At 54.9% G+C, this 115343-nt stretch carries 74 protein-coding genes, 2 tRNA genes and 6 pseudogenes (2 of these 82 cut by a window edge); 39 read left to right on the forward strand and 43 right to left on the reverse strand.

Annotated elements, in window-relative coordinates:
• Positions 1 to 1009 carry the 3' portion of a PEP/pyruvate-binding domain-containing protein gene (locus HC231_RS02690; protein WP_208229607.1) on the forward strand. It extends 1496 nt beyond the left edge of the window, so 1009 of the gene's 2505 nt are visible here — the last part of the coding sequence; the start codon falls outside the window, past its left edge; its stop codon occupies positions 1007 to 1009.
• A 355-nt stretch (positions 1010 to 1364) separates the two neighbouring features.
• Positions 1365 to 1440: transfer RNA gene (locus tag HC231_RS02695), tRNA-Gly, on the forward strand.
• 325 nt (positions 1441 to 1765) lie between these two features.
• Here the strand turns inward: HC231_RS02695 and HC231_RS02700 are convergent.
• Positions 1766 to 2656 (reverse strand): oxidoreductase, encoded by an 891-nt coding sequence (locus tag HC231_RS02700; protein WP_208229608.1) that lies wholly within the window; start codon positions 2654 to 2656, stop codon positions 1766 to 1768.
• Positions 2657 to 2993: 337 nt separating this feature from the next.
• Positions 2994 to 3353, reverse strand: a pseudogene (locus HC231_RS02705) (TetR/AcrR family transcriptional regulator); the annotation flags it as partial.
• Positions 3354 to 3398: 45 nt separating this feature from the next.
• Here HC231_RS02705 and HC231_RS02710 point away from each other — a divergent pair.
• The gene (locus HC231_RS02710) at positions 3399 to 3644 is read left to right on the forward strand and encodes a Rid family hydrolase (RefSeq protein ID WP_246494667.1); all 246 of its coding nucleotides are present in this window, start codon (positions 3399 to 3401) and stop codon (positions 3642 to 3644) included.
• A 298-nt stretch (positions 3645 to 3942) separates the two neighbouring features.
• Here the strand turns inward: HC231_RS02710 and HC231_RS02715 are convergent, their stop codons facing one another.
• From HC231_RS02715 to HC231_RS02765, 12 genes and pseudogenes are all read right to left on the reverse strand, one after another.
• Positions 3943 to 5559: a (2,3-dihydroxybenzoyl)adenylate synthase gene (locus tag HC231_RS02715; RefSeq protein ID WP_343073011.1), complete on the reverse strand. Its 1617-nt coding sequence runs from the start codon at positions 5557 to 5559 to the stop codon at positions 3943 to 3945.
• Positions 5560 to 5570: 11 nt separating this feature from the next.
• The gene (locus tag HC231_RS24280; RefSeq protein ID WP_425490547.1) at positions 5571 to 6359 is read right to left on the reverse strand and encodes a thioesterase II family protein; all 789 of its coding nucleotides are present in this window, start codon (positions 6357 to 6359) and stop codon (positions 5571 to 5573) included.
• Between the two features lie 63 nt (positions 6360 to 6422).
• Positions 6423 to 7493: pseudogene (locus HC231_RS24285) on the reverse strand (Gfo/Idh/MocA family oxidoreductase); the annotation flags it as partial.
• Entirely contained in the window at positions 7490 to 17215 is a 9726-nt protein-coding gene (locus tag HC231_RS02725; protein ID WP_208229610.1) for a polyketide synthase, read from the reverse strand. The pseudogene HC231_RS24285 and the gene HC231_RS02725, both read right to left, overlap by 4 nt.
• Positions 17212 to 20385, reverse strand: coding sequence for a condensation domain-containing protein (locus tag HC231_RS02730; RefSeq protein WP_208229611.1), 3174 nt, complete (start codon positions 20383 to 20385; stop codon positions 17212 to 17214). Before HC231_RS02730 ends, HC231_RS02725 begins: the two co-directional genes overlap by 4 nt.
• A gap of 33 nt (positions 20386 to 20418) precedes the next feature.
• A pseudogene (locus tag HC231_RS02735) lies at positions 20419 to 23471 on the reverse strand (non-ribosomal peptide synthetase); the annotation flags it as partial.
• An 88-nt stretch (positions 23472 to 23559) separates the two neighbouring features.
• Positions 23560 to 25074, reverse strand: coding sequence for a TolC family outer membrane protein (locus tag HC231_RS02740; protein WP_208229612.1), 1515 nt, complete (start codon positions 25072 to 25074; stop codon positions 23560 to 23562).
• A complete protein-coding gene (locus tag HC231_RS02745) occupies positions 25075 to 26436 on the reverse strand; it encodes an HlyD family type I secretion periplasmic adaptor subunit (RefSeq protein ID WP_208229613.1) in 1362 nt (453 codons plus the stop codon).
• Positions 26433 to 28259 (reverse strand): type I secretion system permease/ATPase, encoded by a 1827-nt coding sequence (locus HC231_RS02750; protein WP_246494672.1) that lies wholly within the window; start codon positions 28257 to 28259, stop codon positions 26433 to 26435. Before HC231_RS02750 ends, HC231_RS02745 begins: the two co-directional genes overlap by 4 nt.
• 377 nt (positions 28260 to 28636) lie before the next feature.
• Positions 28637 to 29284 (reverse strand): hypothetical protein, encoded by a 648-nt coding sequence (locus HC231_RS02755; RefSeq protein WP_208229614.1) that lies wholly within the window; start codon positions 29282 to 29284, stop codon positions 28637 to 28639.
• Between the two features lie 80 nt (positions 29285 to 29364).
• Positions 29365 to 32226, reverse strand: coding sequence for a TonB-dependent receptor domain-containing protein (locus tag HC231_RS02760; protein ID WP_208229615.1), 2862 nt, complete (start codon positions 32224 to 32226; stop codon positions 29365 to 29367).
• A gap of 387 nt (positions 32227 to 32613) precedes the next feature.
• Positions 32614 to 33627 (reverse strand): helix-turn-helix transcriptional regulator, encoded by a 1014-nt coding sequence (locus HC231_RS02765; RefSeq protein WP_183096775.1) that lies wholly within the window; start codon positions 33625 to 33627, stop codon positions 32614 to 32616.
• Positions 33628 to 33828: 201 nt separating this feature from the next.
• Here HC231_RS02765 and HC231_RS02770 point away from each other — a divergent pair, with 201 nt between their 5' ends.
• The 5 genes and pseudogenes from HC231_RS02770 to HC231_RS24290 all read left to right on the forward strand — a co-directional run.
• Positions 33829 to 35100 carry an MFS transporter gene (locus HC231_RS02770; RefSeq protein ID WP_208229616.1) on the forward strand — a complete coding sequence of 424 codons (1272 nt, stop codon included), beginning with the start codon at positions 33829 to 33831 and terminating at the stop codon, positions 35098 to 35100.
• Positions 35093 to 36862 (forward strand): ABC transporter ATP-binding protein, encoded by a 1770-nt coding sequence (locus HC231_RS02775; RefSeq protein ID WP_246494673.1) that lies wholly within the window; start codon positions 35093 to 35095, stop codon positions 36860 to 36862. Before HC231_RS02770 ends, HC231_RS02775 begins: the two co-directional genes overlap by 8 nt.
• On the forward strand, positions 36859 to 38637 hold the full coding sequence (locus HC231_RS02780) for an ABC transporter ATP-binding protein (protein ID WP_208229617.1): 1779 nt from the start codon (positions 36859 to 36861) through the stop codon (positions 38635 to 38637). Before HC231_RS02775 ends, HC231_RS02780 begins: the two co-directional genes overlap by 4 nt.
• A gap of 27 nt (positions 38638 to 38664) precedes the next feature.
• The gene (locus HC231_RS02785) at positions 38665 to 40767 is read left to right on the forward strand and encodes a TonB-dependent receptor (RefSeq protein ID WP_208229618.1); all 2103 of its coding nucleotides are present in this window, start codon (positions 38665 to 38667) and stop codon (positions 40765 to 40767) included.
• An 83-nt stretch (positions 40768 to 40850) separates the two neighbouring features.
• A pseudogene (locus tag HC231_RS24290) lies at positions 40851 to 40984 on the forward strand (IS3 family transposase); the annotation flags it as partial.
• Between the two features lie 3 nt (positions 40985 to 40987).
• Here HC231_RS24290 and HC231_RS02790 read toward each other — a convergent pair.
• Positions 40988 to 42007 carry a LacI family DNA-binding transcriptional regulator gene (locus HC231_RS02790; protein WP_208229619.1) on the reverse strand — a complete coding sequence of 340 codons (1020 nt, stop codon included), beginning with the start codon at positions 42005 to 42007 and terminating at the stop codon, positions 40988 to 40990.
• Positions 42008 to 42272: 265 nt separating this feature from the next.
• On the opposite strand from HC231_RS02790, the gene ascF reads away from it, so the two are divergent.
• The 3 genes from ascF (at position 42273) to HC231_RS02805 (ending at position 47603) form a co-directional block, all read left to right on the forward strand.
• A complete protein-coding gene (gene ascF, locus HC231_RS02795) occupies positions 42273 to 43727 on the forward strand; it encodes a PTS cellobiose/arbutin/salicin transporter subunit IIBC (protein ID WP_208229620.1) in 1455 nt (484 codons plus the stop codon).
• 23 nt (positions 43728 to 43750) lie between these two features.
• Positions 43751 to 45175, forward strand: a complete 1425-nt coding sequence (locus HC231_RS02800; protein ID WP_208229621.1) for a 6-phospho-beta-glucosidase — start codon at positions 43751 to 43753, stop codon at positions 45173 to 45175.
• A 496-nt stretch (positions 45176 to 45671) separates the two neighbouring features.
• Positions 45672 to 47603: an oxidoreductase gene (locus HC231_RS02805; RefSeq protein WP_208229622.1), complete on the forward strand. Its 1932-nt coding sequence runs from the start codon at positions 45672 to 45674 to the stop codon at positions 47601 to 47603.
• A 177-nt stretch (positions 47604 to 47780) separates the two neighbouring features.
• Here HC231_RS02805 and HC231_RS02810 read toward each other — a convergent pair whose 3' ends face one another.
• Both HC231_RS02810 and HC231_RS02815 read right to left on the reverse strand, forming a co-directional pair.
• Positions 47781 to 51188, reverse strand: a complete 3408-nt coding sequence (locus tag HC231_RS02810; protein WP_208229623.1) for a TIM-barrel domain-containing protein — start codon at positions 51186 to 51188, stop codon at positions 47781 to 47783.
• Positions 51189 to 51211: 23 nt separating this feature from the next.
• Complete coding sequence (locus tag HC231_RS02815) at positions 51212 to 52435, reverse strand: hypothetical protein (RefSeq protein WP_208229624.1); 1224 nt, start codon at positions 52433 to 52435, stop codon at positions 51212 to 51214.
• A gap of 801 nt (positions 52436 to 53236) precedes the next feature.
• Here HC231_RS02815 and HC231_RS02820 point away from each other — a divergent pair.
• From HC231_RS02820 to HC231_RS02830, 3 genes are all read left to right on the forward strand, one after another.
• Positions 53237 to 54979 (forward strand): glycoside hydrolase family 13 protein, encoded by a 1743-nt coding sequence (locus HC231_RS02820; RefSeq protein ID WP_208229625.1) that lies wholly within the window; start codon positions 53237 to 53239, stop codon positions 54977 to 54979.
• A 229-nt stretch (positions 54980 to 55208) separates the two neighbouring features.
• Positions 55209 to 56135: a D-2-hydroxyacid dehydrogenase gene (locus HC231_RS02825; protein ID WP_208229626.1), complete on the forward strand. Its 927-nt coding sequence runs from the start codon at positions 55209 to 55211 to the stop codon at positions 56133 to 56135.
• Between the two features lie 210 nt (positions 56136 to 56345).
• Positions 56346 to 56421 (forward strand) — tRNA-Gly (locus HC231_RS02830).
• A gap of 345 nt (positions 56422 to 56766) precedes the next feature.
• Here the strand turns inward: HC231_RS02830 and HC231_RS02835 are convergent.
• The 5 genes from HC231_RS02835 to HC231_RS02855 form a co-directional block, all read right to left on the reverse strand.
• Positions 56767 to 57507 (reverse strand): GNAT family N-acetyltransferase, encoded by a 741-nt coding sequence (locus HC231_RS02835; RefSeq protein ID WP_208229627.1) that lies wholly within the window; start codon positions 57505 to 57507, stop codon positions 56767 to 56769.
• Between the two features lie 63 nt (positions 57508 to 57570).
• The gene (locus HC231_RS02840) at positions 57571 to 58140 is read right to left on the reverse strand and encodes a hypothetical protein (RefSeq protein ID WP_208229628.1); all 570 of its coding nucleotides are present in this window, start codon (positions 58138 to 58140) and stop codon (positions 57571 to 57573) included.
• Positions 58141 to 58363: 223 nt separating this feature from the next.
• Complete coding sequence (locus HC231_RS02845) at positions 58364 to 58678, reverse strand: type II toxin-antitoxin system RelE/ParE family toxin (RefSeq protein WP_208229629.1); 315 nt, start codon at positions 58676 to 58678, stop codon at positions 58364 to 58366.
• A gap of 4 nt (positions 58679 to 58682) precedes the next feature.
• The gene (locus tag HC231_RS02850; RefSeq protein WP_208229630.1) at positions 58683 to 58937 is read right to left on the reverse strand and encodes a ribbon-helix-helix domain-containing protein; all 255 of its coding nucleotides are present in this window, start codon (positions 58935 to 58937) and stop codon (positions 58683 to 58685) included.
• A gap of 520 nt (positions 58938 to 59457) precedes the next feature.
• Complete coding sequence (locus HC231_RS02855; RefSeq protein ID WP_208229631.1) at positions 59458 to 60324, reverse strand: helix-turn-helix domain-containing protein; 867 nt, start codon at positions 60322 to 60324, stop codon at positions 59458 to 59460.
• Between the two features lie 259 nt (positions 60325 to 60583).
• On the opposite strand from HC231_RS02855, the gene HC231_RS02860 reads away from it, so the two are divergent.
• Complete coding sequence (locus HC231_RS02860; RefSeq protein WP_208229632.1) at positions 60584 to 61774, forward strand: MFS transporter; 1191 nt, start codon at positions 60584 to 60586, stop codon at positions 61772 to 61774.
• A 286-nt stretch (positions 61775 to 62060) separates the two neighbouring features.
• Positions 62061 to 63476 (forward strand): MFS transporter, encoded by a 1416-nt coding sequence (locus HC231_RS02865; protein WP_208229633.1) that lies wholly within the window; start codon positions 62061 to 62063, stop codon positions 63474 to 63476.
• Between the two features lie 97 nt (positions 63477 to 63573).
• Here HC231_RS02865 and HC231_RS02870 read toward each other — a convergent pair whose 3' ends face one another.
• Positions 63574 to 63750 carry a hypothetical protein gene (locus tag HC231_RS02870; protein WP_208229634.1) on the reverse strand — a complete coding sequence of 59 codons (177 nt, stop codon included), beginning with the start codon at positions 63748 to 63750 and terminating at the stop codon, positions 63574 to 63576.
• A gap of 126 nt (positions 63751 to 63876) precedes the next feature.
• Entirely contained in the window at positions 63877 to 65898 is a 2022-nt protein-coding gene (locus tag HC231_RS02875; protein ID WP_208229635.1) for a DUF4034 domain-containing protein, read from the reverse strand.
• A 273-nt stretch (positions 65899 to 66171) separates the two neighbouring features.
• Between HC231_RS02875 and HC231_RS02880 the strand changes: the two genes are divergently transcribed.
• On the forward strand, positions 66172 to 66507 hold the full coding sequence (locus HC231_RS02880; protein ID WP_208229636.1) for a gamma-glutamylcyclotransferase family protein: 336 nt from the start codon (positions 66172 to 66174) through the stop codon (positions 66505 to 66507).
• A 61-nt stretch (positions 66508 to 66568) separates the two neighbouring features.
• On the opposite strand, the gene HC231_RS02885 is transcribed toward HC231_RS02880, so the two are convergent.
• Positions 66569 to 67597: an LLM class flavin-dependent oxidoreductase gene (locus HC231_RS02885; RefSeq protein ID WP_208229637.1), complete on the reverse strand. Its 1029-nt coding sequence runs from the start codon at positions 67595 to 67597 to the stop codon at positions 66569 to 66571.
• 320 nt (positions 67598 to 67917) lie between these two features.
• Positions 67918 to 69066 (reverse strand): MFS transporter, encoded by a 1149-nt coding sequence (locus HC231_RS02890; protein WP_208229638.1) that lies wholly within the window; start codon positions 69064 to 69066, stop codon positions 67918 to 67920.
• Between the two features lie 1097 nt (positions 69067 to 70163).
• Here HC231_RS02890 and HC231_RS02895 point away from each other — a divergent pair.
• Positions 70164 to 72098 (forward strand): oxidoreductase, encoded by a 1935-nt coding sequence (locus HC231_RS02895; RefSeq protein ID WP_208229639.1) that lies wholly within the window; start codon positions 70164 to 70166, stop codon positions 72096 to 72098.
• Between the two features lie 13 nt (positions 72099 to 72111).
• Entirely contained in the window at positions 72112 to 72540 is a 429-nt protein-coding gene (locus HC231_RS02900; protein WP_208229640.1) for a hypothetical protein, read from the forward strand.
• Between the two features lie 100 nt (positions 72541 to 72640).
• Here the strand turns inward: HC231_RS02900 and HC231_RS02905 are convergent, their stop codons facing one another.
• Both HC231_RS02905 and HC231_RS02910 read right to left on the reverse strand, forming a co-directional pair.
• On the reverse strand, positions 72641 to 73477 hold the full coding sequence (locus tag HC231_RS02905) for a MerR family transcriptional regulator (RefSeq protein WP_208229641.1): 837 nt from the start codon (positions 73475 to 73477) through the stop codon (positions 72641 to 72643).
• 508 nt (positions 73478 to 73985) lie between these two features.
• Complete coding sequence (locus tag HC231_RS02910) at positions 73986 to 74306, reverse strand: MerR family transcriptional regulator (protein WP_208229642.1); 321 nt, start codon at positions 74304 to 74306, stop codon at positions 73986 to 73988.
• 442 nt (positions 74307 to 74748) lie between these two features.
• Here HC231_RS02910 and HC231_RS02915 point away from each other — a divergent pair, with 442 nt between their 5' ends.
• Positions 74749 to 75894, forward strand: a complete 1146-nt coding sequence (locus HC231_RS02915; RefSeq protein WP_208229643.1) for an MFS transporter — start codon at positions 74749 to 74751, stop codon at positions 75892 to 75894.
• Between the two features lie 157 nt (positions 75895 to 76051).
• Here the strand turns inward: HC231_RS02915 and HC231_RS02920 are convergent, their stop codons facing one another.
• The 4 genes from HC231_RS02920 to HC231_RS02935 form a co-directional block, all read right to left on the reverse strand.
• A complete protein-coding gene (locus HC231_RS02920; RefSeq protein ID WP_208229644.1) occupies positions 76052 to 77341 on the reverse strand; it encodes a purine-cytosine permease family protein in 1290 nt (429 codons plus the stop codon).
• Between the two features lie 18 nt (positions 77342 to 77359).
• Positions 77360 to 78049: a helix-turn-helix transcriptional regulator gene (locus tag HC231_RS02925; protein WP_208229645.1), complete on the reverse strand. Its 690-nt coding sequence runs from the start codon at positions 78047 to 78049 to the stop codon at positions 77360 to 77362.
• Positions 78050 to 78078: 29 nt separating this feature from the next.
• Positions 78079 to 78492 carry a GNAT family N-acetyltransferase gene (locus HC231_RS02930; protein WP_208229646.1) on the reverse strand — a complete coding sequence of 138 codons (414 nt, stop codon included), beginning with the start codon at positions 78490 to 78492 and terminating at the stop codon, positions 78079 to 78081.
• A gap of 331 nt (positions 78493 to 78823) precedes the next feature.
• Positions 78824 to 79741: a LysR family transcriptional regulator gene (locus HC231_RS02935; protein WP_208229647.1), complete on the reverse strand. Its 918-nt coding sequence runs from the start codon at positions 79739 to 79741 to the stop codon at positions 78824 to 78826.
• A 35-nt stretch (positions 79742 to 79776) separates the two neighbouring features.
• Between HC231_RS02935 and HC231_RS02940 the strand changes: the two genes are divergently transcribed.
• The 3 genes from HC231_RS02940 to ahpF all read left to right on the forward strand — a co-directional run bounded on the left by HC231_RS02940 (position 79777) and on the right by ahpF (position 82335).
• Positions 79777 to 79974 (forward strand): hypothetical protein, encoded by a 198-nt coding sequence (locus HC231_RS02940; RefSeq protein WP_208229648.1) that lies wholly within the window; start codon positions 79777 to 79779, stop codon positions 79972 to 79974.
• A gap of 159 nt (positions 79975 to 80133) precedes the next feature.
• The gene (gene ahpC / locus HC231_RS02945; RefSeq protein ID WP_208229649.1) at positions 80134 to 80697 is read left to right on the forward strand and encodes an alkyl hydroperoxide reductase subunit C; all 564 of its coding nucleotides are present in this window, start codon (positions 80134 to 80136) and stop codon (positions 80695 to 80697) included.
• A 69-nt stretch (positions 80698 to 80766) separates the two neighbouring features.
• Positions 80767 to 82335: an alkyl hydroperoxide reductase subunit F gene (gene ahpF / locus HC231_RS02950; RefSeq protein ID WP_208229650.1), complete on the forward strand. Its 1569-nt coding sequence runs from the start codon at positions 80767 to 80769 to the stop codon at positions 82333 to 82335.
• 916 nt (positions 82336 to 83251) lie between these two features.
• Here ahpF and queG read toward each other — a convergent pair.
• Complete coding sequence (queG, locus tag HC231_RS02955) at positions 83252 to 84391, reverse strand: tRNA epoxyqueuosine(34) reductase QueG (protein WP_208229651.1); 1140 nt, start codon at positions 84389 to 84391, stop codon at positions 83252 to 83254.
• Between the two features lie 144 nt (positions 84392 to 84535).
• On the opposite strand from queG, the pseudogene nnr reads away from it, so the two are divergent.
• The 11 genes and pseudogenes from nnr to HC231_RS03010 all read left to right on the forward strand — a co-directional run bounded on the left by nnr (position 84536) and on the right by HC231_RS03010 (position 97221).
• Positions 84536 to 86040, forward strand: a pseudogene (nnr, locus tag HC231_RS02960) (bifunctional ADP-dependent NAD(P)H-hydrate dehydratase/NAD(P)H-hydrate epimerase).
• A gap of 20 nt (positions 86041 to 86060) precedes the next feature.
• Positions 86061 to 86540 carry a tRNA (adenosine(37)-N6)-threonylcarbamoyltransferase complex ATPase subunit type 1 TsaE gene (tsaE, locus tag HC231_RS02965; RefSeq protein WP_208229652.1) on the forward strand — a complete coding sequence of 160 codons (480 nt, stop codon included), beginning with the start codon at positions 86061 to 86063 and terminating at the stop codon, positions 86538 to 86540.
• Positions 86540 to 88243 (forward strand): N-acetylmuramoyl-L-alanine amidase AmiB, encoded by a 1704-nt coding sequence (gene amiB / locus HC231_RS02970; protein ID WP_208229653.1) that lies wholly within the window; start codon positions 86540 to 86542, stop codon positions 88241 to 88243. Before tsaE ends, amiB begins: the two co-directional genes overlap by 1 nt.
• Before the next feature lie 49 nt (positions 88244 to 88292).
• Complete coding sequence (mutL, locus tag HC231_RS02975; protein ID WP_208229654.1) at positions 88293 to 90236, forward strand: DNA mismatch repair endonuclease MutL; 1944 nt, start codon at positions 88293 to 88295, stop codon at positions 90234 to 90236.
• Positions 90229 to 91170, forward strand: coding sequence for a tRNA (adenosine(37)-N6)-dimethylallyltransferase MiaA (gene miaA / locus HC231_RS02980; protein ID WP_208229655.1), 942 nt, complete (start codon positions 90229 to 90231; stop codon positions 91168 to 91170). Before mutL ends, miaA begins: the two co-directional genes overlap by 8 nt.
• 113 nt (positions 91171 to 91283) lie before the next feature.
• Positions 91284 to 91580 carry an RNA chaperone Hfq gene (gene hfq, locus HC231_RS02985; RefSeq protein ID WP_048637380.1) on the forward strand — a complete coding sequence of 99 codons (297 nt, stop codon included), beginning with the start codon at positions 91284 to 91286 and terminating at the stop codon, positions 91578 to 91580.
• Positions 91581 to 91671: 91 nt separating this feature from the next.
• Complete coding sequence (gene hflX / locus HC231_RS02990; protein WP_208229656.1) at positions 91672 to 92952, forward strand: ribosome rescue GTPase HflX; 1281 nt, start codon at positions 91672 to 91674, stop codon at positions 92950 to 92952.
• Positions 92953 to 93043: 91 nt separating this feature from the next.
• Positions 93044 to 94303, forward strand: a complete 1260-nt coding sequence (hflK, locus tag HC231_RS02995) for an FtsH protease activity modulator HflK (RefSeq protein ID WP_208229657.1) — start codon at positions 93044 to 93046, stop codon at positions 94301 to 94303.
• Positions 94304 to 94306: 3 nt separating this feature from the next.
• Positions 94307 to 95296, forward strand: a complete 990-nt coding sequence (gene hflC, locus HC231_RS03000) for a protease modulator HflC (RefSeq protein ID WP_208229658.1) — start codon at positions 94307 to 94309, stop codon at positions 95294 to 95296.
• Positions 95297 to 95622: 326 nt separating this feature from the next.
• Positions 95623 to 95823 (forward strand): DUF2065 domain-containing protein, encoded by a 201-nt coding sequence (locus HC231_RS03005; RefSeq protein WP_109052663.1) that lies wholly within the window; start codon positions 95623 to 95625, stop codon positions 95821 to 95823.
• 99 nt (positions 95824 to 95922) lie between these two features.
• Positions 95923 to 97221, forward strand: a complete 1299-nt coding sequence (locus HC231_RS03010) for an adenylosuccinate synthase (protein WP_208229659.1) — start codon at positions 95923 to 95925, stop codon at positions 97219 to 97221.
• Positions 97222 to 97504: 283 nt separating this feature from the next.
• Here the strand turns inward: HC231_RS03010 and mpl are convergent, their stop codons facing one another.
• Positions 97505 to 98890, reverse strand: coding sequence for a UDP-N-acetylmuramate:L-alanyl-gamma-D-glutamyl-meso-diaminopimelate ligase (mpl, locus tag HC231_RS03015; protein ID WP_208229660.1), 1386 nt, complete (start codon positions 98888 to 98890; stop codon positions 97505 to 97507).
• Between the two features lie 168 nt (positions 98891 to 99058).
• Between mpl and fbp the strand changes: the two genes are divergently transcribed.
• The gene (gene fbp / locus HC231_RS03020) at positions 99059 to 100063 is read left to right on the forward strand and encodes a class 1 fructose-bisphosphatase (protein ID WP_208229661.1); all 1005 of its coding nucleotides are present in this window, start codon (positions 99059 to 99061) and stop codon (positions 100061 to 100063) included.
• Positions 100064 to 100149: 86 nt separating this feature from the next.
• Here fbp and ruvX read toward each other — a convergent pair whose 3' ends face one another.
• The 7 genes from ruvX to metK form a co-directional block, all read right to left on the reverse strand.
• Positions 100150 to 100572 (reverse strand): Holliday junction resolvase RuvX, encoded by a 423-nt coding sequence (ruvX, locus tag HC231_RS03025; RefSeq protein ID WP_208229662.1) that lies wholly within the window; start codon positions 100570 to 100572, stop codon positions 100150 to 100152.
• Positions 100572 to 101135 (reverse strand): YqgE/AlgH family protein, encoded by a 564-nt coding sequence (locus tag HC231_RS03030; RefSeq protein WP_208229663.1) that lies wholly within the window; start codon positions 101133 to 101135, stop codon positions 100572 to 100574. The genes ruvX and HC231_RS03030 overlap by 1 nt, the downstream gene beginning before the upstream one ends.
• A gap of 101 nt (positions 101136 to 101236) precedes the next feature.
• A complete protein-coding gene (gene gshB / locus HC231_RS03035; protein ID WP_208229664.1) occupies positions 101237 to 102196 on the reverse strand; it encodes a glutathione synthase in 960 nt (319 codons plus the stop codon).
• 11 nt (positions 102197 to 102207) lie between these two features.
• Entirely contained in the window at positions 102208 to 102942 is a 735-nt protein-coding gene (gene rsmE, locus HC231_RS03040; RefSeq protein WP_208229665.1) for a 16S rRNA (uracil(1498)-N(3))-methyltransferase, read from the reverse strand.
• Between the two features lie 234 nt (positions 102943 to 103176).
• Complete coding sequence (gene endA, locus HC231_RS03045; protein WP_208229666.1) at positions 103177 to 103875, reverse strand: deoxyribonuclease I; 699 nt, start codon at positions 103873 to 103875, stop codon at positions 103177 to 103179.
• 98 nt (positions 103876 to 103973) lie between these two features.
• Positions 103974 to 104486 (reverse strand): SprT family zinc-dependent metalloprotease, encoded by a 513-nt coding sequence (locus HC231_RS03050; protein WP_208229667.1) that lies wholly within the window; start codon positions 104484 to 104486, stop codon positions 103974 to 103976.
• 124 nt (positions 104487 to 104610) lie between these two features.
• Positions 104611 to 105762, reverse strand: a complete 1152-nt coding sequence (gene metK / locus HC231_RS03055; RefSeq protein WP_208229668.1) for a methionine adenosyltransferase — start codon at positions 105760 to 105762, stop codon at positions 104611 to 104613.
• Positions 105763 to 106458: 696 nt separating this feature from the next.
• Here metK and speA point away from each other — a divergent pair.
• Positions 106459 to 108438: a biosynthetic arginine decarboxylase gene (gene speA, locus HC231_RS03060; protein WP_208229669.1), complete on the forward strand. Its 1980-nt coding sequence runs from the start codon at positions 106459 to 106461 to the stop codon at positions 108436 to 108438.
• Between the two features lie 67 nt (positions 108439 to 108505).
• Here the strand turns inward: speA and HC231_RS03065 are convergent, their stop codons facing one another.
• Positions 108506 to 109123 (reverse strand): LuxR C-terminal-related transcriptional regulator, encoded by a 618-nt coding sequence (locus HC231_RS03065; RefSeq protein WP_208229670.1) that lies wholly within the window; start codon positions 109121 to 109123, stop codon positions 108506 to 108508.
• A gap of 687 nt (positions 109124 to 109810) precedes the next feature.
• Complete coding sequence (gene loiP, locus HC231_RS03070) at positions 109811 to 110569, reverse strand: metalloprotease LoiP (protein ID WP_208229671.1); 759 nt, start codon at positions 110567 to 110569, stop codon at positions 109811 to 109813.
• Positions 110570 to 110911: 342 nt separating this feature from the next.
• On the opposite strand from loiP, the gene tkt reads away from it, so the two are divergent.
• The 3 genes and pseudogenes from tkt to HC231_RS03085 all read left to right on the forward strand — a co-directional run.
• Complete coding sequence (gene tkt, locus HC231_RS03075) at positions 110912 to 112906, forward strand: transketolase (protein WP_208229672.1); 1995 nt, start codon at positions 110912 to 110914, stop codon at positions 112904 to 112906.
• 362 nt (positions 112907 to 113268) lie between these two features.
• The gene (locus tag HC231_RS03080) at positions 113269 to 114357 is read left to right on the forward strand and encodes an ABC transporter substrate-binding protein (RefSeq protein WP_208229673.1); all 1089 of its coding nucleotides are present in this window, start codon (positions 113269 to 113271) and stop codon (positions 114355 to 114357) included.
• 81 nt (positions 114358 to 114438) lie between these two features.
• A pseudogene (locus tag HC231_RS03085) lies at positions 114439 to 115343 on the forward strand (ABC transporter permease) (it continues 864 nt past the right edge of the window).

Raw genomic sequence — 115343 nt, forward strand, 5'->3', positions numbered from 1 at the left:
TTCCGACACCAAAACCGGACAGGTGAATGCAGAACTATGGGCGCTTTCCCGCCTGATCCGCCAGGATGCCGAGCTGATGCAGGCGTTTAAGCAATTGTCCTCCCAGGAACTGGCAGGACAGCTGTCGCGCTATCCCTCCTTTGAGCAGGAGCTGACGCAGTTTCTTCAGCGTCACGGCCATCGTGAACTGGATTTCGACGCTTATTATCCTACCTGGCTGGAAGCGCCCCATGCGGTGCTGGACCAGTTGAATATGCTGGCTGAACTGCCCGATGAAGATCTGGCCGGTCAGGCGCAGCAAGCGAGGCTGGCCGCCTCCGCAGCGCAGCACCTGTATTTAACTCAGGTGCCGGAAGGGATGCGCTATTTTATCGAGGAGGTGATCCGTCTGGCGCGGAGTTACACCTATCTGGACGATCTTGAGCATTACCAGACGACGCGTCTGACGCTGCCTTTCCGCAAAGGGATTAAAGAGATCGGCGAACGTTTGGTGGCGCGCGGCGTACTGCGCGAGGCCAGCGATATTTATTTTGCGCCATTCAGCGTGCTGAATGACGCCATTCTCAAAGAGCGTTTCGATACGCTGGCGCAGGTCGTGTACGCTAACCTGGAGGGCTGGCGGCAGGCCAAACAGCGCAGCCCGGCCTGGAACTACGGCGAGCAGAGTCGCGCGGAAGATACGCCGACCGGCAATGAGCTTACGGGGCTGGCGGGAAGCCCGGGTATCGTCGAAGGCGAGGTATTTTTAATCCACAGCCCGGACGATTTCGCGCTGTTTCCCAAAGGGGCGATTCTGGTGGCAAGAACCACCAACCCTGCCTGGACTTCGCTGTTTTATCGCGCCAGCGGCGTGATTACCGAAAGCGGCGGCCCGCTTTCGCACGGGGCGGTGACGGCCAGAGAGTTACAACTGCCGGCGGTCATGAGCGTAAGGGGCGTCATGGATCGTCTGAAGAACGGCATGCGCGTCCGGCTGGACGGCAGGAATGGCACGGTTGGCGTGCTGTAGCCGGGATCGGATGCCGTGGGCGCAAAAAACGCTGGCAAGGCATCTGAATCTGATTCGCCGCCGCGTCGGATTTCAGCCGCGGCGAGACTCTGTGCGGCGGAGTCAGCGCTGAGTCCGACGATCCGGCTTAATCATCGGCGATGGATGGCGATGTTTTGAGCCGTCGGCTGATTATCTGCGCAATCGCCACCGCACGGCCAGAATTTATAGTTAAAAGGACTTGTCAGCGATGAGTGATTGGTACATAATGCTGGCCACCGATGAGGATGTTAGTAAATAGTTATATAATTCATTGTATTACAATGATTATCATCGGTAGCCGCGCAACCCCATTGCGTTGACGTAAGAATAATTTGCGGGAATAGCTCAGTTGGTAGAGCACGACCTTGCCAAGGTCGGGGTCGCGAGTTCGAGTCTCGTTTCCCGCTCCAATTCTTGTTCTATAGACAGCCACCAAAGTCTGTAGCTCTCTGATTCAACAGGCTAATCGCTCTGTTGAACCTCCAGCGAAATCCACTGAAAACCATAGTCAACCACGCCGAAGTAGTACACAATTTAGTACACAAAAATCGGGTGCGTTATCGGTGCCTCATAAGTTCGTGGAACTAAAACGGGTGTGCTTACAGAGGAGCAGGTATGCCGTCGCATCTTGCATCCTGGCACTATTTTAATCATCTGAGTCGTCTGGATATATCGCTCAAACCCGTGGCGATTCAGGGGGTAATCGTCTTGCAAACACTCCTGTAGTTAACGACTTCAACCCGGCCCCTCACTTCCTGCCGCCAGCAGCGGTACCAGCACGTCGCTGATAGGCGTAGGAATACCATGTGTGTGACCATAACGCTGTACCACGCCGTTGCGAATATCCCACTCCAGCGGGCGGTTGGCCTGGCGATCGGCGAGAATGGAGGTGCCTAGATCCGCAGGGGCATGATGAAAACCGTTAACGATCTCTTGCGGAACGTTATCGTTCAGCACTGCGCCTTCCGCACGCGCTACCGTCAGACACTCACGTAGATAAGCCAGTGCCAGTTCAGTGATATCCACGCGCGAGAACATCCCGGCACGACGATTCGCAAGTACCATCAGACCAGCGACCGCATTTTGCAGCAGTTTGCGCCAGGCGATGGAGATAAAATCGGTTGACAGCTCAACCGCGCAGCGTGTGCCGCTGAGCGCATCAGCTACCCGTTTTGCCTGCGGCACATCCGGCAGCGTCAGACGTGGTTTGGCGCGCAGCCAGACTGAGGCATCCGGCTCGCGCTGTGCCGGGAACCACACTACTGAAGGTAGTACCTTTGCGCCATTGACTGAGGGTTCCAACTGGGTTTTCTGCTCGACGCCATTTTGCAGTGCGCATACCACGGTGTTTTCATCGCACAGCGCGGCCAGCCAGTTGGCGATGTCAGCTACCTGGGTGGTTTTCACCGCTATAAATACCAGATCGAACGGATGGCTGATTGTCGCCGGATTACTCAATACCGGACCTGGCACCACAACTTCACCGTCATCGTGACGCAGAATTAACTGCGGATGCGCGGTGCGCCCGCAAAGGACTGGCGTGCGGTCAACTTCATGCAATACAGCGGCGATAGTGGTACCGATAGCACCCGGACCAATAAGAGCAATCGTGGGGTGGTCAGACATTTCGTATTCTCCTGATTTGATTAACCCATTATCAGTGTGCCGGCGGCAATCACCGTACACGACAGCATTTTTCTTAGCGTTAACGTTTCGCCGAGAAACAGACATATGCGCACCCGCAATGTTTATTCGTATTCTTTAATTTTATTAAAAAAGGTAGGTCACCGCATGGCTTCATCAAGAATGGTTGATCATATAAAGCCCTTGCTTAGACCAAAAAGTGATCAGTGGTTTTCACACAGCCTGAGCGAATGGCTGACTATCAGAGCAGATGCGAATTACCCAAACTGAGCTGTTTTGCGCGCACTGTAAGGTCGTCGCTCCCACCATACGTGCGCCTTCATCGTGGTTTATTGGAACTATTGCGTAAGCCGCTTGCCAGTTGCGTAAACACCTCAATAATTTTTGGCAGCGCCTGCTGCGGATCGTCGCTGGCCGCAATCCAAAGTGCGGAATTCAACGCGGCACTATTTAACAGATATGCAGCGGCATCCGCGTCCACCGATTTGAGTACGCCGCGTTCGATCATCTTTATAACGGTCTGGCGGGTGGATTCGAAGCAGCTATTCTGACTGGGCCATTGTGCAGGATCCCCGAGAAAAGCCGGGCCATCAAGCAGAACGATGCGCCGCACTTCTGTGTCCAACGCCATCTTAATATAGGCAATCCCTTCAGACAGCAGCCTTTCCCAGTCGTCATCGGCAGCCGCGCCGACGGCACGCCGGAGCCGGATTTTACCGCGCAGGTGCAACTTGCTTTTGATAACCTGGGCGCGACTCTTGCAGCCGCAGGTTGTACGTTTGACGATCTGCTTGATGTCACCACTTTTCATACTGACCCGGAAAATCAGTTTCCGACGATTATGCAGGTGAAACAATCTATTTTCCCGCAGCCCCCTTACCCGAACTGGACAGCCGTTGGTGTTACCTGGCTTGCGGGATTCGATTTTGAAATTAAGGTAATTGCCCGAATTCCAGCGCATCAGAAATGAAAACCAACCCCTGCAGATATTGCATGAAAATGGTTCGCGAGGCGGAGGCGGATTGTTTGCTGAGTCGCTTCCCTGTGCGCGGTACACCTCTCTTCAGCACTGAAGGAGGCATACCCTATGGCGTTAATCGATGCCGTCGTCCGGCAGGCCCGCACCACCGGCAAAGCCTATACCCTGAACGCCCATTGATTTCCAGCGCCCACTCGCCATGCCGCTCATAGAGCATATAGCTACTTGCCTGATGGCGAATGTGCTCGGCCAGATCAACGGGGCATGTAATTTCCTGCGGATAATGCGGCTAGCGGGATGCGGGCTCCTGCGAGGCCTGCTGCATTGCGATGGCAATCAACCGCCGCTTGTCGATTTTTCGGGCGGCGGTCAGCGGCCATTCTGCGATCGTCTCGATCTGATCCGGTATCTTGTAGTCGCTTATGCCGCACTCTCGCAACGCCGCTTTGATCTGCGCCGGATCAATTGACTGGCCTTCGAGCTTGATGAAGGCGCAGATCCTCTCGCCCAATAGTTCGTCCGGAACCCCCACGGCAACTGCGGCATGGACGCTATGCAATGCGCTCAAGGCTTCTTCCACCTCCGCCGAAGAGATTTTCTCACCGCAGCGATTGATCTGCTCCTTGATCCGTCCCTCTACGATCAGGTTGCCGCGCTCGTCACGACGAACCAGATCGCCGGAGCGATAGAAACCGTCCTCGGTGAAGCTTGATGCGTTCTGCTCCGGCGCGCGGAAATAGCCTCGGATCGTGTAAGGGCCGCGCGTCAGGAGTTGGCCGATCCGCCCTCCGACCACATCGCGGTCATCTTCATCGACGATTCGGACTTCGTCATCCGGCGACAGTGGCTGCCCTTGCGTGTGAACGATGGTTTCCAACGAGTCGTCCAAGCGCGTGTAGCAGAGCAACCCCTCGGCCATGCCGAAGACCTGCTGCAATTGGCACCCCAGCACGCCGATCAACTGCTTTGCCAGCCCGGCCTCCAGACGAGCCCCGCCGACCTGAATCACCTTCAGGCTCGACAGGTCGCTGTCCTCCCATTCTCGGCCTTCCACCCAGAGCTTGGCCAGCGGCGGAACCAGCGCCACGTGCGTCACGCGCTCTTTCTCAATGAGCGGCATGGCCTCGTCGCAACTGGCAGAGGTCGATGTGACCACCTTCCCGCCGCACTGGAATGTGCCCAGCACGCCCGGTGATGCCAGAGTGAAATTATGCGCCGCCGGCAGGACGGCCAGAAAGACCGTATCGCCAGTGAATCCGCACTGTCTGGCCGACGCGCTGAAGTTGTAAAAATAGTCCCAATGGGTGCGGGGAATCAGCTTCGGCGTCCCCGTCGTTCCCCCGGAAAGCAACAGCAATGCCGTATCCCGTGCATCTTGCGCCGGCCAGGGACATTTCGGCCCCTGCAGGTCGTTCAGTACGAATACTTCCCGCTCGCTGGGCCCGGAATTGCCATCCCTGACGACAAGCCGCAATGACTCATACCTGTCCTGCATCTTTTTCGCAATCGCGAGAAAATCATGCTCTCCAACGTCGCCGGGAATGAAATAGGCAACCGGGCGGGCGAGCGCCATCAGCGCATCAATGTCTCGTTCCCGCTGGTTGGGCATCGCCATCATCGGGATGGCGCCCAGCCGCAGCAAGGCGAAAAACACTATGAAGAAGCCAAACGTGTTGGGCATCTGCACCATCGCATACTCGCCAGGCCGCAACCCGGCGGCGTAGAGACCGCCGGCAAGACGTTCGACACGCTCTTGCAACGCCAAATAGGACAGACTCTCGCCGGCCTCATTGGTCAGGGCGGTACGGGCGCCATATTCACGAACCCATTGGGTAAGGCAGTAGCTCAGAGGAAATGATTCGCTATCGTGGCTCATCGTATACGATGTGGGCTGTTCGGGTTTCATCACCGTGTTCCTTACTTGAATGTACACGCCTGAGCGTGCGCGAAATGAGGTTCAAAACGGCGTCTGATGTGCTCCAGAAAGGCCCTCGGACGCCGGGTGACATAGAAATGGTCGCCCGCAATGGCGACGGGGCCTTGTGTATCGCTTAGCCAGGTTTTCCAGGCATCGACCTCTGAGCGCCAGGCCTCGCTGTCTGCGCCGCCATAGACCAGCAGGGCCGGTGTCTGCAGCCGCTGTGCCGGGGGCGGCGGCTGAGGTTGCCAATACCCTTCCGTGGCCTGGAAATCCGCGCGCAGCATGGGCATGAACACCGGCCACATGGCCGGTTCGGCCAGCAGTTCCTGCGTGCAGCCGCCGATGGCGATCAACTGCTCCAGGAATGCGCGATCCTCAAGATGGCTGATGGGACGGCGGCCTCGCAGATGCGGGGCATGGCAGCCGGACAGCACCAGACCGCGTGGCGCCGCGCCCTTGCGTTCCAGGCGCACGCATACCTCATAAGCGATCTGAGCGCCCATGCTGTGCCCCGCCAGAATGAGCTGTTGCCGATCAATGCCTTGGTCCTCAATTTCTGCCAGAACCTGGTTGGCAAGGTCGGCGATGCTTGCTGCGCAGGGCTCGTTCATTCGATGGTCCCGTCCCGGATAGACGGCCAGCGACGCCTGTATGCCCGCTGGCTGGAGCTCCCGCCAGCTTCGAAATGCGCTCGCACTTCCGCCGGCAAAGGGGCACAGCACAAGATGCAGACCAACGGCCTCTCGCCCGATAGGCTGGTCGCACAGTGACAAGAAGCTATCCATGTACGCCCCCGGATCCTCCTGACCTGGCGCGGTAGCGATCAGGTCATCCCTGGTGATCGCTCTCGGCGGCGGAAGACGGCGCTCCACGACGGGTGGCGCGATGCGCAGGATGTCGAGCCACAAGCGGGCCAGCGCCAACTGGTATGCCGGACCGAACCCCACGGGCGCGTTTGCCCCATCCAATACCCGGCACAGCGTGCGCAGGACATGTGTGATGCCATCCGCGCCGTCGATTTCAAAGGCATCCCTCCACGTTCCGGGGGCCTCATGCAGGATCATGGACGTCGGTTGCGCATAGGCGCCGACCTCGTTGGCATAGCGGTACATCGTGCGCTCCCGGCTACCGTGTTCCGGGTCATGGAAGGTTCCCGTCCATAGCACCGGGCCATAGCTGGCCTCCAGCGTTAGGTATCCCGAAGGCCAAATCAGACTGGCCTGATGCATTACCAGGCTGAACATGTCGGGGTCGGACGGGTTCAGGTAGGCTTGCAAACGCAATAAGGCCTGGCATTCTCCCGGCAATGTAAGCCTCAGAGGCACGAAGCTATCATCCGAACCGTCCAGCACCTCGGTTCGCACCTCGCTGCCATTGGCCGCACCGCAGACCTGCAGCAGCAGATCCAGCGTTGAGTACAGCAACTGGCGGCTGGTCGTCAGCTGTGCCGAGCCAGGCATCTGGCCGCCCAGCAGACTGCGGATGCGTGATGCCCGCTCTACCCAGCAGCGACCGGCGGGGACATGGGGATAGAAGCTGTTGATCCAATACGTCAGGCCGCGCTCCCTGGCGAGCGACTGTAGCCTGACCACATCGTCCGGATGCAGGGGATGTTCCTGCAGAACATGAATGCCCCGGCTCAGTAGATCGGCCGCAAGTTGACTGCCTTCGCCCTGGGCCACGGTTGAGCGGACCACCACGCAGGCAATGTCGATGTCATCGGGTATCTGCTCCAGACTGGTGTAGAGGGGAATGCCGAAATCGTGCGCCAGTTGCTGCGCCCGGCGGCTGCCGCGTGCCAGCAAGCCCGCCAACACAAGGCCCGCCTGGGGGCGCAGAAAGGCATTGAGGTACATCTCGCCGAATTTCGCGCCGGCGATCAGCACGCGGCGGTTCTTCTTAATGGATGTCCGGGTCATAGGTTTTGCTCCTGGCAGGAAGTCTGCGCCAGCCATTGTCCTGCCAGGGACGCGATGTGGGCGGCGATCCCTGCGTCCTCCATGAGTTGCCAGTGCGTGGCAGATACCACATGGCTTTGCGCCTGTGCTTTCCATTCCGCCCATTCGCATACTGCGGGCGTCCAGTGCTCAGGATGCCGATCCGCTTCGATCCACAGAACCGGGGCAGGAATGCATGGGCCGATCCGATGCCTCGATAGCAGATCCAGCAACTGGTAAATGCGCGTCAGCCACTGGCGGGCCACATCGGTTGGCAGCAACTGTTCGATGACGCCAGCGGCCACGGCACTGGCCATGAAAGTCTTGATGCGGGCCGCTTCGTCCCGCGCATCCCAATCGACCGGCAGTACAATCTTGTGCTCCGTGGCTAACCGTCGCATGAGGGCTGAAAGATCCTCAACGGCGAAATCGGCGCCATAGACCGGGTCGATCAGCACCAGGCGCACGGCCTTCCCGCGATCCTGCAGTATGCGCGCCACCTCGGCGGCGACCGTGGCGCCGTAGGACCAGCCGATCAGCGTGTATGGCTCATCCCCGAGTTGCGGTTTCATCGCCCGCAGATAATTTTGCGCAAGCTCCAACAGGCTGTTCTCCGCGATCTGCTCCGGCGCCTGCAAGCCCCATACCTGTTCAGTCAGCGCCTGGGCAAACGTCCGATACGACGCCACGCCGCCATCCGAGGCATGGAACACGAACAGGCGCTCGCCCGATGTTCCCTGGGTCAATGGCACGAGTACATTCTTCATTATTTCCTTGCTCCTGGTTTCTTTAAGGGTCGCGCAGAAGCCCGCCAGCGTCGGATAGGCGAACAGCGCCTGCAGGCTGGCTCCGGCGATGCCGATGCGATTGATCTGCGCGATGACGCGGGTGGCGATCAGGCTGTCGCCGCCGCTCTGGAAGAAGTCGCTGCCCGGCTGCACCGGCCTGCCGAGGAAGGATTGCCATACTTGCGCCACACTGTTCAGTAAGGCATCGGACGGGGGCTCGGCGCTATCGGCGCCCATTGCGGTTGCCGCGTCTTCGGATGCTTGCGCCGCGGCTGCGGCTGGTTCGTCCGGTACGCGGCCAGCGCCAGCCTCATCGGCCATGAACAGGTCTAACGGCTCACTCTGCTGTACCGTTACGGCCAAGGGCATCTCGCCAAAATGGCGGACCAGCGCGTTTTCCAATGCCGCGCGGTCGAGATGCGCGGCCCGCGCCAGCCGGGCCACGATCACATGCTGATGGATGGGAGAAACCTCAGGCTCCGGCCAAGCCAGTTCGGGAGAGAAACCCGCTTCCAGCAAGGCCGCGCGCCACTGGGCGAGATCCAGCATAGCCCTGTCGTCGATGACGCGCTGATCCTGATAGTTGCCCAGGCCTTCGATGAAGCCCACGCTGGCCATCTGCAGCAGGCTGTCGCGGTGCGTGGCCTCGATCAGCAACAGCCGTGCGCCGGGCTTCATCAGACTGCCGATACGGCGCAGCGATCGCACGACATGGCTGGCATCGTGCATCACTTGGGCGGCGACCACCAGGTCATAGCCTTCGGCGGGGTGCATCGAGTAGTCCACCGTCCGGTTGATGTCGAATAACCCGTAAGCCATGTCATCGCGTTCGGCGAAGCGCTTGCGTGCTTCGTCCAGGAAGAAGGTTGACACATCGGTGAAGTGATACGATCGCAGTTGCTCGCCAAGCGCCTCCAGTACGGCGCCGGTGGTGGCGCCCGTTCCCGCGCCGACCTCCATGACGCGCAAATTGCCATCGGCCCCCGCATGCCGCGCCAGTGTGCGTACGACTCGTTCCACATTACGCGCCACGCATTGCGCAGCCGGGTTCTCCGCATACAAGGCACGGGTGATCGCGTAGTCGTCCGCAAAGAACAGTTCCAGGGCCGAACATGTGCCCTGCAGTAATTCCGCATGCCGTTCGATGCTGCGGTCAAGATAGGCGGTCAATACATCGCCCCAAGGGGGCGAGGGTACGGCCGGGGGCGCTGGTACCTGCTCCAGCGAGCGCTGGCATACAAAGGCCTGACCGTCCTGCGCCAGCCATCCGGCGTGTGACAGGGCCCGTAGCCATTGGCGCACGATTCGCTCGAATTGAGGCATCACTTTCAGCCGCCGGTAAATTTCGTCCAGCCCAGCAGTCTGGCCCGGCCGGGCAAACAGGCCATGTCCAAGCAGGGTCATGGCGATACCATGGAGCGCACGGGTTTCCAGTGCGTTCCATACCGCGTCGAAGCGGGCCTGCTCGGTGGTATCCAGCCCTACCAGTGCGGCCGAGCCATCCGGAGACAAGGAGGGGAGGCCGGCGGGATCATAGGCGTGTTCCGCCGCCACAACCTTCACCTGCAGGCCTCCCGTCCGGGCATCGCCACGCGCATCGGCCAGCAGCACGCCGCCCTGTTGGCGAACGGCATCCTCTAACTCGCGCAGGTCAATCGTCATGCCGGCGATGGCGGCAGGCCACCCTCGGCGCTCGAAACGCTGAGGGTCGCGCTGCGTTTCAGACTGCGTCCACAGTCCTGGCTGTTTCATCAACGCCGGGTGCATCGCCATGGTTCTCAGAACGTCGCCGAAGTCTTCGAACATGGTCTGCGCCGCGCCATCGGCCAGCACCTCGTCCATGCAGTACCAACTGAATACCAGCTCACCGTCGATCTCCATGACCTGGTGGTCCAACCAAACCTGCGGCGTCTGCGTGAACACATGCACCGGATCGCCCAGCAGGCTGGTCATCGCCTGGTCGATCGCCAGACCATCCAAGGTCATGCCCAACATGCTGGTGAACACCACCGGCATCAGCGGTTGGCGTGACTGGCCACGGATACGGCCGACCTCGCGCAGCAACTCCACCCCGTTGACCTGACTGTGCGCCAGATGCTGACGCAGTCGCTGCTGCGTCTGCTCGATCGACTGGCGCAGGCTGACCGATGAATCACCCAGGTTGAAATCGACCAGCAACACCGAAGTGAAGTCGCCGATCAACCGAGGCATCTGTGGATGTACCGGACGCCGGTTGAAGAACGTTAGATTCAGCGTAAAAGCCGGCCAGCGCGCCCAACGCTCCAGCGTCCAGGCAAACAGCGTCATCAGCGCGGCCGAGGGCGTCACGCCCCATGACTGCCATTCCCGCTTTAATCTCTCCCAGTTTTGGCGATCCAGCACTGCCTGATAGGTCGTGAAGTGTGGTTGGCCGCCGGCCTGCTGTCGTCCGGACAAGGGTAGTCTGGGCGCGGGCGGCAGATCCGTCAGCAGTGCCTGCCAATAGCACCAGGATTTCAGCCATGCCGGCTCCTGACGGCGGGCCTGTTCGTCGAGAACATAATCGCGGAACGTGATCTGCAACGGCTCCAGGCTTTCGCCCCGATAGCAGGCGGCAAGGTCATCCATCATGACCTTGAAGCTCTGGACATCGAACAGCAGCAGATCCAGGTTCATGTGCAGCCGGTAGCGCTCGCCATCGAGTTCGCTGGCGATCAGTTCGAACAACGGCCAGCGCTCTGCCGGCAACACGCGATAGGATAGCTTGCTTCGGGTTTCGTCCAGCGCCTGCTCGCGCCCGGCGGATGACAAGCGCGACAAATCGCGCCGCTCGATCCGGTAGTCCGGCACCTCCGCCAGAATGCGTTGCCGGCCGTCCTCATCAATAACCATGCGCAGCATGTCGTGCCGGCGCACCAGGGTATTCCAGGCCTGTTCGAGGCGTATCAGATCGAACCGGTCATGTCGCAAATCCCATTCGAATAGCACATGGCAAGCCACGCCGCCAAAGTCGATCAGGCTCGTACGGCCCATCCAGTAGGCGTGTTGGATCGGGGTCAGCGGAAATGGCTGGAAGCGTCCCTGCATATCGTGCTGCAACACGACTGATGGCGGCGCTGCCTCCGGGGTCTGGAGCGCCTGCCCGGCGATGAGGCGGCTCAGCCCATCGATGGTTAGGTCGCGATAGGCCTGTTCCGCGTCGATGCGAACGCCGAGGCGACGCTGGATCGTGCTGCTCAATTCCAGGAACAACAGCGAATCCAGGCCCAGTTGCACCAGGTCACGTCTGGGGGACAGGCGGCCCGGCTCATCCAGCCTCAGTTGCGTGGCGATCTGCCCGGCCAGCCACTGCGCCACGATGCCGGCATCGGCCAGCTTGGCAGGCGGTAAGTCCGCCGCTGGCGTGTGTTGCGGCGCTGCGCCCGCCGGAGTATCGCCTGGCGTCATGGCGGCGGACTGCGGGAATTCCAACTGCTTCAACCCCAGCAACTGGCTGCGGGCATCGTCCAGGCGCTCGGGCCGCACCCGCATCGCCAGGCGATAGGGCGCCGCGCGCGATAGAGCCTGTTCCAGATGCCATAATCCTTCGGCATCACTCAGCAGGCCCATGCCGTCCTCGGCAAGTCGCTCCTGCAGGCCGGCATCCGCCGCCCGACCCGTTTCACCCCAAGCCCCCCAGGCCAGGGATACCACCATCACGCGATTTTCGTCGCCTTTGGCCGCTTCAGCATAGGCCAGACCGTCCAGGTAGGCGCTCGCCAGCGCATGGGCGGCCTGGCCTGCGCTACCAAGGGCGGCGGCCGCGGAGGAATAGAGCAGCAGGAAGGACTGCCGGCCTGCTTCGACCAGCCTCTCGTGGATCTGTCGGGCAGCGTGCGCCTTGGCGGCCAGTACCGGCGCCAGGCGCTGGTTGTCCAGTGCTGCGATCGGGCTGTCGTCCAGCACGCCTGAGGCGTGGATGACCCCGACAATGCCGACGTCGCCCTGCAATTCGTCCAACGTCGCGCCGAGCGCCGCCGGATCAGCGACGTTGCAGACGATAGACCTCACCGTGCAGCCATGGCGCCGCTGTAGTCCGGCCGCGAATTCGGCGGCATCCGGATGCTCATGGCGCACCAGCAGCGCAATTCGGCGTGCGCCGCGGCTGGCCAGCCATCGCGTACTCAATCTGCCAAGACCGCCGAGGCCGCCCGTCACGACATACCAGCCGTCGCCCGGCAGGCTGTGCGCGGTCAGGGCCGGGGCCGCATATTGCTGCGGCGCCAAGCGGGGAGCCCAGACTTGTCCGCTTCGGACGGCGACCCAGTGAGGTTCTTCGCTCACCGCCTGTAGCCCGGCGGCCAAATCCCGCCAATCCGCGTCGGCGGCAAGATCCACTACGGCGATGGCGCGGCCCGCGCGTTGCGCGGTAAACTCGGCCGCCGCTGCGCGCGCCAGGCCCCAGAGCGCGTGGTGAACGCTGTTGACGGCATCCTCTTGCGTCACCGCCCAGGCGGCGCGGGTCACCACCACGATGCGGCCGCGATCGGCTTTTACGACCGCATCCAGCAAGATCCCCGCCACGGCTTCCAGGGATGCGGCGGGATCCGGGATTACCAGCGCATCCCTGGCATCCGGATCCAGATGCATGTCCGCGGTCGCCAGCGCCGTTGTCAGTCCTTCCGTCGCGTCGCCATACAGACAGAATCGGCCGCTGGCCGTTCTGGACCGCGCCGGCGCGGTGCCGATGCGTTCCCATGACCAGTCGTAGTGTGTTTCGGGAGCCGCCGCAAGCTCGGGCAAATCGCTATCCGGAGCCGATGGCGAGGTACTGAGGCGACGCCATACGCCCTCAGGGTCGCAGGCATGCAATTCGACCCATACCGGGCCGAGGGGCCTGGATTTCCATTGCAGGCGCACCAGGTTCAGCCAGTCCGGTGCATGTGCGGGCACGTCCGGCAGCGATATCGCGTGGCCGCCGCCATGGCGATGCGCCATTTCCGCGCACGCCTCTTCGACGCGAGCCTGCCATTCGGCGTCCAGTCCGGCGCAGTCAGACCAGTCCGCCAGATAGCCACCTTCGTTGGTCAACGTCTGTCCCAGCGGGCCGTGGCCCAGCCGCACGGTTGCAGTGTCTGTTATCCCCGCGCCCGGGGCCGTCGCCAGCACGATATGCTCGCTCATATCCGAGGTGGCCGTACCCTCTTCCGGCAGCCATTCGGTCTGTGCGAATCCAGCGGCCAGACACTGCCGGCGCCAGTGCGACGTCGTTAGAAACAATTCGCCGCCCCGCGCCTCTTCGTCGTGTAGAGGCAGCACCAGCGGCCCGAACACGAAATCGAACAGGCGCATGGGCCGGGTGATCTCGCGCATCAGCAGCTTGCCGCCTGGCTTGAGCAAAGGCCGCAGGTTTGCCAGCGTCTTGCCCACATGCTGCGTGGCATGGATGACATTGGCCGCGACTATCAAGTCGTAGCCGCCCTCGGCAAAGCCTTGGAGTCCGGCGCTTTTCTGTAGGTCGAACTCACGATACTCAATGAAATCGTAGTTGGCGAACTTCTGCTCGGCTCGCCGCGTGAAAATCGGCGAAATGTCGGTGAACACGTAGCGCACATTCGGCTGACTGGACAGCACCGGTAGCACCCAGGCGGTGGTGCCGCCGGTGCCGCCTCCCACCTCAAGTACCCTAAATACCGGTTGCGGCGCCCCACGATTGTTTCTGTCGCGCACCAGGTCGGTCACGACTCCCGCGGCGATCTGGTTGAAGTAGCGTCCGAAGCTGAAGTCCTGGTACAGCACTTCCACACCACTGGACGCGCCTTCCGGGAAAATCACCGCTACCGGTTCGAGCTCGCCGCTCATCATCGCGTACAAACTGTCGCCCGCGCGCTGTACCGTCTCTGCGATTACGTCCAGACCTTCGCAGTATCCTTGCAATTCGGCGAGCAAATCGTCCTGCTCATCATGGGGCGCGGGATTGCGGGTCGCATAGCCGCCGTCCGTCACCTGCAGATAGCCATCCTCGACGCAGGCCTTGAGCAGCCGTACCAGCAACTGCCGGTGGCGCGGCAGCAATCGGCCATCGCGCAGGATGTCCAATGCCGTCGCCCCGTGGTCGATGCGATCGCCCACGCAACGCCGCACCAGGCGATCCACGTAGATGGCATGCAGTTTGGTGACGCAGGTATAGAGGGCTTGCAAACGCGGCAGGTCCAGTTCACGCGCCTCCCGAACCACCACACTGCGCGCTGTCGGCAGGTTCGCCGCCATTGGCGCCAGCCTGTCCACTACCGCCGCCGGCGTCTCGCGCCAGTACCGCTGCCGCTCGAAGGGGTACGGCGGCGCATGGCATTTACGGCCCGATCCGGACAGCAGGGACGACCACGGCAGATCGGTGCCTGCGGCAAAGAGCTGCATCAGCGCATGCCGCAGTTGGCTATCGGCAAGCTGGTGGCGCTTGGCGCTGGCGATCCAGCGAGCCGCGTCTCCCAATTCCCGCTGCCCGATGCCTGCCAATGGCGCATCCGGCCCCACCTCCAGGAATAGGCCCGCGCCGTTGTCGATGGCCTTGCGCAGGCACTGGATAAAGCGCACCGGGCTGCGCATATGGCGTCGCCAGAAATCCCGGGCATTCAACTGCCCGGCATCCACCCTCTCGCCAGTCAGCCCGGAAATGAACGGCAACGCGCCGTCCCGCGCGCGCAGCCCGGCCGTTGCCTGCTGGAATTCGTCGAGGATAGGGTCCAGCATCCGCGAATGGGCCGCCCCCGTCACGGCCAGCGGGTTGCTGCGTATGCCTATCGCCTCCAGTTCAGCCGCCATGCGCGCCACCGTGTCGCGCTCACCGGAAAAGACCAGATGACGCTCGCCGTTGTACGCGGCCAGGTCGAGCCCCAGCCGCAAAGCCACTGGCATCGCCTCGGTTTCGCCGGCGAAGACCGACAGCATGGCGCCGCCGCTGCAGCGATCCATCAGAGCACCGCGCAACCGCACCAGCGGCATGACCTGTTCATGGGTGTAATGCCCGGCCACTACGGCCGCTGCAAATTCGCCCACCGAATGCCCCAGAACCATATCCGGCGCCAGGCCCAGCGATTGCCAATGCGCGGCCATCGCCAGCTCAAAGGCAACGATGGCGGGCTGCGCATACTCCATGCGCTGGAATAGGACATGCTCGGGCTCCATCAGGGCCTTGTGCAATGCCGCGCGGAAGCCTCGATCGCTGGCCGTATCGAACACGGCCAGGCAACGCTCCAGACACTGGGCGAAGGCGGGGGAGTGGGCGCTCCCTGTTTGGGCCATGCCCGGCCATTGCGAACCCTGGCCGGTAAACAGCCAGACCCGTTTGCCTGGCGCGTCATGACCCGACTGGATCAGGATGTCGTCCTCGCCATCGGCAAAGGCGGCCAGGGCATCCGCCGTTTCATCGCACACCGGTACCGCCAAGCGCCGCGGCAGATCGAGCAAGCGTCCATGCATCGCCGTATAAGCCACATCGGCGGCAGGCAGAACTTGCAAAGCCTGCGCATAGGCGCCCGCCAGGCGCCGTAGCGCGCCTTCGCTGTTGGCGCTGAGTAGAAGCACATTCTCTGTCGAGGCGGAGTTTGCTTCTTCGGCTCCGGCCTGCCGCTGTAGCGCCTGCGGCAGAGAAGCCACCACCATGTGGCAGTTGGTGCCGCCGATACCAAAAGACGACACGCCCGCTACGCGCATTGGCGCTTCCCATTGCTGCGCGTCGGTCGGCACATGGAAAGGGCCATCCTCCAGACGCAGCGCCGGGTTGGCCTGGCTGAAATTCACATTGGGCGGGATCGTGCCGCGCTCCACCGCCAACACCGCCTTGAGGAAGCTGGCAATGCCGGCGGCGGTATCCAGGTGGCCCATATTGCTCTTGACCGATCCCAGCGCGCAGGCCGGTCCCTGGTCAGGCGAGTGGAATAGCGTATGCAGCGCCTGCAACTCGATCGAGTCACCCAGCGGCGTGGCCGTGCCGTGCGCCTCGATCATGCCGATCTGCCGGCTTTGCACCCCGGCCAGGCTCCAGGCATCGGCGATCACCTCGCGTTGCCCGGCCACCGAGGGAGCGGTGTAGCCCACTTTCTGACTGCCGTCGTTGTTGGTCGCGCTGCCCAGCACGACCGCCGCCACCGGATCGCCATCGCGCAAGGCATCCGCCAGACGTCGCAGCACAACCGCAGCCACGCCATTGCCGCTATACGTGCCCTGCGCCTGAGCATCGAACGGTCGGCAATGCCCGTCCGGTGAGAAGATCATGCCCTGTTGGTACAGATAGCCGCTCGCCTGCGGGAAGGACACGGCCACCCCGCCGGCAATCGCCATGTCGCACTCCCCGGAGCGCAGGCTTTCGCAGGCCATGTGGGTGGCCACCAGCGAACTTGAACATGCCGTCTGCACGGTCATGGCCGGGCCGCGCAGATCCAGCTTGTAGGCCACCCGCGTCGCCACATAGTCCTTGTCGTTGCCCATCAGCGATTGCAGGCTGCGCACATGCGCCACTTCGGCAAGGTTGATCGCCTCGCGGCCTGGATAGGTGCTGATCCGCCCCGCACTGAACACCCCGGTCTTGTGCGGCACGGCCCTGGGCGCATAGCCGGCATGCTCCAGCGCATGCCAGGCGATTTGCAGGAATAGGCGCTGCTGCGGATCGATCAGCTCGGCCTCCTGACGCGAATAGCCGAACAGCTCCGCATCGAAGGCATCGGCATCGGCCACCACCGTTCCCCTGTGGACGTAGGCTGGATCGTCGATGACGGTGGCGGGAATGCCGGCATCCAGCAACTCCTGGCGGGAAAATGGCCGGCAGCACTCCCGCCCGGCCACCAGGTTGGCCCAGTAGGCTTCGCTGTCCTCGGCTTCGGGAAAGCGGCTGGCATGGCCGATCACCGCGATCGGCTCGCAGTCCGGGTAGTAACGACTCAATAATTCTTCAATATTCACAATGTGCTCCCACGTCGGCGTTGCGCCCGTGTCTTGCGTTGCGCCAGCAGTTCGCGGCGCTCCTCGTTGATGCTGGCGGCGTTATCCGCCTCGCCCGACGCGTCGTGCAGGTGCGTCGCCAGGGCCAGCGGCGTGGCATGGGCGAACAGGTCCGTCACCAGTAGGCCGCTATGGCCGGTCTGCGTCAGGTGTACATGCAACTGAACCAACTTCAGGGATGTGGCTCCTGCATCGAAGAAGGATTGGCGCGGCTGGATCGGCCGTCCGACCACCCGTTCGAAATGGCGGCACAACGCCTGCACCAGCACGTCATCGGTACGCAGTGCCGCCGCTTTCGGTTGAACGGTTGTGGGCGGCATGGCGGTCGTCGCATCGTCGGCTTGCGGCGGCGATCGGCGCACGCCCTCCAGCCGCGGCACCAATGCATCCAGCGGCATACTCCAGGCTGCGTCGTCGGCCGCCAGCCGCCGCAGCAGGGCCACATAGCGGTCGAACATGGTCTGAATCTGCTGCCGCTCGAACAACGCCTGCACGTAGTCCCAGTTGAAACGCAACTCGCCCTCCGACTCATACACCTGATGGTCGAGCCAGATTTGCGGCGTCTGCGACAGCCCCCAGAGCGGCTTCATGCAAGAAGAATGAGCCAGAAAACGCTCCTGCTCGAAGCCCAGCGCGCTGGTGAAAACCACCGGCATGACCGCTGACGCCTGCCCGGCGCGCTGGGCTAGTTGCCGCATCACCTGGATGGCCGACACGTCTCGATGCAGCAGATCCTGGCGCAGGCGTTGCTGCAATTGTCTGGCGCTGCGGCGCCAGTCGCCAGCCGGTTGCCAAGCCAGCAACAGCAAGGTTGTAAAGTCCCCCAATACCTGTTCGATTTGGGGATGCAGGGGTTGGCGATCGAATAGCGTCAGGTTCAGACACAGATCGTCGCGCTCCGCCCAAGCCGACAACGTGGCGGCGTAGGCGGACAGCAACAACGCCGAAGGCGTTAGCCCCTCCGAGCGGGCGCGCGCCTTGAGCTCCCCCCACAGCGGTGCGGAAAGCTGAGCCGACAGCCGAGCGAAATGCGGCACGCCGACTTCGGCCGGATCGCAGCGCAGCGGCAGGCGAGGCGCCGGCGGCAGGTTGTCCAGGCGCCGTGCCCAATACGCCTGCGACACTGCGTTGACCTCGCGCAGATGCAGATGCTCCAGGTAGTCGCGAAAGCCAATTTCCAGTTCGGGTAAGTCCTGCTCCGGGTTACTGTAGAGCTGTTCCAGCTCCGCCAGCAGGATCTGCATGCTGAGCCCATCGAGCATCAGGTTGTCCAGGCACACGAACAGACGCGCCTCGGCGCCTTTGGTCACGTGCGCTTCCTGGATGTCGAACACCGGCCAGCTCGACGGATCCAGTACCTGCCGGGCCAGCCGTTCGCGCAGAGCCGCGGCCTGCTCGCCGTTCAGATCGGGAACCTGATGGCGCCTCAGCGTGAATCGCGGCGCCTCCGGCAGCACCTGCTGCATGCCGTTGCGCACCACCGTCCGCAACGAGTCGTGGCGCTGGACCAGCCGGTTCATCGCCCGCTCGAAGCGTGGCACATCCAGATCGGCGACCTCGAACTCAACAAAGAAATGCGAGCCGACTCCGCACAGCGCGAAGCCCGGCTGGCGGCCGACCAGGTAGGCCTGCTGGACGTCGGTGAGTGGGAAAGGCGCATATCGGGCGGCCGGATCGCGGCGCAGGCTGAATCCGCCTTGGGCATCGCTGCGGCGTACGGTTGCGGCAAACACCGCCAGCGCCGGAAAATCGAACAGATCACCCAGTCCGGCGCAATAGCCGCGTCGGCTCAATTCGCCGATCAGACGCGTTGCCAGCAGGCTGTCGCCGCCCATCCGGAAGAAATGGCTGTCCCGGTAAACGGTGTCCGTCTTCAGCAGATCGCGCCACAGCGCCGCCACGGTCCGTTCCGTATCGCTCTGTGGCAACTGGCGCTCAGCCCCCACCTCCGGCTGGCATCGGCTACAGCGCTGCGCCAGAGCGCGATGGTCCACCTTGCCATTAGCGGTCAGCGGTAAGGCATCCAGGAAGAACAGCCGTTGCGGCACCATGTAGCCCGGCAGTAGATTGCGCAAAGCGGCGGACAGCTTGCCTCTGTCGGGCAGCAGTACCTCGCGCGGCGCGCGCAGAACCAGCCATTGCACATTGCCTGTCAGACCACTGGCCTTGCCGTGTATGCCTTGCCGGCCCAGCAGCGTCTGCCACCCGTGCGTATCGTGCAGCCGCCGGGCCAGGCCGCCAGCGTTCCCATCGGCCAGCAGTTCGGCGGAGATCAGCGCCAGGCTGGAAGCCTCGCGCAGCTCATGAACGCATACCAGAGCCGAAGGCGCGGCCAGCGCCAGCGCCGCCTGTACGCCGGCATCGCCCAACCGGTGTAAAGCATTGTTAGCCCAGACCAGATCGGCCTGATGCCGCTCCTCATGCGATACCTCGGCATGCCAGCGCCGTGCGTCGGCATGCGCATGGCGCTGCAGGTTTTCCGAGGCGCGCAGCACCATCTCCGGCGATTCGTCCCACGCGGTGTATTCCACGTCCTCAGTATGCAAATGCTGGAGGAGTTGCGCCGCCGCCAGACCGCTGCGCGCGCCCACTTCATGCAACCGTACCGGGCGCCCCAGTATTTTTGCCAGCGCCCGTACCGTACCGGCCAGCGCCTCGATGGCCGTCTGCATACCCGGCGTGCGCAGCAACAATTGTTCCGGCGCCCAGAACGGGTGATTGAGCAGCGTTTGCACGGGCCGCTCGCCACGCAGGATCTGGGCGAGAGGCGCATGCTGCGCCGACAGCGCATTGGCCACCTCCCAGAGCGCGTGCCCGCCTGCCGGTTGCCAGGGCTGAGGCATTTCACCTGCCGGCGCATAGCGATTTTCGGTCCGGCATTGCAAAAAGCCTTCCGCGCACAGATGCTCCAGCCAGCGCGTCAGCAGCCCGGCCCATTGAGGCTGAGCGCCGTACTGGTCAAGCACGTCTTGAACCGTGGGCGACGTGCGCAAGTCCACGCCTTGCCGGGTCAGGTTTTCGTACAGAAAACCCGCCACCAGGCGCGCCATGCCGGCTTCATACTCCGGTTCGGTTCGCCCGGCTGACACGGCGTCACGCGGCGCCAGCCGCGCATAATCGACCGGCAACATCGGGTCTTCGGGTAGCGCGCGGAACAGCGCCGACCCTTGCGGCACGATGAAAGCCGCCAGCGATTTCTCCCGTTCCCCCACAGCCAGCGCCACCGCGTTCTTGACGCCCTCGACCTTCAGCAGCGCGGCTTCGATCTCGCCCAGCTCGATGCGATAACCGCCGACCTTGACCTGCTTGTCGCGCCGCCCGAGGAATTCCAGCCGGCCATCCGGCCAGTAGCAGCCCATGTCGCCGGTGCGGTACCAGCGCTCGCCACCCCACGTCACGAACTGCTGCGCGGTGCGCTCCGGATCGTTGAAATAGCCCAGCGCCACGCCTTCGCCGCCGATCCACAGTTCCCCCGGCACCCAGTCCGGGCAGTCGCGACCCCGCGCATCGGCCACCCGGTACTTCTGCCGGGCCAGCGGGTAGCCATAGGGAATGGATCGCCAGTCAGCCGGCACGTCATCCACCTCATAGACGTTGGACCAGATGGACGCCTCGGTTGCGCCGCCCATCGCCGCGAAGCGGCCATCCGGGCGGAAGGTACGGTAGCGCGCAGGCAGGTCCAGGCTGATCCAGTCGCCCGAAAGCATCGCCACCCGTAACCATGCCGGCGCCTTCAGCCCGAAGCCCTCGCTGTAGGTCAACAACATGTCCAGCAGCGCCGGAACCGTGTTCCAGATCGTCACGCCGTGGCGCTCAATGGCTTCGCACCAGGCAGCCGGATCGCGCCTCTGACCTTCATCCACCAGAACTAGCGCGCCGCCCGCCGATAACAGGCCAAAAATGTCATAAACCGACAGGTCGAAATGCAGCGCCGATAATGCCAGTACCCGATCGTTCGCCGTGACGGCATAGCGGCGATTCAGCGCCAGGCAGGTATTCAGCGCCCCCCGGTGGGAAATGATCACCCCCTTGGGCGTTCCGGTGGAACCGGAGGTGTAGATGATGTAGGCCGGTTTCCGGGCATCCACCGCGCGGGGGCGGGCAAAGGCGCGTGACCAAGAACATCCTGCCAGCATAGGAATGTCATACCGTCCGCCGAGCCTTCCGCCATATCGTCGCGGGCGCCTTTGCATACCAGCACCAGAACCGTGGCCGCCCCCTGGTAAATCGTCCCCCGACGCTCCCGTGGCTGATCCGGCGAAACCGGCACATATACCGCGCCTGCATACAAGGCGCCCAGTACCGCGATGATCTGGCCGATTCCTTTAGGCATGCTGATTGCCACGGTATCGCCGGGTTTTACGCCGTGGGCCGCCAGCGCACCCGCGCAACGCCGGGCCTGTTCGGCCAGTTCTCCATAGGTCAGACGGCGCTCGCCGTGCAGCAGCGCGACGGCCTCTGGACATTCTTGCGCCTTGCGAAAGAAGCCCTCGTGCAGCAAACCCTCCGGCGCCGGATCGCGGCCCGGCTCCTTAGGTTCGTTGATGTGCGCCCGCATTATCCGCTGATCTTCCGGCATCAGATCCGGTACGTCTTCATGCCAGGTCTGCGGCTGCTCAAGCAGACGCCGCACCAGGCCCACATAGGTCTGGAACATGGCATTGAGCAACCCCGGCGGGAACAGCGCTTCGTTGCTGTCCCATTGCAGAAACACCGAACCGGCATGCTCATAGGCCAGATGGTCGATCCAGACTTGCGGCGTCTGGGAAATGCCCCAGCCCGGCGCGCCCAGCGTGCGTTCCACATCCTGGCCGAACAGCGGACGCCCCAGGTTGCTGGTGAACACCACCGGTGCGCCATGCGGATAGGCTCCCGGCGTCTTGCGCAACTCGCGCAGCAGCTCCACGCCAGACCAGTGCCGGTGCTCGTAGGCATCGGTGAAGGTTTGCTGGTTGGCCTGCGCCAGTGCATCGAAGCACGCGCCTTCACCGGCGATGTCCAACAACAGGATATTGGTGAAGTCGGCAATCATGCCGTCCACTGCGGAGTGCAGCGGCTGGCGATCAAACAGCGTCAGGTTCATCAACAGCCGCGGCTGGCTGCACCAGCGCGCCAGTACCGCGCCAAAGCAGGTGACCAGCGCCATTGTCGGCGTTACGCCATATTCACCGGCGCAGGCTTTGAAACGCCTCCAATCTTCGGCCTGGATTTCCACCTGCCGGCGTGAGATACGCACCTGTTTGATCTGCTTCGGTTCGCAGGCCAGCGGCAGTTGCGGCGCCTCGGGCAGGCTGTCCAGCCGCGCTATCCAGAAGCGTTGCGCCTGCCGGCGGGCCGCTTCGTTTGCCTGGGTCGCCTGGGCCAGGTAGCTGCGGAAATCGTAGTCCACGCTCACCGGCGGTAGCCGCTCGCCGCGCACCAGCGCCGCCAATTCATCAAACACCAGGCTGAAGCTCGCGGCGTCCAGTACCAGCAGATCGATATCCGCATGCAGCCGGTGGCGGTCATTGGGCAGCAGGGTGAGCTGGAAATCGACGTTTTCGCCTTGTTCCACGGCCAATACCCGGTGGCCGTGGAGTTTGCGCATGGCCTGCAGGTGCGCCTCGCACTCGGCGGAGGAGGACGCCCGCAGATCATGCAGAGTCAGCCCGCGCCAGCGAGTGCCGGGCCGGCGCTGCTGGCGGCCATCGTTGAGGAAAGTCACCGTCAGCATCGGATGGCGTTCTATCAACGCGCCGATGGCCTGCTCCAAAGTATCGGCATCCAAACCCGCGCCGTCGAATTCCTGGTACAGGTGGCAACCCACGCCGCCCAACGTCTGATGCGGCGCACGACCCACCAGGTAGGCATGCTGTACGGGCGTCAGGGCGAACGGTTCGCCATCGGCCATGGTCGGCCACGCGGGGGAGGCGGCTTGCACCAACGTCGGCGTATTCGCCGGTGCGCTATGCGCACCGGCTGGGTGATCCCGCAACAGTTTGCTCCACCCTCTCAGGGTCGGCTGCTGGTACAAATCCCTCAATTTGATCTTGTGGCCGCGTTTGCGCAGGCGATGCATCCAGGCCATCAGCCGCATAGAGTCCATGCCCAGCTTCAGAAAGCTGGCATCTTCATCCAACTGCTGCGCCGGTATCCCGAGATCGGCAGCGACGCTTTCGCGCAGCGAGCCATCAACCCCATTCATTTTTTCTTCTCTGGTTCGAACTAAGTCCTTCATCAGAACCGGCTCCTTCGATCTATTGGCAAAAAAGCGGTGTCGCCGCGTATCTATCCCGAAAAAGAGGTAATGACGCGCCGGAACACCTCTAAAAAGGTGCCTGTGCAACCAACTGCCGATTCAACAACAGCACGTCGTCTTCAGAAAACCGGCCGGCGTAGAATTGCAGCTTCGCGTAGGCCTGAAACCACTCCACATAGGTTTGCAACAGCGCCTGCCGCGTCTGGTAAACCTGGCGCTCGGCGTGCAGCGCATCGGTGTTGGTGCGTTCGCCGCCGGCCACGCTTTTGCGCATGGCATCGACCAGGGCGTCGCCGTCAGCTACGTTTTGGCGTAGCGTTCGCACGCGGCCGGCGCTGGTGGCGAACACGCGGTAATGTTGTTCCAGCGTGGCGGCGGTGGTGGCGTTGATTCGTTCCAATTCGTAGCGCGCCTGATCACGCCGGTTGATGGCTTGGCGCGTGGCGTAATAGCTGGATCCGCCGCTGAACAGCGGGATCGACACCTGCACGCCGATGGTGTTGGTTTTGTAGTCGCGGCCCCGGTTGTTGACGGTGTCCGACACGATCCGCTCATGGGCGGCGTAGAGCGAGACACGAGGCATGAACTGGCCTTTCTCGCGCTCGATGGTCTGATCGTTGTAGCGCACCGCCAGACGTGCCGCCTGTACCTCCGGGTTCTCCAACAGGGCGTCCTGCTGCAAGGCGGTCAGAGCATTCTCCGGCATTGACGGCAGAACGGATTCCAGGTCGATGGCCAACAGCTCGTGCGCCAGCACCGGCTCGCCAAGAAGCGCCGATAGCTCGCCTAGCCTGTCGGCCTGGGCATTCTCGTATCCCACCAGCTCCGACTGGGTGGCGCCCATCTGCGCGCGCGCCTCCAGGACGTCGATTCGGGTGCCTTCGCCCTGAGCCATCATTCGTTCGTTGTCGCGCAGCATGTCCTGGTACACACGCAACTGGCGGCGGGCTAGAACCACGGCGTCGCGTGCCAGTAGCGCGTTCAGGTAGGCGTCGATCAGGGCCACCGCTTCTTGCTGGAATTGCAGCCGATACTGGACCTCGGCATATTCCGCCTGAGTCTTTCCCATGCGGTAGGTGCTGATGGCCGAATAGTCGAACAGCGTCTGCTCGATAGTCAGACCGGCGCGGTGGCCGTAGAAATTGTCTTTGACGCTCTGCGGCCCGGATGCCGTAGTGTCGTAATACTCGGTTTGGCTGGTGCGGTTGCGCAGGTAGTTGATCGATGCCTGCGGCAGCAGCGCGGCGCGGGCGATGTTGCCTGCATCCCGGCCGGCATCGCGGGCGGCGCGCGCGGCATGCATTTGCGGGTCGTTGAGCAGCATGCGCTCGTAGGCCCGAACCAGGTCGAGCGCCTGCGTCTGCCGCCGCGTATTCAGTTTGTGCGATGGCGGTGCCTGCAAATCAGGCAGCGGCAGCGCCCAGACCGGCGGCGTACCCTGCGTCAACCACAGTATCGCCGCCACGGAGATCGAAACAGGATGCGGTGTTTTGCCAAGTCTGCGTAACCCCGGCCACAAACGCAGTTGCAGGAATGCGCTGACCGGTTCAAACTTTCCCACTGCTTTGTTGCGCTGTCTCATTCACTCCTCCGTCAACGCCAGGCGGGTGCGGTCGCGCAGCGGCTTGAGCAGGTAATTCATCAGCGTGCGCTCGCCCGTCTTGACGAAGGCTGTCACCGGCATGCCCGGCTGTAGCTGCAGCCCAGGCAGCGCCTCACGGTTCTGCAGGTCGTCTACGCTGATTTCGACGTGGTAGTAGGGCGCGCCTTGCGGATCTTCCAGACGATCGGCGGAGACGGTCTTGACGGTGCCTGCCAGCTTGGGTGTGGAAGCGCGGTTGAAGGCGTCGAACGCCAATTCCACCGGCTGGCCGGTCTGCACTTTGTCCACTTCCTGAACCGGCAGCCTGCCTTCCACCATCAGCGGCTGGTCCAGCGGCACGATGTCCATCAGTTTGTCGCCGGCGCTAACCACGCCGCCCTGGGTGAACACCGCCAGGCCAGCGACGATGCCCTCGGTCGGCGCCAGTATCTGCATGTTCGCCACGTCGTACTGCGCACTGTCCAGGCGAGATCCCAGGTCCGCCGTACGGGTTCGGGTCTCGGCCAGCATGGTGCGCAGCTCCTTCTGATAGTCCTCGCGCTGCTGGATCAGCCGCAACTGGTATTCCCGCACCTGACCTTGCAACTGCGCCAGTCGGCCCTGGTCGTCGGCGACGGAACCAGCCAGTTGCAGGAACTGGCGTTCCGATTCCAGCAGGCGATTGCGCGCCAGCAGACCGTCATCGGCCAGCGTGCGCTGCCCGGCCAACTGCCGCTCGAAGGTCTCGCGCTGGTCACGGCGTGATTGCAGGATGCGCTGCAGGCTGTCGCGCTGCTCGCGCAGGCCGAGCAACGTCGCCTCCAGACCGTCCAGCGTGGCCTGTTGGGCGCTGCGTCGGCTGTCGAACAACTGTTGCTGCGCCTGGATGATCTCCTCGGCCAGCAGATTGCCCTCGCGTTCGGCCTGCAACAGTCGTTTATCGAAGCGGATGTTCGCTAGCCCGTCGCGCTCGGCCACCAGTCGGTTTTCCGTCGCCAGATTGCTCAGAAACTGGAAGCGCAGCGAATCGAACTGGTTGGCCGCCACGTTCGGCTCCAGCATCACCAGCACCTGGCCCTGCCGTACCGTATCGCCCTCGGCCACCAGGATGCGCTGCACTCTGCCGCCTACGATCGGCTGTACCGCCTTGCGGTTGCCGCTGACCACCACCTTGGCCTCCACCGGCACACCGGCATCCAGCGGCGCCAGCAACGCCCAACTGAGAAAACCGGCCACGCCCACCAACACGATCAGCCAGCCCAGGCGCACGAAGTGACTGTCGTCTACCGACAGCAAGTCGTCCTTGGCGTCGATCGGATCCGTATCCGGCGCCGCCGAGTGCATGCCCGGTTGCGCGCTCATGCCCCCTCCTTGCGCTGTGCGAAATTCATGGCTGTCCCGTAGGCGGGAAGCGGCATCACCCGGTTTGGCGGCTGAGGCAACGGAGAGGGGGGCTGGGCACTGCGTTGCATGCGCTGCATCACCTCGGCCAGCGGGCCGAAGTCGGCCTGCGCGCCGGCATGCAGCACCAGCAGCTTGTCGGCTCGCTTGAGGATGTTGGGCTTGTGGGTGATCAGCACCAGCGTGATGCCGGCCTGCTTGATACGGTTAATGGCCTGGGCCAGCATGGCGTCGCCGGCTTCGTCTAGGTTGGCGTTGGGTTCGTCCAACACCACCAGGCACGGCTCGCCGTACAGGGCGCGGGCCAGTCCTACGCGCTGGCGCTGACCACCGGAAAGCCCCAGACCGTTCTCGCCCAGTCGGGTCTGGTAGCCCTCGGGCAATTGCAGAACCAGCTCATGCACCCCAGCCATCTGCGCGGCGGCGATGACCTTCCGCTCGTCCATATCGCCGAAGCGGGCGATATTTTCGGTCACGGTGCCGGCGAACAGCTGCACATCCTGAGGCAGGTAGCCGATCAGCGCGCCCAGGGACTCCGGCCGCCACTGGTCCAGCGGCGCGCCGTCCAGCCGCACCTTGCCGCGCAGCGGCGGCCAGGCATTGACCAGACAGCGCGCCAGCGTGGTTTTGCCCGCGCCCGAAGGGCCGATCACCACCAGCGTCTCGCCCGGTTCCAGCCTGAAGTGGATGCCGTGCAGCACTGGCTGGGTCTGATTGGGCGGGGCGGCCAGCAATTGTTCCACCGCCAGCACGCCGGCAGGGCGGGGAAAGTCCATGCCCTTGATCAGCGGCGGGAAGTCGTTCAGCAATTGGCTCAGTCGTCGCTCGGCTTCCTTCACCTGAGTCCACTGGCGCGAGGCGCCGATGATCTGGTCGATGGGGGACAGCGCACGGCCCAGCAGGATGGAGCCGGCGATCATCATGCCTGCCGTCATCTCGTGCCGCAGCACCAGCCAGGCTCCAAGGCCCAAGGCCAGCGATTGCACCGCCATGCGTAGCGCCTTGTTCCAACCCTGGATCTTCGCCATGCGGGCGCTGGCCAGGTTCTGCTCGCGCACATAGCCCAGATGCTGCCCGGCCCAGCGGCGGCGCAGGTTGGCCAGCATGCCCATGCCGGCAATCGCCTCGGCGTTGCGCAGGTTGGCCCCGGCATCGCGGCGAGAAGCGATCGCCAGCTCGCCGGCCTTCTGCAGGTGGGGGCGGCTGACCCGTTCGTTGAGCCAACCCACCGCCATCAGCGCCATCGTGCCGCCCAGCGCGAACCAGCCCAGCAGCGGGTGAAAATAGAACATCACCAGCACGTACACCGGAAACCACGGCGCGTCGAAGAGCGCGAACAGCGAGTGTCCGGTGGCGAACTGGCGCAACTGCTGCAGGTCGTCCAACGGCTGAGCGGCATTGAGCTGGCCGGTTTTGAGGTTGGCGCTGAAGGCGGCGTCGAAGATGCGCGGCGCCAGCTTACGGTCGAAGCCCGTGCTCAGACGCAGAACCACCAGGGAACGCACCCACTCCAGCGCGCCCATAAAGGCGTACATGCCCAGCAGGATGACGGTCAGCATCAGCAACGTCATCTCGTTGCCGGAGGCGAGAACCCGGTCATAGACTTGCAGCATGTACAGGGCAGGCGCCAGCATCAGGATATTGATGACGCCCGAGAACACGCCGATATGCATGAAACTGCGTTTGTAGGTCAGCAGAGCACGAGCCAGTTCGCCATGCACACCCTCTGCCGACCGGGATTTGCCCGCCGTCATCGCGTCTCCTGCTTTTTGCGGAAAAAACATCCCCCTCCCCGCAATCGCAGGGAAAGCCGAAACCTGCGCGCAATTTGCTTTGCAGGTATTTCCGCAAACCGCTAAAATCGACGGCTTCCGGAAAACGGAGCCTGACCTAACAACGCCAGGCCCCGGTGCTGCCCGGTGAAATCGGCGATCCCTTCCGTCAAAAAAGTGCCGCCGCGCCGGTTACCAAACCTCTTACATTTCTGGAATGGCTGCTTACGCGGCCAGCAGGAGGTCGCTTTCGACTGCCGCCGCCGAAGCCAGCGCCTCGGTGATCACGCCGCCGGAGGCGTAGTCGCCAGCTTCGTCGTAGTAGGCGATCGAGACGCCGGTGTCAGCCAGAGCGGTGTCGATTTGCGCCCAGGTCGCCGTGTCGATGTCTACCCCAGAGATCCCAGATAATTGTCCAGTACGAACTCGAAGGCCGAAACGTCGGTGTTGTCGAACGCCAGACTATAGATCACGGCGGAATTCAACGTGGCCGAGTCGTACAGCGACGCATTCGCCAGGATGCCGCTGAATGTGGAGTTGCTCACGCTGATGGCGCTGTTGCCGTCGGCCACGCCAAAGACGCTGGACGCCACCGCATCCACCGCGATATCGAAGCCGCTGACCACCAACAAAGGCTCATAGGCATCGAACGTCGTCAGGGTGGATGCAGCCGGAGCTACGCCGGTATCGCTGGTCGGGTTGTAGCCCAGATACAGGTTGTCCAGGCTGCCGTTGGTCACGAACGAGTACGACCCGATGGCCGAGTTATAGGTTGTGTCCCATGAGAAGCCGGATTCGGAATACAATAGGTATTTACCGCCAAACGAAGTGTTGGAATCGATACCCTGGCCCGCGTACCAGTTGAAATCGTAGATTTCATAGGTCGGCGCGGCTGCCGATGGGTCGTAGATTCCGTTGCCGGTGTAGTAGTTGCCGTTTACTGCCAGAATGGAGCCGATATAGGCCGGGTTATGGGTGCCGATTCCGGTTTCGTCGTAGGCGTCCCGCCACGTGGTGATTTCAGATTGCAAAGACATAATGCCTTCTCCTGTTTCCTGTGGCCGGTCGCCGCTCCGGCCAGAATTGCTTCAGCCCCGATGGCTGAAGCGGCGCATGCTTAAAAGCGGTATTCCAGATTGGCCGTCAGAGTGCGGCCGGGATAGAAGTTGTAGCCCAGCGTAGTCGGCGTCGCCTCCATCTGGTCGGTTAGGTTGGTCAGATAGAGGCCGACCTTGAGCTGGTCGTTAAAACGGTAGTTGGCGAACAAATCCAGCTTGATCACCCTGGGCCAGAGATAGGCCTCTATCCAGCCATTTTCATTCGGCAGCGTGGCCGAAGAACTATTGCTGGGATGGCCGCTGCCAGAGCTTTGAACGCTATCGACGTAATAGTAGGCGGCGCGCTGTTTGCCGCGGAAATGCGCGGTGGCGCCCAGTTCCAGTTTGCCCTCATAGGGCGTCAGCGCGGCGGTCAGGCTGCCGCGGATCGGCTCGATCAGGCTGGTTTCCATCCAGTTCCAGCCGGAATAGCACAGGCGTTTGCCCTTGCCCATCGGGGTATAGACGGTGTTGCCATCAGTATCCGTGCTCCTGTAATAAGCTTGCCCGCTAGGCGACTGCCAACTGCACATCTTGTTGTCGTGGCGTAGCGGAATGGTCAAATTACCGCGCAGATAGAACAGCGGCTGGCGATAGGCCAGATTTAGCTCGAACCCCTGGCGAATCACAGTCTCCAGATTATTGACATTGGCGACGTAACTGTTGGCTACCTGCGTACCGCCCTGTTCGTTAAGCGGCTCACCACTTCTTACGATAGGGCCGTAGCCAATATAATTACGGATATGGTTGCGGTAGAAGCCGACGCCCACATCGATCTTATCTTCGCGCGCCAGCCAACCGGCACGCTGGTAATTCGCGCCCAGTTGCAGGGATATATTTTTTTCCGGTTCTAGGTCGGGGTTGGCGGTAAAGCCCTGTCTCATCCACACGCCGTTGATATACATTTCATTGCTGGTGGGCGCGCGCTCGCCGTAGCCGATGCTGGCGTAGGTGGTCAGACCGGAACCCGGCCGGGTATATTGCAGCCCGAAATTGGCCGACTTCAGGTTGTAGTTATGCTTCTGGTTGTCAGAAATATAGCGAGTGTCACCGCTATCATCATCGATATGAAAATCTTTGATATATTCCGATGCTGCAGCCAAAGCCATTTGCCGGGCCTCGCTGGACGAATACCCCTGGCTGCGATAAAGATTTCTAAGAGATCCGTAAGTTGGCAGTGTACCCGCCTTGGTGATATTCCCGGACTCGAACATCGGCGAATAGACGTCCATTGATACGCGCTGCCAGCCAACCCCAACGCTGGCCTGCCATGGGCCGCTGTCCTCGGTGCTTAATGCCAGCGCCAGCGCCAGGGTATCGTTGCGGGAATCCGGATCCCATACCAGCTCCTTATAATCGTACCCCTGGCTTTGCTGATGCTTTTGATACCACTGATCCTCGGTCAGACTGTCGACTTCTTTATCCGTGCGCCGTAATTCCAGCCCGGTATCCAGCCGCAGAGGACCTATCTTCGGTGCATCGAAATGACTGGCGTTGCTGATCTTCAATCCGTTCGATGCATTTTCGACGAAATAATGCATGGGTTCTCCCATGCCGTATGAACCTGGGACACCTGTCCAGCGCTGTTCTCGTTCCTGCTTTTCGTGATAAAACTGCATTTCCGGGTTGACCCAATCGGAAAAGGCCCCCTTGTATTTCAGACTGATCACCTGGTTGTCCAATTCCGCGCCGACAGACCAGATCTTCTTCCCCCAATAGGCATTTCCGCCATCCGTCGTCACCCATACCTCCGGCTCCTGATCGGTCTGGTATTTTGCATGGCCGGCGGTAGCGAACAGTTCCAGACTTTGGTTATAGGCGTCGTTGAAGTAGTGACGTATTCTCAGCATTTGGGAATCGCTTTTTTTCTCGGTACCGGTCAACGCGCCTGATTTGGCAGCCTGTTTCAGCCATTGCACTTGCTGCTTGTTAAACTGGCAATTGTGGAAGCCGTCCTGAAATCCTCCCGACATTCCCAGCACTCCCGAATAGCGGCAGTTGTTCGGTGATTGCTGTTGTGCTCCGTCGTTAAGCCAAAACCCAAAATTCTTGGCATGGGTATAGCGCAGCATATCCCCTTCATTGAAATGACTGCCGACGCTGTAGGCGTCGTTCTCACTGTCGGATGCGCCCAGCATAAAATCCCAGCGCTCGGTGCGGCTGGCCAGAAAAGCCGAACCCGAGGGTTTTTGTCCGTTAGCGTATTTGCTGAACCCGGTGGAGCCGCGAACCATTCCGCCAAAACTTCTGCCGGGGCTCAGGATGTCATCCACGTCCAGATAGCGGAAATCAACCGTTCCTCCCAGGCTCCCCAGCGCGCCGGTGCTGGTATTGACCCCCCGGGTTACGTCAATGGATTTCAAAAATTGGGGGTCAACGAAAATAGAGCCGGTTTGTCCGATATCTTTGGTAAAAGCGTGGAAATTCTGATTAATCCCTTCGAGCGACTGAGAAACGCGCCCATGCCCGGCAATGCCTTGCACGCCGACGGAGACGTCCGGCCGGGCATAAAGGCTGTTCACCGAGGTGCCCGATATCTGGTCGATCAGGTCGCTCATATGGCTGGCTTTGCGCCGCTCGACATCGTCCTTGCTGGCCCCGGCGGTATTACCGATCGTCTTCTTTTCTTCTTCGGCAATACCGATCACTTCTATTTCATCAAGAGCGTGTGCGGCGTCATCGGTCTGAGTAGCGGCGGAGGCGGCAGGGGTTTTTTTTTCTTCTTGTTCAGGAGAGAACGGGGATTGGGCTTGCTGGGCCAGCGTTTGCTGCCCGGTCAACGCCAATATGATGGCCAGCCATATCTGGCTGGGTCGCAAGCGTTCCCTGCCTAATCCGGCCGAGGTGTTTCCAGGTCGTTCTCGTCGGCTGGCAAGTGGCATGTCCTCATTCGCCCCAGCTCTGTTTTTTTTGAACGCCATCTAATTTTTCCCTGAATACGAATTAGAAATATAATGAGAGGCATTTACATTAATGAGCGAAATCTACCTCTCGCCTGTGACTGTGTAGGTCTGACCCGCAAGACTTGATCTGCGTCCCTGCGGTGATGCAACTGCCTCATGACGAAGAGAATGTGTGCGTTTTTATGGAGCATTTGCGGCTCGGCAGTCCACTACCAGCCAAATTCAATCTTTACGAAAAACTGTCAAGCCCGCTAACAGTTTTCGGGAAAAATTTAACTTTTCGAGGATTTTTGTTTTTGTGCGGCAAAGCGAGAGAGGAGGCGGAACATGGCGCGGCCACACCGTGGCTTGGCCTCAGACGCAGGATTAGCGCTGGTGCGGTTGGCCGGAGGGGGCCGCGAGTGGTTGCTGCGGCCTGGTGGTGATGCCCAGGGCGCATTGCTTGGGCGAGATGCCGGTGTGGCTGCGGAATATGCGGCTGAAGTGGCTAAGGTGGGCAAAGCCAACCGTTGCGGCCGTTTCCGTCACGGAGACGCCGCGCCGCAATAGGGCGATAGCCGCGTCGATGCGTATGCGTGTCAGGCACACATGAACGGAGCAGCCGTACAGGGCGTGGAAGCCCGATTGCAGGCGTTTTTCGTTGAGGCCGACGGTCCGTGCGAGGGATTGCACGCTCCAGTCCTGTTCGTAATGCTTCTCCAGCAGGACTCGCGCTTTGACCAGGCGCTGGCGGTCGGCGGGCACGGGCAAGTTGAGCTGCTGCTGTGAGAGGTTTTCGCGCAGGAAGCAGGCGATGGCCTCGAAGGCCTTGGCGCGCAGGTATAGGTCGCGGGAGATGCAGGGGCCGGGATAGGTGCAGTCGAAGCCGAGTAGATCGCAGGCCACGCGTTGCAGGCAACTGGAGGCGGGCATCACGCCCAGGAAAGCGTCAATGTGCGGTTGGTCGCCTGCGACGGTGCAGATGCGTTTGCGCAGGTCGTCCATTTGTAATCCGGTCAGGCCGGCCATGGCGGTTTGCGGCATGTGGATGCTGAGCATGCGGAAGGCGCCATCGGATTTGCCGTCGAGTACATCCCAGCCAGTGGCATGTTGGCCGGTGGCCATCAGTATGGCGGAACCGGCCCGGGCATCGAGCACGGCGCCATCATCGAAAGCTGCCTGCATGCGGCCTTCGAGAAGAATGTTCACGCTGAAGGCGGGAGGCCCTTCGGCCTGGAACGCCCATTTGCCGCCAGGGTGCCCGTTGATGCAACTGATGCATAGCCCTTCGCAAGGCTGGTATATGTGCACGGCGTGCCGCCAGTCTTCATGAACGCCTTCCAGCCCTTCTTCCTGAAGCTTGCTTGGGTCAAGGGCTGGCTGGTCGGATGTGGTGTCCAAACTCCCCGCCATAATTTTTTTCCCTAAACATCAAATTTTTTCCGTAAACCGTTAGCGCCGCTTTTCAGTTGGCGTAATGATAATCAATATCACTATATACCCAGATTGTTGCCAATTGAACAAAATAAGCGCCGGCAATGGTGATTTACCCGCAAATAGCACATGACAAAGGCCCGTATCAGGCCGTGGACTCTGATTACTATGTCGATATCTTCCTTGGCTTCGTCGCGCCTGAGTGCGCGGCAGGTGCTGCCCGCAATTGCAGGCATTTATATCAGCCAGACCGTCATCACGTCATTGACCACCCAGGCGCTGCCGTCGTTGCTGCGCGATGCGGGTGCTTCGTTGCAGGTGGCGGGGTTGACCGCGTTGCTGTGGGTGCCCTGGGGGCTTCGCTTTCTGTGGGCGCCGGCCGTGGAGAGATGGCGCCTGCCCGCCGGCCGGCTGGAACGGCGTTCGCGCACCCTGGTGCTGGCGGGGCAATGGCTGATCGCGGCGATCCTGTTGGGTTTGGGCCTGGCGGCGTTGCTCGGGCATCTTTCCCTAGCCGATCATGCCGGCTGGATCCTGAGTGGGTTGCTGCTCGCGGCGCTGGTGGCGGCGACGACCGATGTGGCCAGCGATGGCTTCGCCGTGGAGCAGTTGGCGAGCCCACAGCGCGGCTGGGGCAATGTGGCGCAGGTGGGCGGCAACTATGTCGGCGCGATGCTGGGCGCGGGCGGCTTCCTGCTGGTGGCCGGGCTGGCCGGCTGGCCGTGGGCGCTGCTGTCGGCCAGCCTGGCGATGCTGCTGTTGAGCGTGCCGATGCTGCTGCTGCGCGAGCCACTGCGCGACCGGGCTCAGGCGGACGTCAGCCACCGCCCCGGGCTGCTGCACGCGCTGCGCCGCCCTGAGGTGCGCAGCGGCTTGCTGCTGATGTTGTTATCAAGTATCGGCGTGCGCCTGACGCTGGGCATGTTCGGACCGTTTCTGCTCGATCGCGGTATGAGTCTTGAGCAGTTGGGCTGGTTGTTCGGCTCGCTGCATATCGGAGCGGGGCTGACGGGGGCGGTCTTGGGTGGTGTGCTGGCGCGCTGCGCGCCGGGTTGGCGCGCGGTCTGGATTGCCGTGAGCCTTAAAGCGTGCGTGTTGGTTGCGTTAACGCTGGCCGTGCCGTCGGCGCCGCTGCCGGTGTTGATGATGCTGATCGGGCTGATGTTAGCAACGCTGGGCCTGGTCTGGGTCGCGTTGTATTCGGCATTGATGGGGCTTGCTTCGCCGCTACAGGCCGGGTTGGACTTCACGCTGTTCCAGAGCGCTGATGCCTTGCTGGCCATCGCTGGCGGCGTTGCCGGAGGCTGGCTGTCGCAGCATTTGGGCTATGGCGTCTGTTTCGGGCTCGCGGCGGCTTCGGCCATCGCGGCGGCGCTGGTGGTCAAACGCAAAGCGCCTTCCCTGGATAGCAACGCACAGGGGGCGGCACAGCATGCGTGAGCATGATTCTCAGGCCACGAGCGGCGTCTGGTCCATTATGCGGCCCGTGCAGGGCCAGATTCGGTTCGCCATGCTATTGGCCGGGCTGGCGGCGGCAGCCGCGCTGGGAGCCTTATGCGCGCTGGCCTGGGCGGTGCATGGATTGATGGCGTCGCCAGGGCAATGGCCGTGGCCGGCCCTGCTGTCGGCCGTGGCGCTGACGGTGCTGGCCTATGTGCTGCGGCTGACCGGATTCAACCAGTCGCACTATGCCGCCTTCCGGCTGGAGACGCGGTTGCGCACCGATCTGGCCGAGCACCTGGCCCGGGTGCCTTTGGGCTATGTGCAGCAGACCGGTTCCGGCGCGCTGACCAAGGTGATGATGGAGGACGTGAAGGCGCTGCACGTGTTCGTGGCCGACAGTACGCCGCTGTACGCCCGCGCCTATGTCTCGCCGGTGCTGACCTTTGTGCTGCTATGGCTGCTGGATTGGCGGCTGGCGCTGGCCGCCACGGCGGTGCTGGCGGTGGGCATGGCCGTGGTGTCGCTGGCGATGCGCGGCAGCGGTGAAATGATGCGGCGCTACCATGTCGCCGGCGAAAACGTCAGCAAGGCGGTGGTGGAGTATGTGCAGGCGATGCCGGTGGTGCGCACCTTCGACACCGGCACGACCACGTTCCAGCGTTATCAGCGCGCACTTGATGCATTCGTGGAAGTGGTGCTGCAGTGGTATCGGATGGCGGGGGTATCGTCCCGCCTGTCGATGGCCATCCTCAATCCGCTGCCCACTCTGGCGGCGTTGGTGTGGCTGGGCGGTTGGCTGATCAGCCGTGACGCGCTGGCCGCTTCCACCTGGCTGGCGGTGCTGCTGGTCGGCACCGGCATGGCCGAGTCGCTGCTGCCGCTGATGTCGCTCAAGCATCTGGTGGCGAAAACGCAGATGAGCATTCACCGGATTCATGAGGTGATGGGCGAACCGGAACTGCCGGTGGTGGATGCCGCCGGCGCAAAGGCGCCACAGGACGCGAGTGTGCGCTTCGAGCATGTCGATTTCCGTTACTCCCCTGATGGCGCGTTGGTGTTGCGGGACGTGAGTTTTGATGCGCCCCAGGGCAGCGTGACGGCGCTGGTTGGCCCCTCGGGCGCGGGCAAGACCACGGCGGCGCGTTTGATTCCGCGTTTCTGGGATGTCTGTGCGGGCTGTATCCGGGTGGGCGGCGTGGACGTGCGCGAGATGCTGCCAGAGACGTTGATGCGGCAGGTGGCCTTCGTGTTCCAGGACACCTTTCTGTTTGCCGACTCCATTGCCAACAACATCCGCCTGGGAATGCCCGAGTCGACGATGGATGAGGTGATCGATGCCGCCCGGGCGGCGCAGGCGCACGACTTCATCATGGCGCTGCCGCAGGGTTACGACACGCCCGCGGGCGAGCGGGGCGTTTTCCTGTCCGGCGGGCAACGCCAGCGCATCACCATCGCCCGAGCCATCCTGCAGAACCGACCGATCCTGGTGCTGGACGAGGCTACCGCCTTCGCCGATCCCGAAAACGAGGCGGCGCTGGTGGCGGCGCTCTCCAACCTGATGCGCGGCAAGACGGTGCTGATGGTGGCGCACCGGCTTTCGACCATCCGCGATGCCGACCAGATCCTGGTCTTCGACCAGGGAAGTCTGGCCGAGAGCGGCCGCCATGACGCGTTGATGGCGCAAAGCGGTGTCTATGCCCGACTGCGGCGCAGCTACGAGCGAGCGCAGCACTGGACGCTGGCGGGAGAACAGGCATGAGTACATCGCAATCCGCCCCACCGATCACCCCGATTCGAGAGACTTGGCGTCAACTGATGATCAGCGCGCGCAGCCGTGCGCCGCGATTGCGGGCCAGTCTGATTGGCCTGGCGGTTGCCGCCATCGTGCAGGGCCTGGCGCTGGCGTGCCTGATGCCGCTGTTCCGGGCGTTGATCCCGGCGGCGAATTGGCCGGCTGCATTGCCCTGGCTGCTGGCGATGACGGCGCTGATGCTGGCGAGCACCGCCATCCGCTGGTGGGCGCAGGGTTTCGACTACCGTGGCGACATGGTGCGCAACACGCACGAGCTGCGCACCGAACTGGGCGAGCAGTTGCGGCGGATCCCGCTGGCGGTGCTGCAAGACAAGCGCGCCGGTGGCGTGAACGCCACGCTGCTGGGCAATGTGGATGAGACGCTGAGCTACATCCTGACCGTCGCCAACATGATGGCCGTCGCCCTGATAACGCCGGTGGCGGTGGCCCTGGCGGCACTGTGGTTCGATTGGCGCATGGGGCTGATCCTGCTGCTGGTGTTCCCGCTGCTGATTCCGTTGTACCGCTGGCGCCGCCCGGCCTATGGACGCGGCATGCGCATGCTGGCCGATGCCAACGAACGCGCCAGCAGCGACATTCTGGAATATACCCAGGGGTTGCCGGTGCTGCGCGCCGCCTGCTGCGTAGGCGAACGGGCGGCGACGTTGCAGTCGAGCTTCACGCATCTGGAAGCCATCCAGACCATCGGCCAGAAGAAAGGCGCCAAGCCGAACCTGATCCTGGCCACGGTGATGGAGTTGGCGATCCTGCTGGTGGTATTCGCGGGCGCGCTGTTCGTGGTGCAAGGCACGCTGGATATCGCCATCCTGGCGGCGCTGATGGCGATCGTGGCTCGCTTTGGCGAGCCGCTGGCGACCTTCGTGCTGTACGCCAAGCTCATCGACCTGGTTGAAGCGGCGCTGGGCAAGATCGACGCGCTGCTGGCGATCAAGCCGTTGCCGCAGCAAGCGTCGGCAATTGAGCCGGTGGATTTCAACGTGAACTTCACCGGGGTGAGTTTCGCCTATTCGGGAAGCGGGCAGCTCACGCTGCGTGATTTTTCGGCGGCGCTGCCGGCCCGCAGTCTGACCGCGCTGGTGGGCCCGTCGGGAGCGGGCAAGACGACGGTGACGCGGTTGCTGATGCGTCACGCCGACCCCCAGGCCGGGCGGATCACGATTGGCGGCGTGGATGTGCGCGCCATCGCGCCGGAGCAACTAAACGCGCTGATCTCGGTGGTGTTCCAGGACGTGTACCTGTTCGACGACAGCATCCTGGCCAATATCCGCATGGCTCGGCCAGAGGCCAGCGACGAGGAGGTCGAGGCCGCCGCCCGCGCCGCGTACTGCCATGAGTTCATCACCCGCCTGCCCGAGGGATATGCCACCCGCGTGGGCGACATTGGCGGGCGGCTATCGGGCGGCGAACGCCAGCGCATCAGCATCGCCCGCGCCATATTGAAGAATGCGCCGATCGTGATCCTGGATGAACCCACCGCCGCGCTGGACGCCGAAAGCGAGGTGGCGGTGCAGGCGGCCATCGACGCGCTGGTGCGCGAACGTACGGTGATCGTCATCGCGCATCGGCTTTCCACCATCGCCGCGGCCGACCAGATCCTGGTCATCGATGACGGACGGATGCTCGAAGAAGGCCGGCATGCCGAGCTGTTGGCCCGTGCGGGGCGCTATGCCCGTATGTGGCAGGCTCAGCAAGCCGCCAAGGACTGGCACGCGGGTCACTGACAGAAAACAATTGGAGGAAATTTGACAATGAGTGTTTTCAGACCACATTTTACGACTTCCGCGTTGGCGGTTATCGCCGCCACCGCCGGGGGGGCGGCCGCTCAGGGCCAGGAGCGGCAGCCGGACAGTCAGGAGACGCTCCAGACCATCGTGGTGACGGGCAGCAAGCGCAATGAAACGCTGGAACGGTTCAACGGCGCCGCCAGCGTGGCGGACCGGCTGGATCTGGACGATGCCCAGGTGGCCTCCACCCTGGAGTTGGACCGCGTGTTCCCCGAACTGTACATGTCGCACAGCGCGACTTTCCTGTTCCCGATTATCACCCTGCGCGGGGTGACCTCCGCGCAGGACTTCTATAACCCGGCCCTGACGATCTATGTGGACGGCGTGCCCCAGTTGCCGACCTTCGCCGCCCAGTCGCTGCTGGGCGTGGAGCAGGTGGAATTGCTCAAGGGGCCGCAGGGCACGCTGTACGGCAAGAGCGCACAGGGCGGCGTGCTCAACATCGTTACGCAGAAGCCGGACGATATTCCCCGATTCACTGCGCGCGGCGGCCTCTCCAGTCGAGACGGCTACCTGTTGCAGGCCGAGGCGGCTGGCCCGCTGGTGCCGGATCTGTTGTACGGCTCGGTGTCGCTGCTGGGCAATGACGTCAACGGCGATGTGCGCAGCGACGTCATCGGCAGCGATCGCCTGGGCGGCGTACGCTCACGCGCCGGCAGCGCCAAGCTGAGACTGGCGCCGAGCGATAGCCCCTGGGAACTGGGGCTATCGGCCGGACGCGACTGCGCGACGGGGGATCAAGAAGTCTACACCCTGTTCGACGACTACCAGTCCCGCAGAGCCTATGTCCTGCCAAATCTGCCGCAAGCCTACCGCGATTATTACCAGCGGCGCTGTGCCAACAGCGTCGCCGCCAATGGGCAGTACGACTTCGACATCTGGCGCCTGAATGTCGTTGCCAGCAGCCAGCGCGTCCACACTACGCGCCGTTGGCCGTTGGATGCCTACTTCCCGCAGTTCTCGGAGCACTGGAAACAGAATACCCAGGAGGTGCGCCTATCGACGCTCGGAACCGAAGAGGGCGGGCAACCGTCCCGCGCCTGGGATGCCGTGCTTGGCCTGTACCGGCAAGAAGTGGATATGTCCAGGGGCTACCAGTTTGATAGGGTGCTGCCCAGCTTCTACCGGGTCGTCGATTCCCGTTCGAGCAACCGCAGCGAATCCCTGGCGGCCTACGGCGATTCGACCTGGCACCTAACGCCCAAGCTTGATATCACCACCGGCCTGCGTTTCTCACGGGATGAGGCTCGCACCCGTTTCCAGGGTGAACAGAGGGGCACGCCTTTCCAGGGCAAGGCTTCGGCCGGCCAGAACACCTGGCTGGGCCACGCGGCGGCCGGCTACCAGTTCGCGCCGCAATGGCGCGGCTATGTCAACATAGCCCAGGGCTACAAGCCGCTGGGCTACAACCTCGCGCCGTCGAGCGTGGACGACGCAAACGGCTATGACCGCGAGCGTTCGATCAGCTACGAGACCGGCGTGCGCTATACCGGCGGCGATGTGCGCGCCAGCCTGGCCGTCTATCAGGTGGACAGCAAGGACGTCCAGCTCTACGGCGATGGCGACATGGGCAACCAGACGCTGCGAAATATCGGCGACACGCGTTCCGTGGGCGTGGAGTTCAACACCGAGTGGGACATGACGCGGCAATGGACGCTGAGCGCCGGCGGCTTCGTCAATGACGCCACGTTCCGCCGTTTCGAGGATTCCAGTGCCTGCACCGGCTGTAAGGGCAATGACGTACCCATGGCGCCCCGGTATGGTTTGACCCTGGCCGCCAAAGGCAGCGTACGCGTGGGCGATACGGTGTTGAGACCGCAACTGAGCGTGCGCCGCACGGGAGCACACTACTTCGATAGCGCCAATACGTTGCGCCAGAACGCCTATACCCTGGTCGATGCCGCACTGGCCTGGAACCCGACGCACAACCTGGAATTGACGCTCTATGCCCAGAACTTGACCGATAAGGACTACCGGACTTATGGGTTTTCTTACGGTTCGACGGGGAACTTCGCACAGGTCGCACCGGGGCGAACCGTCGGGCTGATGGCGACCTATACGTACTGATGCCGTCAGCGGGATTAACGGCAACTGCACGGCGTCATCTTCTGACGCCGCGTTGGCAATGATGGATGTGTCCGCGCGGGTATCGGATGGTGGGGCTTGAACCGGTATGACAGCGGTGCGCGGCCCGGAAAGCAACGCCATAGCAGAAAGTTTCGTGAAGACGATAAAATGTTTCTATATCAGCATCATGCTGAAACCGGACAGTCAGGCGGCGGTGATATCAAGCTTGGGCGTGCGGTCCGGGCGTCAGCGAATCGCGTAGTATTAGTTCGCCAACAAAAGTTTGTTGATATTTAAATTCCCCGCTGTCGAGCATAAAGATTAAACGGTCAATGGTTTCTTTAATCATTTCCGTTACCGGAATTCTGACGCTCGAAAGAGACGGAATAATATAAGGCGCCACTGCGGTATCATCAAAACCAATAACCGATACCGGATGCGGAACGGATATTCCGCTGTCGTGTAGCTGTTTAATCGCGCCAATCGCCATATCGTCGTTGCTGGCAACCAGCGCGGTAAAACGCGCATCGCGGGATAATAATTCGGCGACGCCGGCAGAACCGCAGGCTGGCGTCCATTTTCCCTTAACGATTAATTCATCGCGAACCGCAATGTTATGCTGCGTCAGCGCATCTTTATAGCCGGAAAGACGTTCGACGCCGGTAGGCGAATCCATTGAGCCGGTAATAAACGCAATATCGCGGTGCCCCAGCGATATTAATTTCGAGACGGCGGTAAAACTTGATAATTTATGATCGGAATAGACGCAGTGGCTGCTATTTTTCCGCAACCGACGATTAAGCACCATAATAGGTTGGGAATGGTTTTGAATAATCTCATCCATTTCATCAACGCTAAGAAAGCGCGGATAAATAATAATCGCGTCGCAGCGTAAATCGAGCAGATACTGAATGGCTAAACGCTCTTCTTCCGCGCTATGTTTACCATCCGCCAGAATCAATTGACGCCCCAAGTCTTCCGTCATGCGGGCGGCGTGAAACAGCAACTCGCTGAAATAGACCCCATGATACAACGTGTTGGTGACCACCAGCCCCAGCGTCTGCGTCTTTTTAACCGCCAGATTTCGGGCCAGCAAATTAGGCCGATAGCCGCTCTCTTCAATCGCCTGAAACACGCGATCTTTGGTTTCCTGACTGACGTAGCCGTTGCCCGAAAGCACGCGTGAAACCGTCGCTTTCGATACGCCCGCCCGCTTCGCTACCTCCAACATCGTGGTCATGTGGATAATCCATTCAATATCAATGTACCGCAGTGTACTTCACCGTAGCGGGGTTGTCGTAGAGGGAATCGCCGCTTGAAACTTCCGTTAAGTGATCGTTATCACGAATATAAAAAATTGTTGTTTTTTGGTCTTGTATCAATTAATGAAAGTCTCAATAATTTTGTGAAACCGGTTTCCTATGTGGCGTTTCATCGTAGCCCGTTTCCGCGCTCAACGTCGAACGGTGAATGTGTACCCTATTGATAAAAAGGATAAAAATGCGATGGCAAAGAACTATGCGGCTCTAGCTCGCTCTGTTGTTACCGCGCTGGGCGGCGTTGATAACATCTCTGCGGTGACTCACTGTATGACGCGTCTGCGTTTCGTGCTGAAAGACGATACGCAGATCGACGGCGCCGCGCTGAAAAGCATCAGCGGCGTGCTCGGCGTAGTGCGCAATGAAAATCAGTGTCAGGTTATCATCGGCAATACCGTCTCCTACGCGTTTCGCGAAGTGGTCAGCCTGCTGCCTGGCGATATGCGGCCTGCCGAGCCGGCCGGCAAACAGAAAATAACGCTGAAACGCATCGGTTCCGGGATCCTTGACGCGTTGATCGGCACCATGTCGCCGCTGATCCCGGCGATTATCGGCGGATCGATGCTCAAACTGCTGGCGATGATCCTTGAGATGACCGGCCTGCTGGATAAAGGCTCCTCGACGCTGACCATTCTCACCATCATCGGCGACGGCGCGTTCTTCTTCCTGCCGCTGATGGTGGCGGCATCGGCGGCGGTGAAATTCAAAACCAATATGTCGCTGGCTATCGCCATTGCGGGCGTGCTGGTCCACCCGAGTTTTATCGATCTAATGGCTAAAGCCGCGCAGGGCGAACATGTTGAGTTCGCCCTGGTCCCGGTCACTGCGGTGAAATACACCTACACCGTTATCCCGGCGTTGGTTATGACCTGGTGCCTGTCATATATCGAGCGCTGGGTCGATCGCATCACCCCGGCGGTGACGAAAAACTTCCTTAAACCGATGCTGATCGTGCTGATCGCGGCCCCGCTCGCCATCCTGCTGATTGGCCCGATCGGCATTTGGATCGGTAGCGCCATCTCCGCCCTGGTGTACACCATTCATGGCTATCTGGGCTGGCTGTCCGTCGCCATCATGGGGGCGCTGTGGCCGCTGCTGGTGATGACCGGCATGCACCGCGTATTTACGCCGACCATCATTCAGACCATCGCCGAAACCGGCAAAGAAGGGATGGTGATGCCGTCCGAAATCGGCGCCAACTTGTCGCTCGGCGGCTCTTCACTGGCGGTGGCGTGGAAGACGAAAAACCCGGAACTGCGCCAGACGGCGCTGGCGGCAGCGGCGTCCGCCATTATGGCCGGGATCTCCGAACCTGCGCTCTACGGTGTGGCGGTGCGGCTGAAACGTCCGCTTATCGCCAGCCTGATCAGCGGGTTTGTCTGCGGCGCCGTTGCGGGGATCGCCGGTCTTGCCAGCCATTCGATGGCGGCGCCTGGCCTGTTTACCAGCGTACAGTTCTTTGATCCGGCCAACCCTATGACCATCGTGTGGGTCTTTGGCGTGATGGCGCTGGCGGTGGTGTTGTCGTTTGTTCTGACCCTGCTGCTCGGTTTTGACGATCTTCCCGTGGAGGAAGAGAGCGCGAAAACCAGCGCGCCACAGGCCGCGCAACCGAATACGATTAAACAAGCAAGCGCCTGATTTGACATACAACGAGGTATCGCATGTCTGCATTTCCGCAAGGATTTTTATGGGGTGGAGCCCTGGCCGCCAACCAGTCCGAAGGGGCCTGGCGCGAGGGAGGGAAAGGCCCGGCAACGGTGGATATGATCCCGCACGGGGAGAACCGTCTGCCGGTAAAACTGGGGCTGGAGAAGCGCTTTACGCTGCGCGACGATGAATTTTATCCAAGCCATCAGGCGATCGATTTTTATCATCGCTACAAAGAGGATATCGCGTTGATGGCGGAAATGGGCTTCACGGTGTTCCGTACCTCCATCGCCTGGAGCCGGATCTACCCGAACGGCGACGAGCCGACGCCCAACGAAGAGGGCATCGCCTTTTATCGCGCGGTATTCGAAGAGTGCAGGAAATACCACATCGAACCGCTGGTGACGCTATGTCATTTTGATGTGCCGATGCATCTGGTCATTGAGTATGGATCCTGGCGTAACCGCAAAATGGTGGATTTTTTCACCCGCTATGCGCGCACCTGCTTTGAAGCGTTTGACGGACTGGTGAAATATTGGCTCACCTTCAATGAGATCAACATCATGCTGCATAGTCCGTTCTCCGGCGCGGGGCTGGTGTTTGAAGAAGGGGAGAATCAAGAGCAGGTGAAATACCAGGCCGCGCATCATGAGCTGATCGCCAGCGCGCTGGCGACCCAAATCGCCCACCAGGTGAACCCGCAAAACCAGGTCGGCTGTATGCTGGCCGGCGGGAACTTCTATCCATACTCCTGCAAGCCGGAAGATGTGTGGGCGGCGCTGGAAAAGGATCGCGAAAACCTGTTCTTTATTGATGTGCAGGCGCGGGGCGCTTATCCGTCCTATTCCGCCCGCGCGTTCCGCGAAAAAGGCATCAGTATTGAGCAGATGCCGGGGGATGATGAGATCCTGAAAAACACCGTCGATTTCGTCTCGTTCAGCTATTACGCCTCGCGCTGCGCGTCGGCTGACATGAACGCCCACAATACCAGCGCGGCGAACATCGTTAAGTCGCTGCGTAATCCGCACATTGCGGTAAGCGAATGGGGGTGGGGCATCGATCCGCTGGGGCTGCGCATCACCATGAATATGATGTATGACCGCTACCAGAAACCGCTGTTTTTAGTTGAAAACGGCCTCGGCGCGCATGATGAAATCAACGCCGACGGCGAAATTATCGATGATTACCGCATCAGCTATCTGCGCGAACATATCCGCGCGATGGGCGAGGCCATAGAAGATGGCATTCCGGTGCTGGGTTACACCACCTGGGGTTGTATCGATCTGGTTTCCGCTTCCACCGGCGAGATGAGCAAACGCTACGGTTTGGTCTATGTTGACCGCGATGACGCCGGGAACGGAACGCTGGCGCGTAAACGTAAGAAGTCGTTCTGGTGGTATAAGAAGGTAATTGCCAGTAACGGCGCGGATCTGGATTAAATTCGTCGCCGGGGGTTTCTCCGCTCCCCGGCGCGACTGTCTTTTAGTCAGCTTTTTATGCGCCCCTGGGCCGCTATTTCCATGCGGCCTGGCAGCGTTTGCCCGATTCGGGCGGCCCAATCTCCCTATTTGTAACTTATCTCATTCGCATTAGAAAATGATTCTTAATATATTTTCTGCTGCGTCGGCAACTGATTATTATTCTATTTTATTTCTTTGGGATAACGATATTTCTATGACTGTAAAATTGAATATATGTATGTGATCGTATTGTTATAATAATAGGTAAATAAATGGTTTTGCCGGGATTGTCAATGCCATTTATTTAGCGAGTAACTTACGGGAGATCATTGATTGGGATGTTTCCTTATATATATGTTCGATATGAGAACTATTGGTCACTATAATAACGGCGAGGACGGCATATCTGGAAGTGCCATTAATAATATTGTTCGAATGATATATTTCATATTCGTTATCAGGACACATGAAAAATATGTTTAAGAAATTGTTTCAACCCGAAAAGATTAACCAATGTATTATTCCAAATCGACTCGTTGTTCCCGCGATGGTCACTGACCTCTGTAATGTAGACGGCACGGCAACCGATCGTTACATCGCCTATCATGAAGAGAAAGCAAAAGGAGGATGGGGACTGATTATTACGGAGAACTATGCTGTCAATGAGCACGGTATGGGGTGTGAACATATTGGCGGTCTTTGGCGAGATGAACAAATCCCCGGTCATAAAAAATTAACGGATACCATTCATCAATACGATAGCAAGATTTTCGCACAGATTTATCATGCCGGCCGTCAAACTTCCCATTTAGTTAATGGTGGTGTGCAGCCCGTTGCGCCTTCGGCCATTCCCTGCCCGGCATTGCAGGAAATGCCCAAAGAGTTAACGGAAGTTGAAATTCAGCAGTTGGTAAAAGATTTTGGCGATTGCGCTCTGCGGGTAAAAAAAGCTGGCTTTGACGGGGTGGAAATTCATGCCGGTCACGGTTATTTAATTGCGGAATTCTTATCGCCTTATGCGAATAAAAGAACGGATAAATATGGCGGTAGCCTGGATGGCCGAATTCAATTTTTAAAAGAAATTTATCAGACGGTACGTCTGGCGGTTGGCGATGATTATCCCGTCACTATTCGTATTTCCGCTGACGAAGGTTTTGTCGGCGGCCGCGATATTTCCGAAACCCGCGTACTGGCGCAAATCTTTGAAGATTGGGGCGTAGATGCTCTGCACATCACCATGGGCGTGTACGGCGAGCACAGTAAATCCTGTACCGTACCGCCGATGTATGTCGGCCACGCCTGGGCGGTCTCTTTCTGCGAAGAGCTGAAAAAGATGGTCAACATTCCGATTATCGCCGTCAACCGAATCAACGATCCGCGCATGGCGGACAACATTCTGGCGATGGGTAAAGCCGACTTTATCGCGATGGGCCGCGGCTCGCTGGCCGACCCATACCTGCCGAAAAAAGCCAAAGAAGGGGATACGGCGTCTATCCGTTATTGCCTGGGTTGTATGCAGGGCTGTCTTGCCAGCCTGCCGCTTGGCGTGCCGTTCACCTGCCTGGTGAACCCTTCCCTTGGCCGCGAAGGCGAAGTGGACTACAGCAAGGTCGAAACGCCTAAACGCGTTTATATCGCAGGCGGCGGTCCCGCCGGGCTGGAAGCGGCGCGGATTGCGGCGGTGCGTGGCCATCACGTTACCTTGTTTGAAAAAAACGCCCATCTGGGCGGGCAGTTCCGTTCCGCCGCATTCCCGCCGGGTAAAGGCGAGCTGGCGACCTATACCGCCTGGCTGGTGCGTGAACTGGATAAACTGAAGGTTGATATCCGTCTAAACACCGAGCTGACTAAAGAGCTGGTTGAGAAAGACCGCCCGGATACCGTTATTATCGCCACCGGCGGGACACCGTCCATTCCGCCGATTAAAGGGATCAAGCAGTCTCACGTTGTATTGGCCGAGGATGTTCTGCTGGGCAACGTCACGACCGGTAAGCGCGTCGTTATTGCCGGCGGCGGCGAAGTGGGCGGCGAAACCGCGGCGCACCTGGCTATGCAGCAAAAAGAGGTCACCATCGTTGAAATGCGCGATCGCGTGCTGCAGGAGCTGGATGGCGTCAGCAAGCGTCATCTGATGGCTATACTGGACGAGTATGACGTGAAGCGGTACCTCAATACCAAACTGTGCGAAATCCGCGAGAATCAGGTCGATCTGGAAAATGCCGAGGGCCATTTCTCCGTGGATGCCGATACCGTGGTCATTGCGCTGGGCTACCGTCCGGTCAATGATCTGGTCGGCAAGTTGGATGATGTCGTTGATAACACCATCGTCATCGGCGGCGCGGTGAAAACCAGTAATGCGCTGGTTGCGGCCAGAGAAGGCTTCGATGCCGGTATGAGCATTGCTTAAAGACGTTAACAGCCAATATCCGCTGAGCGGTTAAACTTGCTAAACTAAAACCCCCGCCTTTTTCGACGGGGGTTTTATACGTTATGGGGGCAGGGCGGACGATGACTTTTCCTCAAAAATGGCGGAAAGCATCACATCCTTGCTTCTCCGCCGCTTCCCCCGCCGGTGATCAATCGGCTACAGCGCAATGCTGACGATCAACGGGGCTTCGGAGGATAGTTTACCGGTACGGGCTTTTATCCAGATGCTGCCGTTATCATCAACATAGGCCGCTTCGCCCTGATGCAAAAACAGTTTATCCGTCGAATCCATCATATCGTCCACCCTGGATGCGCCGATAGCGATACGGCGCACGGATCGCCGGGTTGACCGGATGCGGAAATAGATAAATTCGTGCAACGGATAATCGTATTTTCGCGGGGTAACGCTGATAACCTGTAATTCACCCTCAGCCGCCGAGTGTCGGCGCTCCTGATGAATATCGATAACGGAAAACTTACCGTCCCGCTCCGCCGAACGCGTCACGCCGCCGTCATCCCAGTATAGCTGGTGATCGCCTGCGGTTTGTTTTCCAAGCGGGTAGACAGCCAGCACCAGCGGCTGCGCAAATTTATCCAACACCTGAATATTTTTGAAAGGCGCTTTCAGGTCTGACCGGCTATGCCGTTCGGGAATAATCGCGCCTTCGCGAATAAACAGCGGCAGTTCGGTAATATCGGCGCTTACCTTGACCCGCTTTCCTCCCGTAATGGGACGATCGATATCCAGCGTATCTTCCAGCACGTTATATCTGTACCAGTTGATGGCCTGCCCCGATGCATCCTTGGGAAAATAGATCTCTTTTTCCACCGCGTAAGCGGCGCCGCCGCCATTGAAGCTGCGCGTCAGGATCGGCGCGACCAGCACCGAGCGTTCGATAAAGAACTGCGTCGCCAGAATATCGCGGTTGTTTTCGCTGAATACCTCGTCATCCCCTTCCCATAGGCACATGGCCTTGATAATCGGGGAGCCGGTTTGCGTATTCTGATACATCGCGTCATACAGCAGATGATGCCAGCGCACCCTGAAGCTGATAAAGGCGGCCATGATGTCGCAGAAGGTACGGCTTCCCGCCGCCGCTGCCGTATAGTGATAAATTTCCTGATACGGTTTCATCGCATCATAGTGGTTGCGCATCCACGGCAGCAAACAGGCGGCCTGCACCCAGCGCGTCATTAGCTCCTGTTCACAAATGGCGCCGATATCAACGTCCTCGGCGCCCAGAACCAGCCGGTCGTAAACCATCGGGTTGTGATTGCGGTTGCGGTTATCGTTGAATAATGTGCTGCCGGGATCCTCCGGCGCTTCACCGGGCGCAAAGCCGCCGACGTCGGTTCCGGTAATCGGCAGTCCCGACATGCCCAGGTTAAGCAACATCGGGATCGTCGCCTGAAGATGGTGCCAGGTCGAGGCATTATCGCCGACCCAATGCCCTGCATAGTGCTGTAGCCCCGGATAGCCGCTGCGGCAGATAACGTAGCTGCGCTTATAGCCTTTCAGTAATTCTTCGTGAGCGGTCAGCCCATACTCATAGGTGGATTTCGCCAGCATATAGGCATGAAAATTCCGCAACTCGACAAACGGCGTTTTGCGGCCGTCGCCAAAGCGGGGATCGGTCAGATGCAGTTGGCCGTGATAGCTGCGCCAGTTGAAGGTATTGGTGCGCCTTCTGTCATCGTCCGGCGCTTCGCCGGTCAGCGACCAGCCGAACTGGTTGCGCGGCGATTCCGTATCGGCGAAGTTTTTCCCATCTTCGACGTGCGGCATCGCATCGGGAACCGTCATATCCTGCCAGACAAACCCAAGCCCGTTTTTCAGCAGATAGGCGTATTGATCGCCCCAGAAACGGGCGGCATCCGGGTTGCCGTAATCCGCGACCACCGCCCCGATCATATCGCGTTCCGCGGTCTGCGCGTTGACGCCGTAGTCGAGAACCAGCACGTTTTGATCGGGGTAATTGACCTCGCCGATTCGGGTATAGGTCAGACCCGGATAATGACTTTCGTTCTGCGGGCCGCGGAATTTGGGAATATTGGCCTCTCCCTCGTTCTGCACGCAGTAACCGTTGCGGATAAGACCCTGCGCGGTTTCATACTGTTTTTTCGTCTGGTCTCCGGGGTGGTAGGCCACCTTATCGGCGCGGATAAACGGCGTGATATTGGTTTGGCATTGCAGGTTGAACTGCGCCGCCCAATCGAAAACCGATACTCCTTCATCCACCTTTCCGCCGGACCAAAAGCTATCCTTGATGGTAAAGACTTTCTTATCTTCCTGAACGTCGATATCAATCCCTAAGCCTTCTATCGGGATATTCGCCTGCCGATAGCCTTCGACGATATCCTCGACATAGACTTTTAGCGGATCTTTTTCCCCTTTTGGCCGCAGCAGTCCGGGAAACCCGTATTTAGCCTGAAAATAGCCAAAAATGTACTTGGGCGGCATGGCGGCCCGATCGTTAAGCGCCGGGCCGGTTTGCGCCTCCGCGCCGAGGCCGCCTTTCCCCATCAGATAGGTAAAGGCGTCCAGTACGCCGGCCGCTTGTTCTGCGAACATATAATGGCAGTCGAACTCCCCCTGTTGCACGCCGGCTTCAACCGCCGTTTTATCGCGGGAGGGGTTTTTGAAGGAAAAATAACTTTGTCCGGTGTTATCAAGGAATACCCCCAAAAACTGCTGGCGTCCGCTAATGCTGGCGCGTTCGATATAAAACGGCGCATTGAGGTACTGCGGGATATTGGCCGCGGCTTTGAAGGCGTCCTGATAAGAAACGCTATGCGGAAAAACTTCGGGCTGGTTGTACCAAAGGTTGTCGTAGTTGTAGCAGGTGACCTGCGTGCCGTTGTGATCAAGCCGGGAGAATCCGTGGTAACCGTAGCACGCCTCTTTGGCGGCGCCGGCCTCCGGATTGTGTTTGCCGGTCAGGTTGTAGTTAAGAATTTCTCCCAGACCAAAATAGTGCGTCGCCGACTCCGCCTTGCGCCTCATATTCGCCACAGTGCCGACGCCGGGTCTGGCATGGAACAACGGGCCGGATGAAATATCGGTGACCGCGCCATCGGCCAGACGCCTAATCTGTATCGCCAGCGAGTCATCTTCGGCCCTGACAAACTGGATTTGTATGGTACGCAGTTGGATTGCGACGCCGTTGCGGTTCCAGCGCAGGATCGGTTTGTAGCCTGCCGCCTGTTCGTGCTGACGAATGCGGCTCAGGCGTTCGGCCACTACCGGGCCATAGACCTTGTCCGGATAATCCTCTATTGAGGCGGCGGAAGGGGAGAAACGGACTCTGAAAGCATCTTTTTCGCAGGATGTGACTTGCAGAATAAGGTACACATCGCGTTCGTTCTTTTCCGTACCGGACTTTGTTTTGGCTTTGGCGTTAATGTAGATGGTCCAGTCTGTATCGAATCCTTTGGGGGAGTGGGGCTTGCCATCCCAGTTTACCGAATACAGCTCGATATCATCGCCAACGGACCATTCCTCCACCGGCACATAATCGTAAGTATTATAAGCCCGCCATTCTTTAGGAAGTTCTCTGTTATTCATTATTACACTGTCCTTGTGGTCGGTTAGCTTTTGTCTACTGAACGATGGAATTCAAAGGCAATCCAAACGCTATCGGTGTCTGCGTAATATTGATGCGGCGGGTAATGGAAGCAGGGATTGTCCATGCTGGCGTTTTTGCAGATATCTGACTCGCCTTTCCAGGCGTCGTAATCTTTGACCAACGGCATCGGCAGGTGAGTATTGCCGGGCGCCAGCCTGAATTCCTCGTACATTTCCGGGAAGGCTTTTCCGGTATCAAAAGGCGAGAACATGCCGCCTTCCGGCTGGATAACGCGTTTACCGGCAATGGCCTCGCGGGCTTTGGCCATATTGGTATATTTCTGCATACGGCCAAAACCAATCAGCTGCGTATGCACTTCGAGGAAATTACTGCCGTGCGCCGCATGGATACCGGCGTCGGAGCCTGCCGGCAGCCACCAAAGGTTGACGTATAGCTCATAGGGCAAGGCTTTGCTGCCGGCGGGGGCGGGCAGGCCGACCAGGTGCCACGGGTTGACCTGAATCTGATGCGCCAGGTGGAGCTGGCTGGATATCCAGAGCGGCAGCGCGGGCATCCCGGCGGGGAAACCGTATTTGGCCCATTTGGTTTCTTGAGAGAATACATCCGTTTCAACGTTACGCGTGCTGCGAACCTGCATCAGCGAGACCAGACCATTGGCGGAGGCATCCGCGCTGGCGATCACGGTTCCGGCTCGGATAATCACGCTCTGGAGCGGAGGAATTGCGCGCCGTAGCGGGGAATCATCGTGCAGATCGTTATTGACATCGGCTGTAGCGGAAACAAAAACAGGCTGCGGGCCCAGGTTGGTCAATATGATATCGGCGTTATCCTGATGAGCGAACAGGCTGCCGGTATCAAATTCATGCAGGTTACTGACCATCGCGCCATAGAGCATGCTGCCGTTGAAGGGGTATTCCGATACGATATTTTCACCCTTGTTCGGCTTGATGGTAACGGTTTGCGGCGCGGCGGGATTCGCCTCCGGCGCCAGTTGTTTATTGGGGGCTTCACAAGATGCGGCGATCACGCCGGGAGGGCATTGGGTTGGCGCGGCTTTACCCGCGCTGTCGGCCGCGATGGCCTTATTCGCGCCGACAAGCGCCATCGAACCGGCGACGCATCCGCCATACATAATAAATTTACGCCGGGACAGCGAATATCTGGAGTCCTCTTCTTTTACCAAGGGGAGACGATCCGCCTTCTGTTTTTTTAACCGAGTTTTCATATTGACCTCTAATTATTTCTTAGTTAACAATTCTTTTTATTTGCGCGTGGAGTAATTCGTGCCGGGTCTTGCCGTCGTTTTTATGATTTATTTTATGGCGTAGCGACCAGACAACTAATGCGCCGGCCAGTAGGCCGGTTTTTGTAATGGCGAAACTTGCCCCGTAAATGATCATTACGTTGTAAATATGGAAATAATTATATAGTCAGTTATTCACTGGCTAATTATTTCATTCTATTGTGATGGCGTCACGGAGGATTAATTCGCCAGGCGCGATAATTACGGGGATAAATATTGGGCGGCGTACAAATATGATTCATAAATGGCAAGTAAACAACTTATTGATTGTGGACTGCTTTAGCGCCTTTTTTGCACAAAAACATCGCTGATTTCTTTAGGCTGGATTATACCTTTCCTAGGTGGGATTTTAGCTTTAAGGGAATGCAATTCCCTGTCCTTAATCAAAAATTCACGGTATATCGTCAGAAATGATATTTTACTTTATTCAATATCATCTATTTGGTTTTTAGAATTAAACATTCACCATTTTTCTGTCAGGCCATTTTTAATGGCCGATAAAGGTATTCGTCTTTTTTAATTATCCGCGACGCTAAGGAAACGCAATAAAGTAAATCACCGTTATTTATTATGAGTATCCTTATGAAATAAAGTCCGACGTATCCCATTAGATGTTAACCAGCTCACAGTTCTAAGCTGACTGCTCCGCTAAAACTGAGCTGTAACGTTTCAGCTTGGGCATTGACTTGATGAATGGAACGTCTTCACAGATGAGGTATTAACATGGCCAACATGCATATCAGTACGCTGGCGGCGATCGTAGCATTAGCCGGCGTCACGGTGTCCGCCCAGGCAATCTCTACGGAAAATGACGCAAAGTGGTGGAAAGAGGCCGTCGTTTATCAAATATATCCGCGCTCTTTTAACGACAGCAATGGCGACGGTATCGGCGATCTCAACGGTATTACCGAGAAGCTGGATTATCTAAAAAATCTTGGCGTTGACGTTATTTGGCTGAGCCCGCACTTTGATTCGCCCAATGCGGATAACGGCTATGATATCCGCGATTATCGGAAAGTGATGACCGAATTCGGCACCATGGAAGATTTCGATCGCATGTTGAGCGAAATTAAACGCCGCGATATGCGCTTGATTATCGATCTGGTGGTGAATCATACCAGCGACGAACATCAATGGTTTAAAGAGAGTATAAAATCGAAAGATAATCCGTATCGCGATTACTATATCTGGCGGGATGGCCGCGATGGCAAAGCGCCGAATAATTATCCCTCATTCTTCGGCGGTTCGGCCTGGAAAAAGGATGACGCGACAGGGCAATATTATCTGCACTATTTTGCGGAAAAACAGCCGGATTTAAATTGGGAAAACAAGAAAGTACGGAATGAAGTGTACGATATTATGCGCTTCTGGCTGGATAAAGGCGTTTCAGGCTTTCGTATGGATGTGATCCCCTTTATTTCCAAACAGGACGGCCTGCCTGACTTACGCCCGAACGAATTAGATCACCCGGAATTAGTCTTTGCTCATGGGCCGCGCATTCATGAGTATTTGCAGGAAATGAACCGGGAAGTGCTGTCCCGCTACGATACCATGACGGTGGGCGAAGCCTTTGGCGTGACGTTTGAAGATACGCCGAAATTCATCAACGCTAGCCGCAATGAGCTCAATATGCTGTTTCACTTCGATGTCGTCCGGCTCGATCGTGACAACTGGCGCAAGACCTCATGGACGCTGCCTGAACTGAAAGAGGCGTATCAAAAAATCGATCGCTCAGGACGTTTGGGATGGAATACCAGCTTTTTGAGTAACCACGATAATCCGCGCGCCGTCTCGCATTTTGGCGACGACAGCGATCAATGGCGCGCGTTATCCGCCAAGGCGCTGGCAACGATGATGCTAACCCAACGGGCAACGCCTTTCTTATATCAGGGCGATGAACTGGGCATGACCAACTATCCTTTCAAAACGGTGAAGGACTTCGAGGATGTCGAAGTGCGCGGACTGTGGAAGGTGCTGGTTGAAAGCGGGAAAGTGCCGGCCGATGAGTTCCTTGAACATATACGCCAGACCAGCCGCGACAACGCCAGAACTCCGATGCAGTGGAGTACGGCGACCAATGGCGGCTTTACGACAGGAACTCCGTGGCTGGCCGTTAATCCGAACTATAGCCAAATTAATGCCGATTCGCAGATTAACGCGCAGGATTCGGTATATAGCTATCACCGGGAACTGATCGCATTAAGGCGTCAGACCCCGGCATTAATCTACGGCGAATATAACGATCTTGACCCGCAGCATAATAAAATATTCGCCTATACCCGCACGCTGGGCGATCAACAATATCTGGTCGTGATTAATTTCACTCATGATAATGTCGAATGGGATATTCCTAACGGCAAAAAGATTGTCAAAACGTTAATAAGCAACCGTAGTGAACTGGCGGCCGAGCCGGGCGAAAGTCACCTGAAAATGCAGCCCTGGCAGGCGGCTATTTTTCAAATGTAGCCGATCGTTGCCGGTCTATAATGCCTCCCTATAGCGGAGGCATTATATTTCCATCCATTTCCATCCATGCGCCTTCCTGATTGCAGCTTTCATATCCCGGCTAAAAAGAGGCGGACAGCGCGTTCGGCTTAATGGCCTTTTCAGCCGCGCCGCTGCTTGCGGTTTTCTTCTCGCGGACGACGCTGTTATGCTTCCCTTATGCTTTGAATATTGCGTAAGGAAGAGATTTATGACCACGATCCTCCTGCTGGATTCTCGCGCTGAGGAAATCCGCGCGTTGTTGCATGATAACGGCTCATCGGTTGAGCTGGCGCTATCGGATGGCACGACGGAGCAGGCGGACGGTTGCTCCATCTGGCTCGGCGAACCTGATGCCGCCGCGGATCTATTGGCGCGGGGAGCTAAACCTAAGTGGCTGCAATCCACCTGGGCGGGATTTAAGCCGCTCCTGACCGAGGGGCTGCCGCGCGACTACCGGCTCAGCCGGGCGGTAGGGGTATTCGGCCAGCCGATCGCCGAGTATGTGATTGCTCATCTACTCAAGCATGAGTTACAACTTGGCGAACGGCAGCGCAGCCAGGCCAGGCGGGAATGGAATCGCCGTTTACCGGGTTCCCTTGCCGGTAAAAAGATACTTATCGTCGGAGCGGGGGAAATCGGCTGTGAGGTGGCGGGGTTCCTGCAACCTTTCGGTGTCGAACTGTATGGCATTGTGAATACGCCCCGCTCGCTGCCCCACTTTAAGCAGGTTATGGGGATGGACGGATTGCAAACGGCGGTACAGGATGCCGACTATGTCATAAATCTTCTTCCTGATACCGCCGTAACGGCGGATATTTATAATTCCGCGCTGTTTGCCGCCATGAAAGCATCGGCCCTGTTTATTAACGTAGGCCGGGGCACCGCCGTGGTTGATGCCGATTTGCTGGCGGCTTTGCGTAATAAACAGCTTGCCGGAGCGGTTCTCGATGTTTTCAGACAAGAGCCCCTGCCTGAGGCCCATCCGTTTTGGCGGGAACCGGCTATTACGATCACCGCACATATCGCCGGCCCGATGGTTCCAGCGCTGCTGGTTCGCCTGTTTCTGGATAACCTGGCTCGTTTCCGGCGGGGAGAGGCGCTGCGAGGGGAGGTCGATTTTTCTAAGGGGTATTGAATTCGTTCAGATGACAGGACGGCGTTGATGGCGTGCTTTTTCACTGAAAAGAACTTGTCAGCGTCCGTCGATTGGGACATAATGCCGCCCGCCGAATGAATTTATCACTATATTATTCATATGGTTATGTTTATTTTATGAACGATGTATCACTACTGTCCCGCCGGTTTGCTTTTCCGGGTGACTGAGTGATAATACATTCAGCAATACGCGGGAATAGCTCAGTTGGTAGAGCACGACCTTGCCAAGGTCGGGGTCGCGAGTTCGAGTCTCGTTTCCCGCTCCAATTCTTGTGCTATAGACAGCCACCAAAGTCTGTAGCTCTCTGATTCAACAGGGTAATCGCTCTGTTGAGCCTCCAGCGAAATCCACTGAAAACCACCGTCAACCACGCCGAAGTAGTACACAAATTAGTACACGAAAATCGGGTGCGTGACGGATGCGGATTGTTTGCTGAGTCGCTTCCCTGTGCGCGGTACACCTCGCTTCAACCTTGAAGGAGGCATAGCCGGGGAGCTTCACATTCATGGCATGATGGCCAAACCTAAAGCCTATCCAGAATCTCCGGCTGTATTTTGCCGAACAGGCGTAACAGTGAACAATGCTCAACTGCTCTCTGGTTGACGTCGTATCAGGTGGCCCCACGGGAAAGTTTATCCATCGCATCACCAAAAATCCGATGGTAGTTAACGCTCTTGATAACATCAGCACCCAAAGATCTATAAAATTTCTGAGCCAATGGATCTGCTGATACTGACAACCAATCCAGTTGAAAGCATTCCCGTTCCTGAGCTCGACGCGCTATAAATGCCATCAGCTTTCTGCCAATACCTTTTCTCCTGAAAGCCTCAGAGACAAACAGCTCTTTAATAAACATTTGCCCACTGAAACGCGGTGAGGGGTACATCACTGACACACACGAAAAAGCAGCTATAGATCCATCACAAACAACTTTGTGAACCTCAGTACCTGAGTCGGCGGAAAATACCTTGTTCTTTAGATAAGCCGACATATCACTCCTGGAGAGCTGTATAGCTTCGTTGTAGTAAGTCTCCATTTCAATAAAAACATCAATTAAATCATCATATTCATGGGGTTTGCAGATGGTTATATCCATGTTGTTTCCTTCTGAAAGTTTCAGGAAGACCATGCGAGTATTCTTGCAGCCTGCCAGCAATGCAACGCCGAAACGGCACGCAATGAGGTTATCCAACATATTCATATAGCAGGAAAATTGTTGAAAGGTTTCGTCAGTAGCCGCTCGCGTTAATCGATCTGGAGAAAGAAAAATCTCCTGAGGAAGTCCGTTTTTGGCACAGGGCGGACAACTGCGAAGGTCTGTTATGAGCGAGGAGCAGACGTTGGCTATCATTCATTTTCACAGACACAAAAAAATGGCGACCTTAGCGATTGTAATATATTCAGATTATTTCATTTACATATAAATAAATTCGTATTTCACGATGTAGGTTCCAATTTTATTAACACGAGCTGATACCCATACTCCTGTCATTCCTTGCTTACGGTGGCTGCGTAGAAATTCTTTATTTGTACAAAGCTGTATCCATCTGGTAGTGTTCTGATCTTTTAACCAGATACCTGCTTCACAATGCCCATGCTTACCCCTCGATGGCCCTGGGAAGACAACCTCATATTCAGATTCATAGCCAATTATTTTGTCTGGGAAGAGATAAACATAGACATCGTAACAGTTTAAGCTCAATACAAATCCCAGGCAAAAACCGCCAAAGAATGCATTACAAAGATACTTTACTGTTTTGTTAAAAGTGCGAAGATAAAAAGCGTGAATAAAAGAGAAGCTTCCAATCAATACACCAAAAGAAATATACGTTGTCCATTCAGGAACCGATTTTTTTAAAATGGTATTATGGGAGATACTTGATGCCCACAACATATACCAGAACCATCCACCCATAATGATGCATACCACGGCTGTAATGGACCATTTTTTATATTTACTTTCGAAATAATAACTTTTATTCATGATTATATTTTTGTATCTATCAAAAGATGATAACAGCCTTACCGTGCACGGCTATTTTAACTTATAAATCTGAGCATGCTAACTGTATCTACATAATTTTTTAACGTCTGCTCCTGGCACTGAGCCGACAGTCAGGTCTGATAGACCCAGAGTAGTAATATGTCAGATTAAGTACGAATCAACGCACCTTAGCTTATTTAAGAATAACCATGCTAAGCCGCCATCAAATTCCAAAGTCCGCTCGAAACCGATCGATCTGATGCATCCGCTCGTGCAGGACCGTCACGATACCGATATCACCGTTTGATAGTCTGCGCCAGTAGACAATATGTTGCTCGTAGTGAAAGAAGAAACCTTCTACCCCAAATTGGGCGGGTATCGGTCGCGATACGACTTCGTGGGTTTCTATCCTGGTAAATGCCTTAAACATGTCGGTAATGTAGCTATCCGCTTGCTCTGTACCCCATCGCTCGCGCGTGTAGCGGTAGATCTCGTCAAGACGATAAGAGGCGGCTTCCTGAATGCGAACATTAGCCATAGGGTCAGGCCTTGTTGCGTGCGATGATATCTGCGGCAGTCAAGGATATGTATGAAGACTCTGGTGCAGCAAAGGCATTAGTCAGTTCGGCTTTAAGTCGTGCGAATGCTTCCGCTTCTACCCGCTCTTTGTCCCGGCGGATCAGATCCCGGATGTACTCGCTGACGTTGTCGTAAGCGCCGTTTTCGCCTACGTTGGCGGCCACGAAGTCGCTCAGCGGCCCTTTGAGGCGAACGGTCATTGTCGTGGTTCGGGACATGGTGTGTACCTCATTGATGAATCACGTATTGAATATAAGCAAAAAATAATACAAAAACAACGTCAGGCCGTATGCCATAAGGTATAGGTTAGATAAATAAAGAAGCCTATTATCATGAGGTTATGCAATATTGGCGCATTATATTTTGCGAAGGGATAATATTAATCGGGAAGGGCGCTTGCACTCTTTGTTGCAGGGTAAACAGCAACGCATTTCCTTAGGCTCCTATCCCGCACTCTCTCTGAAACAGGCGCGCCAGGCGGTGAACCCAGCGGAGATAGTGGCTTAGCTATCCTCGATTCGGGATTGCGCAAGCTCAGGGCGTAAGCCAGATAGGGAGTACAACATCAACGGGGTAGGACAGGCGATTAACGGCTTTTGGGAGCAAGGGAATCGTCAGGTAATACTATGCGGCATATTATCCGACGACAGCTTAATGTGATAGAATTCGTCTTGGATATTTAGCTAAACTTAATCGATACAGAATTCTGAACGCCCTCGATATATATAATTGGCGGCGCTATACCGGTATTTGTAATTCCGTATGATGTTGCATTATTTCCAACAAACGTTGGCGATCAGCTTTATCGTGAGGATGGTAAATATTTATTCTGCTGCTAGAGTCGCCACTAAAGTTCCACCAAAACTGTTTATCTAACGATATTTTCCCCAGTTGCGCATGCTGATATGTATATGACGTTTCTTCTGGTTGTAGTACGGTATTATCCACCCAAGCCCGATCAAAAATATGCGATAGCTCTCTAAAGCCAACAATTTTTTGTTTCAGTATTTCGTCGTCAGGCCGTCTAGCCAAGGTATTTCTAAGAAAACCCGCCATTCTGGTTATGTATCGTTCCAACTTATCGTCACCATCGATACATAAGAATTTTTGCCAGGCAGAGTTTTTAATTGTTAGGTAAAGATAGTTCTTTTCGTTGAGCGGGAGGGAATCAACACTAAAACCAACCATAAGACTAAATGCATGATTACTTGTAATAATGTCTAAATAATCGTTCTGTAATAATGAGGGTAATGGATTTAGTTGTAATAGCAACTGAGAGGTGTGCTCGGAAATCGTACAGCAAGGGTCGTTGTGAGCTCTTGTTTGTGGCGAAATTAAATTGCACAGATATTCATATTCTGCTTTAGTCAGTTGCAAGGTCTTAGAAATAGATATAAGTACTTGCGGCGAGATTCCTGTCGCTTGGCCGCGTTCGATTTTACTATACCAAATTGTACTAATGCCTGAAAAATAGGCCACATCATCTCTTCTCAAACCTTTGGTTCTAGTTCGAGTCGGTTTTGTCAATCCAACCGTTTCAGGAGAAATACTTTCTCTTTTTGCCCGTAAGAAATCACCTACCAGCTTTAGGTTATCTTGATTCATTAACTGCCCTATATAATTTATACGTGTTTAACCTGTTACTTGTACGGTATAAAGCAAAGATCATAATGTCCATTGTTTCCTTAAGGAAATATGTGTCGTTGGTACTTTGTTTCCCAGCCGCGAGGGATTACTTGCAACTGCCTCACTGGCAATTTTAAGCCTTGCCGTTCCTCCTTTCCACGGCGCGTTATTTTACCAAATGGAATGCCATCGAATCTTTTTTGCTAATTAGCAGTTTATAAAACTAGAAATGGACGTTATGAACGAACCTCCGCATGAAATGAAATCCGCGCTGACACCTGGCCGAATGATCCTGTTCGCCACAGCGATAGGAGCTATGGTCGCCAATCTGTATTATGCGCAGCCGCTACTGGCTGAGATTGGCCACAGTTTCGGACGCCAGGCGACCCAGGCCGGGCTGCTTGTGACTCTGACCCAATTAGGCTATGGCCTTGGCGTTTTGCTCATCGTCCCGCTTGGGGATGGCATGGACCGGCGCAGGCTGGCGTCTACCATGTTGGCCGCGTGCGTCGCCGGTCTTCTGGCGGCGGCCGCCAGTTCGAACTTCATGACGCTGGCAGGCGCGAGTCTGGTGGTCGGCGTGACCTCTAGCGCGACGATGGTGGTCATCCCGTATGTCGCATCTCATGCCGGAGAAACCGAACGTGGCCGGCGCACCGGGCAGGCCATGACGGGTTTGTTGCTTGGCATTCTGTTGGCCCGTACCGTCTCCGGTTTCGTATCGGTCTGGGCAGGCTGGCGCGCCATCTATGTGCTGGCCGCCTTGGTCGTAGCCATCCTGGGCATCGCCTTGCGCGGAGCCATGCAGCCAGATGCGCCGCGCCCGACGGTCCGGTATGGACACCTCCTGCGCTCTTTGTTGGACCTGTTGCATGCGGAACCGGAACTGCGCCGCCGCTCGTTCTACTCGCTGCTAGGGCTAGGCGGTTTCAGTGCGATGTGGACAGGTTTGACCTTCCTGTTGACCGCTCCACCTTACTGCTATTCCACGGAAACCGTGGGGCTGTTCGGATTACTTGGGGCTGCCGGCGCGCTATCGGCCAATCTGGCGGGACGACTCGGGGACAAGGGGCTGGCGCAGATCATGACCGGCGTTTTCTCTGTGCTGTTACTGATATCCTGGAGCCTGCTCGCCATCGCTGCCGATGCCATGAGCTGGCTGATCATCGGCATTTTCATGGCGGATGTGGCCGCTCAGGGTTTACAGGTCACACATCAGTCGGTGCTGTATCGCCTCGCGCCCGAAACTCGTTCGCGTATTACTGCGCTCTTTGTCACGTCGGGGTTCGTCGGCATGTCGCTGGGAACGGCACTCGCCAGCCTGGGTTATGCCCGCCGGGGGTGGCCAGGCGTTTGCCTCATCGGTGCCGCATTCGCCGCCGTGCTGGTTCTTCACTGGCTGTGGAGCGCGGCTGGAACAAAGCGGTAAGGAAGGAAAATGCCATAGCGCATTTCTCGATTCTCCTGAGCGTAGCAACGCTGTTTGCAGGTATCTGCCGGGGGCTATCGCATTAAAGTGTGAAGTTAGGTTCGGTTGAGTTTTGCCTGGCGATATTTTATATAGCCGGCTAACGAAATACGTCTACAGGGCTACAAATTACCCTATACAAATTATACGTGTCTAACCGGTTACTTGTACGCTATAAAACAGGGCGCATACTATCCATGTTTAATTAAAAACGCGCTATAAAAATAACCGACATGGATTTAAATAAATGTTAAGCAAGAACAAAACTAAACAACTCTCTGCGTTTGGGGTGCTGCTTCTTGTCATAGGGCAGGTGTTACCTCAATTAGATTTTTCAATAGTTAATGTCGCACTTGACGTAATAGGTAATACATTAAAAACAGATGAGACAGGACTGGTTTTGATTGTTGCCCTATATGGGTTAAGTTTCGCCGCTCTAATTTCCACCGGAGGCCGCTTAGGGGATAAATACGGCAGAAAGTGTCTATTTATGATTGGCATTATAGGGTTTTGTATCGCGTCGGCGATTTGTGGATTCGCCGCTGATATTATCTCTATGCTTGCAGGGCGCGTACTCCAAGGTTTTTTTGCCGCACTTCTCATGCCGCAAATATTAGCTACAATCCACACAACATTAGAGGGTGAACGCCACCGCAATGCAGTAGGCATTTACACCTCAATTGCAGGCCTTTCCGTCGTTATTGGTCAAGTGGTCGGAGGTTGGCTGGTTTCAGCGAACTTATGGAATTTAGGCTGGCGAATCGCTTTTTTTATGAACGTGCCTGTTTGCATAATTATATTTATATTGGGGTGTTTTTTTATCCCTGAAACGAAAGCAGATAATGCTCAGAAAAATATGGATGTCGCGGGGATCGCGTTATTTATTTTGTTTCTATTATTTTTAATGATCCCCGTGTCTTTAGGAAAACACTGGCCTGGTCTATGGTGGCTATTATTAGGCACGGCGCCCTGCGGAATTCTATTGTGGAGGGTGGAAAAATCACAAGAGCTTGCCGGCCGTAAGCCAATATTGCCGCCTTCTCTGTTCAAAACGCCAATGGTTATCAATGGGTTTGTAGGTGAAATGACGGTTACATTTACTTATCCTGGGTATCTGTTTGTCACGGCTTTATGTTTACAAAGCGAATTAGGCTTCACGCCGTTTGAATCAGGGAATTCATTTATTGCACTCGGAGTAATGTTTTTTATTGGTTCATTGATAAGTAAACCATTAAGCAAACGGATTGGCGATCCTAAATCTTTTGCTCTAGGATCGATGCTTTCAGTTATCGGATTTTTAGGAACCGTCGCTCTCATTTTTAACTTCAATTATGATTTGAGGTTTTATTACTTATGGATAGCCACGGGCGCTGTAGGGATCGGCGACTCGATTAGGTTAACGTCTGCTTACCGGATTGCATTATCGCGAGTTGGGAAACACTTCGCCAGTGAGGCAAGTAGCGCATTGGTAACCGTACAGCAGGGATGTGCTGCGTTAGGAACGGCATTTACTGGCGCAATCTATTCATTTGCGTTAGTGCAGGGGTATTTAACGGCAATTACGATATCAATCGGTATTGTTTCTTTGTTGGTGTTAATTGTAGGCGCCCCTACTTATATCAAAACCACTCGCGAGCTAAAAGAAAACTTGAGCGAATCATAAGAAAATTAAAATAATAAGTGGGGCATAGTGGTTCTGTCGCATTAAGCCTCGGCAAAAAAATATCTCAACAATCTGGTTGCGCAGGGCCGCCGAATATTCATTTTAATGCGGCCGAGCCTTTAATGACGGCCTGCTGGAGAGTGATGGGGAGTCGTGGAGTCGCCAGAGCATAGTCTGGCGATGAGATAGACAACAAGCCCTTTTCGGGTGAAAGGGGCTTGAGAATTGGCAATGTCTGCTTATGGGCACTTTTAAAACTGGTCTGCTCAGACATTACTTTTTTCTTGGCAGCATAACCGTCGTGACCTTTTTTCGTTCTTTAAGCTGCTTTGGCAGGATGAAAATAAACATCAACACGGCAAAGATAATAACGGAAATTGCTCTCATCGCTACGGCTCCTCTATTGAGTCACATTATTCATTATTTTTTTCATTTCTTCGGGTATCTTACCTTTGTCTTTTTTCAGGTAGTACCTATACATAGGTTTTAATGTAAGGCTATCTTTGACCTTTTGGCGGAAATCTCGATAGTTAGGATCCGGATCCCAAGCCAGAGCCTGATTGATCCAAAAGTCCATAACAAACAGGTTTTTGCTCATACCCCGGGCATTGAAGGCGCAAAAGGCATATAAATAGGCGATGTATGCCAGCTGATCCAGCCTGACACGCGCTTCGGACAAGACTTTGGGCGCCTCAACAAACAACCCTTCGCGGATCCGCCGCTCTTCGCTGGATGCAATTAAACTACATGCATAATCATACTGCGATACCGCATCTCCCAATTGAATGTTAAGTTTTAATAGTTTCTCTCTTTCGATGGCAAGCTGTGACTTCTCTGACGGATTACTGCTACGCTCAATTGAATCTTCTAAATCACGAGATTTAATTAAAATCGCCTGCGAACCTCTCCGCTGCACTAAGGTATTTAAAAACGAGTTCGCCTTATCCGCATCGCGCTCGACTGAGAGGATGTCTACTAGGTCGGAGGGGCAGCCATAATATATTTCATAACACAGTGCTGAGGCGTTGATTGCCCGATTCTCGGTAGCAAACTTTTCGAGCACTGGCTTTATTGCGGCGGCATACCCCATTTTACACAGGATGAAAATATGCAATCTGAACGTGTTGTAATCAAGATTTCTTTCACCGGCTATATAATAACGCTCAATACTTTCACGCTGAGCAGTTAGGTTGACATTGGCTAAGGGAAAGTTTGCAGCCAACGCACCGTACAAAATTTCTACCGAGGATGTTAAGTTACGGAACTCTGTGTGTCTGGCAAGATCTTCAAAGACATTCAGGTTGTCTTCAATTTCATAAGTTTTCATAAATGAGACTAATAAACTAAAAATCTCATTTGCTCGATAGAATATAATCCATGGCGACGCCAGCTTAACAATATGGTGTAATGATAGATAAATATTATTTATCATATTATCGTTTGACTTTTTACGATCTGCTGGCGTGTTAATTAGAATGTGGTGGCAAAAATTAATATATTCAAATAGCGTCAGAGAATTCTCTTCATCAGTGAGATGAGTATTAATTAAATCTTTAAATCTCTTCTCGCGTTTCTTTAACGCTTGTCGGTAATTGATGGAGGGTAAGGTATTATATGCCGTAATCTGATCGTATTCTTTTTCACGTTGCAATATTTTTATCTGCAGCTCGGATAAACCTGAGCAGTAATCGCTCGCTAAAAATTGATCAATCTTTTTGTATTTTTTATCGCCATACCACCTTGGCGCTAAGAATCTGATGGTAGTTTTCCTTGACTCGATATGTTCGGGGTCAATCGTCAGGATATTTTTCAACCAATATAATGGGATGAAATTCTGCTCTTCAGCGGTCGGCGGCGGCAGCGCTATACTAATCGAACCCTGTGGAACAGTATATTTGGGGAATGAAGATAAAAACGCTCTGGCCTCTTCATTATAGTCCGCACATGAAAAATGAATCGGTTGTGTAGCCGGCAACGCCAGCCAATCGGGTGCGCCAAAGCGCCCTGAAGCCTCTAATAGCATATTATAGGCTGCGACACACTCAGGATTGAATTCCAGCGTTTTTAACGCCCAATAAAAAAACTGATCATTGGCAATGCAAAACTTCAGGGTCTGCGCGGGAGTTACGTGATCCATGGTTCGTATGCCTCGTTCTTTGACCGCAACTGTGTGCCAAAAACTAGCAAAAAAGACATAAGGATAATAACTTTCCGGCGTTGTTTGCCGCCAATCGTGAAGTTGTGACAAAACCGCATCAAGGCCATCAACTAGCGGATTAAAAATAAACTGGATATGAAGCGTTTTTTGTAAATCCTGCCTTTGCAGCGACGCAAACAGCGCCTCAACGTCCTGATATTTCTTTTGGCTTAGCTTGTGTTTCACCTGCTGTTGTAAGTCATATATTTCAACGAGCGATTGCATGAGTAAATATCCAACTCTGAAAACATAGATGTAATTGTATCAGCATAAAAAAGTATTTTGCCAATAAAGAATAACCATGAAAATAATGGGTAACTCAAGAGGTGGCTTTCTATCTATGAGAATTGTCTTATATAATTCGAGAGGTAATGCGATAAATGCCGATAGCGGTCTTGTACATGATTCTGTGTAAATGCCTCTCTCAGAATTGACCGCCGATAATAAAGCGGTTCATCGCCAGTCATTGTCCATTTCATTTTGAGTTAACGAGGGATCATGGAACGCTTGTTTGTCTACGGTACGCTACGTCCGGGCCGCTCTAATGCCCATATTCTGGAAAATATCGGTGGAGAATGGCTGCCGGGTTATGTGAGCGGCGCGTTTTATGAGCGTGGCTGGGGAGCGGCTGCGGATTTTCCGGGGATCGTCCTGGATAAGAATGGCCCGATCGTTCACGGTTACGTGTTTTTGTCCGATAAACTTGAGGCGCACTGGCCAATGTTGGATGAATTTGAAGATGGCTATGACCGCGTTGAAGTGGAGGTGACCACGGCTGATGGTCAGCACGTTACTGCGTGGGTCTATCAGTTACAGCCGCAGACTAACCCGTAAGATAATCCGGATTTAGCGCCTCGCATGTCGTAAAACATGCGAGGCGTTTTTCATTTCAAACTTATTCGTCGCGCCAGCCCATTGCCGGAGCAACATGTTTCAGAATGGACTCGATAACATGCGCGTTGTAATCCACGCCCAGTTGATTCGGCACGGTCAGCAATAAAGTATCCGCTTCGGTAATCGCTTCATCTTGTTTCAGCTGTTCGATCAGCTTGTCCGGCTCTGCGGCATAGCCGCGCCCGAAAATCGCGCGGGTTTTCTCATCAAGGAAACCGACCTTATCGCTGTCGTCACGGCTTGAACCGAAATACATCCGGTCACGATCATCCATTAGGGCAAAAATGCTGCGGCTGACCGAGACGCGCGGCGTTCGTGTATGTCCCGCTTCCGCCCAAGCCTCGCGGTAGGCGCGGATCTGTTTTGCCTGCTGAATGTGGAAAGGTTCGCCTGTTTCATCGTCTTTCAACGTGGAACTTTGCAGGTTCATTCCCAGTTTCGCGGCCCACACCGCAGTCGCATTCGAACCGGCTCCCCACCAGATACGGTCGCGTAAACCTTCGGAATGAGGCTCAGGCCGCAACAGGCCAGGCGGATTCGGGAACATCGGCTGCGGATTGGGTTGCGCAAAGCCCTCTCCGCGTAACACGTCCAGCAGCACTTCGGTGTGACGGCGCGCCATATCAGCGTCGCTTTCCCCTTCGGAGGGGGCGTAACCAAAATAGCGCCAGCCGTCAATCACCTGCTCCGGGGAGCCGCGGCTGATGCCAAGCTGTAAACGCCCGCCGGAGATCAAATCCGCCGAACCTGCATCCTCCGCCATATACAGCGGATTTTCATAGCGCATGTCGATAACACCAGTGCCGATTTCAATACTCCGGGTTTTCGCTCCTATCGCTGCCAGCAGGGGAAACGGCGAGCTAAGCTGGCGGGCAAAGTGATGCACCCTGAAATAAGCTCCGTCCGCGCCCAGTTCTTCGGCGGCGACAGCCAGATCGATGGATTGCAGCAGCGCGTCAGCGGCTGAACGGGTTCCGGACTGCGGCGATGGCGTCCAGTGACCAAATGACAAAAATCCGATCTTTTTCATGACGTGTTTATCCTGGTTTTCAGGGACATTATCAGCAGGCGGAAATTGTTCATGATGAAGCAAACCTATTCCAGCCTTGAGTTATCTCTACTTTACGCATTACCAGATGAGAATAAATGTCATTTGTTTAACATAATGCATCAAATAAATTGATTGAGTAGAGCGAGTGCGGGCATTAATGGTTCAAGCAGCGGCGTAGCTTCATTGCATCCAAACGAGCGCCTTGTTAGCCATGTTGGAATATATTTTCTCGGTGCCCAAGCGCGGCATGGTCGGAGACGACAGCTCGCGCATACGCTGCCGCCAGTAGAAGGTTCAGTTTAAGAGACCAGCCAGTTTTTCCGGGAAAAACTTAAAACAAGCAGCGGGATAATGATCAGCCCGGCAAAGAACAGGAATAAGTTAATATATCCGCCTATATTAAGTATCATGCTGCCTAACCAGGTGCCAATTCCTCCGCCGCCAAAAATTCCCACGCCAATCAACCCTGAAGATAAACCTTTATTACCGCCGGCCAAATCGAGCGCCCGGCTTGCTAGAATAGATTGAACTAAAACATACCCCATACCCAGCAGAATGATTGCAATATAGGTTAAATATATATTGTGGCTGGCTAGTAGTAAAAGAGAACATAAAGAGCAAATAAACCCCGCGGGCAGTATTTGTTTTTGCGGTAGCTTGCCAGACAGCGTTCTATTAACTAACCCGGTAATAAAGCAGATCAAGCCAAACAACATTAGCCCGAAACCAACATAGAGGTATCCGATATTAAGCGACTTAGATAAATATGAGCCGATGAATGAATAACCGCCGAGAACGCCGAAACCATTACAGAAGGCGAGGAAGTAGATCTGTAAAAGATGGCTGTCTTTTAATAAAGAAAAAATGGATGGCAGTAATGCATTTATTTTCCCTTGCGCGCTTTTTGATGGGAGCTTAAATATCAATAAAAATGAAATAAATGACAGGGCGGAAAATATCAGAAATATTTTACGCCAACTGCTTATTTCTATAAGCCATCCGCCAATGCCTGAACTGATGCCTTGACCAAGAAAAATAAATCCCAGAAAGATGCCAACCAGTTTTGTTAAGGTGTCTTTTTCAAAAAATTGGCCTAAAATACCCAATGATACAGAAATTATGCCTGCCGCAAAAAATCCGGCAATAAATCTGAATATAGTCAATGATAGAATACTTCCGGCTATCGAGCATAGTAAGGTGGCTACACCTAACAAAAACATGAGAATCTGTAATATTTTTTTCCGATTATAGATATCGCTATAGTATCCATATACAGGTTGCATAATGCCATAAGGTATTAAATATGCTGTCAGGATGACGCTGGCTTGAGAAATGTTTGTATCAAACGAGGACGATATGTCGGGCAGCAAAAGAGACGCGACCCAGTTGTCGGCAGCGGAGATAAAACCAGCAAACCCCACTAAAAATACAATGCAAAAACTGCTCATGCCTTTCTCCCGCAGAGGGGCGAGCCCCTCTCATGAAAAATCAATTATGCAAATTCGTTTAATCTGTTAACTAAACCGTCCGCGGCTCTCTTTATAATGGCTTTATCAAAAAAATCATCTTGATATAAAATATGAATATATATGAGGATCCGCGACCTTATATTAGTTTTTGTTTTATGAATAAGATCGGCATAGGTACTATTCTCTAACCCTATATCAACGCCATCTACGTTAAAAATGAATAATTTGAATAGCCAAGAGGAGCAATATGGTTGTTAATAACAATGCGGCGGAGTAAGTTAAACTACGCTAACTTCAGTGTGTTCCTCTATATAATTTAATACTCATGAATAAAGCCGTTCATTAACCCCCTCATGATGTGTATATTTATTGATTGTAATTAAAAGTTGTTTTTAATCAATTGATTAATAATTCCACTGTGTTGCCATGTGTAATTACTTGTTTCTCGTTGCGGATGTGATTGATAATTCTCTCTCGCTTGTCTGGTAATAATGATTTTTATTATTACCAGGGGAATAATGTAGTTTTGGTTTGAAATTATTTTTTGTTTAGAATGGCCGTTAGAGGGGGGTATTTCAGCATATCGCGCATGAAATAAAATCTAAAACTGGTGGGATTTCAATTCATCGTCAACGCCATCTCTGCGGGCATAGCGGAAACCATGGACGTCTTTACTTGCGCTGGCGCTCTCGCTCTTGCGCGCCATCTTTTCCGCCCGGCATTCACGCTATACTCCGGTTGGTGTAACCGTGTTCTCACCACGGCGACGTAAAAATGTTCTGCAGGAAGTTTTTCAACGAATCAGCTTTGCTGAAACGGACGGCGGATGTTGTCTTCGCTTCCGATCGATTTATGGGGAAAATAGGATTTAAAGTTAATGCCAATTAACAATAAAAGTGAGTTTATTTCACAAATAACAAAACTATTTAATCATCTCCGCGTGCAGGTAGAAAAACTTTCTCTCAAAAAACGGCGTGGCTCACATTGTTAAAAACAATCTCTTGACTCTCTATAGCATGGAGGCTCCACGTTATTTTCATCAACTTAATATTTCTTGTATTTGAAATTAAGGAAGCATGATGAAAATAGAAAATATTTTTACACCTTATTATATCGGGAAATGTCAGATCCCTAATAGGCTCGTCGTACCGGCCATGGTGGCCAATATGTGCCCGGACGGAAAAGCATCCGAGCAATATATCAGATACCATGAAGAGAAGGCGAAAGGTGGCTGGGGGCTGATTATTACTGAAGATTACCGGATCAACGAACACGCCGCAGGGTATCCGGCGGTAGCCGCCCTGTATGACGAGTCGCAAATTCCCAGCCATAAAAGATTCACGGATATCATTCATCAATATGATACCAAGGTATTTTGCCAAATTTATCATGCCGGGCGTCAGGCGAATCACCGAGTCAATGGCGGCATGAGGCCCGTATCCTGCTCTCCGGTTCCTTGCCCCTGGAATAAGGAAATTCCCCGCGAGTTGACCGTTGAGGAAATAAGACAGTTGGTAAAAGATTTTGGAACAACCGCCCTGAATGCGCAAAAGGCCGGTTTTGACGGCATTGAAATTCATGCGGCGCACGGCTATCTAATTCATGAGTTTCTGTCGTTTAACTGTAATCACCGGATAGATGAATATGGCGGAACCTATAATAACCGGATGCGTTTTCTGAAAGAGATCATGGCAGAAGTCAGGGAACAAGTCGGCGATGATTTCCCGATTTCCGTGCGTTTCTCGGCGCAGGAAAATAGCGAAGGCGGGCGGCGAATGTTTGAAAGCCGTCAGATGCTGATGGATATCGAGGAAATGGGGGCGGATGTGATTCACTTGTCGAACGGCATGTATGGGGTCCGCTCCTCTATCGGGATAGTGGCTTCATTTTTCCAGCAGCATGGCTGGAATATGGACCTTGCGGCGGAAGCGAAATCTTTCTTAAAAATTCCGGTGATTACCGTGGGCAGGGTATCGGAGCCGGCTATGGCGGAAGATATCATTTCATCAGGCAAAGCGGATTTTGTGGCAATGGGCAGGGCGTCTCTTGCGGATCCTTACTGGCCGAATAAGGCGCGCGCCGCGGCTGAGAACGATATCCGCCATTGCATTGGCTGCCTGCAAGGCTGCACGGCTTCCACCTATCAGGGGGTGCCGATTTATTGTCTCGTCAACCCGGAGTTGGGTCATGAGTTCGAGTATGACTACAGCAAAGCGAAGGAGAGCAAAACCATTTATGTGGCGGGCGCCGGTATCGCCGGTATGGAAGCCGCGCGCGCCGCGGCGATCAAAGGACACCGCGTCGAAATTTTCGAAAAGAAGAACACGGTAGGGGGGCAGTTTATTTCCGCTGCTTATCCCCCCTTCAAAGGCGAATTTACCACCTATACGGCATGGCTGTTCCGCGAGATCAAAAAGTATGAAAACATCACTCTTCATCTCAATACCGAACTGACGGCCGAAATGGTGAAGAAAGCGAAACCGGATAAAGTTATTCTCGCCAGCGGCGCGCGGCCCATAATTCCCAACGTGCCGGGAATAGATAATAAAAATGTCGTGTTGGCTGAGGACGTCCTTCTCGGACAGGCGGATACCGGCATGAATGTCCTGGTCGTCGGCGGCGGAATGGTCGGTTCGGAAACGGCGGCTTATCTGGGCGTCCAATGCAAATCCAAAGTCACTCTCGTGGAGTTGAGGGACGCGATTGCTATGGATTTGGAGGCCGGCATTCGCGATGATTTGAGGGATTGCCTGCGCCGCTGTTATGTTGACGTCATGACCAACACCAGTATTGCCGGGGTAACCGACGAAGGCGCGCTGCTTAAACGGGGCGATGATATCGCGCTGTTCCCTTGCGACACCGTGGTATTGGCGATCGGCACAAAAGCCTGGTGCCCGCTGGCGGAAGAGCTGAAGGGTATTTGCGAAATTACCCTTGTCGGCGATGCGCTCAAAGCGCGCCAGGCTATTCAGGCATCGGGTGAGGGTTTTGCGGCGGGTTTAGCCGCCTGAGAGGGGGAACACCATGTTTGATAAAGCGCATTTCGGCCGGGTGGTGAACTTCTCAATCAATATCTTCCTTGGCATCGCTTTGGTATTAGTTGGCTTAACGCTTGCCGATAACTTACAGCCGATGATCTTTTGGCAAAGTTTTGTGGTGAGCGTGGGAATCGGCTATACCGTTTGCGATCTGATTCCCTCCCCGGCCTGGGGCGAACAACTTGCCCGTAAGGCCGGAATCAAAAACAAATTGTTTTTTCATTTGGCATCAACCGCCGTCGCCGGCGTCGTGCTAATCGTCTGCATCAGCTTAGGCTGTCAGTTCGTCGCATTCGGCGGCGCTGTATTCCAGGTGTGGCCCTATGCACTGCCTTACCTGTTGGTTGCGGGATATATAACGCTGGCGGTGTTTCTGCCGGTGTGCAAAGAGATCGCGGAGGTTCTGACAAGATGATAAATATATAACCAGAGGCGCGTGTTATCTGAATTCGCTTTCCGTATCCGACGAATAGGGCCATCCGATGTTATTGGCTGGCCCTGTTTGCTTGCCTCTATTATGGCTGTGAAGTCTGGTGAACCGGCACCCAGATTTCAAAATAACGGGTATATTCGCTATCTTCATGCGCCCTGACGATGAGCCTGCCTATTGGGGAATCGCCGATCTCGTATCCTGCGTTCCACAGCGGTTGAAAAACCTGCTGGTACAAAGAGAGGGCGAACGTATTTTGGTTGTGCGCCGAGAAAACGGTATAGATACATTTTTGCGAAGATATGTACTCTGCATTCTGAGTGGAGATATTCATCTCTTTGGCTTTTGTTATTGAAACAGAAAAACCCCACCAATAAACCAACGACTGTGGATTTTCCTTATTAATGCTGCTCAGCGGTATTTTAAATGTTGCCGTAATGAACGGCATGTGTGAAATCCAGTTATCAATCTGAGTGATTTCGCCGCGGCCTTTTTTTGTTTGATAGCTATTGTTGTTTCGGTATGGACTAAAATACAGTTGAGGGTTGTCCATTTCAGTGAATGTGCCCATGTGATCCTGAAATGAGGAAATTCTTTTTTGCTCAGCATTTAACTCATCCAGAACAAGCTGATAATGATAAATAATATCAAGCAGGTTTTTTTCTTGTTGCGCGTATTTTTTCTGAATGTCCGCAACGCTATCTTTATTGATTATTTGTTCGATTTCCGCATTTGAAAATTTAAAGGCGCGGAGGTGTTTACTATCAAGCAAATAATTCACATCCCAGACATCATAATAGCGGTAATTGGAGGTTTTATCCTTTCTTGGGGTAACGAAACCGCACTCTTCGTAGTAACGTAGCGTTTGAACCGGAATGCCAAGAAGTTTGGATATCTCGCCGATTTTATATTTGTCGCTCATAAGAAGCTCCCAATATATAAAACTTATATATATTAATGTATTGTATCGTTTTTTTTATTAATGCCAGGCGATCGAAGACTAGGATGATTGGGTCAACAGATTTATCGAGAGAACAATGCCATCAGTTAGAGTTATATGTGCCGCCTATGGCTTTCCCGATAGTGGCACCGCCCTCAAGGCGTGTCAAGACGGTTGTCGTTTTCCTGTCCGGGCGCGGGATCGGCATCCCGCTATCCCTTATGACGCGGCAAAAATACCTGATGCATTGCGCGGCGTGCGTTGTTTTCATGCGCCGCAAAACAGCAGGAAATTCATTCGTTAAATAAATAACGTTTTTATATTCGTCACATTTCAGGTTGCCGGTGCGAAGGCCGCGTCTTAATATCGCCGGCTGGCGATGATAACCGCCATCGTATTTATCATCAGTGGTTGAATCGCGTATTCGCCATTGTTGCCATAGTACGTTTGTTTTATCGCAATGGGCTATTCCTGCCGGCGCGCATCTGCATTATTCGTGGGGCGCATCGGAAGAGCCCAGGCTGATCAAGTCCATAAGCGATTTTATCTTCGACAGCCGTTTTTCAACCTTGGCCGCCGCGCCATCCAACGTATAACCATCTTCAATCAGTTCGCTAATGAGGATAATTTTCTTGATGTCAGACAGATTGAACTGGCGCGAACTGGCATCGGGATCAACTGACTTGATGATTCCCTTCTCTTCCCAATACCGGAGTTTTCTAACGGGAATGCCGGTAATGTCAGAGACTTCTCTGATGCCCACAATAACTTTGGCAAGGAAATCGTTATAAGAATCAGAAAGTTTTTGCATGTTAGCGGTTACCGTGTATAGAGATGCGATAGTTTATACATTCAGTATAGTTTTAGGTCAAACATTGACAGGTTATGATATGAGTTGTAGTTTTACGACAATGATTGTTGTTTTGGGAGGATGAAGGCACGAACCTTTCACTGAAAAATAACACGCGTGTGATAGCGCGGATGGCGATTATTTCTAGCCCTATGGATGATAACCAATTCATTCCTGATGGGGGAATGGTTTTCCCTAATTCCAGTTGATGCCGTCTTTTCATTAAAAAACAGAGATAAATGTATTCTATTAGTACCTTGTTACCTAACGAAAGGTAATGCAAGGGAGCATTATTTTATATTTTTTATATGAGTTTATATTCGAATCTTTTTATGGTTTATCCGTGTGATTATTATTTATTTTAGATAGCGTTCTATTATTAACGATAGGAAATTAAGAAGGAATGTCTAAGGTTAGAAAAAGTACGCCGATGATTGTGGCTTTTATCACAATGCTCGTGGTCGGCACCGATCTTTTTGTGGTATCGCCTTTGCTTTTACCTATTGCCGAATCATTTGGCATATCGGTAGGAAAAGCAGGCATGTCTGTTACTATATTCTCGCTGGCCTATGTTATCGGCGCACCGGTATTTGGAAGATTAGGCGATAAATTTGATAAAAAAATCATTCTTGTCATTGGATTATTGGGATTTTCCGTCGCCAATTTACTTACTGCCGTATCGCCGTCCTATATCCTGTTTATTATCGCCCGCGCGATAGCCGGTGCCGCCGCCGCGGCTATAAGCCCATCGATCTATGCGCTTATAGGAAGTAATGCTCCTGTTGAAAATAAAGGCTGTTGGATGTCGGTCGCTGTTGCCGGGTTCCTGATCTCATTGACGACCGGCGCGCCGACCGGGGTTTATATATCAGAGATGAGTAACTGGAATACGGTTTTTATCACTATTGCAGTGTTATCTTTATTTCTTGCGGTTTTAAACTGGAATATATGGGAAAAAGATAATAAATCACCGATAGAAAAAGAACAAAAGACCAGCTTAAAGAAAAAACTAAAAGCCGTTTCGATTACCGGGATCTGGGGATTTTGCGTATACGCTACCTATACCTATCTCTCCGTCGGGCTGCAATCGGCGGGAGGATTTAGTGCCGCGCTGATAGCGTTTGCATTGGTCATTTATGGGGTCGGCGCCGTTATCGGCAGCCTGAGCGGGGGGAAACTTGCCGATCGTTTCGGCACAAAAAAGATTGCCGCATTAAGCCTGATTTGTCTTTCTTTAGCGGAAATTACGCTCTCTTCAATTTTGAATTTTGCTCCTGAATTACAAATTATGACGATTAGCCTATTGGCGCTATTTTCTATTGCCGCCTATCCATGTCTTCCCGCGTATCAAGGTTTTCTGATCGGACAGTTCCCCGATGAAAGCGGCTCTATCATGGCCTGGAACAGCAGCGTTATGTATCTGGGCGTTTCTTTAGGGGCTGCGGCGGGCGGCGTCGTCTTTTCAAATGTTGGTTTTATTTTTGTGCCTCTTCTCAGCGCTGTTGTCGGGATTGCCGGTGGATATCTTTGCCATCGTTTAACGCTTTAATGGGGAATTATAAATATGTTCGCCTGAAGTAAACCGCCGCTTGCCGAAAACAGCTTCAGATGCGATCCGCAATGCCGGGTGTCCGAAACCGTTAAGCCCGCGCAATGGCCCGCCGGTGATAATCCGGCGGGCTGTGCTTTATATAAAAAATCTGCATTTACGCGTACTGGCGTACCGGCTTATCCGCGATTTTAATCAGCCAGTACAGCAGGCTGGCGACGAACAATGAATTGATGGACGGCACACCCCATTCGATCGCAAGACCGACGATGGCGCCGACAATGCTTGTCGCTATCGCGGCCCAGCCGATAAAGGGCGTATTTTCCATTTCCGGCAGCTTACCTTCGCGGCGGCTGTCATCGAGCTGTTTTCTGTGGGTGCGCAAAATATAGTAATCGACCAGCATGATGCCGATGATTGGCGGAAACAGCACGCCAAGCAGGGTCAGGAAATCGATAAATCTGTCCAGAATGCCAATTACGGAAAGAAAGGTGCCGATAAAGCCAATCACCAGCGTTATTGATACATAGCTGAGTTTTTTGCCGGTAATCCCTTCGATGGCGTTGGCGATACCCAGCGCCGAAGAATACAGGTTGATGTCATTGATCCTCAGCGTGGAGAAAATCACGGCGATAAGGCCGATTCCGCCTGCCGCCTGAGACATGATGGTCACCACGTCAGCCGTATTCAGCGCTCTGGCGATCAATATCGCCAGGCCGTTGACGATAAATTCGCCGACGATGATCGACATGATGGTGATCCAGAAAACGTGATTGCCTTTTCTGGAATAACGGGTCATATCCGGCGTGATCAGGCTCGCCACAATACAGCCGCCCACAACCATGGTGGCCCCGGCGCTGATTGACATCGCTTCACCCGTCGGCGATAAACTGAGCAGTTCGGCGGGATTGTGCCCGGTCAGGGTCATGACCGAGATATACCCGACAACCAGGATAAACATCGGCACAGCTATTTTTGCGGTAAATTTCAGAGCATTAAAGCCGAAAGCAACGAGGATGGTCAGCGCGGCGCCTGAGATGGCGGCCGACCAGCCAAATCCTAATTTATCGCCCAGCGCGAAGTTAAGCGCTTTGGCGAAAACGGCATTTTGTACCCCGAACCAGCCTAGCAGACTGACGGCGATCACCACGCCTATCATAACCGAGCCGACTCGTCCGAATCCGCACCACCTTGCCAGCAGGCTGCCGGACAGCCCTTCTTTCATCCCGGCGTATCCCAAACCCAATGTCACCACGCCAAAAATCGCGCTGCCGATGAAAATGGATAAAAACGCATTGGTTAATGTCATCGTGTTGCCCAGAACGGCGCCGAGCATGAATTGATCCAGCGCGGTCAGCATACCGATATGGACTAACGCTACATTGAAAAAAGGCAGGCGCATATCCATGGGAACGCGGCTGACTGGATAATCATCTATTCTTTCCATCTTGAATATGTCCCTTTATTAAATAAATTGGATGCCCTTTTCGATGAGGGAGTTTGGAACGTAATTATCCAAACCTAAATGATGACAAAATTCTTCAAACTGATTTAGAGAATGTACTCCCGCCTTTTGATACATGTTATATATCCTGTTTTCTATGGTTTTATGTGAGATGTTCATTTTCTTCGCTATTTCCTTATTGGAAAGGCGCTGCAAAATCAGAAAGATAATATCGAGTTCAGACTGCGTAAAAATTTCGGTCGTCAGTTCGGTGCTTAGCGTGGTCGGCTTTTTCTGGTTGATATATATCAACGGGGATAGCGTATTAAACGGTCTTGCATTCCATATAGTGCCAATGCAGACTTTGTCTTCATTGAAAAGAGGTATTTTCTCACTGATGAAGGGCGTTAAGTTTTTTTTCCCGTACCAATAATGTGTTTCTATGACAGCTACGCATTTTTTGCTATTTTCGGTTCGCCGGTCATGCTCTTGGAAATCATCGGAAAGCTCTGCCCAACTGGCTGGGAACTCATTATCAAACCTTCCTTCGATACTAAAATGCAGCGGCGTGTTGGTATAAAGATATGCCGCTTTATTCATGTAAACATGACGGGATTCTAAATCTTTAATTCCCCACGGCTCGTTTAAGCACTCCATCATGGTGATAAGATTGCGAATATAATCAGTCTTACTCAGGGGGGACGATGGCATTCTGCTCTCCTTCTGTCGTTGCTATTAACTCAACGAATCAGTTTTGATAGGTAATGCCGGGTATGCCTGTGCGCATATCCTGGCAGGCTCCCATACTCGCGGTATCCCAATTTTTCATAGAAACCACGAGCCTGAAAGCTGAACGTATCCACATAGGCAAAATGGCAACCGCGTTTCAGCGCCTCTTCTTCCGCCTTTTTCATCAGTTGGCTGCCTAGCCCGCTTTTCCTGTGCTGCTCACTGACCCACAAATACTGGACTTCCAATCCACCCCACCATGTTCTTGCGATCAGACCGGCGACGATATTGTTAGCGTCGTCTTTGATATTTAAAAAGAGAGGATGAATATCGACAGCATCATATTGTTCATTATGTTTCCATAGACTTTGAATAACGAATTCTTCTTCGTCTTTATTCGGTGCATCAGTAATATTTAATTTCATTTATTGTTTTATTCCTTATCATTAGCTTGATATATTTATTTACGAATATTTATATTGGCTAGTACCATAAAATGTTTTTTTTAACAAGGGTGATTTTCCCTCGTTCTAATATGATCTCATTGCGTTATTGTGAATTGGTTGGCTGAATTCACCGAGTTAAACGAATAATGTCCTTCATCAGGGAATCATACGCTTTCCAGGTTGCGAATGTGGCTGGGTAATATTTTGATTATTATAAAAATAAACGATGAGTGCGATTATCCCGTTAATACAGGCGACTGCGTCTTGATATTGACGTTGCCGCGCTATGCGCCGGGATGAATGTCTTCTTTCAATGCGGCTGTATAGTGAACGCCGCCGATTTTTTGATGAAGTCTCCGAATCTTTTGTATATCTCGCCTTTAGATGTAGTGGCCATGGTCAGATGAACTTTCGGCGGTTCGGGAAAACCCTCTGCGCTGGATAATATTTTGTGGTTTTTATCAATAGCGCTTTGTGGAAGGATGCTGATTCCCAACCCGGAAGCGAGCGCCAGCTTAATGTTTTCGTAAGACGCGCTTTCATAAGCCGTATAGTAGGCTTTTTCTTGCGCGGCTAAAATATCTATTCCCGCGCTCCGATAAGCGCAGCCTTCCGGGAAGAATATACAGGGAATCGGGTTTAATTCATTGAAATTTAATTTGTTTTTACTTACCCAATGCAATGGCTCCGACCATAAAAGACGCGTGTTTTTTATCCCTATTCCGCCGAGATCTTTTTCTGATTTTGTATGCTTAAATATGGCGATATCCAAATCGCCCTGGTTAATTAAATTAACTAGCTGCGCGGACAAAGCGGATGTTATTTGCAGACGTAATGCGGGATTTAGCGTCAGGCAATAAGATATTGCAGAGAGAATATCCGTAATTTTAAAATCATCCGGCACGCCGAGCCGAATATAGCCAGCGAATTCCGTTTCTTTTATTGAACTGATGGCGTCGCTTAAGCGATAGAGGATCTCTCGTACCGCTGGAAGCAGGCGTTCGCCGTCAGGGGTCAGTCCGGCGATGTGGCCCTGACTGCGGATGATAAGACGGCACCCCAGAATCTCTTCGAATTTTTGCAGACTTTGAGTCAGCGCGGACTGAGTTCGATGGAGCCTGATGCTCGCCAGCTGAAAGCTGCGATCTTCCGCGATACAGGTAAAAATACGTAGGTGTTCAAGCGTGACGCGCCTGTCTCCCAGGCGGTCTATACCATTTATCCTCATCTGGCGTCCCTGATAGGTTATTAATTGAATTTATTATGAATCTTCAAGTATTAATTTCCAAGGAAATTCACGGTATGAAAATCTGCCTGCAAAGCAGAGGGGATGGGCAAATTGATTGGCGGATTTTTAGCGGCGCGCCAATGATGGTGGCGGGATCTTTGCTAAATTTAAGACAGGAAAAAGTTGATGAACACGCCAGCATCGCCGGCCGTTGCCCCGACGATCGCGCGTAACGCTATTTTTGATGCGCTTGCTCAGGTCGTTTGTAAAGTAAATGTTGTGTCTATCGCTAAGTAAGGTATTACTTATTGATTCGATAACAACAACGGATTGGTGATGTTCGTCACGTTTCTGTACTTTACTCCCATACCAACACACATGAGGATACAGTGATGTCAGTAATTAATACCCAGGTAAAACCGTTCAAAAACATGGCGTTCAAAGACGGTAAGTTCATCGAAGTAACTGAGAAAGATATCGAAGGCAAGTGGAGCGTGTTCTTCTTCTATCCGGCCGACTTTACTTTCGTTTGCCCGACTGAACTGGGAGACGTTGCCGACTACTACGACGAATTCCAACAACGCGGTGTGGAAATCTACTCTGTTTCTACCGACACGCACTTCACTCACAAAGCGTGGCACAGCAGCTCTGAAACTATCGCCAAAATCAAATACACCATGATCGGCGATCCGACTGGTCAGCTGACTCGCAACTTTGAAAACCTGCGTGAAGCCGAAGGTCTTGCCGACCGCGGTACGTTCATTGTTGACCCTCAGGGTATCATCCAGGCAGTGGAAATCACCGCTGAAGGTATCGGCCGTGATGCGTCAGACCTGCTGCGTAAAGTGAAAGCCGCTCAGTATGTTGCTTCTCACCCGGGTGAAGTTTGCCCTGCCAAATGGAAAGAAGGCGAAGCGACTCTGGCTCCGTCTCTGGACCTGGTCGGTAAGATCTAAGTCAGACCCCGCTGAGATATGTTTTTTATCGGGTGCCTGGCACCCGATTTTTTGCACGGAGGATAACCAATGCTCGACAATACAATGAAAGTCCAGTTGAAAGCCTATCTGGAAAAATTAACTAAACCTGTTGAGTTAATTGCGACTCTGGATGACTCAGCGAAATCTTCTGAAGTAAGAGAATTACTGACTGAAATCGCTGGATTGTCCGATCAGGTCAGCTTCTCTGAGAATAATGATCTGGCTGTACGTAAACCCTCTTTTCTGATTACCAATCCGGGATCTCATAGCGGCCCGCGTTTTGCCGGCGCTCCGATGGGGCATGAGTTTACCTCTCTGGTTCTGGCTCTGCTGCAGGTTGGTGGTCATCCGTCAAAAGAAGCGAAAGAATTACTCGACCAAATCCGCAACCTTGACGGTAAGTTCCATTTCGAAACCTATTACTCGCTGTCCTGCCACAACTGTCCGGACGTGGTGCAGGCGCTGAATTTAATGGCCGTCCTGAATCCGAATATTACCCATACCGCCATTGACGGCGGCGTATTTCAGGATGAGATCCAGAGTCGTAACGTCATGGGCGTTCCGACCGTGTTCCTTAACGGCGAACACTTTAGCCAGGGCCGCATGAGCCTTAACGAAATCGTGACCAAAATTGATACCGGCGCAGGCGCCAAGCAGGTCGAAAAGCTGAATCAACGCCCGGTATATGACGTGTTGATTATCGGCAGCGGCCCGGCAGGGGCGGCGGCGGCGGTCTATTCCGCCCGTAAAGGCATTCGTACCGGTCTGATGGGCGAACGTTTCGGCGGTCAGATCCTGGACACCGTGGATATTGAAAACTACATTTCCGTGCCGAAAACGGAAGGGGCGAAGCTGGCCACCGCGCTGAAGAGCCACGTTGATGACTATGATGTCGACGTGATTGATGCGCAGAGCGCCGAAGCGCTGATCCCTGGTAACGAACCGGGCGCGCCGCATCAGGTGATAACCGTTTCCGGCGCGTCGCTGAAAGCACGCAGCGTGATTATTGCGACCGGCGCCCGCTGGAGAAACATGAGCGTGCCTGGCGAAGATCAATATCGTACCCGCGGCGTAACTTACTGCCCGCACTGTGACGGCCCGCTGTTCAAAGGCAAGCACGTTGCGGTGATTGGCGGCGGTAACTCCGGCGTGGAAGCGGCCATCGATCTGGCCGGCGTGGTAAAACACGTTACGCTGCTGGAATTTGCGCCGGAGCTGAAAGCTGACTCCGTATTGCAGGACAAAGTGCGTAGTCTGCCGAATGTCGACATTATCCTCAATGCGCAGACCACGGAAGTGAAAGGCGACGGTCAGAAAGTGACCGGCCTGACCTATAAGGATCGCGTCAGCGATACGCAGCACGAATTGCCGCTGGAAGGGATTTTCGTCCAGATTGGTCTGCTGCCTAATACCAACTGGCTGGAAGGCACCGTCGCCCGTAACCGGATTGGCGAAATTGAAATTGATGCCAAGTGTGAAACCAGCGTCAAAGGCGTTTTTGCCGCCGGCGATTGCACCACTGTGCCTTACAAGCAGATCATTATCGCCACCGGCGAAGGGGCCAAGGCTTCTCTGAGCGCCTTTGATTACCTAATCAGAACTCAGCCAGCCGCCTAATGCCAACCACATCGACGACAGATTGTCGATGTGGTCGCGCGTCCCCATCATCGCCATATTGATATTGAAAAAGGCCCGTTATCTTACGTCTGTTCGATGCGGGCCAACACATCGTTCGTTTCCTCTCTTATAGCATTCCGTCATAGAGCGACTTGCCCGTCAGGGCAATGCTTGATGTCGGGTACGTCTTGCTTCCTCGTTATTCCCGCGCAGGCCTGTCCCTTATCCATAAATTCAGTGGAGCGTTTCGGGTTTGGCCGTGACCCGGCGTAAAAAATTATGCTGAGAAGAGAGCCGGCTTAGGATGAGCCGCCTGCGTCGGGCGCGTGCTGCGAAGTGGCATGAAAATGGCGGCACTGCGGCGCGCGAAACTGCCCTTGAGTGCGCATAAAAATGTGGCTAAGAAGCGGACGGGAAACGGTCTTCTCAGGAGCAACGAGGAGCGTCGGAATTTATGCTTTGCCATCGGTCTGATGGCTGTTTTTTGCTTGTATTGGCAAATAATCTGGATGTAGGGGTTGCCAAGGGACGATAACGACTCCATAATGCCAGCCCTCCTTCCAAGGAGGGGATTGATTGAGACGTGACATTTTAATCCGTCGCCGTTTATCTTATCCCCGCTATCGCGTTGCCGAGGGGCTGTTTTTCACCCTGTTATTACTCTGTTTTTAATTAACCCATACAAAAAATAATAACTTTTTGAACAGACTTATCCACAGGTTGCCTGTGAATGTTTTTCCCGCCGAGATATCTCTCTGACAAGACTGCATTTTTTATTTTATTGATATTTATAGATAATAATTAACTTATAAACGTTATCGCAATCACTTGTACTTTTTGTGACAGTTGATTGTCAAAGAGTTTTTATATTTATACACAGGCGGGACGACAAGCGTGCGACACAAAATCTCATGGCTTATGCATCACGCGTCAATCCTTTCTCTACCGCGCGAATCAATCTTTTTTGTCGGGCGGGCTGAACCTCTATTTCCAGCGATGAGCGGCGCATTAGCTGTTGCCGAACGGCCCAGCGGATATGTTCGTCCAGCAGATCGCTTTCCCCCAGCCGGGTTTGCAACGCCAGCACAATCCGGTCCTGATAGGGGGCGTTTCCCAGCGCCACCGCGATATTGCGTAGCCAGCGTAGATGACCGATGCGGCGAATGGCGGAACCTTCCGTGACTCGCAGGAATTTATCTTCGCTCCAGCTGAACAACTCCAGCAACTCAGGGGTATGAAGCGCCGCTCGCGGACTAAAATCGGTTTCGTCCGTTAATTGAGAAAAGCGATTCCACGGGCAAATTAACTGGCAGTCATCGCATCCGTAGATACGGTTTCCCATCAAAGGGCGCAATTCCTCAGGGATCGGGCCTTCAAGCTCGATCGTCAGATAAGAAATACAGCGTCGGGCGTCAACGGTATAGGGTTCGACGATGGCGCCGGTAGGGCAGGTCGTCATGCAGGCCACACAGCGGCCGCACTGTTCTTCCTGAGGCTGATCGACAGGCAACGGCAGGTCGATCAGCAACTCGCCGAGAAAGAACCAAGAACCTGACTCGCGGTTTAATAGAAGTGAGTGCTTGCCAACCCATCCAAGACCGGCTTTGGCGGCCAGTGGACGCTCCATAATCGGCGCTGAGTCAACGAACGGGCGAAAATTCAGTTCGCCGCAGTAGCTTTGAATTTGGTCGCCGAGTTTTTTCAGGCGTTGGCGCAGCAGCTTGTGGTAATCGCGGCCCAACGCATAACGGCTGACGTAGCCCTTAAGCGGGTTTTTCAGCGTGCTGGCGAATGCCGCTTTCGCAGGCAGATAATTCATTCGCACGCTGATAACGCGCAGCGTGCCAGGCAGCAGCTCATGCGGACGCGCCCGCAACATACCGTGACGCGCCATCCATGCCATTTCACCATGATACTGTTTGTCCAGCCATGCCTGTAGCTTCGGCTCTTCCCCAGATAAATCCGTGTCACAGATACCAACCTGCTGAAAGCCCAGAGATAGCCCCCATTGCTTGATAAGTTGTGCCAGTTCGCTGAGATCGTAGGGGTATGCCATGAGAAGCCGTAAAAGGAGTGGAGATCGGTTTATTTTACCATATTACGCTTTACAGGCCGATAGCGCGGGAAATCGCGCGAATTCTGGCGGTTGCCTGTATTGCTTGCTAAGTTGGAAGGATCTACTGAATCATAAGGGGGCGTGATGGCTGACGACATAACCTGTGGATCTGATTTTGCTCTTCCACATACGGTATTTCAGGCGGAGTGGGTGCGTCATGAAGAGGTTAACGCAGCCCGCGAGACCGGGGTTTCAATGCACGAATTGATGCGGCGGGCGGGGGGGGCGACCTTTCAGATCGCCCGCCGTTATTATCCCGCCGCCCGAAACTGGCTGATATTGGCAGGGCACGGCAACAACGGCGGCGATGGTTACGTGGTCGCCCGTCTGGCGTTGGCCGCGGGCATCGTCCCTTATGTTATTGCCTGCAAGGGAAGCCGCGATTTACCTGAGGAGGCGCAGGGCGCCCGTCAGGCCTGGCTGGAACAGGGGGAACGATTCAGGACGCCGATGCGCCATGGCCTGACGATATCGATCTGATTATTGACGGTTTATTGGGAACCGGTCTGTCCAATGCGCCGCGTCCTCCTTATGACCATCTCATCGCTCAGGCAAACGCCCATCCCGCCCCCGTGATTGCTATCGATACGCCTTCCGGATTAAACGCTGAAACCGGGATGTGCGCGGGCAATGCCATTAATGCGGCGCATACGGTGACGTTCATTGCCCTGAAGCCGGGATTGTTGACCGGACGCGCTCGTGATTGCGTCGGTCGGCTGCACTATAACCCATTAGGGTTATCCGAATGGCTGGCGGAGCAGGCCGCACCGATACGGCGGCTATCGGCGGCGTTGCTTAGCGAATGGCTGAAGCCACGGCGTCCGGGCGCGCACAAAGGCGATAACGGCCGCTTGCTGATTGTCGGCGGCAATTACGGCATGGGGGGCGCGGTATTTATGGCTGGAGAAGCGGCCTTGCGCAGCGGTTCCGGGTTGGTGCGAGTGCTTACTCACAAACAATATCTGTCGGCGTTGCTGACCTTCCGTCCGGAACTGATGGTGCAGGAACTGACGGGCGATACTTTGAGGCAGGGGCTGGAATGGGCCGATATTATCGTGATTGGTCCCGGTCTGGGGCAGGATGAATGGGGAAAAAATGCGCTGCGGCTGGCGGAAAATTGTAACAAACCCATGTTATGGGATGCAGATGCGCTTAACCTGCTGGCAATCGATCCGCATAAGCGGCAGAATCGCGTGCTGACGCCGCATCCGGGCGAAGCGGCCCGTTTGTTGAATTGCCGTGTGTCTGATATTGAAAGTGATCGCTTACTTGCGGCGCAAAAACTGGTAAAACGCTATGGTGGCGTTGTTGTATTAAAAGGCGCAGGTACGGTGATTGCCGGTGAGCGGAACCAATTGGCCATTGCTGATGTGGGAAACCCAGGAATGGCGACGGGCGGCATGGGCGACGTGCTGTCCGGGATTATCGGCGGTTTGCTGGCGCAAAAACTATCGCTGTATGATGCCGCCTGCGCGGGGTGCGTCGTTCACGGCGCGGCGGCCGACCGGCTGGCTGTACAGCGAGGAACCCGGGGTATGTTGGCAACCGATTTGATGCCTGTGTTGTCCCGATATGTCAATCCCGAATAGATACCCTTAGAAAAGACAGAATGAAAAAAATCGAGTTACCTCTGCCGGATGAGGCAGCAACCATCGCGTTAGGCGCTGCGCTGGCCAAAGCCTGTGAAAGCGCCTGTGTTATTCATCTATATGGCGATCTCGGCGCGGGGAAAACAACCTTCAGCCGGGGTTTTTTACAAGCGTTGGGGCATCAGGGAAATGTGAAAAGCCCAACTTATACTTTGGTTGAGCCTTATGCGTTATCCCCCCTGGCGGTATACCATTTCGATCTTTACCGTCTGGCCGATCCTGAGGAGCTTGAGTTCATGGGGATCCGTGATTATCTGGATCAGGATGCGATTTGCCTGATTGAATGGCCGCAGCAAGGGGCCGGCATATTACCGGCGGCCGACCTGGAGCTGCATCTGCATTATCAGGAGCAAGGCCGGCGGGCCGGGCTGTCTGCCGTTTCCTCTCCGGGGGAGTCTATTCTGGCGCGGTTGGCTAGTCAGTTGGGGATAACAGCATAATGATGAGCCGTATGATTAAACTGTTCGTCTGGTCGTGGCTGATGATGTTCGCCGGCGCGGTTTGGGCCGCCAATTTGTCTGATATTAAAGTAGATAACGCCGCCGCTCAGGCAACCGTGAGCCTGAGTTTTAGCGGTCAGCCCATTTACGCCTTCTTTCCTTTAAGCAACCCAGCCAGAGTCGTGATTGATATCCGTCAGTCGGTGCTGGTTCAGGGATTGCCGCTGGAGTTCAGCGGACAAAATCTGATTAAGCGCATCCGTACCAGCAATGCTCAGGATGCGCAAAGCGTACGCCTGGTGTTGGATTTAACGCAAGCGGCCAGAACGCGGGCGGTGACGCAGAAAACGGCTAATGGCCACACCGTGGTTTTTACCTTGGTCGGCGACAAACCCAAGCCCAGGCCCGCGCAAAGCGCGCCAGCCGTAACGCGTGAAGCGCGCCCGGCGAAGTCTGAACCGGCTCCGACTAAAAACCCGTTTAATAACAAGCCAACGCTGGTAGTGAATAGCAATGCCTCGGCAAGAACGACGGCGCGCACCAGCGGCAATAGCGACGATCGGGTGGTGGTTGCCATTGATGCCGGGCATGGCGGCCAGGATCCCGGCGCCATCGGCCTGAACGGGCTGCGTGAAAAAGATGTCACCATCGCCATCGCCCGTAAGCTGCAAAGTTTGTTGAGCAACGATCCCGCCTTTAAGCCGGTATTGACGCGCAACGGGGATTATTTTATTTCGGTGATGGGGCGCTCCGACGTCGCGCGTAAGCAGGGCGCCAATATCCTGGTGTCCATTCATGCGGACGCCGCGCCGAATCGCAGCGCGACCGGGGCTTCGGTATGGGTTTTATCCAACCGCCGGGCGAACAGCGAAATGGCCGGTTGGCTGGAACAGCATGAGAAGCAGTCCGAGCTGTTGGGCGGCGCCGGCGATTTGCTGGCGAATAACAGCGCCGATCCTTACTTAAGCCAGGCGGTGCTGGATCTGCAGTTTGGTCACTCGCAGCGTGTCGGCTATGATGTCGCGATCAAAGTGCTGAATGAACTCCAGCGCGTCGGCGGGTTGCATAAACCCCGGCCTGAGCATGCCAGTTTGGGGGTATTGCGCTCGCCGGATATTCCTTCGCTGCTGGTCGAAACCGGATTTATCAGTAATGTGGCGGAAGAGCGTTTGTTGGGAAGCGGCGCTTACCAGGAAAAAATCGCCAATGCAATTTATCGCGGGGTGAAGAGCTACTTCCAGACGCATCCTCTGCAACCCGTCCCAAAGCAGGAAAAGCACCCGGCTCCGCCAGCGACAAGTAGCGCTTCCACCGCCGCCCCGGCCGGCGCCCCTGCGGCGAAGGCCAGCGGCAGTAGCGTCATTCGCCATACGGTTGCGCGCGGTGAAACGCTGTCGGCCATTGCGGCCCGTTATGGCGTAAGCATGTCGGCGATCCGCGGTGCGAATAAGCTGAATAAAGATATTGTGTGGGTCGGACAGCGGTTAAACATTCCAACCGCCGGGGCAAAACAGACGCAGACGGCGGCAGCGGCCGGCAGCAAAAAAGCCGCCCCTATCGTCAGGCATAAAGTGGTACGCGGCGATACCCTGAGCGCGATTGCTGACCGTTATGGGGTCAGTATGAAAGAGATTCAGCGGGCAAATGATATGAACTCAGGAACCGTTCAGCTCGGTCAGACGTTGGTGATTCCTTCGGCCTGAATCTCTTTTCATCCTGAGTTTTCATTTTGTTAATGTAAGAGGGTATGCCATGTCGATTCAGGTTCTACCACCGCAATTGGCTAATCAGATCGCTGCCGGAGAAGTGGTGGAACGGCCGGCGTCGGTTGTGAAAGAGCTGGTGGAAAATAGTCTGGACGCTGGCGCGACCCGTATCGATATTGAAATAGAGCGCGGCGGCGCCAAATTGATTCGTATCCGCGACAACGGCGCTGGCATCGGCAAAGATGATCTGACGCTGGCGCTGGCGCGGCATGCGACCAGTAAAATTTCAACGCTCGACGATCTGGAAGCCATCGTCAGTCTGGGGTTTCGCGGGGAAGCGCTGGCCAGCATCAGCTCGGTGTCCCGTCTTACGCTGACGTCGCGCACCGCACAGCAGTCTGAGGCGTGGCAGGCCTATGCCGAAGGACGCGATATGGCGGTTACGGTTAAGCCGGCCGCGCATCCTGTCGGCACTACGCTGGAAGTGCTCGATCTGTTTTACAATACGCCCGCCCGGCGTAAGTTTATGCGTACCGAAAAGACCGAGTTTTCGCATATTGATGAAGTGGTGCGGCGCATCGCTCTGGCGCGCTTTGACATCGCCATTACGCTGCACCATAACGGTAAGCTGATCCGGCAGTATCGGCCCGCGCCCGATGCCTCCCAGCATGAGCGCCGGTTGGGCAGCATCTGCGGCAGCGCTTTTTTACAGCACGCGCTGGCGGTGTCATGGCAGCATGATGACTTGACCATCCACGGCTGGGTAGCCGATCCCGCCGGAGCCAAGCATCTGCCCGACATGCAATATTGCTACGTTAATCAGCGTATGATGCGCGATCGATTGATCAATCATGCAATTCGCCAGGCTTATCAGGATCAGCTTAAAGACGATCAGCAGCCCGCGTATGTTCTCTATCTGGAGGTCGATCCGCATCAGGTTGATGTCAATGTGCATCCCGCCAAGCACGAAGTCCGCTTTCATCAGGCGCGTCTGGTGCATGATTTTATTTATCAGGCGGTGATGACGGTATTGCAGCAGGCGTCTGCGCCGGGACTGGGGATGTCGGAGCCGGGAACCGAACAGCCTATACAGTGGCAGCAGGAAAACCGCACCGCGGCCGGCGAAAACCATTTTGCCCAGCCGTCCTCATCTCCGGCGGCGAGAGGTTCCGCTCAACGTTCCGGCAATGCTCGCGAGACGCCGCATCCTGGATATCCCGCCGGGGCGGCGTATCAGAAAAAGCAGGGCGAGCTGTACCGGAAGCTGCTGCAACCGCTCGAATCAGCAGACGCTCTTTCCCGGCGTGCGGCGGCGGAAACGGTCGTTGTTCCTCCGCCGCCTGAGTCTTCCGCCATCCCGCGCAATATCCAGGCCGAAGTTGAGGCGCCAACGGAGAAATCCGTGACTGTCCCGGTATCGCCGCTGGAGAGCAACGCCAGCGGATTTGGACGGGTTTTAACCGTCTATCCGCCGTGTTATGCCCTGCTGGAATACCGTAATGGCTTGGCGTTGCTGTCATTATCCGTCGCGGAGCGCTATCTGAAGCAGGCGCAGCTTACGCCTGCTGAAGATGGGTTACGCCCGCAGCCGCTGTTGATTCCCCAACGTCTGTCGTTGAATAAATCCGAGCTGGCCGTGTTGGCTAGATTCCAGCCGCTGTTGGCGGTTTTTGGTATCGATATTCTTGTCGAGTCGCAGCGCGCCACGTTGCGGGCGGTACCTTTACCATTACGCCAACAAAATTTACAAAACTTGATCTCTGAACTGTTAGGCTATCTGGCCGATTGTAAAACGCTGGAGCCGGACGTTCTGGCCGCGTGGATGGCAATCCGGTTAAGTCGCGAACAGGAAAACTGGAATCATTCTCAGGCCATACAATTATTAACGGATGTAGAGCGGCTTTGCCCGCAGTTGGCGAAGGCTCCTCCGAGTGAACTTTTATATCCGATGGATATCAATACTGCCATCAAGGCACTGAAGCATGAGTGATTTTGCAACGACGCCGCATCCGCCCGCGATTTTTATCATGGGGCCGACGGCGTCAGGAAAAACGGCGCTGGCGATGGCGCTACGTCAACATCTGCCGGTGGAGTTGATTAGCGTTGACTCCGCCCTTATCTATAAGGGAATGGATGTCGGCACCGCCAAGCCGAATGCGGACGAATTGGCGCAGGCGCCGCACCGCCTGATAGACATTCTTGACCCGGCTGAATCCTATTCAGCCGCCGATTTCCGGCGGGATGCCCTGAAAGAAATGGCGCAAATCAGCGCCGCCGGACGGATCCCCTTGTTGGTGGGGGGAACGATGCTTTACTTCAAGGCCTTGCTTGAGGGGCTATCGCCGCTGCCTTCCGCCGATGCGGAGGTTAGGCAACGTATAGAAGCGCAGGCGAAAGAAGTCGGCTGGGAGGCGATGCATCGGCAGTTATGTGAGATAGATCCGGTTGCCGCGACTCGGATTCATCCAAATGATCCGCAGAGACTCTCGCGGGCACTGGAAGTTTTTTTCGTTTCAGGTAACACTTTAACTGAACTGACAAAAACGACTGGAGAAGCGCTGCCTTATAACGTTCATCAGTTCGCCATCGCTCCGGCGACGCGCGAATTGCTGCATCAGCGTATCGAGCTGCGTTTTCACCAGATGTTAACGTCGGGTTTTGAGGCGGAGGCGCGGGTCCTTTTTGCCCGAAGTGACTTGCATAAGGATTTGCCTTCCATTCGTTGTGTCGGTTACCGCCAGATGTGGTCATATTTATCGGGCGAAATTGATTACGATGAGATGGTTTATCGGGGAATCTGTGCGACACGTCAGTTAGCCAAACGGCAAATGACCTGGTTGCGTGGTTGGGACGGCGTCTGCTGGCTGGATAGCGATAAGCCGCAGGAAGCGTTAGACAAGGTAATACAGGTTGTTAGTGCATAGGTTGGGTGATTGTGTACAATTGGTGAGTCTCAGCGCATAAATTTTTTACATCGTTATTTTAGGGCCCTATGGGTTCTTTGTTACAAACAACAAACAAATAAGGAAAATATAGAATGGCTAAGGGGCAATCTTTACAAGATCCGTTCCTGAACGCATTGCGTCGCGAACGTGTTCCGGTTTCGATTTATTTGGTGAATGGTATTAAGCTGCAGGGTCAGATTGAGTCTTTCGATCAGTTTGTCATTTTGTTAAAAAATACGGTTAGCCAGATGGTGTACAAGCACGCCATTTCTACAGTAGTCCCATCTCGTCCGGTGTCTCATCACAGTAATAATCCAGGCACCAGCAACTATCATGGTAGTAATCCGGCTGGGCAGCAACAGCCTCAGGAAAGTGATGACGCTGAATAAAGCGTATTGTCAATTCACCATAGCGGGGGGAAGAACTCATCATATCAATCCCCCGCTGTGGTGTTTTTTGAGCATTTGAGAGGTTATCCGCTTGTTTGACCGTTATGAAGCCGGTGAACGGGCCATACTTGTTCATATTTACTTCTCGCAAGATAAAGATACAGAAGATCTGCTGGAGTTTGAGTCTCTGGTCTCTTCTGCCGGAATTGAATCACTGCAGGTAATTACCGGCAGCCGTAAGGCTCCCCATCCCAAGTATTTTGTTGGCGAAGGCAAAGCCGAAGAAATTGCTCAGGCAGTAAAAGATACCGATGCTTTCGTGGTGCTGTTTGATCACGCGCTGACTCCTGCCCAGGAACGTAATCTGGAGCGTATATGCGAGTGCCGGGTGATCGACCGTACCGGACTGATTTTGGATATTTTCGCCCAGCGCGCGCGAACCCACGAAGGTAAATTACAGGTGGAACTGGCGCAGTTGCGTCATCTCGCCACTCGGTTAGTTCGTGGCTGGACGCACCTTGAGCGGCAGAAAGGGGGCATCGGTTTGCGCGGCCCGGGGGAAACCCAGCTTGAAACCGACCGCCGTTTGCTGCGTAATCGTATCAGCCAGATTTTGTCCCGTCTTGAACGGGTGGAAAAACAGCGCGAGCAGGGCCGCAGATCGCGAGTTCGCGCCGATGTGCCGACGGTTTCACTGGTGGGATATACCAACGCCGGGAAATCCACGCTGTTTAATAAGATAACGTCGGCGGACGTGTATGCCGCCGACCAGCTATTTGCCACGCTGGATCCGACATTGCGCCGAATTGAGGTAGATGATGTCGGTGATACGGTGTTGGCGGATACCGTAGGTTTTATCCGGCAGTTACCGCACGATCTGGTGGCTGCGTTTAAGGCTACATTACAGGAGACGCGTCAGGCTTCTCTGTTATTGCATGTTGTGGACGCCGCCGATCCTCGTCTTGACGAGAATATCGATGCGGTAGATACCGTGTTGAAGGAAATTGAAGCTGACGAAGTTCCCGTGCTGTTAGTAATGAACAAGATCGATATGCTGGAAGGTTTCGTTCCGCGTATCGATCGCAACGAAGAAAATTTACCGGTCAGAGTCTGGCTTTCAGCACAAACCGGTGAAGGTATTCCGTTGCTATTTCAAGCGCTGACCGAGCGGTTGTCCGGGGAGATCGCCCAATACTCATTGAGTCTTCCCCCTCAGGCCGGACGTCTGCGCAGCCGTTTTTACCAGCTTCAGGCAATAGAAAAAGAATGGATTGAAGATGACGGGCATATCGGTTTGGTGATTCGTATGCCGATTGCTGATTGGCGTCGTCTTTGTAAACAAGAGCAGGAACTGACGGATTATGTTGTCTGACTGGCAGAAACGGTCTAAACGGCGAAATAGTTCGACGGACTCTGGGATATTGAACCTGAAGAACACCTATCATAAAGAATGGAGCTAAAACATGGCGTGGAATCAGCCCGGTAATAACGGACAGGACCGCGACCCGTGGGGGAGCAGCAATAACAATAGCGGCAACTCTGGCGGAAATAACAATAAAGGTGGCCGAGATCAGGGGCCACCCGATTTAGACGATATCTTCCGGAAACTGAGCAAAAAACTCGGCGATCTGGGAGGTGGTAAAGGCTCTGGTTCCAGCAGCGGCGGAACTTCCGGCGGTTCTGGCCTTGGAGGACGGGTTGTTGGTATCGTCGCGGTGGCCGCCGTCGTCATCTGGGCCGCCAGCGGCTTCTATACCATCAAGGAAGCGGAACGCGGCGTAGTGACGCGTTTTGGTAAATTCAGTCATCAGGTCGAACCTGGTCTGAACTGGAAGCCAACGTTTATTGACTCTGTCAGAGCGGTTAACGTGGAATCCGTTCGTGAACTGGCGACGTCTGGCGTTATGCTGACTTCGGACGAGAACGTGGTCCGCGTTGAAATGAACGTCCAGTATCGCGTGACGGAGCCGGAACGTTATCTGTTCAGCGTGACCAATGCGGATGACAGCTTGCGTCAGGCGACGGATAGCGCCCTGCGCGGCGTTATCGGTAAGTACACCATGGATAAAATCCTGACGGAAGGCCGCACCATCGTACGTACCGACACTCAGCGCGTGTTGGAAGAAACGGTGCGCCCGTACAACATGGGTATCACCCTGTTGGACGTGAACTTCCAGACGGCGCGTCCGCCGGAAGAGGTCAAGGCCGCGTTTGATGATGCTATCGCCGCCCGTGAAAACGAGCAGCAATACATTCGCGAAGCTGAAGCCTATGCGAATGAAGTTCAGCCGCGCGCCAACGGTCAGGCCCAGCGTATTCTGGAAGAGTCCCGCGCTTATAAAACCCGTACCGTGCTGGAAGCTCAAGGTGAAGTAGCCCGTTTTGCCCGGGTGCTGCCGGAATACAAGGCCGCGCCTGAGATTACTCGCGAGCGTTTGTACATTGAAACCATGGAGCGAGTGCTGAGCCATACCCGTAAAGTGCTGGTTAACGACAAAGGCGGCAACCTGATGGTGCTGCCGTTGGATCAGATGCTGCGCGGGCAAGGCGCCGAAAGCACGCCAAGCAACAGTGGTTCCAATACGCTGCGTTTGCCGACAACGCCAAGCAGCGGCTCGGCCAGCACCAGTCAGACGCGAAGCAGTAGTAATAACGGAAATATCATGGATCAGCGCAGAGCAAATGCGCAGCGTGATGACATCACTCGAGTAGGGAGAGAATAATCGATGCGTAAGCCCTTACTAATTATCCTGATCCTGGTACTGATGGCGGTCTATGCGTCACTGTTTGTGGTGCAGGAAGGCCAGCGTGGCATCGTGATGCGTTTTGGCAAAGTATTGCGCGATGATGAAAACAAACCGCTGATTTATTCACCGGGATTGCAGGTTAAGATTCCGTTTATCGATTCTGTGAAAATGTTGGATGCGCGTATCCAGACCATGGAAAATCAGGCCGATCGTTTTATTACCAAAGAGCAGAAAGACCTGATTATCGACTCCTACATCAAATGGCGCATCAGCGACTTCAGCCGTTACTATCTGGCAACCGGCGGCGGCGATGTTTCTCAGGCGGAAGTTCTGCTCAAGCGTAAATTCAGCGACCGTCTGCGTTCTGAGATTGGCCGCCTGGATTTAAGAGGCATCGTTACCGATTCGCGCGGTCAGTTGATGACCGATGTGCGTGATGCGTTGAATACCGGCACCGGCGAGACCACCGAGGCGGATAACGCGATTGCTTCCGCCGCGGCGCGCGTCGCAGAGGAAACGACCGGCGCGCAGCCGCATGTCAACCCGAACAGTATGGCTGCGCTGGGCATTGAAGTGATCGACGTGCGGATTAAGCAGATTAACCTGCCGACCGAAGTGTCCGATGCCATCTACCAGCGTATGCGCGCCGAGCGTGAAGCGGTAGCGCGTCGTCATCGTTCGCAAGGTCAGGAAGAAGCTGAGAAGTTAAAAGCGACGGCTGATTATGAAGTTACCCGTACGCTGGCGGAAGCAGAGCGTCAAGGCCGTATTACCCGAGGCGAGGGCGATGCGGAAGCGGCGAAGCTGTTTGCCAATGCGTTCAGCGAAGATCCCGACTTCTACTCTTTCATTCGTAGCCTTCGTGCGTATGAAAGCAGTTTCAGCTCTAATCAGGACGTGATGGTACTGAGTCCGGACAGTGATTTCTTCCGCTACATGAAATCGCCAGACACAACGCTCCGTCATTAATGGTTCCCATGCTGACTTGCTTAAAGCCCGTGAAAACGGGCTTTTTTATGACGGGCTGTCCTGCCCGTCACCCTTCGGGCCGTCGCGGACGACGTTTAAAATCGCTCCTGGCGATTTTTTATGGCGGGCAGCTATGAACGGCGTTAGAAACGCGTTTGATGACTATCGATTAGTCTACAAATCGGTTATTCCCGCACAGGCGGGAACCTGCTGTTAATCAACTGGTTAACCATCAAAAAGATCCCGCGTTCGCGAGGGCGGCGGTCATAAGGCTACGTTGCCAACGGCCTGAAACACGTCGGCGTTTTTTCTATTTGGAGTTTTGTATGAATGCAACCGTTTGGATGGCCCTGGGGCTGGTATTGATCATCGAAGGGCTGGGGCCTTTACTGTTTCCCCGCATCTGGCGGCGTATGATTTTGGCGATGGCGCAGCTGCCGGATAACACATTACGGCGTTTTGGCGGTGGAATAGTGGTTGCCGGATGTGTTATCTACTATATGTTGCGTAGCCGCATGGGCAGCTAATTTTCATTCAAAAAATGTGGGCAAACGTGTGCTAAAAGTACTGAAAGCGAGCAAATGAGATGTTAGAATCTTTTTTTAAGCAACCTGGTGATTCTTGAGATGGGTAAGAACGTCGTCGTACTGGGCACCCAATGGGGTGACGAAGGTAAAGGCAAGGTCGTTGACCTGCTGACTGAACGGGCTAAATATGTTGTGCGCTACCAAGGTGGCCACAATGCTGGCCATACTCTGGTTATCAACGGTGAAAAAACCGTTCTTCATTTAATTCCCTCGGGTATTTTGCGTGAAAATGTCGTCAGCATCATCGGTAACGGTGTGGTGTTGGCGCCTGATGCCTTTATGAAGGAAATGACGGATCTTGAAGCGCGCGGCGTCCCGGTACGCGAACGTCTGCTGCTGTCTGAAGCTTGTCCGTTGATTCTTCCTTATCATGTCGCATTGGACAACGCGCGCGAAAAAGCACGTGGCGCGAAGGCGATCGGCACGACGGGGCGAGGCATTGGTCCGGCCTACGAAGATAAAGTCGCCCGTCGCGGGCTGCGTGTCGGCGATCTATTCGATAAACAGGCTTTTGCCGTTAAGTTGAAAGAGATCGTTGAATACCATAATTTCCAACTGGTTAACTATTACAAAGTCGAAGCGGTTGACTATCAGAAAGTGCTGGATGAAGTACTGGCGATAGCCGATATCCTGACCGGCATGGTGGTTGACGTATCCGACCTGCTGTATAAAGCCCATCAACGTGGCGAGTTCGTTATGTTTGAAGGCGCTCAGGGCACGCTGCTGGATATCGACCACGGCACCTATCCGTATGTGACCTCATCGAATACTACCGCGGGCGGCGTTGCGACCGGTTCCGGTTTGGGGCCGCGTTACGTTGATTACGTTCTGGGTATTGTAAAAGCCTATTCCACTCGTGTCGGCGCCGGTCCATTCCCGACGGAGTTGTTTGATGACGTTGGCGATTACCTTACTGAGAAAGGGAACGAATTCGGCGCGACTACCGGTCGTCGTCGTCGTACCGGCTGGCTTGATGCCGTTGCGGTTCGCCGTGCGGTTCAGATCAACTCCCTGTCTGGTTTCTGTATGACCAAGCTGGACGTGCTGGATGGCCTGAAAGAGGTCAAACTTTGCGTCGGATACCGTATGCCCGATGGCCGTGAAGTGGATACCACTCCGCTGGCCGCAGATGGCTGGGAAGGTATTGAAGCGATTTATGAAACCATGCCGGGATGGTCCGAAAGCACGTTTGGCGTGAAAGAACCTAGCAAGCTGCCGCAGGCCGCGCTGAACTACATTAAACGCGTGGAAGAAGTGACCGGCGTTCCGGTGGATATTATCTCTACTGGCCCCGATCGTGACGAAACCATTATTCTGCGCGATCCGTTTGATGCCTGAACGGTTTTAGCCAGAGCCAATAAGCCGCTGAGCGATGTTGACTGGCTGGAAAGCAAAGTATAGAAAAGGACGGGAATCCCGTCCTTTTTGCTGACGAACTGTTATCGCTTCCCTCATCCCCGCACAGGCTGCGAGCAGCCTTCAAGTACTCGTTGATATCGGGAAAATTCCCGCCTTCGCAGGAATGACGAGTTTTGCAATGAACGTAAATCTTTATACTTTGTCCTCAGTCTGAGGATGAGGGATCCCATCCTCAGTTGCTACAAAGCTAAGCGCGGTGCTGCTATTTATCCGCCTCGGTGTCCGCCGGCGCTTTAGCCCGCAATGCATCCAGCAGTTTATTGTGGATGTTGCCGAACCCGCCGTTACTCATCACTAATATATGATCGCCCGGCTGAGCCTCTTTTACGATCATATCGACCAGCGTATCGATGTCGGAGCTCCAATGTGCGGGTTGCACGCACGATTCAGCCACCTCGGAAACCTGCCAGGGAATATGCTGCGGCTGAAATAGGAACACTTCATCGGCGCGCCCCAGCGATGGCGCAAGTTCGTTTTTACATATGCCCATCTTCATGGTGTTGGAACGCGGTTCAAGCACCGCCAGGATACGGGCGGTTCCCCCCACTTTTCCTCGCAGCGCCGCCAAGGTCGCCAGGATCGCCGTAGGGTGGTGGGCGAAATCATCATAAACATTTACGCCGTGCGCCGTTCCGCGTAACTCAAGACGGCGGCGGGCATTAATGAAACCGCCTAATGCGCGGCAGGCGTCGGCAGGCAGTACGCCGACGTGATGCGCCGCGGCGATGGCCATCAGCCCGTTATGCATATTGTGTTCGCCGACCAGGCTCCAGTGCACTTCGCCGACCAGTTCGCCATTTAGGTAAACCTGATATTCGCTGGCATCGGTCGAAACTTTTTTCGCATTCCACACCCCGTCTTCACCGACCAATTCCTGTTCGCTCCAGCAGCCCATCGCCATGGTTTGCTTGAGATGGATATCATTGGTGGGAAGGATGATTTTTCCGCTGCCGGGAACCAGACGTACCAGATGATGGAACTGTTTCTGAATGGCTTTCAGGTCATCAAAGATATCGGCATGATCGAATTCGAGGTTGTTGAGGAGCAGCGTGCGCGGGCAGTAGTGGACGAATTTGGAACGCTTATCAAAAAAGGCGCAGTCATACTCATCAGCTTCGATCACCATGAACGGGCTATCGCCTAAACGCGCCGAGACGGTGAAGTTCCCCGGTACGCCGCCAATGACGAAGCCCGGCTTGTAACCGCAATCTTCAAGGATCCAGGCGACCATGCCCGCCGTCGTGGTTTTGCCGTGCGTACCGGCAACCGCAATCACCCAGCGATCGCGCAAGACATAATCGTGCAGCCACTGCGGACCGGAGATATAGGGAAGCCCTTGTTCCAGCATGGCTTCGACGCAAGGGTTGCCGCGTGTCATCGCATTGCCGACGATAACCAGATCGGGAGGAGGTTCTAACTGGGCGGGATCGTATCCTTGAATCAGCGTGATTCCCTGTTCTTCCAGTAAGGTACTCATGGGGGGATAAACGTTTGCATCTGAACCGGTGACCTGATGCCCTAATGAACGAGCCAACATTGCCAGCCCCCCCATAAAGGTACCGCAGATACCTAAAATGTGAATACGCATACAGTTTCCATCTATACAGTGAGTCTGCGCACATTCTAACCCTATGAAACCATCATAAGAAACGGATTTGACTAGGTACTCACTTTCTCTTTGGGCTACACTGCATTCGCAAACGTTGGCGGTGAATAAATGAAACCGCTTTTCATCCGTAGACTCTGGAATAGTGTTATGAAAACGTTAGGCGAATTTATCGTCGAAAAACAGCACGATTTCTCTCATGCCACCGGTGAGCTTACCGCGCTGCTCTCTGCTATCAAACTGGGCGCCAAAATTATCCATCGCGATATTAACAAGGCGGGCCTGGTTGATATTTTAGGTACCAGCGGTATTTCCAATGTTCAGGGCGAAGTACAGATGAAACTTGATCTGTATGCCAATGAAAAATTGAAAGCCGCTTTAAAAGCGCGTGGTGAAGTTGCAGGTATTGCCTCTGAAGAAGAGGATGAAATAGTTATCTTTGACGGCGAACGGGCTGAAAACGCGAAATATGTCGTTTTGATGGATCCGCTGGACGGCTCCTCCAACATTGATGTTAACGTATCCGTCGGCACGATATTCTCTATTTACCGACGCATCACCCCGCTGGGGATCCCGGTAACGGAAGATGATTTTCTACAGCCGGGTAATAAGCAGGTTGCCGCCGGCTACATCGTTTATGGATCCTCCACCATGCTGGTGTACACCACGGGGCACGGCGTGCATGCTTTTACCTACGATCCGTCTCTCGGCGTATTCTGTCTGTCTCATGAAAAGGTCCGCTTCCCGGAAAAAGGGAATATGTACTCCATCAACGAAGGGAACTACATCAAGTTTCCTATGGGGGTGAAGAAATACATTAAGTACTGCCAGGAGCAAGATGAATCGACGTTGCGCCCGTATACTTCACGTTATATCGGCTCTTTGGTCGCGGATTTCCATCGCAACCTGCTGAAAGGCGGGATTTATCTCTATCCAAGCACGGCAAGTTACCCGAAAGGCAAACTGCGTTTGTTGTACGAATGCAATCCGATGGCTTTCCTGGCAGAACAGGCGGGCGGTAAAGCCAGCGATGGTAAAAACCGCATTCTGGATATTACGCCAGAGAAGCTGCACCAGCGTTCGCCTTTCTTTGTGGGGATGGAATCAATGGTTAATGATGTCGAGCGCTTTATCAGCGAGTTTTCCGACGAGTAACCGGCGCATCCCGCGTTTAGTTTTTGCTGTTTAAGCAATACGGCGGCGCGCCCCGCAATTCAGGGCCGCTGCTGATAAGTTTCCCTTTACTGGCTTTGTCCTGCAAACCAGCTTTCCAAAATAATGACGGCCGATGCCGCGTCAACGCTGCCTTTATCCAGCGCTCGAAAGCCGCCGCGTTCAAAAAGGCCGGCGCGCGCTTCTACCGTGCTCAAGCGTTCGTCATGCAGCGCGATCTGCACGCCGAAGCGGCCATGCAGGCGATTGGCGAATTTCCGCGCTCTGGCGGTCAGCGGCTGTTCCGTACCATCCATATTGAGCGGCAGTCCTACCACGACCAGCGACGGCTGCCATTCAGACAATAATTTTTCCACTTTTTGCCAGTCGGGTATGCCGTCCTGAGCTTTGAACGATGCTAACGGACGAGCCGTGCGCGTTATCTCCTGGCCGATGGCGACCCCGATGCTTTTGGTTCCGAAATCAAAAGCCAGAATGGTGCGATTTGCCATCAGGCGTGTCCCGCTTCCGTTGCGATATTATGAATATCCACGCCCAGCTTTTTGGCCGCCGCCCGCCAGCGTTCGGCAATGGGCGTGTGGAACAGTATCTCTTTATCCGCCGGCGTGGTGAGCCAGGTATTGTCCAGCAATTCGCTTTCGAGTTGGCCTTCATCCCAGGCGGAGTAGCCCAACGCCACCAGCATATTTTCCGGCTGATCCGCGGTGCCCAATGTTTCCAGCACGTCTTTCGACGTGGTGATCATGGTGTCCTCGGAAATGCTGATGCTGGAGCCAAAACCAGAGCAAGGCGTATGCAGGATGAACCCGCGATCGTCAGCCAGCGGTCCGCCGGAAAAAACCGGCTTGTCCAGTTTGATCGACGGATCGCGCGGAGTCGGATTTATCTTCAATTTTTTCAGCACATTTTCGACAGTAAACTGTTCCATGGGCTTGTTGATGATCAATCCCATGGCGCCGTCTTCGTTATGTTCGCAGATGTAGACCACCGAACGCTTAAATACCGGATCTTGGAGTGCTGGCATGGCAATGAGAAAGTGATGCTGTAAATTCATTGTGTTTTTATCGATCTCTGTCGGCGTTGGATGATCGGCCCGTCAAAAAAGCACGAGCCGGGCGTTCATGCGTTACGGCGAAGACATCGCCCGTGAACGCATTAGCTGTTACGCGCAGCCAGACGTTTCTTAATCGCGTCCATAAGCATTCCGGTGATGGAGATATCCGGATAAGCGGCTTCAATCTCACGTACGCAGGTTGGGCTGGTGACGTTGATCTCGGTCAGGCGATCGCCAATGATATCCAGACCGACAAAAATCAGGCCTTTCTGCTTCAGCGTGGGTGCGATTTCGTTCGCAATCTGCCAGTCGCTATCGCTTAGCGGGCGGGCTTCTCCTCGTCCCCCGGCCGCCAGGTTGCCGCGCGTCTCTCCGCTTTTGGGAATGCGGGCCAGGCAGTAGGGAACGGGCTCTCCATCAACCACCAGTACGCGTTTATCGCCCTCTTTAATCGCGGGCAGATAGTTTTGCGCCATGCAATAACGGCTGGCATGTTCGGTCAGCGTTTCAATGATAACCGAGACGTTGGCGTCATCCTCTTTCAGACGGAAAATGGAGGCGCCCCCCATGCCATCCAGCGGTTTCAGGATGACGTCGCCATGTTTCTGATGGAATTGGCGCAGTTTGTCCGCGCTACGGGTAACCAGGGTATCCGGCGTCAGGTGGGAGAACCAGGCGGTGAAGAGTTTTTCGTTGCAGTCGCGCAGGCTCTGCGGCTTATTGACGATCAGCGTTCCTTGTTCTTCCGCGCGTTCCAGGATGTAGGTGGCGTAAATGAACTCCGTATCGAACGGCGGATCCTTACGCATCAGAATAACATCCAGCTCTTCCAGCGCGATGTCCTGCTCACCGGAGAAATCATACCAGCCGTCGTAGTCGTACTGCACGTTCAGGCGACGGGTGGTGGCGCGGGCAACGCCGGAATGAAGATAGAGATCGTTCATCTCCATGTAGTGCAATTCCCAACCACGGCGCTGTGCTTCCAGCAACATGGCGAAACTGGTGTCTTTCTTGATATTGATGGCGTCGATAGGATCCATCACGATACCGAGTTTGATCATTATTTTCTCCTTTACCCCAGATCGCCGAAACGTACCTGTAAGGCAGTAATCGCGGTGAGCGCTGTGGTTTCTGTACGCAATACGCGTGGCCCCAAAAGGATATCGGTAAATCCGTACTCTGAGGTCATCGAAATTTCATGGGAGGAAAGACCTCCCTCCGGGCCAATCAACAACCGAACCTGATTTACCGGCAACGGCAAGGTATTTATGCTTTGCGTGGCTCGTGGATGCAGGTTGAGTTTTAACGCCGGATCCTGTTCGGCGCACCAGCTTTCCAGCGTCATGACCGGGCGCACTTCCGGCAGGCGATTGCGGCCGCACTGTTCGCAGGCGGCTATCGCAATTTTCCGCCATTGGCCAATTTTTTTCTCCAGGCGGTCCGCGTCTAATTTTACACCGCAGCGTTCAGAAAGCAGAGGCGTAATAATATTCACGCCCAGTTCAATGGACTTCTGAATGGTGAATTCCATTTTTTCGCCGCGGGACATGACTTGCCCAAGGTGCAGGTGCAACGGCGACTCTTTGTCTTCCAACTTACCTTCTGTGAAGCGTACGCGCACACTTTTTTTGTCCGCCTGAATAATTTCGGCGTCAAAGATATGATTACTGCCATCGAATAATTGTAGCGGCTGCCCGCTATTCATCCGCAAAACACGTCCAACATGGTTGGCCGCATCTTCGCTCAGTTCAACTTCACCGCCGGTGACCGGCAGCGTTTCAGGATGAAAAATGCGCGGTATTCGCATGTTGATGTTCTGACCTTATGAATAATGAATTCGAGCCGGGCAGGGTATTGCCCGTGATAGGAAAATCGTACCTCTATCATATCGTGCAGCGCCGTCATTCCTGCGCAGGCGGCGTTTAAAAATACAGCGCGTATTTTCGCGCGCGGAATGACGGTAGCGATAGAAGGCCATTAACCTCATCACCGCCTTGTCGGCGGCGATGTTACTGGTAAATCGTTATAGTAGGTAGACAGGCTATTGCTGGCAAGCCTGTTGAACGTAAGGGTTATGATTCCCTTGTTTCGCGGCGATGCGTTGATCGCGGGTACATTCCCATTGCGTGACGGGGAATTGTTTGTCCCAGACTTCAAACAATTGAGTTTGCTGTCTGGATAGACGCAAATGGTAACGATCCCGCATGTAAAAATAGGTGCGGGCGATGGCTCCGCGGGCGCGGGCGGGCGGCTCCGCCAATTTGTTTTTGAAGTCGATCTTCATTTCGCACTGGCCGTACGCGGATTGCCCGCCGTTCCATTGGCTGTACATGAAATTACCGCGATCGGCGTTGACCTCGCCGATGGCGGGTTGCAGGTTATGCAAGTCGGTTTCCATTTCACGGTATACCGGGTCTTTACTGCAATTCTTTCTACCGCCATTTTGCCAGCACTGGCGCTGATGACCGAATTGCCAGGCGGGGACGACGTGTTCCCACTCAATGCGGTTGGCGCGCAGTTCGCTTTTTCTTACCTGATAACCGCAGGAGGCGAGATCGGGAATGCCTTTTTTCCCCTGCCATTTGATTTCACAACCGCAATAAAACGTTCCCGGCGCTCCCTGGTTGACTTCTACAGCGGCGGCTTTTGCCTGAGTGAAGTTATTAATGTTTTGACTAAAGGCGGCGGCGGAAACCAGACCAAGCCCAACAGATGCGATAGCGAGTGTTTTGCGCAGCATATTCCAACATACTCCACGGGCAATAAATCAGGCAGACTACCGGATGTTACTTCGACAGGCAAACGCAATAGTTGGCTTTTTTAACTGAGGATTTCCCTTTAAACAGAATTTGTTATGACTAAACGTAATGTTTTACCGCAATGCCGGCAGCGATATTCTGTTTCGCCGCGGAGCACTCGATTATGACGACGCACGGTTAACTGATGCTGCTGACAGCCGCACTGGTAGGGGAAAGTTTTGCCCTGGACGGATTTCACCGCAAACTGGTGCGTTCGTCTGGCCGGCGTCCGTAACACGGTCTCCATCATCCAGCGCCACTCTTTGCCATGCGGCGCGACTTTGCCAAAGCGTGCGAAGACTAACAGATGAGCCAATTCATGCGGCACAACCTCATCAATAAAGGTTTGCTGGTTTTCCTGCAATAAAACGGGATTTAGCCGGATTTCCCATTGCTGCAGCCAGGCGGTGCCGGCGATGGAACCGCGTTGCTGATAATTTACGGCAGGTTCGGGATAGTCGGCGTTCAGGGTAAGATTGGCCTGCTGGAGTTTTTCACGCAGGCAACGCATTACGGCCTGATGGTGAGCGATGGGAATTCTTGGTGTATTCATGCGAAGCAGCATAAAACGGGGCGTGGTCTCGCGCAATAGGGCGATGGCGGGCAAAGAGCTAAAGCGGGCAATGTACGGCTGATAAAAAAACGGCGAACGTTGGTTCGCCGTTCAGACTTAATGATTACAACCCGGCGGCTTCGCGCAATTGCGCGGCTTTATCGGTTTTTTCCCACGGGAAGTGCTCACGGCCGAAGTGGCCGTAAGCCGCGGTATCCTGGTAGATCGGATGCAGCAGATCCAGCATCTGGATTAAACCGTACGGGCGCAGATCGAAGAACTCGCGCACTAGCAGCGTCAGTTTTTCGGTCGGGATTTTTTCCGTGCCGAAAGTCTCGATCATGATGGACGTCGGCTCGGCAACGCCGATAGCGTAAGAGACCTGAATCTCACAGCGATCCGCCAGGCCGGCGGCAACGATGTTTTTCGCCACATAGCGTGCGGCATAAGCGGCGGAACGGTCCACTTTTGACGGATCCTTACCGGAGAATGCCCCACCGCCGTGACGCGCCGCGCCGCCGTAGGTATCTACAATAATTTTACGACCGGTTAGACCGCAGTCCCCCATCGGGCCGCCGATAACGAAACGGCCGGTCGGGTTAATGAAGAATTTGGTGCCGGCGGAAAGCCATTCAGCAGGAAGAACCGGCTTGATGATCTCTTCCATTACCGCGTCATGCAGATCTTTCTGAGAGATCTCTTCAGAATGCTGCGTGGACAGGACTACGGCGTCAATACCGGCGATTTTGCCGTCGTCATACAGGAATGTAACCTGACTTTTCGCATCCGGACGCAGCCAGGGCAGCGTTCCGTTTTTGCGCACTTCAGATTGACGCTGAACCAGACGATGCGCGTAGGTGATCGGCGCCGGCATCAGGACATCTGTTTCGTTGGTCGCATAACCAAACATCAGCCCCTGGTCGCCCGCGCCTTGCTCCAACGGATCGCTGCGGTCTACGCCCTGATTGATATCGGGCGATTGCTTGCCAATAGCGCTCAGTACCGCGCAGGAGTTGGCATCAAAACCCATTTCGGAATTAACGTAACCAATATCGCGCACAGTACGGCGGGTAATCTCTTCAATATCTACCCAGGCGCTGGTCGTGATTTCACCACCGACTAACACCATACCGGTTTTTACGTAAGTCTCACAGGCGACACGCGCCTTAGGATCCTGTTCCAGGATGGCGTCAAGGACGGCATCGGAGATCTGATCCGCAATTTTATCCGGGTGTCCCTCAGAGACAGACTCGGACGTAAAAAGGTGTTTAGCCATGAGTTTTTTTACCTTCAAATCAAAGCCGTTAAGCAGTTTACCCGTTAATCAGTATAGATGGATTAACATCTGGACGTCCATTTTAGGTCACATTTTGGACTCATTACCAGCAGTTTTTGGTTTTAACCGCCCATCGCTTTTCATCGTCAGCCATTTTTCGCCTAATGGGCGGCTGCCATATTTTCATTTTGCTTTTCCGGCATCATGTCGGTATAAACGGCAAGCGGTATGTTGGCCGTGATGTGCTATAGTTGATGGCTGACTGCATTCCTTGCGGCGCATGTGGAGGTGATAGGATTAATGATCCGCTGTTTACTGAGTGTGTTGCGCTCGCAACGCTTTTCTTTTGACGCTGTAGCGTCATACGCTCACCCCCTCTTTTTGTTTGCCCGAAGTTGCCGGTCTTTAAATTCGACTCAGGACTCCAGGGCCGGTTAATCCGTCTCTTATTCCCCGGCCAGGGCGTGTAATATTCTTCTGGCAATGGTTTTCCTGTTATTTCCACAATGAGTTTTCACTGACCCGTACCACGGAGTCTGACAACGTGTTTTACACTAATAAGAGTAATAAAACGGCGGCATACTGTATTCAGCCAGGTTTTTCCCTGCCGATGCGGAGTGTGACGAACATGTTTATGCAAGCTGTTTATTTAAGCGCTGATGCAATCAGCAGAACAAAAAAAGGAAGGGGTCTGTTATGTCTGACGACATGATTCATCAAGACTCGTCAGCGACGGGTAAACATGAAAACTTGCGCTCTATGCAGGAGGTTGCCATGAATGACCAGAATGCCAGCGAAATGCTTCGTACTTATAATATTGCCTGGTGGGGTAATAATTATTACGACGTTAATGAATTAGGGCATATCAGCGTCTGTCCGGATCCCGATGTGCCGGAAGCGCGCGTCGATCTGGCCAAATTGGTTAAAGAGCTGCAGGAAGAGAATCATCAACGCTTGCCGGCGCTGTTCTGTTTTCCGCAAATTCTTCAGCACCGTTTGCGCTCCATTAATGCGGCGTTTAAACGGGCGCGCGAATCGTTTGGCTATGAGGGCGGTTACTTTCTGGTTTACCCCATCAAGGTCAATCAACATCGCCGTGTGATTGAATCATTGGTCAACTCCGGCGAACCCATGGGATTGGAAGCGGGTTCAAAGGCGGAGCTAATGGCGGTGCTGGGCCACGCCGGAATGACGCGTACGGTGATTGTCTGCAACGGCTACAAAGACCGTGAATACATCCGTTTGGCGTTGGTGGGCGAAAAACTGGGGCACAAAGTATATCTGGTCATTGAAAAAATGTCCGAGATTAAGCTGGTGCTGGAGGAAGCGGAGCGTCTGAACGTGGTGCCCCGTCTTGGCGTTCGCGCCCGGCTGGCTTCCCAGGGATCCGGTAAATGGCAGTCCAGCGGCGGTGAAAAATCCAAATTCGGCCTGGCGGCGGCGCAGGTATTGCAATTAGTTGAAATGCTGCGTGCGGCCGGCCGGCTGGATAGCCTGCAACTTCTGCATTTCCATCTTGGCTCCCAGTTGGCGAATATCCGTGATATCGCCACCGGGGTCCGTGAGTCGGCCCGTTTCTACGTTGAGTTGCACAAGCTGGGCGTCAACATTCAGTGCTTCGACGTCGGCGGCGGCTTAGGGGTGGATTATGAAGGAACCCGCTCTCAGTCGGACTGTTCGGTAAACTACGGTCTGAATGAATATGCCAACAACGTGATTTGGGGCATTGGCGATGCCTGCAACGAATATGGGTTGCCGCATCCGACGGTGATCACCGAGTCGGGCAGGGCGGTAACGGCGCATCACACCGTATTGGTCTCCAATATTATCGGGGTGGAGCGTAATGAATTCAGCGAGCCCTCCGTCCCTGATGACGATGCGCCGCGCGCGTTGGAAAGCCTGTGGTCGACCTGGCTGGAAATTAAACAGCCCGGCAACCGCCGCTCTCTGCGCGAATGGCTGCATGACAGCCAGATGGATCTGCATGATGTGCATACCCAATATACGCACGGTATGCTGGATTTAACCCAGCGGGCGAAAGCGGAACAGCTTTATTTAAGTATTTGTCAGAAAATTCAGCAGCAGTTGGATCCCAGTAATCGCGCCCACCGGCCGATTATTGATGAACTGCAAGAGCGCATGGCCGATAAGCTGTACGTCAATTTTTCGCTTTTCCAATCTATGCCGGACGCATGGGGAATCGACCAACTGTTTCCGGTGATGCCGCTGGAAGGGCTGAATAAACAACCCGATCGTCGTGCGGTGCTGCTGGATATTACCTGTGACTCGGATGGTTCCATCGATCATTACATTGATGGCGATGGTATCGCGACAACGATGCCGATGCCGCCGTACGATCCCGATAATCCGCCTTTATTGGGGTTTTTCATGGTCGGCGCGTACCAGGAGATTCTGGGGAACATGCATAACCTGTTTGGCGACACCGCTACCGTCGATGTCTTCGTTTTTCAGGATGGCTCCGTCGAGATTGACGAGTCGGACGAAGGGAACACGGTCGCCGATATGTTGGAGTATGTTCAGCTCGATCCCGAAGTATTGATGGCCCGTTTCCGCGATCAGGTAAAAGCGACCAACCTGGATACGGATCTTCAGACACAGTTCCTGGAAGAGTTTGAAACCGGTCTCTATGGGTATACCTATTTAGAGGACGAATAACATCGTCCTATCTCCAAGGGTATATTGGCTTAAGGATGCGTCTGGCGCGCATCCTTTTTTATTTTAATTACGCCAGTGAGTCCAGCGCGTCGCTATCTTCCGTCGGCTCGGCCGAATAAGGCAATTCATCAATGGGGTTATCCCTAAAGAGAATCTTAGCGATGAGCAGCAGTGAATTTTTGTCCTGAACGCCATATTTATTCAATAATCTTGATTTGCTGTTCAATACGGACTTTTTATTCAGACCAATGATTTCCGAGATGATATCTACGCTGTAGCCCGCAATCCAATACTGAAAAATGGCGTACTCTGATTTGGATAGTCTGACTGGCGTGAGGGCATTTTTGTTATGTGTAAGTATGAAATCCAGGAAACTATAAAGAACGTCTATTGGTGATGACTTGGAAATAAGAACCGTTTTGTCATCAATACACACAGGATCATGGCGAGGGGAATTATTGATGATAACGAATGCCAACGTCATATTATAAAAAAGCGTCCTGACGGATTCGTAATATTCCTCAAATCCTTCACTGCTGCCGTCAATGATAAAGATACAGGTTGTCTTTCCCTGAGAAAGGGTAAACCTGGTAGAGGGTCTCACCGAGAACGCAGGAATGCTGGAAAGGATTTCTTGCAAGCCTACGGTTGTGAAACTGCATTTGCTGAAAATTCTGACATCCATAATTCTTAACACATGAACGATCATTTAATGAGGAACATACAACCAACCAGGGGCTAACGCCGTGAATACCGCTCAACCGTTAATGTAATGTTAAAACAATGGTTTTTAAAATAATTATAAAATTGTTATTTTAAAAATAGAAAAAGCGCTTAATCTTTATGATGTTGTCAGACGAAACATCAAAGCCTTAGGTACGGTAGTATGCTTGATTTGTAAAGCTATTGCTATCTGTAAAATAGATGAATCTAGCTTATTTATGGCGGAACGATAATAATTTTATTGGTGTTTTAATCTATTATTTAATTATTTTTAATTGTTATATCCTATCAATAAAGTCAATTCGAGTTCCATTTCACAGCTAAGCTTATCAGTATAATCCTCATTGTCGAGGCTTTGTTTCGAACCGCGAATTAGCAAGGCGAAGTTATTCGACAAATAAGTATGTCCTTGCCGCATGTTTTCCCGCAATTATTCAACTTTGCTAAAAAGGTAAGGTTGTCTTGCTAAATTAAATGGCGGGAATAATCCGTTCATCATTTGCCGGCGCGGCGTTTTCACATGGTGTTACGGTTTTGACGTTAAGGCGACGGCGGCAAGGCGTCATTGGTATGACGGCATCCGATCATGCCAGATGCCGGATAGTGGATGAGTGACTCGTCGTGTTTACGTTATGAACCTGCTAAGCCATTACTTTTCAGCGGCAATGCGGTCACGGATATGTTTGGCCCGCTCTTCCGATGCGGGATGGGAATCAAACATGCTGCTTTCACGCCCGGCATCCAGCTTGGCCAGTTTTTCAAAGCTGGTCGCCAGTCCTTCCCGTTTGAGGCCGCGTTTTTTCAGCAGATCGAACGAATAATCATCGGCCTGCTTCTCTTGTGACTGAGAGAACTGCGCATTAACCAGCTTTTCGCCCAGATCGGCGATTTGAGACTGCGATAACGACGCAGCTACCCCGCCGGCGGAAGCGGCGGCCGAGCGTGCGGCCGTGGCGGCGTAAGCAACCTGCATGGCTTTCCGGGTGTGGCCTAGCGCAACGTGACCCATTTCGTGTCCCAGAACGCCTTCGACTTCATTATCCGTCATCATATCCATCAGGCCGCTGTACACGCGGATGCATCCATTTGCCATCGCCCAGGCATTCACATCCTTTGTTAGGTAGACCTTATAGTTGGCCGGCGTGCCGTTAATATCGTGCCCTAACGCATCCGCAATTTTATTCAGGCGCTTTGTATACGCGCTATTGGCGGGGGCGATCTGAGCCTCTTTATCCATCTGCTCGCAGGATTGGTTACTCAGCGTTTTCACCTGATCGTCGGTTAGCGTGGCGGCCTGAAATGCCTGGGCGCCGGACTGCAGTAATGCGCCGGAGTCGAGATTCTGGCAGCCGCTGAGTAAAGCGGTAATACTTAGAGCAAGCAAAGGCAAAGAAATTCGAGGTGTCATAACATCATCTCCCTACGATAGTGGTGTATAAAAAAAGAAATGCGGTGCAAACATAGCGGAAAATATTATCGGCCAATAGGTCATTATTCTGATTTATATCCGATAGTTATTTCCCTATCAAGCATCAGCCGGCGGCATTGCGATCAATAACCGGTGCGGCCTAAAAATAGGGGCCGGTAAATCGGCGATGAGATCTACTGTTTTTGCTCACGGTTCCATGTGCATTCGCCTTGATTTTAATGTACATTTGTAGTCATCTTTTCTGTGCCTTTCTTGGCTAACGTGTTGATTAATATATCTATGTCTGATAAGACATCTGTTCAATCCGATCTGGAGTAAAGCATGTCCTCTCGTAAAGAACTTGCCAATGCTATCCGTGCGCTGAGTATGGATAGTGTGCAAAAAGCTAAATCCGGTCACCCAGGCGCCCCGATGGGGATGGCGGATATCGCCGAAGTCCTGTGGCGCGATTACCTTAACCATAATCCTGCTGATCCGCATTGGGCCAACCGCGACCGCTTTGTCCTGTCCAACGGCCACGCTTCAATGCTGATCTATAGCCTGCTTCATCTCACAGGTTATGACCTGTCGATCGAAGAGTTGAAAAACTTCCGTCAACTGCACTCCAAAACCCCCGGTCACCCTGAATATGGTTACACCCCAGGCGTGGAAACCACCACCGGGCCGCTGGGCCAGGGCATCGCCAACGCGGTCGGCATGGCGATTGCCGAACGTACGCTGGCCGCGCAGTTTAACCGTCCGGGCCATGAGATCGTCGATCATTACACCTATGCCTTCCTGGGCGACGGCTGCATGATGGAAGGGATTTCCCACGAAGTTTGCTCGCTGGCCGGCACCATGAAACTTGGCAAGCTGACCGCATTTTACGATGACAACGGCATTTCCATTGACGGCCACGTAGACGGCTGGTTTACCGATGATACTGCCGCCCGTTTTGAAGCATATGGCTGGCATGTCGTCCGCGGCGTAGACGGCCACGATGCCGATGCGATTAAACGCGCCATCAACGAAGCGCGGCTGGTTACCGATAAGCCATCGCTGTTGATGTGTAAAACGGTGATCGGTTTCGGTTCGCCGAATAAAGCCGGCACGCACGACGTCCACGGCGCGCCGCTGGGCGACAGCGAAGTCGCGGCGGTGCGTGAACAACTGGGCTGGAAGTATCCGCCGTTTGAGATCCCCGCAGAAATTTATGCCGAGTGGGACGCGAAAGCGGCCGGCAAACGTAAAGAAGCGGCCTGGGATGAAGCCTTTGCCGCCTATGCCAGCGCTTATCCCGATCTGGCCGCCGAGTTTAAACGCCGCACCAATGGCGATTTACCGGATAACTGGCAGGCCGATGCGCAGAAATTCATTGAGCAGTTGCAGGCTAACCCGGCGAAAATCGCCAGCCGCAAGGCGTCGCAGAATGCGCTGGAAGCCTACGGTAAACTGCTGCCGGAATTTCTGGGCGGCTCCGCCGACCTGGCGCCAAGCAACCTGACGATGTGGTCTGGTTCGACGTCGCTGGATAAGGATGCCGCCGGGAATTACATCCACTACGGCGTGCGTGAGTTCGGCATGACGGCGATTGCCAACGGCATTTCGCTGCACGGCGGCTTTATCCCTTATACCGCCACTTTCCTGATGTTTGTGGAATATGCCCGTAATGCGGTCCGCATGGCGGCGCTGATGAAAATTCGCAGCATCTACGTCTATACCCATGACTCCATTGGCCTGGGCGAAGACGGCCCGACTCACCAGCCGGTCGAGCAGTTGGCCAGCCTGCGCGTTACGCCGAATATGAGCGTCTGGCGTCCGGCCGATCAGGTTGAAACGGCGGTGGCATGGAAATACGCCATCGAACGTAAGGACGGCCCGACCGCATTGATCCTGTCGCGTCAGAATCTGGCTCAGCAGGAACGCAGCGCGCAGCAATTGGCGGATGTGGCGAAGGGCGCCTATGTGCTGAAAGACTGCGCCGGCCAGCCGGATGTCATTCTGATCGCCACGGGTTCCGAAGTGGAACTGGCCGTCGGCGCTTATGACAAACTGACGGCGGAAGGGCATAAGGTGCGCGTGGTGTCCATGCCGTCAACCGATGCGTTCGACAAACAGGACGAAGCCTATCGTGAGGCCGTATTGCCGCAAGCGGTATCGGCTCGCGTGGCGATCGAAGCGGGTATCGCGGACTACTGGTACAAGTATGTCGGCCTGAACGGCGCGATTGTAGGAATGGAAAGCTTCGGCGAATCCGCTCCGGCAGAGTTGCTGTTTGCAGAGTTCGGCTTCACGGTTGATAACGTGGCGGCAAAGGCCAAAGCGTTGTTGAAGTAAGATGCGTCGTCGCATGATCGGTACGGGCGGCTGTTGATGCATGCCGGCTGTGCCGCCGTATGGCCTGGCGCGGTGGTCAGGCCATATGTGCGTTTCTTCTTCTAAAAGAAACGCGTTGACGATCGCGCTGTTATTTAAAGATCGCGCTATTCGGCGGCGCGTTTTTGAAATGCTGCCCTCCAGACGGAATTCCCCCCCAAAAGCCAACCGTACTTAACTGACGGCATAAGTGCATTGCAAATTTTGCCGTCTAAAAAACGCCCAGCCTCACAAAACCGAAAGATAAAAAACCAACCTCATTGCTAAAAAATAGTTGTCAACTATATGTTAATTTTGTTCTAAAAATGTAATCAGAGGTTGGTATGTTGATAAAAATCGACACGGTGATCATTGCGATCGCCATACTGGGTTCGGTCCCCGCCTACGCTGAATTTCCGGCAGGATATCCGTCTGACTATCAGGCCATCGTTGACGGCGCCGGGAAAGAGGGCAAGGTTGTCGTGTACTCAACTACCGACACCAAAGCGGCCGGTCCGTTGATTCAGGGATTTGAAGCTCTGTATCCGGGCGTTAAGGTCGAATACAACGATATGAACAGCACGGAATTGTATAACCGTTTTATCAGTGAACAGGCGTCGGGTGGCGCCAGCGGCGATGTGCTGTGGAGCTCGTCGATGGATACCGCACTGAAACTGGCGGCCGACTATGCGCTGGAATACGCTTCTCCAGAGCAGGCCCAGTTGCCTAAATGGGCCGTTTGGAAAGAGAAAGCCTACGGCACCACCTACGAGCCGGTGGCGTTTATCTATAACAAACGCCTGATCCCGCAGGGAGACGTACCCGGTTCGCACGCTGACCTGGCAAAACTCATCGCCAGCCAGACAGACAAATTCAACAGAAAGGTCACCACCTACGATATTGAAAAGTCAGGGCTGGGGTTTATGTTGTCGGTACAGGACGCCAAGGAGGATCCGAATTATTTCACTACGCTGGCTGATGTCGCCAAGGGCGGTTTGTCGGTACAGTCTTCCACCGGCACCATGATGGAAAGGGTGTCATCAGGAGAAAATCTGATTGGTTTCAACATACTGGGCTCCTATGCCGAAGCGCGGGCCAAAACGGATCCTTCGCTGGGCATCGTGTATCCGAAGGATTACACCCTGGTGCTGTCGCGCGTCTCCTTTATCAGCAGTGAAGCGCCCCATCCCAACGCGGCGAAACTGTGGTTTAACTATGTGCTGTCCGAAAAAGGGCAGAGCATTCTTGCCAATCAGGCTGATATTCCTTCCATCCGTAACGATATCGAAGGCAAGAATGATATTGAAGGCATGACGCAAATGTTGGGCGATGCGTTAAAGCCAATCCCGGTCGATGAAAGCCTGCTTGAGTACCTACAACCGGTGAAACGCCTGGATTACATCAAACAGTGGCGTACAGCGGCGGCAAAATAAGCATCGGGCCGGGCGGCGCCTGCATGGCTATGCCGGCGCACATCCCTGGGTAATCGCGATTCATCACCATTAGGGCTTTCTATGAAAGCATGGCGCAGAAAGTGGCAGAGCCTGCCGCGCGGCGTAGTGGTATTGATAACCGCACTGGTTATCTACATACCGCTGTCGTTTATCATCATTCAAAGTTTTCTTTCCGCCCCGTTTTTCTCCCCTTCCAAGGTGTTCAGCCTGGAGGCGTTTCAGTTTATTTTTACCGATCCGGATTTTTATAAGGCGTTGAAAAGCGGTTTTATTTTGGCCTTCGGGTTGATCGTCATCGCCATACCGCTGGGGGAATTCTGGCTTTTCTGATGGTCAGGACCGATTTACCCGGCCGCAGATTGATTGAGCCGCTGATTCTGGTGCCTATTTTTGTTTCACCGATGGTGCTGGGTTTCGGTTACGTGGTGGCGGCCGGGCCGGTGGGGTTCTTTTCCTTATGGGCGGAGGCGCTGTTGGGTTTTGTTCCGTGGAATATCTACTCGATGGCGAGCATTGTGGCGATCGCCGGACTGACCCATGTTCCCCATGCTTATCTTTATATTTCATCAGCGTTGCGCAGCGTGGGTTCCGATGTGGAAGAAGCGGCGCGCACGGCGGGCGCCTCGCCGCTGCAGGTGATGACCGCCGTCAGCCTGCCGATGGTTCGCCCGTCGATTTTGTACGCCTGCGTGTTGCTGTTTTTTCTCGGGCTGGAGGTCTTCGGCCTGATGCTGGTGCTGGGCGATCCCGAAGGCAATTTGGTGCTGGCGACCTACCTTTATCAACTCACCAATAAGCTGGGCACCCCGTCCTATCATTTGATGGCGGCGGTGGCGGTAGTTCTTATCTGCATCACCATCCCGCTGGTTATGCTGCAGCGCCGTCTGATGCGCACCGCCAACCGTTTCGTCACCGTGAAGGGCAAAGCTGCGCAGGCTCATGCGTTGCCGTTGGGAAAATGGCGT

The sequence above is a fragment of the Brenneria izadpanahii genome, from assembly GCF_017569925.1.
GTDB lineage: Bacteria > Pseudomonadota > Gammaproteobacteria > Enterobacterales > Enterobacteriaceae > Brenneria > Brenneria izadpanahii.

What these genes read in the sequence shown, in the direction of transcription:
- HC231_RS02700 (WP_208229608.1), bottom strand. Translation starts at nt 2,656, where the DNA reads ATGTCTGACCACCCCACGATTGCTCTTATTGGTCCGGGTGCTATCGGT.
- HC231_RS02715 (WP_343073011.1), bottom strand. Translation starts at nt 5,559, where the DNA reads ATGAAACCCGAACAGCCCACATCGTATACGATGAGCCACGATAGCGAA.
- HC231_RS24280 (WP_425490547.1), bottom strand. Translation starts at nt 6,359, where the DNA reads ATGGATAGCTTCTTGTCACTGTGCGACCAGCCTATCGGGCGAGAGGCC.
- HC231_RS02730 (WP_208229611.1), bottom strand. Translation starts at nt 20,385, where the DNA reads ATGTTGCCGGTCGATTATGCGCGGCTGGCGCCGCGTGACGCCGTGTCA.
- HC231_RS02740 (WP_208229612.1), bottom strand. Translation starts at nt 25,074, where the DNA reads ATGAGACAGCGCAACAAAGCAGTGGGAAAGTTTGAACCGGTCAGCGCA.
- HC231_RS02745 (WP_208229613.1), bottom strand. Translation starts at nt 26,436, where the DNA reads ATGAGCGCGCAACCGGGCATGCACTCGGCGGCGCCGGATACGGATCCG.
- HC231_RS02750 (WP_246494672.1), bottom strand. Translation starts at nt 28,259, where the DNA reads ATGTTTTTTCCGCAAAAAGCAGGAGACGCGATGACGGCGGGCAAATCC.
- HC231_RS02755 (WP_208229614.1), bottom strand. Translation starts at nt 29,284, where the DNA reads ATGTCTTTGCAATCTGAAATCACCACGTGGCGGGACGCCTACGACGAA.
- HC231_RS02760 (WP_208229615.1), bottom strand. Translation starts at nt 32,226, where the DNA reads ATGCCACTTGCCAGCCGACGAGAACGACCTGGAAACACCTCGGCCGGA.
- HC231_RS02770 (WP_208229616.1), top strand. Translation starts at nt 33,829, where the DNA reads ATGTCGATATCTTCCTTGGCTTCGTCGCGCCTGAGTGCGCGGCAGGTG.
- HC231_RS02775 (WP_246494673.1), top strand. Translation starts at nt 35,093, where the DNA reads ATGCGTGAGCATGATTCTCAGGCCACGAGCGGCGTCTGGTCCATTATG.
- HC231_RS02780 (WP_208229617.1), top strand. Translation starts at nt 36,859, where the DNA reads ATGAGTACATCGCAATCCGCCCCACCGATCACCCCGATTCGAGAGACT.
- HC231_RS02785 (WP_208229618.1), top strand. Translation starts at nt 38,665, where the DNA reads ATGAGTGTTTTCAGACCACATTTTACGACTTCCGCGTTGGCGGTTATC.
- HC231_RS02790 (WP_208229619.1), bottom strand. Translation starts at nt 42,007, where the DNA reads ATGACCACGATGTTGGAGGTAGCGAAGCGGGCGGGCGTATCGAAAGCG.
- ascF (WP_208229620.1), top strand. Translation starts at nt 42,273, where the DNA reads ATGGCAAAGAACTATGCGGCTCTAGCTCGCTCTGTTGTTACCGCGCTG.
- HC231_RS02800 (WP_208229621.1), top strand. Translation starts at nt 43,751, where the DNA reads ATGTCTGCATTTCCGCAAGGATTTTTATGGGGTGGAGCCCTGGCCGCC.
- HC231_RS02805 (WP_208229622.1), top strand. Translation starts at nt 45,672, where the DNA reads ATGTTTAAGAAATTGTTTCAACCCGAAAAGATTAACCAATGTATTATT.
- HC231_RS02810 (WP_208229623.1), bottom strand. Translation starts at nt 51,188, where the DNA reads ATGAATAACAGAGAACTTCCTAAAGAATGGCGGGCTTATAATACTTAC.
- HC231_RS02815 (WP_208229624.1), bottom strand. Translation starts at nt 52,435, where the DNA reads ATGAAAACTCGGTTAAAAAAACAGAAGGCGGATCGTCTCCCCTTGGTA.
- HC231_RS02820 (WP_208229625.1), top strand. Translation starts at nt 53,237, where the DNA reads ATGGCCAACATGCATATCAGTACGCTGGCGGCGATCGTAGCATTAGCC.
- HC231_RS02825 (WP_208229626.1), top strand. Translation starts at nt 55,209, where the DNA reads ATGACCACGATCCTCCTGCTGGATTCTCGCGCTGAGGAAATCCGCGCG.
- HC231_RS02835 (WP_208229627.1), bottom strand. Translation starts at nt 57,507, where the DNA reads ATGATAGCCAACGTCTGCTCCTCGCTCATAACAGACCTTCGCAGTTGT.
- HC231_RS02840 (WP_208229628.1), bottom strand. Translation starts at nt 58,140, where the DNA reads ATGAATAAAAGTTATTATTTCGAAAGTAAATATAAAAAATGGTCCATT.
- HC231_RS02845 (WP_208229629.1), bottom strand. Translation starts at nt 58,678, where the DNA reads ATGGCTAATGTTCGCATTCAGGAAGCCGCCTCTTATCGTCTTGACGAG.
- HC231_RS02850 (WP_208229630.1), bottom strand. Translation starts at nt 58,937, where the DNA reads ATGTCCCGAACCACGACAATGACCGTTCGCCTCAAAGGGCCGCTGAGC.
- HC231_RS02855 (WP_208229631.1), bottom strand. Translation starts at nt 60,324, where the DNA reads ATGAATCAAGATAACCTAAAGCTGGTAGGTGATTTCTTACGGGCAAAA.
- HC231_RS02860 (WP_208229632.1), top strand. Translation starts at nt 60,584, where the DNA reads ATGAACGAACCTCCGCATGAAATGAAATCCGCGCTGACACCTGGCCGA.
- HC231_RS02865 (WP_208229633.1), top strand. Translation starts at nt 62,061, where the DNA reads ATGTTAAGCAAGAACAAAACTAAACAACTCTCTGCGTTTGGGGTGCTG.
- HC231_RS02870 (WP_208229634.1), bottom strand. Translation starts at nt 63,750, where the DNA reads ATGTCTGAGCAGACCAGTTTTAAAAGTGCCCATAAGCAGACATTGCCA.
- HC231_RS02875 (WP_208229635.1), bottom strand. Translation starts at nt 65,898, where the DNA reads ATGCAATCGCTCGTTGAAATATATGACTTACAACAGCAGGTGAAACAC.
- HC231_RS02880 (WP_208229636.1), top strand. Translation starts at nt 66,172, where the DNA reads ATGGAACGCTTGTTTGTCTACGGTACGCTACGTCCGGGCCGCTCTAAT.
- HC231_RS02885 (WP_208229637.1), bottom strand. Translation starts at nt 67,597, where the DNA reads ATGAAAAAGATCGGATTTTTGTCATTTGGTCACTGGACGCCATCGCCG.
- HC231_RS02890 (WP_208229638.1), bottom strand. Translation starts at nt 69,066, where the DNA reads ATGAGCAGTTTTTGCATTGTATTTTTAGTGGGGTTTGCTGGTTTTATC.
- HC231_RS02895 (WP_208229639.1), top strand. Translation starts at nt 70,164, where the DNA reads ATGATGAAAATAGAAAATATTTTTACACCTTATTATATCGGGAAATGT.
- HC231_RS02900 (WP_208229640.1), top strand. Translation starts at nt 72,112, where the DNA reads ATGTTTGATAAAGCGCATTTCGGCCGGGTGGTGAACTTCTCAATCAAT.
- HC231_RS02905 (WP_208229641.1), bottom strand. Translation starts at nt 73,477, where the DNA reads ATGAGCGACAAATATAAAATCGGCGAGATATCCAAACTTCTTGGCATT.
- HC231_RS02910 (WP_208229642.1), bottom strand. Translation starts at nt 74,306, where the DNA reads ATGCAAAAACTTTCTGATTCTTATAACGATTTCCTTGCCAAAGTTATT.
- HC231_RS02915 (WP_208229643.1), top strand. Translation starts at nt 74,749, where the DNA reads ATGTCTAAGGTTAGAAAAAGTACGCCGATGATTGTGGCTTTTATCACA.
- HC231_RS02920 (WP_208229644.1), bottom strand. Translation starts at nt 77,341, where the DNA reads ATGGAAAGAATAGATGATTATCCAGTCAGCCGCGTTCCCATGGATATG.
- HC231_RS02925 (WP_208229645.1), bottom strand. Translation starts at nt 78,049, where the DNA reads ATGCCATCGTCCCCCCTGAGTAAGACTGATTATATTCGCAATCTTATC.
- HC231_RS02930 (WP_208229646.1), bottom strand. Translation starts at nt 78,492, where the DNA reads ATGAAATTAAATATTACTGATGCACCGAATAAAGACGAAGAAGAATTC.
- HC231_RS02935 (WP_208229647.1), bottom strand. Translation starts at nt 79,741, where the DNA reads ATGAGGATAAATGGTATAGACCGCCTGGGAGACAGGCGCGTCACGCTT.
- HC231_RS02940 (WP_208229648.1), top strand. Translation starts at nt 79,777, where the DNA reads ATGAATCTTCAAGTATTAATTTCCAAGGAAATTCACGGTATGAAAATC.
- ahpC (WP_208229649.1), top strand. Translation starts at nt 80,134, where the DNA reads ATGTCAGTAATTAATACCCAGGTAAAACCGTTCAAAAACATGGCGTTC.
- ahpF (WP_208229650.1), top strand. Translation starts at nt 80,767, where the DNA reads ATGCTCGACAATACAATGAAAGTCCAGTTGAAAGCCTATCTGGAAAAA.
- queG (WP_208229651.1), bottom strand. Translation starts at nt 84,391, where the DNA reads ATGGCATACCCCTACGATCTCAGCGAACTGGCACAACTTATCAAGCAA.
- tsaE (WP_208229652.1), top strand. Translation starts at nt 86,061, where the DNA reads ATGAAAAAAATCGAGTTACCTCTGCCGGATGAGGCAGCAACCATCGCG.
- amiB (WP_208229653.1), top strand. Translation starts at nt 86,540, where the DNA reads ATGATGAGCCGTATGATTAAACTGTTCGTCTGGTCGTGGCTGATGATG.
- mutL (WP_208229654.1), top strand. Translation starts at nt 88,293, where the DNA reads ATGTCGATTCAGGTTCTACCACCGCAATTGGCTAATCAGATCGCTGCC.
- miaA (WP_208229655.1), top strand. Translation starts at nt 90,229, where the DNA reads ATGAGTGATTTTGCAACGACGCCGCATCCGCCCGCGATTTTTATCATG.
- hfq (WP_048637380.1), top strand. Translation starts at nt 91,284, where the DNA reads ATGGCTAAGGGGCAATCTTTACAAGATCCGTTCCTGAACGCATTGCGT.
- hflK (WP_208229657.1), top strand. Translation starts at nt 93,044, where the DNA reads ATGGCGTGGAATCAGCCCGGTAATAACGGACAGGACCGCGACCCGTGG.
- hflC (WP_208229658.1), top strand. Translation starts at nt 94,307, where the DNA reads ATGCGTAAGCCCTTACTAATTATCCTGATCCTGGTACTGATGGCGGTC.
- HC231_RS03005 (WP_109052663.1), top strand. Translation starts at nt 95,623, where the DNA reads ATGAATGCAACCGTTTGGATGGCCCTGGGGCTGGTATTGATCATCGAA.
- HC231_RS03010 (WP_208229659.1), top strand. Translation starts at nt 95,923, where the DNA reads ATGGGTAAGAACGTCGTCGTACTGGGCACCCAATGGGGTGACGAAGGT.
- mpl (WP_208229660.1), bottom strand. Translation starts at nt 98,890, where the DNA reads ATGCGTATTCACATTTTAGGTATCTGCGGTACCTTTATGGGGGGGCTG.
- fbp (WP_208229661.1), top strand. Translation starts at nt 99,059, where the DNA reads ATGAAAACGTTAGGCGAATTTATCGTCGAAAAACAGCACGATTTCTCT.
- ruvX (WP_208229662.1), bottom strand. Translation starts at nt 100,572, where the DNA reads ATGGCAAATCGCACCATTCTGGCTTTTGATTTCGGAACCAAAAGCATC.
- HC231_RS03030 (WP_208229663.1), bottom strand. Translation starts at nt 101,135, where the DNA reads ATGAATTTACAGCATCACTTTCTCATTGCCATGCCAGCACTCCAAGAT.
- gshB (WP_208229664.1), bottom strand. Translation starts at nt 102,196, where the DNA reads ATGATCAAACTCGGTATCGTGATGGATCCTATCGACGCCATCAATATC.
- rsmE (WP_208229665.1), bottom strand. Translation starts at nt 102,942, where the DNA reads ATGCGAATACCGCGCATTTTTCATCCTGAAACGCTGCCGGTCACCGGC.
- endA (WP_208229666.1), bottom strand. Translation starts at nt 103,875, where the DNA reads ATGCTGCGCAAAACACTCGCTATCGCATCTGTTGGGCTTGGTCTGGTT.
- HC231_RS03050 (WP_208229667.1), bottom strand. Translation starts at nt 104,486, where the DNA reads ATGAATACACCAAGAATTCCCATCGCTCACCATCAGGCCGTAATGCGT.
- metK (WP_208229668.1), bottom strand. Translation starts at nt 105,762, where the DNA reads ATGGCTAAACACCTTTTTACGTCCGAGTCTGTCTCTGAGGGACACCCG.
- speA (WP_208229669.1), top strand. Translation starts at nt 106,459, where the DNA reads ATGTCTGACGACATGATTCATCAAGACTCGTCAGCGACGGGTAAACAT.
- HC231_RS03065 (WP_208229670.1), bottom strand. Translation starts at nt 109,123, where the DNA reads ATGGATGTCAGAATTTTCAGCAAATGCAGTTTCACAACCGTAGGCTTG.
- loiP (WP_208229671.1), bottom strand. Translation starts at nt 110,569, where the DNA reads ATGACACCTCGAATTTCTTTGCCTTTGCTTGCTCTAAGTATTACCGCT.
- tkt (WP_208229672.1), top strand. Translation starts at nt 110,912, where the DNA reads ATGTCCTCTCGTAAAGAACTTGCCAATGCTATCCGTGCGCTGAGTATG.
- HC231_RS03080 (WP_208229673.1), top strand. Translation starts at nt 113,269, where the DNA reads ATGTTGATAAAAATCGACACGGTGATCATTGCGATCGCCATACTGGGT.